The sequence below is a fragment of the Streptomyces sp. NPDC033216 genome (assembly GCF_055577115.1).
The window spans coordinates 1-113903 of record NZ_JBVIQK010000006.1; the positions used below are offsets into that span (position 1 = coordinate 1).

Genomic DNA, 113903 nt, shown 5'->3' on the forward strand with positions numbered 1-113903 from the left:
GGACGCTTCCTTTGTACTCACCCGAGAGACTCTCTCAGGCTTTCCTCCGGGCGCTTCCCTTCGGTCTTGCGTTTCCGACTCTATCAGACCGTTTCTCGATCCGATTTCCTCGGTGCTTTCCAGGTTCCCGCTTTTGTTTCGCGGTTTCCTTTCCGGCGGTTCCGACTCTATCAGATCCTTTCGGCCCTGATTTCCCGTCAGAGGGGGTTCGTCTTCCCGGCCGTTGGGCCGTTCCGACGAGTGAGACTTTAGCGGATTCCCTGGCCCCGAAGCCAATCGGGGCTGCGTCCTTTCGAACGCGGATTCCTCATTTCGCGAATACGCACGCCAATGAGACGGCAGCAGACGAATCGAATGCTCACCGAACAGTGGTGGGTACTTGCGGAATGGCTGTCCGGGGACCGACCGGAGTCGGCGCTCACGTCGGACAACTCGGAGAACACTACGTATGCGCACGGGGTGTGTCAACCCGTGTCCTGGCGCACGCTCGAGGCGTAGCCTGTTCCGCATGACCACGCATACGTGCAGCACCCAGCTGTGGTGGGCCGCCTGACGGCGGCCGGACTGACGTGTGCACTCAACGGCCGCCGCCTCGGCGGCCGTTTCTGTTTCTCCCCCTGGAGGTCGGCCGGCCGGGCGCGGCGGCCTCGACCAGGAGGTGGAGAGATGAAGCGAGTCTTCAGCGGGGTCAAGCCGACCGGGCATCTGACGTTGGGGAACTACCTGGGGGCCATGCGGCGGTGGGCCGAGGTCGACCAGCATCGGGCGGACGCGCTGTTCTGCGTCGTCGATCTGCACGCCCTCACCGTCGACCACGACCCGGCGCGGGTGCGTCGGCTGAGTCGGCAGGCCGCGACGCTGCTGCTCGCGGCCGGGCTGGATCCGCAGTCGTGCACCCTCTTCGTACAGAGCCATGTGGACGAGCACGCGCGGCTGTCGTACGTGCTGGAGTGTGTGGCCACCGACGGCGAGATGCGGCGGATGATCCAGTACAAGGAGAAGGCCGCGCGGGAGCGTGAGCGCGGTGGAAGTGTGCGGTTGTCGCTGCTCACCTATCCGGTGCTGATGGCGGCGGACATCCTGGCGTACGGGACGGACGAGGTGCCGGTCGGGGACGACCAGACCCAGCACGTGGAGCTGACCCGGGATCTGGCGCTGCGGTTCAACCAGCGGTACGGGCAGGCGTTCGTGGTGCCCAGGGCCACCCATCCGGCGGTGGGGGCGCGGGTCATGAACCTCCAGGAGCCCACGTCGAAGATGGGCAAGAGCGAGGACTCCGGCCCCGGCATCGTCTATCTGCTGGACGAGCCGGACGTCGTGCGGAAGAAGGTCATGCGCGCCGTGACCGACAGTGGGCGCGAGGTCGAGTACGACCCGGAGGGGCGGCCCGGGGTCGCGAACCTGCTGGAGATCCTCGCGGCGTGCACGGGCGGGAATCCGGAGGCCCTGGCCGACGTGTACGAGTCGTACGGCGCTCTGAAGAAGGACACCGCGGAAGCTGTGGTGGAGGTCCTCAGCCCCGTGCGCGCCAGGCACAAGGAGCTGTGCGCCGACCCTGGGTTCGTGGAGGGGGTGCTGAGGGAGGGTGCGGAGCGAGCGCGGGCCATGGCCCGGCCGGTCGTGGACGGCGCCTACCGGGCGATCGGGCTGCTGCCCGCGGCCGCGGTGCCGGCGCTGAACGCCGCCCGGTAGGCGCGTGGGCTGCTGGCGAGGCGCGATGCGAAGTGCTGGCGCATCGTGACCTCGCTGCCGAAGCCCGCGCGGCGGGCGACCTCGGGCATGGGGAGGTCGGTGCGTTCGAGGAGCTTCTGGGCCGCGGCGAGGCGCTGGTCGAGGAGCCAGCGGAGCGGGGTGGTGCCGGTGGCCGCCGAGAAGTGACGGGCGAAGGAGCGCGGGGACATGCCGGCGCGAGCCGCGAGGTCGGCGACCGTGAGCGGTTCGTGGAGGTGGCGGAGCGCGTGTTCGCGGACGGCGGCGAGGGCGTCGGCGTCGCGGTCGGTGTGAGCTGTCGCGTGTTCGATGAACTGGGCCTGGGTGCCGGTGCGGAAGGGGGCGGTGACCATCGAGCGGGCGATGGTGGCGGCCGCTTCTGCACCGTGCGACCGGCGGACCAGGTGGAGGCAGAGGTCGATGCCGGCTGCCGTTCCGGCGGCGGTCCAGATGTTGTCGTCCTCGATGAAGAGGGCGTCGGGGACGACGGTGACCTCGGGATGGCGGGCGCGCAGGAGGTCGATCAGGTTCCAGTGGGTGATCGCGCGGCGGCCGTCGAGGAGGCCTGCCTGGGCGAGGGTGAAGGCTCCGCCGCAGAGGGCGGCGATGGTGGTGCCGCGGGCGTGGGCGCGGCGGAGGGCGTCGAGGACGGGTGGGGGTGCGGGAGTGAGGTGGTCGTCGAGGCCGGGGACCAGGATCAGGTCGGCGCGTGGCAGCCAGGAGAGGGTGCGGTCGGGGAGGAGGCTGAGTCCGCCACGCATGGGGACGGGCGTGGCGGGGTCGGACGCGACGCGACGCAGGTCGAAGGCGGGGGCGTCGCGGTCGGTGCGGTCGGTGCCCCAGACCTCGGTGATCACGGAGACGTCGAAGGCGCGGATGCCGGGGAAGGCGACGAGGGCGACGCGGTAGGCGCTCTCCTGTTCCATACGTCCCTCCTGCTCCGTGCGGGCGTCCTCCTGTTCCGCTGGATGGCAGTAAACCATCGATCGCTGACTTTCCGCCCACTGGGACGGGCGTGGTCCCAGCGGCAGGATCGAAGGCATGGACATCGCCGAGAACGCGGCCCTGGTGGTCGTGGACGTGCAGAAGGGCTTCGACGAGGCCGGGTTCTGGGGGGCCGGGAACAATCCGGGTGCCGACGACAACATCGCCTCGCTCATCGACGTATGGCAGGCCACGGGGCGGCCGGTCGTGTTCGTGCGGCATGACTCGGGCCAGCCGGAGTCGCCGCTGCGGCCGGGGTACGAGGGGAACGACTTCAAGGCTTACGTGGAGGAAAGGAGGGGCAAGGGGGCGGGGGCCGAACTGTTCCTCACGAAGACCGTGAACTCCGCCTTCTACGGGACGCCGGATCTGGACGCCTGGCTGAAGGCGGAGGGGATCGCGCAGTTCGTGCTGGCCGGAATCCAGACCAACATGTGCGTGGAGACGACCGCGCGGATGGGCGGGAATCTGGGGTACGACGTCGTGGTCGCCTACGACGCCACGTACACGTTCGACCTGGTGGGGCCGTTCGGCTGGCGGCGGAGCGCGGACGAGGTGGCGCAGGCGTCGGCGGTCTCGCTGCACGGGGGCGGCTTCGCGCGGGTCGTCACCACCGGGGAGGTGGTGGACGCGGCGAAGTGACCTCCCCGCTCGGGGGCGGGGAGGTGTGTCCTGCGTCGTCAGTCCTTGGTGCCGGCGGCCAGCTCGCGGCTGCGGTCGCGGGCGGCCTCCAGGGCGGCGATGAGGGCGGCCCGTACGCCGTGGTTCTCGAGTTCGCGAATGGCGCTGATGGTGGTACCGGCCGGGGAGGTGACGTTCTCACGGAGCCTGACCGGGTGTTCGCCGCTGTCGCGGAGCATCGTCGCGGCGCCGATCGCGGACTGGACGATGAGGTCGTGCGCCTTGTCGCGGGGCAGGCCGAGCAGGATGCCGGCGTCCGTCATCGCTTCCACCAGGTAGAAGAAGTACGCGGGGCCGGAGCCGGAGAGGGCCGTGCAGGCGTCCTGCTGCGACTCGGGGACGCGGAGCGTCTTGCCGACCGAACCGAAGATCTCCTCGGCGTGGGCGAGATGGTCGGCGGTGGCGTGGCTGCCGGCGGAGATGACGGACATGGCCTCGTCGACGAGGGCGGGTGTGTTCGTCATGACGCGGACGACGGGGACGCCGGAGGCGAGGCGCTCCTCGATGGAGGAGGTCGTGATGCCGGCGGCTCCGCTGATGACCAGGCGGTCGGCGGGAACGTGCGGGGCCAGCTCGTCGAGGAGGGCGCCCATGTCCTGCGGCTTGACCGTCAGAATGAGGGTGTCGGCGGTCTTGGCCGCTTCGGCGTTCGTGACCGGGGTGATGCCGTAACGGGCCCGGAGTTCCTCGGCGCGGTCCGCGCGGCGGGCGGTGACGAGGAGGTCGGCGGAGGGCCAGCCACCGCGGAGCATTCCGCTGAGAAGGGCTTCGCCGATCTTGCCGGTGCCTAGGACTGCGACTTTCTGGGACATGGCGGGGTCCTCCGGGGGGTTGCGTCGTCCGGGGTCATCCTCGCATCGGGGCGGGTACGGGAGTGGGGGCTGTCCGGTGGGTGGGCGTCGCGGTCGCCTCCGCCGCGCCCCCTGCCCTCCCCCCGCTTTCGGCTTGACTCGAGCGGGAATCCCCTCGGCCCCGGGGGCTGCGCGCCCGGATCCCTCCTCAGCGCCTGGAGGGGCCGCGTCGTCTCAAGCTCCCCGTGGGCGCCACCGGACGGGCTGGAGCAGGTCACGTCGTCCTGCGGCGCAGGGTCGCCGCTCCCAGGGTCAGGACCAGTACGGCGCAGCCCGCCACGATCAGGGCGTCTCGGACGAAGTCGGCTGTCATGTCCGTGTGGGTGAGGACCTCGTTCATGCCGTCGACCGCGTAGGACATGGGGAGGACGTTCGAGATGGCCTCCAGGGCGGGGTGCATGGTGTCACGGGGGGTGAAGAGGCCGCAGAGGAGGAGCTGGGGGAAGATCACCGCCGGCATGAACTGGACCGCCTGGAACTCGGACGCCGCGAAGGCCGAGACGAACAGGCCGAGGGCTGTGCCGAGGAGGGCGTCGAGCAGGGCGACCAGGAGGAGCAGCCAGGGGCTGCCCGTGACGTCCAGGTCGAGGAACCACAGCGCCAGGCCGGTGGCCAGGGCGGACTGGACGATCGCGAGGGCGCCGAAGGCCAGGGCGTATCCGGCGATCAGGTCGCCCTTGCCGAGGGGGAGGGCGAGGAGGCGTTCGAGGGTGCCCGAGGTGCGTTCCCGCAGGGTGGCGATGGAGGTGACCAGGAACATCGTGATGAGGGGGAAGATCCCGAGGAGGGACGCGCCGATGCTGTCGAAGGTGCGCGGGCTGCCGTCGAAGACATAGCGGAGCAGGAACAGCATCACGCAGGGGATGAGGATCATCAGGGCGATGGAGCGCGGGTCGTGGCGCAGTTGGCGCAGGACGCGGGCGGCGGTCGCGGTGGTGCGGGAGAGGTTGAGCGGGGTCGTGGGGACGGCGGGCAGCGGCTTGGCGCTCACGGTCATCGGGTCTCCTCCTTCTTGCGGGTCGCCTCGGCGGCCTCGTCGACCAAGTGCAGGAAGGCCGCCTCGACCGTGTCGGAGCCGGTGCGGACGCGGAGTTCGTCGGGGGTGCCGTCGGCGAGGATCTCGCCCTCGCGCATGAGCAGCAGGCGGTGGCAGCGCTCGGCCTCGTCCATGACGTGGGAGGAGACGAGGAGGGTGGTGCCTCGGGAGGCCGCGATGTGGTGGAAGAGGGTCCACAGGTCGCGGCGGAGGACCGGGTCCAGACCGACGGTCGGTTCGTCGAGGACGAGGAGTTCGGGGGCGCCGAGGAGGGCCACGGCCAGCGAGACGCGGTTGCGCTGGCCTCCGGAGAGGTTGCCGGCGAGGGCGTCGGCGTGGCTGGTCAGGTCGACGTCGGCGATGGCCTGGATCACCTTGTCGTGGCGGCGGTCGGCCGCCGCGCGGCCGGGGTCGAGGATCGCGGCGAAGTAGTCGAGGTTCTGACGCACGGACAGGTCGTCGTAGACGGACGGTGCCTGGGTGACGTAGCCGATGCGGGTGCGCAGGGCGGGGTGTCCGGCCGGGCGGCCGAGGACGTCCAGGGACCCGGTGACCTTGGCCTGGGTGCCGACGATCGCCCGCATCAGCGTCGATTTGCCGCACCCCGAGGGGCCGAGGAGGCCGGTGATCCGGCCACGCGGGACCGTGAAGTCGAGGGCGCGCAGGACCGTGCGGGTGCCTCGGACGACGGTGAGGGCCGAGGCGCTCACGGCGGGGGCGGTCGGGGCGGGGGCCGTGGGATCGGGCGCTGCGTCGTCGGGGGGCTCGGGGACGAGGTCCCTGTAATTCATCATGTGATGAATAATCTCTCCGAGGGTGGGGGTCGTCAAGCGGCGGATGGGAGTTGCGTTGGGGGCGTGCGAAGGCGCGTGGAAGGTGAGGGGCCCGGTTCGCCCGGCTGCGGCGTTACCGCGTGCATGCCCGCGAGGGGCGCTCACGGGGAGCCGGGCTGGCGCTGGAAGCCGAGCGCCGGGCGCTCACGGGCGCGGGGCGCTCGCGGATGCGTTGCGCGCTCTGGACCTCGCTCCGAGACGTGACGGTCCGGCCGGAGCCGGGCGGGCTGCGACGGGTGGATCACGCGAGTGCGGCGGCCCTGGAGGGGTGGGCCGCCGCACGGGAGAGGAAGGGAGAACGGATCAGGGGCGGGTGGCGAGCAGCAGCCCGACGTCGTAGGTCTCCTCGACCACGCCGTCGGGGAAGACGGCCAGGAGGTGTGGCCGCTCCGCCTCGACGAAGGCGGCGGTGCTCTCCTCGCCGTGCACCAGGAACAGCGAGTGGCTGCTGATGTTCGCGAGGTGGGTGCCGATGGGGACGCGGCGGCTCCAGCGGAGGCGGCGGCTGCGGAAGTCCAGGCGGTCGCCACAGGTGGCGAGGGCGTCGTGCGTACCGTCGCCGTTCCCGCCCAGCGCCGGGTCGAGGCCGAAGTGACGCCCGATGCGGTCTGATTGCGCGTCGATCCACGGTACGTCGAGCGCGGCCGCGTTCCACCAGAGCGCGAGGGCGCCGCCCGGGCGCAGGACGCGCAGGGCCTCCGGGATCGAGCGGTCCGGGTCGGTCCAGTGCCAGGACTGCGCGTAGGTGAGGAAGTCGAGGGAGGCGGTCGCGAGGGGGAGGTGGTTGCCGTCGCCGCGGACGATCGGCACGTCGGGGAGATCCTGGCGGAACCGCTCCGCCATGCCGTCCCCCGGCTCGACGGCCACGACCCGGGCGCCGCGGGCGTGCAGGAGGGCTGTTCCGATGCCGGTGCCCGCGCCTATGTCGGCGACGCACGCGCCGGCCAGCGGGCGGCCGGCCATGTCCTCGATCGTCTCGAAGAGGGCCGCGGGGTAGGAGGGGCGATTCGCGGCGTACAGGGCCGCGGCGGCGTCGAAGGAGCGAGCCCGGAGCGTCCTGGAGGCAGGGGTCATGGGGCCATGGTGGCGGGAGGGGGCGAGAGGAAGCAGAGGGCCGGGGTTCTGCCGTGGGGGCGGCGCGGTGGTACGGGAGGGGGCCCTCCCGCCGGCTTCACGATCCGGGTGGTTCCGCGTCCAGTGGTCTTCAGGAGCGACGGCGCCTCTTCGACGGGTTGCGGGTGCGGCGGGCGGTGCGGCGTTCGTGTTCCGTGCGGGCCGCCTCGTACTCCTCGCGGTGCAGCTTCTCGCCGGGGGCCTCCGTGAGCGAGCGGAAGAAGTAGGCGAGAAGGGAACCGACGAACCCGATGGCCAGCAGGCCGCGCAGGGAGGCCTGCCGGTCGGGGTCGGGGCGCTTGCTGAAGCCGTCCCAGGTGTTCCGGAAGGCCAGGGCGCTGGAGATCGCGAACATGACGACGACCAGCACGGTCACGAAGCCGCCGGTGCCGGCGAGCGCGACGCCCTCGTAGGCGAAACGCAGGACGAGGCAGGAGGCGACCGCGGCGGCGAGCGAGCCGATGGCCACGCCGATCCGCCGGAGCGTGTAGCCGTGGTCGTGGTGCACCCAGGTCGCCCCGAAGAAACGGAGCGGCTCTGGGCGGGGGGCGGCGGGGGCGCCCGCGGCCGGGGAACCGGCCGGGAGGCCGGAGGGAACCGCCTCACGGACAGTGGGGGCCGCCTCGGTGCCCGGGGAACCCGCCTCGGTGCCCGGGGTGCCGTTGTCGTCGCTCACGGGACGATTATGGCTCCGGGCCGGACGGGCTCCCCGGCAGGGTGCGCGGGCGAGTGCGCGCGGGCTCCCTGCCGAGCCCGCCGGGTCGGGTGCGCGGGTGGGGCGTGCGGCCGGGTGGGCTCCCGGCCGGGTGCGCGTATGGGCTCCCGGCCGGGTCTGTGCGGTCGGGTCAGGCGCAGCGGGGCGCTATGTAGCCGTCGCTGCCCGTCCTCACGTACGCGTCCGAGACGAACTGGCTGTCGGCGATGTTGTCCCAGATGTTCGTCGTGCCGTACGGGCCGGTGACCGAGGTGCCGGGCGTCTGGCAGAAGATCGGGACCTTCGTGCCCTCGGGCAGGACCTTGACGATCGGGTAGCTGGTGGCCGGTCCGCTGCGCACGTTGAGGCGGACCCCGGGCGCGATCGGGTAGTACGTCAGCCCCGCCGTCGCGGCCTGCGCCTCGACGCCACCCCCGGCTGCCTCGGCTGCCTCAACCTCTTCGACTTCATCCACGCGGTCGACAGACATGAAAGAACCTCCCCCGTCAGACCCCATGACTTCCATGGGGTCACGTTGATTCCCCGGAATCAAGCCATGAAACACATGTGCACGATTGGCACTTCAGGGCTGGCAAGCCGCCTCGGTCCCGTACGCGTCATCGACTAGGCTCCGTGCGTCGCGCGCGCGGACGAACAGCACGGGGGTGGTCCATGGCGCCACAGCACAACGCCGGAGCGGGCGCGGAAGCGGAACTTCCGGAGTACGCCGGTCACTACCACCTGGAATCCTGCCTGGGCGCGGGCGGCATGGGCGTGGTCCATTTGGCCCGCAGCACCTCGGGCATGAAGGTCGCGGTGAAGGTCGTACACGCCGAATTCGCGCGGGATCCCGAGTTCAGGGGGCGGTTCCGGCAGGAGGTGGCGGCCGCGCGGCGAGTGAGCGGTGCCTTCACCGCGCCCGTCGTCGACGCCGATCCGGAGGCCGAACGGCCGTGGATGGCCACGCTGTTCATTCCCGGCCCGACCCTGTCCGAACATGTGAAGCGGAATGGACCCATGGGTCCGGGTGAGTTGCGGCGGCTGATGGCCGGGCTCGCGGAGGCGCTGCGGGACATCCACCGGGTCGGGGTGGTGCACCGGGATCTGAAGCCCAGCAACGTTCTGCTCGCCGAGGACGGTCCGAAGGTCATCGACTTCGGCATCTCGCGGCCGAAAGACAGCGAACTGCGCACCGAGACGGGAAAGTTGATCGGGACGCCGCCGTTCATGGCGCCGGAGCAGTTCCGGCGGCCGAGGGAGGTCGGGCCAGCCGCCGACATCTTCGCGCTCGGGTCCGTGCTGGTGCACGCGGCGACCGGGCGGGGGCCGTTCGACTCGGACAGCCCGTACGTCGTCGCCTACCAGGTGGTGCACGACGAGCCCGATCTGACCGGCGTGCCGGAGAGCCTGGCGCCGATGGTGATGCGCTGCCTGGCGAAGGAGCCCGAGGACCGGCCGACACCGGACGAGTTGATGCGGGAGCTGCGGTCGGTGGCCGCCTCGTACGACACGCAGGCGTTCATACCGGCACAGCGTTCACCCGATGGCACGTGGGAGCCGGCCGAGTCGTCGCCGGCACCGCGGTCGTCGCAGGGCGAGGACTCGGGCGCGGTTCGGGTGGGCGTTCGGTGGCGTGGCCGGCGGCGGCAGCTCGCCGTCGCCCTGGGTTCGCTGATGCTCGTCGTGGGCGGCGGGTTCGCCTCCGTCCAGGTTTTCGGCGAGGACACGGACGGGGCTGCCCAAGGCACGGGCGGGTCGCGGTCCGCCGCCGACACCTTCGCCCCGTGGGCGACCCGCCCGGCGGGGGGCGACGGTCTGCCTCAGTGCGTGTACGACGCGCGACGGCTGCTCTGCGCCCGGGAGGGACGGGTGTACGCCCTCGACGCGTCCGACGGGCACGTGCTGTGGCGGCACGCACTGTCCCGCCGCGACAAGCCCCGCGAGGCGCCGGTCGTCGCGGGTGGGCTGGCGCATCTGCTCACCCACTCGGGCGAGCGCGTCGAGGCCCTCGACCCCGCGTCGGGCGAGGTGCGCTGGGAGCGGGACGTGTCGACGTACCAGGGTGTCCGGTACGCCGCGGGGACCCTGTTGCTGACGGCGGCCGACGGCACGGTGACCGGGGTGGACGCCGCGTCCGGGCGGACCGGGTGGAGCCGGCGGATTCCGGGGGTGGGCGATCCCTACTTCGTGTCCTTCCCCGGGGACTCCCTGGTCTACGCGACCAGCACCTCCGGCGAGGGACGGACCCGGGTCACCGCGGTGGACCCGGCCACGGGGGACGTGCGCTGGGACGAGCGGTTCGACGAGACGTTGACGCTGGTGGGCGCCGCGGACGGGAGCGTCGTACTGCTGGCGGAGGGCGGGGGCTACGGCATGACCGACGCCGTGATCCGTTTCTCCCCCGGGACCAGGACCAAGGAATCACGGCGGGTCGCGCTGTCCGTCGCGCTCCAGCAGCCGAGCGCGGCCGTGTACGGGGACCGGATCTACCTCATGACGTACGACGGTGCTCTCGTGGCCGTCGACACCCGCGAGGAGAAGCCGCTGTGGTCCCTCCAGACGGCCGTGAGCAGGGGATCGGTGCCGACCGTGGACGGCGCGCACGTGTACTTCAGCGCTCCCGACGGCCGCCTCCTCGCCGTCGACGCCAAGGCGGGGAAGCTGGTCGGCCAGACGGAGCTGCGGCTCGGCGCGCACTCCGACGAGGTGGTCAGCACGCTGCCCGCGCCCGAGGTCGCCGACGGGCGCGTCTACGCCGGGGCACCCGACGGAACGGTGTTCGCGGTGGACGGGCGTGATCCGTCGGGCTGGTGAGGCCCGTGCGGGAGCCACGTGGACCTCGCCCCATGCCACAGCGGAACAGCGAAGCGAAAGGGAGAGGGAGCGAAGGAGTGGAGAGGGAAGGGCCGCCCCGGTGACGGAGACGGCCCTTCGCGGTTCGGCCGGGCGTCAGCCCAGCTTCGACACGTCCCGCACCGCGCCCTTGTCGGCGCTCGTGGCCATCGCGGCATAGGCACGCAGGGCGGCGGAGACCTTGCGCTCCCGGTTCGACGGGGCGTACACACCGTTCAACGCCCGGTCACGGCGCGCGAGTTCCGTCTCGTCGACGAGCAGCTCGATCGTGCGGTTCGGGATGTCGATGCGGATGCGGTCGCCGTCCTCGACGAGGGCGATGGTGCCGCCGGAGGCCGCCTCCGGGGAGGCGTGGCCGATGGACAGGCCCGAGGTGCCGCCGGAGAAACGGCCGTCGGTGATCAGGGCGCAGGTCTTGCCGAGGCCGCGGCCCTTGAGGAAGGACGTCGGGTAGAGCATCTCCTGCATGCCGGGGCCGCCCTTGGGGCCCTCGTAGCGGATCACGACGACGTCGCCGTGGGTGATCCGCTTGTTGAGGATCTTCTCCACGGCCTCCTCCTGCGACTCGCAGACGACCGCGGGGCCCTCGAACGTCCAGATCGACTCGTCGACGCCGGCCGTCTTCACCACGCAGCCGTCGACGGCGAGGTTGCCCTTGAGGACCGCCAGGCCGCCGTCCTTGGAGTACGCGTGCTCGGCGGAGCGGATGCAGCCGTTCTCGGCGTCCTCGTCGAGGGCCTCCCAACGCTCGGACTGGGAGAAGGCCACGGCGGAGCGGACGCAGCCGGGGGCCGCGTGCCACATTTCCACCGCCTCGGCGCTCGGCGAGCCGCCGCGGACGTCCCAGGTCTTCATCCAGTCCGCCAGGGACGGGCTGTGGACCGCGTGCACGTCCTCGTTCAGCAGGCCGGCGCGGTGCAGCTCGCCGAGGAGGGCGGGGATGCCGCCGGCGCGGTGCACGTCCTCCATGTAGTACGTGCGGTTCTTGGCGACGTTGGGTGCCACCTTGGCCAGGCAGGGGACCCGGCGGGACACCGCGTCGATCTCGTTGAGGCCGAACGGGACGCCCGCCTCCTGGGCCGCCGCCAGCAGGTGCAGGATCGTGTTGGTGGAGCCGCCCATCGCGATGTCCAGCGCCATAGCGTTCTCGAACGCGGCGATGGTGGCGATGTTGCGCGGCAGGACCGTCTCGTCGTCCTGCTCGTAGTAGCGGCGGGTGATGTCCATGACCGTGCGGGCGGCGTCGACGTAGAGGCCCTTGCGCGCGGTGTGGGTGGCCAGGATCGAGCCGTTGCCGGGCAGGGAGAGGCCGATGGCCTCGGTCAGGCAGTTCATCGAGTTGGCCGTGAACATGCCGGAACAGCTGCCGCAGGTCGGACAGGCGTTCTCCTCGATACGGAGGATGTCCTCGTCGGAGATCTTGTCGTTCACGGCGTCGGAGATCGCGTCGACCAGGTCGAGCGTGCGGACCGTGCCGTCGACGAGGGTGGCGCGGCCGGACTCCATCGGGCCGCCGGAGACGAAGACCGTCGGGATGTTCAGGCGCAGGGCCGCCATGAGCATGCCCGGCGTGATCTTGTCGCAGTTGGAGATGCAGATCAGGGCGTCGGCGCAGTGCGCCTCGACCATGTACTCCACGCTGTCCGCGATCAGGTCGCGGGAGGGCAGGCTGTACAGCATGCCGCCGTGGCCCATCGCGATGCCGTCGTCGACGGCGATCGTGTTGAACTCGCGCGGGATGCCGCCGGCCTCGGTGATCGCCTCGCTGACGATCCGGCCGACCGGCGCCAGGTGCGTGTGGCCGGGCACGAACTCGGTGAAGCTGTTGGCCACCGCGATGATCGGCTTCCGGCCGATGTCCGCACCGGGTACACCGGAGGCGCGCATAAGGGCGCGGGCGCCCGCCATGTTGCGACCGTGGGTGACTGTGCGGGACCTCAGCTCGGGCATCGTCGCTCGCTCCTTCAGACAGGTAGGGCTGTTCCTGAGCGTACGCCGCTCATCCAGGGAGCGGGACGAGGTGTCCGGAATACGGGATGCGCGTCTCGGGCCGCACCTCGCGCCGGGCCTCGTGCTCCGCCTCGCGCCGGGCCTGCCGGCCTCGTGCTCCGCCTCGCGCCCGGCCTGCCGGCCTCGCCTCGCGTTGCGGCTCGTGGCTCACCTCGCGCCGCGTCGCGAGCCGCTTGCGAGCTGCGTCGCGCGCTCAGGGGCCGGTGAGGTGGCCCTGCACCACCGGTGCCACGCGCGCGACGATCTGCTCCACGTCCGCCGACGCCAGCGGTTCCACCTTGATCACGTACCGCAGCATCGCCGTACCGACCAGCTGTGCGGCCGCCAGTTCGGCGCGCAGCTCGGCGTCCGGGACGTCGAGCTGGGCCGCGATGCGGCGCAGCAGCTGCGCGGCGACGAGACGGCGGAAGACGGCGGCCGCGGTCTCGTTGTTGACAGCCGAGCGGACGATCGCCAGCAGCGGCATGCGCGTGGCGGGGTTCTCCCAGACGCCGAACATGAACCGGGTCAGCCGCTCCCCGGCCTGGTCCAGCGGTACGTCGGCGATCGCGTCCGGGCCGTCGAGCACGGGCGCGACGGCGACCTCGACCGCCGCCGCGAAGACCTGTTCCTTGGTGCCGAAGTAGTGGTGCACGAGCGCCGAGTCCACCCCTGCGGCCTTCGCGATGCCCCGGACGGTCGACTTCTCGTAGCCCCGCTCGGAGAACTCCTCGCGGGCCGCCGCGAGGATGCGGTCGCGGGTGTCGGCGGACTCCGCGCGCGGAGGGCGGCCGCGGCGGCGCCCGACGGTGTCGGTCACCGGCGGGGCACCTTCACCGCCGACGCCAGGTGCAGGCGCGTGAAGGCCAGGGCCTCCGCGAGATCGGCCTCACGTTCGGCGCCGGACATCGCGCGCCGGGTGTTGACCTCGATGACGACGTGCCCGTCGAACCCGCTCAGCGCGAGCCGTTCCAGCAGCTCGGCACAGGGCTGCGAGCCACGGCCGGGAACGAGGTGCTCGTCCTTGGCCGAGCCATTGCCGTCGGCGAGGTGCACATGACCGAGCCGGTCGCCCATGCGGTCGACCATGTGCATCGCGTCCGTACGGGCGGTGGAGGCGTGGCTGAGGTCGATCGTGAAGTGCCGGTAGTCGTCCTTCGTCACGTCCCAGTCGGGCGCGTACGCGAGCATCTCGCGGTCACGGTAGCGCCAGGGGTACATGTTCTCGACGGCGAACCGTACGTCCGTCTCGTCCGCCATCCGCCAGATCCCCTGGACGAAGTCGCGCGCGTACTGGCGCTGCCAGCGGAAGGGCGGATGGACGACCACGGTGCTCGCGCCCAGCTTCTCGGCCGCGGCGCGGGCCCGCTGGAGCTTGACCCACGGGTCGGTCGACCACACGCGCTGCGTGATCAGCAGGCAGGGAGCATGTACGGCGAGGATCGGTACGCGGTGGTAGTCGCTGAGTCTGCGGAGCGCGCCGATGTCCTGGCTGACCGGGTCGTTCCACACCATGATCTCGACGCCGTCGTAACCGAGGCGCGCCGCGATCTCGAAGGCCGTCGCCGTCGACTCCGGGTAGACCGAGGCAGTCGACAGGGCGACCTTCGCATCCGGGATGCGCACGACTGGCTCTGCCATGCAGGACAGATTACGGGGTTCGATGACCGGACTGCGGGGTGCCTCCTCGCCGTTGTGGCGCATGCCACGGGTGGGGTGGCCGGGTTCGGTCGGCCGGGCGGCGCGGGGTCGGGGTCCCTGGGCGATGGGCCGGGGCGGCCGTGCCGGGTTGCTCCCGTACACGCGGCCGTGCGGCCGTGCTCGGTTGCTCGTGTGCACTGCTCGCGTTCACGCGCGTGCGCCGAGCCCGGTTGCTGTGCACTGCTCGCGTTCACGTGCGTGCGGCCGTGCTCGGTTGCTCGGGTACACGCGTGCCCGGCGGACGTTTCCGGATCGCGTCTCGTCCTGTTGCGTCTCGGTTGCCGCGTCGCGTCTCGCTTGTTCGGTCACGTCTCGTTGCGTCATGTCTCGTGCGTCACGCCACGCGGGTGTGCGGGCGCTTCCCGCCCCTGGCGGTGCGTTACGGCGGACCCATGTGGTCGAGCTTCCGCAGGATCACGCCCTCCCGGAGCGCCCACGGACAGATCTCCAGGACCTCCACCCCGAACAGGTCCATCGCTCCCTCGGCGACCAACGCGCCCGCCAGCAGCTGGCGCGCGCGGCCCTCGGAGACGCCCGGCAGCTCCGCGCGCTGGGCGGTGGTCATGCCGGCCAGGCGGGGCACCCAGGCCTCCAGGGACTCCCGCTTCAGCTCACGCTGGACGTAGGGGCCGTCGGCGGAGCGGGCGGCGCCGGCGAGGCGGGCGAGCTGCTTGAAGGTCTTCGACGTGGCGACGACGTGATCGGGCGAGCCGATGCGGTTGAACTCCCCGACGGTCCGGGCGATCTCGGCGCGCACGTGCCGCCGCAGCGCTCGTATCTGCTCGGGTTCGGGCGGGTCCCCGGGCAGCCAGCCGGCCGTGAGCCGGCCCGCGCCGAGCGGGAGGGACACGGCCGCGTCGGGCTCCTCGTCGAGGCCGTAGGCGATCTCGAGGGAGCCGCCGCCGATGTCCAGGACCAGCAGCTTGCCGACCGACCAGCCGAACCAGCGGCGGGCCGCGAGGAAAGTGTGCCGGGCCTCCTCCTCGCCGCTGAGGACCTGAAGCTCGACACCGGTCTCGGCCTGCACGCGCGCGAGGACGTCATCGGCGTTGCTGGCCTCACGAACGGCGGAGGTCGCGAACGGCAGCACGTCCTCGACACCCTTGTCCTCGGCGGCCTGAAGGGCCTCCTTGACGACGGCGATCAGTTTGTCGACGCCCGCGCGGCCGATCGCGCCGCTGTCGTCGAGAAGTTCGGCAAGGCGCAGTTCGGCCTTGTGCGAGTGCGCGGGCAGCGGACACGCGCCCGGATGCGCGTCCACCACCAGCAGATGCACCGTGTTCGATCCCACGTCGAGGACACCGAGTCTCATGGAGGGCACGCTACTGCCAGCCGTCCTGACCTCGGCCCCGGGTGCGCATCCTGAGACAGTCCCGTTGCCGCGCGTGGGCGACTTACCCTGGACGGGTGCCAAAGACGAAAAAGGCGAAGGACGAAAAGGCTGACAAAGCCGCCGAATCCACCAGATCCGCCGGATCCGCCAAGGGTTCTCCGGGTTCTTCGCGGGTGAAGTCATCGAAGAAGTCGCGCAAGGCCCTCGAAGCGGACGAGAAGGGCCTCGACTTCGCCCGCGCGTGGGTCGAGTTCCCCGATCCCGCGGACGACGATCAGATCTTCCGGTGCGATCTGACCTGGCTGACCTCTCGCTGGAACTGCATCTTCGGCAGCGGCTGCCAGGGCATCCAAGCCGGCCGCGCGGACGACGGCTGCTGCACGCTGGGCGCGCACTTCTCCGACGAGGACGACGAGAAGCGCGTGGCGGAGCACGTGGCGCGGCTCACTCCTGACATCTGGCAGCACCACGACGAGGGCGTACGCGACGGCTGGATCTCGGAGGACGACGAGGGCTCCCGGCAGACCCGCCCGTTCAACGGCTCGTGCATCTTCCAGAACCGCCCGGGCTTCGCCGGCGGCGCCGGCTGCTCGCTGCACATCCTCGCCCTCCAGGAGGGCCGCGAGCCGTTGGAGACCAAGCCGGACGTCTGCTGGCAGCTGCCGGTGCGGCGGACGTACGACTGGATCGACCGGCCCGACGACACGCGCGTGCTCCAGGTGTCGATCGGCGAGTACGACCGGCGCGGCTGGGGTCCGGGCGGACACGACCTGCACTGGTGGTGCACGTCGGCGACCTCGGCGCACGGCGCGGGCGACCCGGTGTACGTCTCCTACCGGCCGGAGCTGATCGAGCTGATGGGCAAGGCCGGCTACGACCGCCTGGTCGAACTGTGCGAGGAGCGGCTCGCCTCACGGCTGCCGTTGCTCGCCCCGCACCCGGCGGACCCGGTGCCGGCACCAGGTGCGGTGGACCGGGTGGAAGCCGTCGATCCCCTCGGTCCGACCGCTCCCGTGAGTCCCGTGAAGCCCATGATCCCGTGAGCCCGTGCATGCGACCGTCCGAGGCCCTCGGCCCGGCTCTCCGGAGCCGGGTCGGCTCGCGTCCCGGCCCGGCGGTAGGCCCGGCCTACGACGTGGGCGGGCTCGGGTCATCGCTGCCGCCGGACGGCGGGGTGGAGCCGCCCGAGTCGGACGGCGACGGGTCGGTGGGCGTGGGCTCGGGGTCGGCGGAGGTCGGCGGGTCGCTGGGCGTGGGATCGGTGGAGGGCGGTGCCGTCGGGGTCGGCTCCGGGTGGGACGAGGGGGGCGGACCGCTCGGCTTGGGGCGCGGGTCCGCAGGGCTCGGCGCGGCACCGTAGCCATCGATGGAGACGACGGCGCCGGCCGGCGAGATCGCCACGCGCGCGTGCCAGTGTCCGGCGGGCTCGCGCAGATGATCGACGTACACCTTGACCGTGACCGATTCGCCGGGCTGGAGTGTGCCCGTGGTGCGGCTCAGGTAGAGCCAGGAGGCGCCGGTCGTCGCCGACCAGCGGACCGGCCCGTCGGCGTCCCCGGCCGCGGTCAGGGTGATCAGGGTGGTGTCACCGCGGTTCCCGGCCGTGACGGACAGGTGGCCCGCGCCCGTGTCGCCGAGTCCGTGGACGCTGACGACCTCCACGGAGACGTCGGGCTCGTCGCCCTCGGAGAAGCGGGAGCCGGGCCGGGTGCTGGCGTTGCCGGCGTTCTGGTAGCCGCCCGACCCGTCTCCGTCGAGGGTGTCGGGGCCCTGCGCCTCACTGGTGGTGCGCGAGCGGCCGTCGGAGTCGGCGGTCGGTGTGCCCCGGTAGGCCGCCCAGAGGGCGAGGACGGGCGCGGCGACGACGGTGGCGACGACCGTCGTCGTGACGGCACGCGCGCGGAGGCGGTCCCGCCGGGCGGCGCGGTCCTTGGGGTCCATGGGGAAGCCGCGCCGGTCGAAGCGCGGCACCGCGGCACCCCGCGCGCGTGGGAGGCGCGCCAGGACGTCGTACAGGGCCGTGCGGGGGGCTTGCAGGACGGGCAGCTCGGCGGGTGTGACCACGGCCCCGGGCCAGCGGCCGGGGACCGCACGCTCCGCGGCCCGGCGGCAGCGCGGGCAGTCGTCCACGTGTCGGACTAGTTCGCGGCGCAGCGCGGCACTGAGCACGAACTGGTGGTCGCCGGTGAGGCGGGCCACGCCGGGGCAACCGCCGGTCTCGACGACGGCCAGGGCCGCACGCGTGCGTTCGACCTCGCAGGCGGCGGAGGAGAGCAGCTCGCGGGCCGCGGCGACCTCCAGGCCGAGAACGGCCGCCACCTCGTGTGCGGCGAGATGGTGCCGTACGGCGAGCTCGAGCGCCTCGCGCTGCTCCGGGCTGGTGCCCGCGGCCTCCGGCCAGGCCAGCAGGGCGAGTTCGCGGCGGCGCCGCTCCTGGAGGTCGTCGGGCACGGGCTCGGGGGTGGGCTCCGCGCCGCTCTCCCGGTGGGCGCTGTGCCGACCCGGCGCGTGTGCGCCTGGACGTTTCCGCTTGGCGTCGGCCAGCTTGCGCAGGCAGGCCCAGCGGGCCAGCGCGTAGAGCCAGGCCCTGCGGTCGTCGGCGGCGTCCGGGACGCGTTGTCCGCGCCGCTCGGTCAGCGCCAGGACGTCGCCGAGGGCCGCCGTGGCGGCGTCGTGGTCGCACAGGACGGACAGACAGTAGGTGAACAGGCCGTCGAGGTAGGGCTCGTATCGATCGGGTGTGCGCTGCGCCAGCGTGCGCGCCGCAGCGCGGTCGCGCGCCTCCCGGTGCGCCCGGTGTGCACCGGTCGTGCGGGTCGGGGTTTCCGGACTGCTGCTCATCACCCGTGCGACCGTAGGCGCCGCGGAACGACCTCTTCTGCCCCCTTGAGCCGTTTTAATCCGTACGGGTGAAACGATCCCTCATAAGGGGACAGGAAGACGGAGTCGAGTGGCTCATTCGTCACGGGGTGTGGCTGATTCGCAGGGGTGAGGTGTGTCCGGCCGGGGGGGCGGCCGGGCACACCTCACCCGGTGTTCGCCGCTCCGAGGGGGGCGGGTGCGGCGAACGCCACCTCGCAGTGGCGTCTGCCCCGGCGGGCGGGCCTTATGCACAGGCATCTCACGTTGTCGGACCCTGCGGTTACGGTTTCCCCATGGCTGCCCGTACGAAGACCACCAAGGACCGTCCGTCCTACCGCTGCACGGAGTGCGGGTGGCAGACGGCGAAGTGGCTCGGCCGCTGCCCCGAATGCCAGGCCTGGGGCACGGTCGAGGAGTACGGCGCGCCCGCGGTCCGTACGACGGCACCCGGCCGCGTCACCACCTCCGCCCTGCCCATCGGCCAGGTCGACGGACGACAGGCCACCGCCCGCCCCACCGGTGTGCCCGAGCTGGATCGCGTGCTGGGCGGCGGCCTGGTCCCGGGGGCCGTCGTCCTCCTGGCCGGCGAGCCGGGCGTCGGCAAGTCCACGCTCCTGCTCGACGTGGCCGCCAAGGCCGCGAGTGACGAACACCGCACGCTGTACGTGACGGGCGAGGAGTCGGCGAGCCAGGTCCGGCTGCGGGCCGACCGCATCGGCGCCATCGACGACCACCTCTATCTCGCCGCGGAGACGGACCTGGCCGCCGTCCTCGGCCACTTGGACGCCGTGAAGCCGTCGCTGCTGATCGTCGACTCGGTGCAGACGGTGGCATCCCCGGAGATCGACGGCGCCCCCGGCGGCATGGCCCAGGTCCGCGAGGTCGCCGGCGCGCTGATCCGCGCCTCGAAGGAGCGCGGCATGTCCACGCTGCTGGTGGGCCATGTCACCAAGGACGGCGCGATCGCCGGCCCGCGCCTGCTCGAACACCTCGTGGACGTCGTGCTGTCCTTCGAGGGCGACCGGCACGCGCGCCTGCGCCTCGTGCGCGGCGTCAAGAACCGCTACGGCGCCACCGACGAGGTCGGCTGCTTCGAACTGCACGACGAGGGCATCACAGGCCTGACCGATCCGAGTGGACTTTTCCTGACCCGTCGTGACGAACCGGTCCCCGGCACCTGTCTGACGGTCACCCTGGAGGGCCGCCGCCCCCTGGTCGCCGAGGTGCAGGCGCTCACCGTCGACTCACAGATCCCCTCGCCCCGCCGCACCACGTCCGGCCTGGAGACCTCCCGCGTCTCCATGATGCTCGCGGTCCTGGAGCAGCGGGGCAGGATCAGCGCGCTCGGCAAGCGGGACATCTACTCCGCGACGGTCGGCGGAGTGAAGCTCTCCGAGCCCGCGGCGGACCTGGCGATCGCCCTCGCGCTGGCCTCCGCGGCGAGCGACACCCCCCTGCCCAAGAACCTCGTCGCGATCGGCGAAGTGGGCCTCGCGGGCGAGGTCAGACGGGTCACGGGCGTTCAGCGCAGACTCGCCGAGGCGCACCGCCTGGGCTTCACGCACGCGCTCGTACCGGGCGATCCCGGCAAGATCCCCGCGGGGATGAAGGTCCTCGAAGTCGCGAACATGGGGGACGCCCTGCGGGTGCTCCCGCGCTCCCGTAAGCGAGAGGCCCCGCGGGAGGCGGAGGAGCGCCGGTAGACTTTGCCCAGGTCTCGCCCGTCCGTACGAACCGAGTGCGCGAAACGCGAGCACCCCAGAACCTGTGACCGGAGGAGTGCAGTGGCAGCCAACGACCGGGCGGCAGCTCCCGGAAAGTCCGGTGGGAGTTCCGGTGCCGACGGCCTGATGCGTGCCGCCCTGAGCGCGGTGGCTCCCGGCACAGCCCTGCGCGACGGCCTGGAACGGGTTCTCCGCGGCAACACCGGCGGACTCATCGTGCTCGGTTCCGACAAGACGGTCGAGACCATGTGCACGGGCGGATTCGTCCTCGACGTCGAATTCACGGCCACGCGCCTGCGTGAGCTGTGCAAGCTCGACGGCGGCATCGTGGTCTCCTCCGACCTGTCCAAGATCCTGCGGGCCGGCGTGCAGCTGGTGCCCGACCCGACGATCCCCACGGAGGAGACGGGCACCCGCCACCGCACGGCGGACCGCGTCAGCAAGCAGGTCGGCTTCCCCATCGTCTCGGTGTCCCAGTCCATGCGTCTGATCGCGCTCTACGTCGACGGCCAGCGCCGCGTCCTTGAGGACTCCGCGGCGATCCTGTCCCGCGCGAACCAGGCGCTCGCGACCCTGGAGCGCTACAAGCTCCGTCTGGACGAGGTCGCGGGAACGTTGTCAGCGCTGGAGATCGAGGACCTGGTGACGGTCCGGGACGTCTCGGCGGTGGCGCAGCGACTGGAGATGGTGCGGCGCATCGCCACCGAGATCGCCGAATACGTGGTCGAGCTGGGCACCGACGGCCGTCTTCTCGCCCTCCAGCTCGACGAGTTGATCGCGGGCGTGGAGCCGGAGCGCGAGCTGGTGGTCCGGGACTATGTTCCGGAGCCCACCGCCAAGCGTTCCCGCACGGTCGACGAGGCGCTGTACGAGCTGGACGCGCTCACCCACGCGGAGCTTCTCGAAATGTCCACGGTGGCCCGCGCGTTGGGCTACACCGGCTCCCCGGAGGCGCTCGACTCGGCGGTGTCCCCGCGCGGCTTCCGCCTGCTGGCCAAGGTCCCCCGCCTCCCCGGCGCGATCATCGACCGCCTGGTGGAGCACTTCGGCAGCCTTCAGAAGCTCCTCGCGGCAAGCGTCGACGACCTTCAGGCGGTCGACGGCGTGGGCGAGGCGCGGGCGCGCAGCGTGCGGGAAGGTCTGTCCCGCCTGGCGGAGTCGTCCATCCTGGAGCGGTACGTCTGAGGCCTGCGGTACCCCCGAGGCGTGCGGGGTCTCCGAGGTGGGTGTCCCTCCGAGGCATGCGGTACCTGTGAGGCGTGCGGTGTCTCCGAGGCGGGGTCCGTTTGGGGCGTGCGGTTACTGCGAGGCCTTGGACCCGTCCGAGGCGTGCGGTACCTCTCCGGCGCCGCCTCTGCTTCCTCCGGGAGGAACCGGTACCTCAGCGCCTGTCAGGTGAAGCGGTACCCCGAGGCGGCGTGGGTGACCCCGCTCCCCGATCCAGGGACGACGGCCGCGGCGCCTCGCTCAGTCCTGCTCCAGCACGAACGAGGTCTGCGCCTTCGTGAACCCGGGTGCCTTCGCCTCCACCAGGTACGTCCCGGCTCCGGCGACGCCGGCCGGGGGCGTCGCGCACTCCGGCGCACTCGGCTTCCGGTCCCACGTCACCGTGTAGGTGAAGCTGCTCCCGGCCGGTACCCGGTACAGCATGCTCGCGGACCCCTTCGGACAGTCGGCGGACGACCAGTAGTCCTCGGGGCCGCCTGCCGGAGTGATCGTCAACACCGCCTTCTTCGGCCCGAGATCGACCTTGCAGTCACTTCCGGAGGAGTTCTTCGCCGTCAGCCGGAACGTGGGCTTCTGGTCCGGCGAGTACGTGTTGCGGACGCTGCGCAGGCTCAACGTGACCACGTTCGCGGTGCAGTTGGGCAGTGTCGTACCGGCCGGCAGTGTCGTACCCGAAGCGCTGCCGTTGGAACCGTCGTCCGTGCCACCGGATCCCGCCGAGCCGGCACCGCCCGTGTCCGCGCCCCCGGTTCCGGCACCGTCACCCGAGCCGGTGCCCGAACCCGAACCCGAACCCGAACCGCCGGAATCCTCGTCACCCGACTCGTCGCGCCCACCCGGCCTTTGGCTGATCGCCGGCCCGGACCCGGACGGCCCCGGCGTGATGGAGGGCGCGGGATTCTTGCCGTTGGAGCCGTCCGCCCCGTTCTTGCCGCCACCCCCGCCCGAACTGACCACCCACGTGACCAGCAACGCCAACAGGGCGAACACGGACAGCAGTACGACCCTCCGTCGCCAGTAGATGGAGGAGGGAAGCGGCCCGACCGGATTGCGCAGAGATCCCACGGCGCAAACTGTACGAGAGATCCTTGCGTTCCCCGGTCCCACCCGCCGCGCCGCCCACAACTTTTACGGATCATCATCCCGGACACCGCTGCACCGCCGCCGACTTGGCTCCCTCCCCCACCACCCCGGTCACCGGGCGTCACATCAGCGGCCCGCGCCGACCACGGTGCGTGACAGCGCACTTCTTCGCCCCCTCGCTCCTCGCTCCGCGGCCACGCCCGCGGCCCACGCGCGCCGACACTTCCCGCACCACCCCGCCCCACCGGTGGTGCCACGCGCGCGTGTCCCTCCGCGCATGGCAGGATCGGAAGCGCCATGACTGCGCCCACGAAGCCCCCGCACAGCAGCCCCACCGACACCGTCCCCAGCCCGTCCCCCGGAGAACAGCCGACGCCGGCCACGACCGACCCGACGGCCGCCGGACGTGCCTCCGCAGAGCGCCTGCACTCCCCCGTCATCGACTGGTTCGAGGACCATGCCCGCGACCTGCCCTGGCGACGCCCCGAGGCCGGCGCCTGGGGAGTGATGGTCAGCGAGTTCATGCTCCAGCAGACGCCGGTCAGCCGCGTCCTGCCGGTCTACGAGCAGTGGCTCGCCCGCTGGCCGCGTCCCGCCGACCTGGCCGCCGAGGCTCCCGGCGAGGCCGTACGCGCGTGGGGCCGGCTCGGCTATCCGCGCCGCGCCCTGCGGCTGCACGGCGCCGCGGTGGCCATAACGGAACGACACGGCGGTGATGTACCGGCGGACCACGCGCAACTGCTGGCTCTGCCCGGCATCGGCGAGTACACGGCCGCCGCCGTCGCCTCCTTCGCTTACGGGCAGCGGCACGCCGTGCTGGACACCAACGTCCGCCGGGTGTTCGCGCGCGCGGTCACCGGGGTGCGGTATCCGCCGAACGCCACCACGGCGGCCGAGCGCAAGCTGGCGCGCGCCCTGCTGCCCGAGGACGAGAAGATCGCCGCGCGCTGGGCCGCCGCGTCCATGGAGCTGGGCGCGCTCGTCTGTACGGCACGGAACGAGGCCTGCCCCCGCTGCCCGATCGCCGCCCAGTGCGCCTGGCGGCTCGCGGGCAAGCCGGAGCACGACGGTCCGGCGCGCCGCGGTCAGACGTACGCAGGTACGGACCGGCAGGTGCGCGGCAAGCTGCTCGCCGTACTGAGGGAGGCCCACACGCCCGTGCCGCAGGCGGCACTCGACCGGGTGTGGCACGAGCCGGTGCAACGCGCGCGTGCGCTGGACGGCCTCGTCGCGGACGGTCTGGTGGAACCGCTGCCGGGCGGCCTGTACCGGCTGCCGCTCACCTGACGCACAGTCAGTTCACAGCCGGGCGATGGCGCCGGGGCCGCAGTCGGCCCTCCGCCACGGCCGATCTGAGGGCGTATCCACTCAAATCGGCCACATCGAGTTCTCTTCCTTACCCCTGACCTGCCTCCGTTACACAACCGACGGACAGCCGACTGCTAGCCGCAGGCTGCCTCGCACAGTGTCGTGACAACAGCTCCGTAGCTTCCTTCGTGTGCCCGGCAGCTACACCCGGGCCACAGACCACGAGCGGGAGACCGGCGGACGACAGCCAGCCGGAACGGGGATACGGAGGCGGTTGATCATGGCGCACGGAGAGGTGCTCGAGTTCGAGGAGTACGTCCGCACCCGGCAGGACGCGCTGCTGCGCAGTGCCCGCCGACTGGTCCCGGACCCCGTGGACGCCCAGGACCTCCTCCAGACCGCGCTGGCCCGTACGTACGGCCGCTGGGACGGCATCGCGGACAAGCGGCTGGCGGACGCCTACCTGCGCCGGGTCATGATCAACACGCGGACCGAGTGGTGGCGGGCCCGCAAGCTGGAGGAAGTCCCCACCGAGCAGCTGCCTGACGCCAGCGTGGACGACTCGACCCAGCAGCACGCGGACCGCGCGCTGCTGATGGACGCGATGAGGGTGCTCGCTCCGAAGCAGCGCAGCGTCGTCGTCCTGCGACACTGGGAGCAGATGTCCACGGAGGAGACGGCCGCCGCGCTCGGCATGTCGGCCGGTACGGTCAAGAGCACGCTGCACCGGGCGCTCGCCCGGCTCCGCGAGGAGCTGGAGGCCCGCGATCTGGACGCACGCGCGCTGGAGCGTGAGGAGCGGGAGCGTTGCACGGCGGCCTGAGCGAGGCCGGGCCCTCACCGGCCCGAGGCACCTTCCAGGCGGTGATCACGGCGTTGGCCGTGCTCGCCGCCCTCGGCCTTTCCCTGTCCTCGTGCGCCACCGGCGGCACCGGCGCCCGTGACGAGGGCCCGGCGCACGCCGGAGCGGCCGTCGGCGCCACCGCCTCCCCGTCGGACGCTCCCACGGACGTCCCCGACCGCACCGACGCCGTCCGGCTCGTCCAGGACGACCCCGAGGTCTCGGCAGAGGTCAAGCGCGAACTGAAACCGTGCGTCGGCGACGAGTACCCGGTCGACGTCTCCTTCGGCGACCTCACCGGCGGCGCCGAGAGCGACGTCGTCGTCAACGTGCTGACCTGCGGTGACGCCGTCGGGGTCGGATCGTATGTGTACCGGGAGAAGAGTGGCCGGTACGAGAACGTGTTCAAGGCGGAGGAACCCCCGGTCTACGCCGAGATCGACCGCGGCGACCTGGTGGTGACCAAGCAGGTGTACGAGAAGGGCGACCCCGTCTCCAGCCCCTCCGGCGAGAACGTGATCACGTACCGCTGGACGGCCGCGGACCGCTTCGTCAAGGAGTACAGCTGGCACAGCGACTACAGCAGCGTCGTGGGCGGGGACGCGACGCCGGTACCGGAGAGCGGCTGACGGACTCGCACCTGGGGCCCGGCATCGGCCTCGCATCCCCGTATCCCGTTCCTCCGCGAAACAAATCCGCCGTGGCGTGAACCGTCAGGACCGCTCGGAGCGATGAACCAGTGAACGCACCAGGCGCTCCGGGCGTCCCACCTAGGGACAACCCACAGCGGGCAGGCAGACGGAGACGCCCGCCCACACCGCGGACAGCGTGAACACCGCGGACACAGCACACCCACGACACCACTGAGGACTGAGAGCACCGGGATGGCAGACCAGACCCACGTCCTGTTCGTCGAGGACGACGACGTCATCCGCGAGGCCACCCAGCTCGCGCTGGAGCGGGACGGCTTCGTGGTCACCGCGATGCCCGACGGGCTGTCCGGCCTGGAGGCGTTCCGGGCGAACCGTCCCGACATCGCCCTGCTGGACGTCATGGTGCCCGGCCTGGACGGCGTGAGCCTGTGCCGGCGCATCCGCGACGAGTCCACCGTTCCGGTGATCATGCTCTCCGCCCGCGCCGACTCCATCGACGTCGTCCTCGGCCTGGAGGCCGGCGCCGACGACTATGTGACCAAGCCGTTCGACGGCGCCGTCCTGGTGGCTCGCATCCGCGCGGTGCTGCGCCGGTTCGGGCACGCGGGCGGACCCGACCGGGGCGAGGCGGAGTCCTCCGCCACCGCAGGCGTGCTGGCCTTCGGCGACCTGGAGATCGACACCGAGGGCATGGAGGTGCGCCGGGCCGGGCAGCCGGTCGCGCTCACGCCGACCGAGATGCGCCTGCTGCTGGAGTTCTCCTCCGCCCCGGGCACGGTCCTCTCGCGGGACAAACTGCTGGAGCGGGTGTGGGACTACGGCTGGGGCGGAGACACCCGCGTCGTCGACGTCCATGTGCAGCGGCTGCGGACGAAGGTCGGCCAGGACCGCATCGAGACGGTCCGCGGCTTCGGCTACAAACTGAAGGCCTGAGCGGACAGGGGTATGCGGGGGATGTTGCGGCACCTGGTTCCGGCCCGCGTGGAGCGCGCGGGCATCCGCACCGGCCTGCGGTGGAAGCTGAGCGCGGCCATCGCGCTGGTCGGCGCGCTGGTGGCGATCGTGCTCAGCCTCGTCGTCCACAACGCCGCACGTGTGTCCATGCTGGACAACGCGCGCGACCTCGCCGACGAGCGCGTCCGAATCGCCCAGATCAACTACGAGCTGTCCGGACGTCCCAACTTCCCCAACATCAAGATCGACGACCAGGACCTGCCGTCGGAGCTGAGGTTCAAGGTCGAGGAGGGGCGCCGGGCCACGTTCGTCTCCGACCACGGGGGCGGGGCGCCGGACATCTGGGCGGCCGTGCCCGTGAAGGACGGGCACGTGCTCTCCCTGCACACCGGCTTCACCGACCGCAGCACGGACATCCTCTACGACCTCGACCAGGCCCTGGTGATCGGCTCCATCGCGGTCGTTCTCGGCGGCAGTGCGCTCGGGGTGCTGATCGGCGGACAGTTGTCACGCCGGCTGCGCAAAGCGGCGGCCGCGGCGAACCGGGTCGCCAAGGGTGAGACGGAGGTCCGGGTACGGGATGCCATCGGCGGGGTCGTGCGGGACGAGACCGACGACCTGGCGTCCGCCGTGGACGCCATGGCGGACGCGCTCCAGCAGCGGCTGGAGGCCGAACGCCGGGTCACCGCCGACATCGCGCACGAGCTGCGGACACCCGTCACCGGGCTGCTGACGGCAGCCGAACTGCTGCCGCCGGGACGGCCCACCGAACTGGTCCTGGACCGGGCCAAGGCCATGCGCACGCTCGTCGAGGACGTCCTGGAGGTGGCACGCCTCGACGGCGCCTCCGAACGCGCCGAGTTGCAGGACATCATGCTGGGCGAGTTCGTCACCCGGCGCGTCGCGGCCAAGGACCCGGAGGTCGAGGTGAGGGTGGTGCACGAATCGATGGTCACCACTGATCCCCGGCGCCTCGAGCGTGTGCTGTTCAACCTGCTCACCAACGCCGGCCGACACGGCAAGCCACCGGTCCAGGTCACCGTCGAGGGCCGGGTCATCCGGGTCCGCGACCACGGTCCCGGATTCCCCGAGGATCTGCTCGCGGAGGGCCCGAGTCGCTTCCGCACCGGCAGCAGCGACCGGGCGGGCCGCGGTCACGGCCTCGGACTCACCATCGCGGCAGGACAGGCCCGCGTCCTGGGCGCTCGGCTGACCTTCCGCAACGTACGGCCCGCCGGGGCACCGGCACACATACCGTCCGAGGGCGCCGTGGCCGTCCTGTGGCTGCCGGAACACGCCCCCACCAACACGGGAAGCTATCCGATGCTGCCGTAGGGCCGGGCAGGGCCGGGCGGGGCAGGGCGGTTCTCGGGGCGGGGCAGTAGGCGCACGTGCCGGCCGCGGGCGAGGGTCCGGGCGGCGCGCCGGCCGTCGGTCGTCGGCGAGGGCCGAGCCGTCGACGCGGGCCGAGCCGTCGACGCGGGCCGAGCCGTCGGCGAGGGTACTGACCGCCGAGGCGGGTCCGAGCCATGGGTCGCGCGTGCCGGCCGCCGAGGCGGGTCCGAGCCATGGGTTGCGCGTGCGGGCCGCCGAGGCGGGGTGGGGCCGCGTGGCCGTAGGACCGCTTGGCCGTGCGGCCGGAGGGCTGGGGTACGGCCGAAGGGCCGGGGTAGAACCGCCTGACCGGGATGCGGCCGAAGGGCCGGGGTAGAACCGCCTGACCGTGCGGCCGGAGGGCCGGGGTCGGACCGCCTGACCGCGGTGCGACCGAAGGGCCGGGGGCGTAGCCGAAGGGCCGGGGCGTAGCCGAAGGGCCGGGGGCACAGCCGAAGGGCCGGGGGCGTAGTGGCCGTAGGACCAGGTTCGAGTCGTCGGCTGGATGCGGGCGGGCGCGGATCCGAGCGCCGCCGTAGCGCCGAGCGCCGCGTACAGGCCAGGTGCCCCCGCCACCCTGGAGCCATGTGCGAGCCGTGGAGGACCCTGTGCGGCCCGCTGGATGCGGGCCGGGGGCCGGATGTCGTCGTGGGGGCGCTTCGTGGGGCGCCCAGCACTCGCCCGTGCCGGAGGCCCGGGGCCGACACCGGCCGCAGGCCTCTCATAGGGCGGGCGACGCCGGGACTGCCGCTGTCAGCGGACGGCGGCGGTCCCGCTGCGAGGGTCAGACGGGCTCGACCACCGGCGTCTTCGGGGCGGTGGGCTCGTCCGCGGTCCCCTCCTGCTTCGGTCCGGCACCCCGGAGGGGCACCTCCTTGACGAACACGGCCGCCACCAGCGCGACCACGGCCACGATGGCCCCGAGGACGAACGCCGCGTGCGTGCCGTCGGACACCGCGTACTGGTAGGCCTCCCGCACCGGAGCCGGAAGTTCGGCGAGGCCGGCGGCGTCCAGTTGCGCGGACTGCCCGGTGATCCTGGAACCCAGCGCACCGGCCCGCTCGGACATGGCGTCCTGGACGCGGCTGTTGAACAGCGCGCCCATGATCGCGACACCGAAGGAGGAACCGAGCGTACGGAAGAGGGTGGCCGAGGAGGACGCGACCCCCATGTCCTTCATCTCGACGCTGTTCTGCGCGACCAGCATGGTGATCTGCATCAGGCAGCCCATGCCGAGGCCGACGACCGCCATGAACGCACCGGAGGTGAGCCGGGAGGTGCCGGTGTCCATCGTGGACAGCAGGTACAGCCCGACGACCATCAGCGCCCCGCCGACGATCGGGAAGACCTTGTAGCGGCCGCTGCTGGTCGTGATCCGGCCGGCGACCATCGAGGTCACGAGCATCGCGCCGAGCATCGGCAGGAGCAGCAGGCCGGAGTTGGTCGCCGAGGCGCCCTGCACCGCCTGCTGGTACAGCGGCAGGAACAGGGTGGCGCCGAACATCACGAAGCCGGTGATGAAGCCGATCACCGACATCAGCGTGAAGTTGCGGCTGCGGAAGATGTGCAGCGGCAGGATCGGCTCGACAGCCCTGGTCTGCCAGAACACGAACCCGACCAGCGCCGCGACACCGATGGCGATCAGTTCCATGATTCGCGCGGAGGTCCAGGCGTACTCCGTGCCACCCCAGGTGGTGACGAGCACGATGGAGGTGATGCCGACGGTGAGCAGCCCGGCGCCCAGGTAGTCGATGCGTGCCTGGGACCGCTTCTTCGGCAGGTGCAGGACGGCGGTGATGAGGCCGAGGCCCACCACGCCGAGCGGGAGGTTGATGTAGAACGCCCAGCGCCAACCCCAGTGGTCGGTGATGGTGCCGCCGACCAGCGGTCCGCCGATCATCGCGATCGCCATCACGCCGGCCATCATGCCCTGGTACTTGCCACGCTCCCGCGGCGGGACGAGGTCGCCGATGATCGCCATGACGCCGACCATCAGACCGCCGGCGCCCAGTCCCTGCACGGCGCGGAAGCCGATCAGCTGGCCCATGTCCTGGGCCATGCCGCTGAGTGCCGATCCGGCCAGGAAGATGACGATCGAGCTGAGGAAGGCGCCCTTGCGCCCGTACATGTCGCCGAGCTTGCCCCAGATCGGGGTGGAGGCCGCGGTGGCGAGGGTGTACGAGGTCACCACCCACGACAGGTGTTCCAGACCGCCGAGGTCTCCGACGATGGTCGGCATCGCGGTGCCCACGATCATGTTGTCGAGCATCGCGAGCATCATCGTGATCATCAGTGCGAGGATCACGACCCGCACGCTCTGCTGCTTCCTGACCTGTATGTCGGCGTCCGGCTCGTTCTTGTCCTTGTCCTTGCCCTTGTCCTGTGTGCCGGTGTCCGGCTCAACGGTTCGGGTGTCCGCCATCGTTCCCCACTCCCCCAGGGCCGCCACTTACTTGCCGCCCGGCTAGTTCACTACACTGGGAAAGTAGACGCGCAACTAGCCGGGCGTCAAGTAAGTTTCACCGGCCGGAGGGTAAGCGTTCTTACCTTCTGGCTCCGGTTTCGCGGGGACGCGAGGAGTACGAGGATGGACGTCACCATGGACGGCACCAAGCAGCGACGCCGCGGCAACACCCGCCAGCGCATCCAGGATGTGGCGCTCGAACTCTTCGCCGAGCAGGGCTACGAGAAGACGTCCCTCCGCGAGATCGCGGAGCATCTGGACGTCACCAAGGCGGCGTTGTACTACCACTTCAAGACCAAGGAAGAGATCATCGTCAGCATCTTCACGGACCTGACGAAGCCGATCGAGGACCTGATCGAGTGGGGCCGCAGTCAGCCGCACACCCTGGAGACCAAGCGGGAACTCCTACGGCGTTACAGCCGCGCGCTCAGCGAGGCCACCCCGTTCTTCCGTTTCATGCAGGAGAACCAGGCGACGGTCCGCGAACTCCAGGTGGGCGAGACCTTCAAGGACCGCATGCGCGGGCTGCGCGACATCGTCATCGACCCGGACGCCCCGCTCGCCGACCAGGTCCGCTGCGTCAGCGCCATCTTCACCCTGCACGCCGGAATGTTCTTCCTGCACGACCTCGAAGGCGACCCCGAGGAGAAGCGCGAAGCTGTCCTCGAGGTCGCCATCGATCTGATCACCCAGGCCCATCAGGGCTCGCGGCCGTCCTGACGGCCGCCGCGGTTCACCGTCGTCAGACGGTCACACCCTTGCCGCGCAGGAACTTCACCGGGTCGATCGCCGAACCGTAGTTGGCGGTGGTCCGGATCTCGAAGTGCAGGTGCGGGCCGCTGGAGTTGCCGGTGTTGCCGGAAAGGGCTATGCGCTGGCCGGTCTTGACGATCTGGCCGACCTTCACGTTGACCTTCGAGAGGTGGGCGTACTGGGAGTACACGCCGTTGGCGTGCTTGATGACGATGGCGTTGCCGTAGGCGGGGCCGTCTCCGGCGCCGTTGCCGCCGGCCTTGACGACCTTGCCGCCGTGGGCGGCGACGACCTTGGTGCCGGTCGGCACGGCGAAGTCCTGACCGCTGTGGGTGGAGTTCCACATGTTGCCGGCCTGGGCGAAGCTGGCGGACAGCTTGTACTTCTTCACCGGGTCGACCCAGGAGGCCGCCGAGGCCTTCTTGGCCGCCGACACGGCGGTCGCGGCGGTGGGCGCCGCCTTCTGGGCCTGGGGCGTGACAGCGGAGGCCACACCGCTCCCCAGCACGACCGTGGCGCCGAGAGCGGCGGCGCCGACGGCCACGCGGGTGCGGTGCTGGGGCGTACGGGAAGAACGGAACGTGACGCGCTGGAACATCGAAAACCTCATGGGGCCGGGGACAGAGAGAACCACCCGACGTACGGACGTCGCCGGATGGCCATCCCTTGGTAACCCGAGGCACGCCAAAGCCTCAAACGTGTGATCTACGACGGAACCTAGTACTTCACTCCAAAACGGCACACTTCTTGACACTTCACCCTCCGACCCGCACGCGGCCCCGTTCCACACGGGAGCCTTCCGGACTGATGCGGCTCTGGGGGTTACGTCCTTTTCGCCCGATTTACGGTCAGCACTATTCCGGGTAGTACGTGACGTGGCTCCTGTGCGACAAGTCACCGGCCGCACGGCGCAGGCCACTTCGGAATGTGACGGCGGCTACTCCCCAGCCTCGTCGCCGAGTTGTGACCCGCGTCACGAACCGTGCACGAGGGTGTGACGGGCCTCTCATGGCCCTCTACCGTCCAGTAACCCGCTGGTTCCCGTCAGGCCATCCGCCTCGATGAGCATGCCCACGACACCCGCAGCGCTTTGGACACGAGAGGACCCCCCACCATGACCAGAGGCACCTGGACGCGCCGTATCGGCATGACCGCCGTGGCGACGGCCGCCATCACCGCGATGGCCGTCCCGGCCGGCGCCCAGGCCGCGACGGCCACCGGCACCTCCGCCGTCGCCACCGCCACCGCCACCGCCGCGGAGGACGTCGACTACGACACCTGGCAGGCGGACTGCGTGACCGTGATGAACCAGGCCCTGCCCTATCTGAAGCAGCGCATCGGCGCCGTCAAGCCGGGTGAGAAGCAGGCTCTGGTCCTCGACATCGACAACACCACCCTGGAAACCGACTTCGGCTTCAGCTACCCGCAGCCGGCCAACAAGCCGGTCCTGGACGTCGCCAAGTACGCCCAGGAGCACGGCGTCTCCCTGTTCTTCGTCACCGCGCGTCCCGGCATCATCTCGGGCGTGACCGACTACAACCTCAAGTACGTCGGCTACAAGGTCTCCGGCCTGCACGTGCGCGGCCTGTTCGACCTCTTCAAGGACGTCGCCGCCTACAAGACCGCCCAGCGCGTCACCATCGAGTCCAAGGGCTACACGATCATCGCGAACATCGGCAACAGCGCCACCGACCTGTCGGGCGGCCACGCCGAGAAGACCTTCAAGCTGCCGGACTACGACGGGCAGCTGTCCTGACGAACGAAACGAGAGGGGCCGCTCCGGGACGTGTGTCCCGGAGCGGCCCCTCTTCTCCGCTCAACCCCGAAGGGGTCAGGCGTCCTTGCTCAGGTTCGGACCCGCACCGCCGGTCGCCTGCTCGATCGGCGGGACGTCCGGCAGCGCCGACTTCTCCTCACCCCGGAAGGTGAAGGTCTTGGCGTCGCCCTCGCCCTCGGTGTCCACGACCACGATGTGACCGGGGCGCAGCTCGCCGAAGAGGATCTTCTCCGAGAGCGTGTCCTCGATCTCACGCTGGATGGTGCGACGCAGCGGACGCGCACCCAGCACGGGGTCGTAACCCTTCTTGGACAGCAGTTCCTTGGCGGACTGGGACAGCTCGATGCCCATGTCCCGGTCCTTCAGGCGCTCGTCCACCTTGCCGACCATCAGGTCGACGATCTGGAGGATGTCCTCCTGGGTCAGCTGCGGGAAGACGACCACGTCGTCGACACGGTTGAGGAACTCGGGCCGGAAGTGCTGCTTCAGCTCGTCCGAGACCTTGTTCTTCATGCGCTCGTAGTTGGACTTCGTGTCACCCGCGGCGGCGAAGCCGAGGTTGAAGCCCTTCGAGATGTCTCGCGTGCCGAGGTTGGTCGTCATGATGATGACCGTGTTCTTGAAGTCCACGACCCGGCCCTGGGAGTCGGTCAGGCGACCGTCCTCCAGGATCTGAAGCAGCGAGTTGAAGATGTCCGGGTGGGCCTTCTCCACCTCGTCGAAGAGGACGACGGAGAACGGCTTGCGACGGACCTTCTCGGTCAGCTGGCCACCCTCTTCGTAACCCACGTATCCGGGCGGGGATCCGAAGAGCCGCGACACCGTGTGCTTCTCGCTGAACTCCGACATGTCGAGGGAGATCAGCGCGTCCTCGTCACCGAAGAGGAACTCGGCGAGTGCCTTGGACAGCTCGGTCTTACCGACACCGGACGGACCGGCGAAGATGAACGAACCACCGGGACGCTTCGGGTCCTTGAGGCCCGCGCGCGTACGGCGGATCGCCTTCGAGAGCGCCTTGACGGCGTCCTTCTGGCCGATGACGCGCTTGTGGAGCTCGTCCTCCATCCGCAGCAGACGCGAGGACTCCTCCTCGGTCAGCTTGAAGACCGGGATGCCGGTGGCGGTCGCGAGGACCTCGGCGATCAGCTCGCCGTCGACCTCGGCGACGACGTCCATGTCGCCGGCCTTCCACTCCTTCTCCCGCTTGGCCTTGGCGGCGAGGAGCTGCTTCTCCTTGTCGCGCAGGGAGGCGGCCTTCTCGAAGTCCTGCGAGTCGATCGCGGACTCCTTGTCGCGGCGGACACCGGCGATCTTCTCGTCGAACTCGCGCAGGTCCGGCGGCGCGGTCATCCGGCGGATGCGCATCCGGGAACCGGCCTCGTCGATCAGGTCGATCGCCTTGTCCGGCAGGAAGCGGTCCGAGATGTACCGGTCGGCCAGGGTGGCGGCCTGGACCAGCGCCTCGTCGGTGATCGAGACGCGGTGGTGCGCCTCGTACCGGTCGCGCAGACCCTTGAGGATCTCGATGGTGTGCGGCAGGGACGGCTCAGCGACCTGGATGGGCTGGAAGCGGCGCTCGAGGGCCGCGTCCTTCTCCAGGTGCTTGCGGTACTCGTCCAGCGTGGTCGCACCGATGGTCTGGAGTTCACCGCGGGCCAGCATCGGCTTCAGGATGGAGGCGGCGTCGATGGCGCCCTCGGCGGCACCCGCACCGACCAGCGTGTGCAGCTCGTCGATGAACAGGATGATGTCGCCGCGGGTGCGGATCTCCTTGAGGACCTTCTTCAGGCGCTCCTCGAAGTCACCGCGGTAGCGGGAGCCGGCGACCAGGGCACCGAGGTCCAGGGTGTAGAGGTGCTTGTCCTTGAGGGTCTCGGGCACCTCGCCCTTGACGATGGCCTGGGCGAGGCCCTCGACGACGGCGGTCTTGCCGACGCCGGGCTCACCGATGAGGACCGGGTTGTTCTTGGTACGGCGGGACAGCACCTGCATGACCCGCTCGATCTCCTTCTCGCGCCCGATGACCGGGTCGAGCTTGGACTCACGAGCGGCCTGCGTGAGGTTGCGGCCGAACTGGTCGAGGACCAGGGACGTCGAGGGGGTGCCCTCGGCAGGCCCGCCACTGGCGCCGGCGGTCTCCTTGCCCTGGTAACCGGAGAGCAGCTGGATCACCTGCTGCCGCACACGGTTGAGATCTGCGCCCAGCTTGACCAGGACCTGGGCGGCGACGCCCTCGCCCTCACGGATCAGGCCGAGCAGGATGTGCTCCGTGCCGATGTAGTTGTGGCCCAGCTGAAGGGCCTCGCGGAGCGACAGCTCCAGGACCTTCTTGGCACGGGGGGTGAAGGGGATGTGCCCGGACGGGGCCTGCTGGCCCTGCCCGATGATCTCCTCCACCTGCTGGCGGACCGCCTCGAGCGAAATCCCGAGGCTCTCAAGGGCCTTGGCGGCGACACCCTCACCCTCGTGGATCAGGCCCAGGAGGATGTGCTCGGTGCCGATGTAGTTGTGGTTGAGCATCCGGGCTTCTTCCTGAGCCAGGACGACAACCCGCCGCGCGCGGTCGGTGAACCTCTCGAACATCGTTAATCGCTCCTCAGAGCGGTCAGGCAGTGGGGGGAACTTCCCCTCCCTGTCCTTCCGCAGCTTAGTCCCGCAAGCGGGGACCGCTCATTCCAACTGCCGACACCGTCGATGGCCTCCTGACCCCGAACGCCGACATCTGCTCCAACCCGATGGTGCGAGACGATGTTCCCGCAGGCCAGACAGATACCCCAGTCGCCAGTACGCCGATGGCGAACGTGAGACTGCCACACCCTGCGTGTCGCCCCCTCCCACTAGGGATGTCTTACCCGCTGGGACGGAGACTCCATGCCGAGAGCCCGTGTCCCCTCCGCTACGGGCGAACAACCTTGCGCCTCTCGGCACCCCCGCGCGCCCCCTCTTCGCCACTGTGCGCACTTGACCTCGCACTCAGCGTAACCCGGACGCCTTCCGGACGGTTGCAGTCGGCATGGTTGGCCCAGTCCCCCCGTCAGCGCCCCGACGCGTCCCTCCGACCGCATCCCCGACCGGCCTTCCGGCCGCCCCAGCGTCATCCACGGTCCCCTCCCCCCGCAGACCGCTCGACCCGGACCGTCCGGCCGAGAGCGTCCGCGACTGGTACGAGAACGAACTGGAGTGGGCGACGGTGCCCGGGGAGCCCCTACGCCTTCGCGTGGGCCTGCGTTTCGACGTCCTGGACGTGCCGGCCGAGGCGGGTCACGCGGCGCTGCGGCACCTGGCGGCGGGCTCTCCGGTGGCCGTGCGGGGCGATCGGATGCGACTGCTGGTGGCGGCGGGAAGCACGGACGAGCTACCGGGGATCCTGCGGTGGCTGGAATGGGACGCGTTGCCACTGGATCTGACGGCGACCGGCGCGGGCGGGGCCGTCGAGGCGCCCCTGCCGCCGGGCCGGATCCTCGCCGGGGCAGCGGTACAGGGGGCCGCCGTGTGGGTGCGGCCCCCCGTCGAAGGGTGCGAGGTCGAGTACTCGCTGCCGACGATCTCGGCCTTGGGGGGCGTTGGGGGCGCCCCCGACCTGGTGCGACTGGTGGACACGCTCGCGACGCACTGCCACCGTGTCCGGCTGCGCCGTGCCTGCGCTCAGCCGTTGGCCTTCTCGTAGGCCTCGCGAATGGTCGCGGGAACACGGCCACGGTCGTTGACCTCGTAACCGTTCTCCTTCGCCCACGCGCGGATCTGAGCGGTGTCCTGGCTGCCACCGGCAGCGGGGCGCGTCTTCCCACGTCCCCCCGAAGCACGGCCTCCGGTACGCCGGCCACCCTTCACATAGGGGTCGAGAAGGCCGCGCAGCTTGTCCGCGTTGGCAGTCGTGAGATCGATCTCGTACGTCTTGCCGTCCAGCGCGAACGTCACGGTCTCGTCGGCCTCGCCGCCGTCGAGGTCGTCGACAAGAAGGACCTGAACCTTCTGTGCCACCGGATTTCCTTTCATCGATAACGTGAGGGCCGGGGGTCAGCGGCGTTCCGCCGTTTCGCCGCCCCCTGATATATGCAGTACTGCAGTACGTCGGAAAGCAAACCGCTTTTGCTGAGAAAACACAAACCCTCGGGAGAGACCGGCTGCCCGCCCCTCGCACGGAAACGTGCGCGTTTCGGACATAGGGCACCCGGGCAAGGCGGCTCCGCCGGAATGGGACCCGATGATCACAGATGCAGAAGCATCCGGCTGTTGCCCAAGGTGTTCGGTTTCACCCGTTCGAGACCGAGGAACTCGGCGACGCCCTCGTCATAGGAACGCAGCAGCTCCGTGTAGACATCGGTGTCGACCGGCGTCTCGCCGATCTCCACGAAGCCGTGCTTGCCGAAGAAGTCCACTTCGAAGGTGAGGCAGAAAACCCGGCGAACACCGAGCCAGCGCGCGGTGTGCAGCAACTTCTCCAACAACTGGTGACCGACGCCGGCGCCCTTCAAGCCCGGCTTCACCGCGAGAGTGCGGACTTCCGCGAGGTCTTCCCACATCACGTGCAGCGCGCCGCAGCCGACGACCTCGGCGTTGTCGTCGCGTTCGGCGACCCAGAACTCCTGGATGTCCTCGTAAAGGGTCACCGTCGCTTTGTCGAGCAGGATCCCGCCACGCACGTACGCGTCAAGGAGACGGCGTACCGCGGGGACATCGCTGGTCCGGGCCCGGCGGACGGTGATGGCTTTAGCGTTGACTTCAGGGCTCTGTGCTGACATGAGCGGACGCTATCGCCCGCCGGTCTCCGTCGCGGACCCGGGGTTCTCCCGCGTACTCCCGGCTTCCGGGCGTTCCGAAGTTTCGGGTACCTGGACGATGCGTACGGCATCGCGCAGGGCATGTCGCTGTTCGTCGCTCATCATCCCGAAGAACGCGACGAGAGCGGCGGCGGGGTTGTCGCTCTGCGACCAGGCCTCGTTCATCAGGGCGGCGGCGTAGGCGGCACGTGTGGAGACCGCCTCATATCGATAGGCCCGGCCTTCCGCCTCGCGGCGTACCCAGCCCTTCTGATGGAGATTGTCCAAAACGGTCATCACCGTGGTGTAGGCGATGGACCGTTCCTGCTGAAGGTCTTCCAGGACTTCTCGAACGGTGACCGGGCGGTTCCACTTCCACACCCGCGTCATGACCGCGTCTTCGAGTTCTCCCAATGGGCGAGGCACAACTCAGAACAATAGTGGGAGATCACCCCCATCGCGTGGCGGACGTGCGCTATTCGCGACATACATGAACAAAAGGGGCGTACAGCACCCGGAGTCGGTTGCTGTACGCCCGTAGGACGCGTGTGGGGCGGGCGCGGGCCTGCCCGGTTGTCAGGCCTCGGTGTTCACGTGTCAGGCCTCGGTGTTCACGGAGGCCTGGCGCGTGCTCTCCGCGCGCGCGAGGGCGGCGTCGACGGCCGCGTCCTCCTTGGCCTTGTTGGTGCCGCCCTGGGTCTTCACGATCACCCTGATCAAGCCGATGAAGAAGACCGCCATGACGACAGGGGGCAGCAGCGCGGAGACATAGTCCATGGAGCCAGGGTAGCCAGGGAGGAACGGGACATCGGGGTGGGGTCGTCTTCCGCGCGGCGGGTCGGCGGCCCCTCAGCCGACGGCGAGCCGCTCCTGCGGGCCGGTGGGCGGCCCGGCGGGCTTGCGCCGCGGGAAGACCTCGCCCGGCGTGGGAACGGGCCGCCGGGAGGGCTCCGGCTCCTGCGGCTTCACGGGGACCGGCCCTGGAGCGGGCGGCGGGGGCGGCTTCTCGGCGGGTTTCTCCGCGGGCTTGTCGGCAGGCCGCGGACGCGGCTCCCCGGCGGCGACGGCGACATGGCCGTGACCGGCCACCGCCACGGCCGGGGAACGGCCCCCCGGAAGGGCCAGGAGGCGCGCACGGGACGCCGGCACGGCGGGGGCGGGCGCGGGGACCCGGCGGACCGCACGACGGGCCAGGCGGGCGCGTACGTCCTGCTCGGCGAGGGCCTGGCAGCGGTCCAGGAGGGCGGCCGCGTTCGGATTGCCGCGCAGGGCGCGCAGGGCGGCGAGGTCGTCGACCTCCGGCCGGTGGCCGGCGGCCAGCACCTCCTCGAGGAGCGCGAGGTACCCGGCGGCGGTGCCAGGGAGGGCGGCGCGGTACCGGGCGAGGTCGGACACCAGGAACGCGCGCAGCCGAGCGGCCTCGCGCATCGCCTCGTCGAGGGACTCGGCGAGGCGATGGCAGTCCTGGACGTCCTCGGCCGAGGCGGGACCGGGGTGGAGGGCGTGGGCGAGGGCGCGACGGAGCACACGCAGCTCCTCCGCACCGAACGCCATGCCGCCGCGGGATCCGTATGGCGTGGGCATGCGGCGACGATACGCGCTAATCAGACAAATTCGGCATAAGGGGTGGGTGTGGCGCGTTGGATCACGCCGGGCCGGGCGCGGTCCCGCCCGGACGGCCCACGCCCCCTCCCACACCCAGACCCACCGCTCACGTCCGCGAGACGTTCCGCTCGTACACCAGGCGCAGCCCGATCAGGGTCAGCCACGGCTCGTGCTCGTCGATCACCGAGGACTCGCCCAGCACCATCGGCGCCAGGCCACCCGTGGCGATCACCGTCACGTCGTCGGGGTCGTCCGACAGTTCCCTGGCCATCCGGCCCACGACGCCGTCGACCTGGCCGGCGAAGCCGTAGACGATGCCGGACTGCATCGCCTCGACCGTGTTCTTGCCGATCACGCTGCGGGGCCGGGCCACCTCGATCTTGCGCAGCTGCGCGGCCTTGACGCCCAGCGCCTCGACGGAGATCTCGATGCCGGGCGCGATCACTCCGCCGACGTACTCCCCGCGCGCGCTGATCGCGTCGAAGGTGGTGGCGGTGCCGAAGTCCACGACGATCGCCGGGCCGCCGTACAGCTCGTTGGCGGCGACCGCGTTGATGATCCGGTCGGCGCCGACCTCCTTGGGGTTGTCGAAGAGGATCGGTACGCCCGTCTTCACGCCGGGCTCGACGAGCACCGCCGGGACGTCGCCGTAGTAGCGGCGGGTCACCTCGCGCAGCTCGTGCAGGACGGACGGGACGGTGGCGCAGATGGCGATGCCGTCGATGCCGTCGCCCAGCTCCACCCCGAGCAGAGGGTGCATGCCCATCAGGCCCTGGAGGAGGACCGCCAGCTCGTCGGCGGTGCGGCGGGCGTCCGTCGAGATCCGCCAGTGCTCGACGATGTCCTCCCCGTCGAACAGGCCGAGCACGGTGTGCGTGTTGCCTACGTCGATCGTCAGCAGCATGGCCGGATCCCGCTCCCTACTCCGCCGCTCGCAGGTCCAGGCCGATGTCCAGGATCGGCGAGGAGTGGGTCAGGGCGCCCACGGCCAGGAAGTCGACGCCGGTGTCGGCGTACGCCTTCGCGTTCTCCAGGGAGAGCCGACCGGACGCCTCCAGCAGCGCGCGCCCGCCGACGATACCGACGGCCTCCGCGCACTCCGCGGGTGTGAAGTTGTCCAGCAGGATGAGGTCGGCCCCGGCCTCCACGACCTCGCGCAGCTGGGGCAGGGTGTCGACCTCGACCTCGATCGGCACGTCCGGGAAGGCGTCCCGTACGGCCTGGAAGGCCTGGGCGACGCCACCCGCGGCGACGACGTGGTTGTCCTTGACCAGGGCCGCGTCGGACAGCGACATGCGGTGGTTGACGCCTCCGCCGCAGCGCACGGCGAACTTCTCCAGGGCCCGCAGACCCGGCGTGGTCTTCCGGGTGTCCCGCACGCGTGCCTTGCTGCCCTCCAGGACGTCCGCCCACGCGCGCGTGGCGGTCGCGATGCCGGAGAGGCGGCACATCAGATTCAGCGCGCTGCGCTCGCCGGTGAGGAGGTCACGCGTGCGCGTGGTGACCGACAGCAGCTTCTGTCCGGCCTCCACGCGGTCGCCGTCCTCGACATGCCGCTCCACCTCGAACTCGTCCGTGCAGACGACCGAGAGCACGGCCTCGGCGACCCTGAGGCCCGCCACGACGCCCGCCTCGCGCGCGGTGAAGTCGGCTGTGGCGACCGCGTCCTCGGGGATGGTCGCGACCGTCGTCACGTCCACGCCGTGGGCCAGGTCCTCCTGGATGGCGACGTTGGCGATGTCCTCGACCTCGACGGGGTCGAGCCCGGCGTCGGCCAGGAGCTGGGCGAGCGCGGGATCGAGCCCGCACTCCAGGTACTCCTCGCCGGTGAGGTCGGCGTCCGTGCCACAGGCACAGCCGTCGCCGCAGCCGCCGCTCGGGACGAGGGGAAGATCCTCGGGGGTGCTCACTTCTGTCACTGCTCCTGCTGCTGCCGGGTCGGGGGGAAGTCTGCGGTATCGGTGGTGTGTACGGCGAGCGTCCGGTCCGGATTGAGCCGTACCACGATGTGGCGGCGCCAGTCGGTGTCGTCGCGCTCGGCGCGGTCCTCGCGCCAGTGGCAGCCGCGGGTCTCCTCGCGCAGCCGGGCGGCGGCGACCAGGACGCGAGCCACACACAGGAGGTTGGTGGCCTCCCAGGTGTCGACGCCGGGCTCGGCGGTCTTGCCGTTCTCGTCGAGGGCGTCGCGGGCGTCGGAGTGCAGCCGCTGGAGCTGCTCGGCGGCCTTCTCCAGGGAGTCGGCGGAGCGCAGGACGCCCGCGCCCTCCGTCATGATCCGCTGGATCGCGAACCGTGCCTCGGGGGCGAGAAGGGGGTGCGCGGGCTTCTCGGGGTGCTCAGTGCGCTCGACGGGTGCGGGCACGCGCGCGGGGAGGCCGTCCGCCGACCGGCTCGCCGCGATGTCGGCGGAGATGCGCTCGGCGTAGACGAGGCCTTCCAGGAGGGAGTTGGAGGCGAGCCGGTTCGCGCCGTGCACGCCGGTGCAGGCGACCTCACCGCAGGCGTAGAGGCCCGGCACGGTGGTCCGGCCGTGGGAGTCGGTGCGCACCCCGCCGGAGGCGTAGTGGGCGGCCGGGGCGACCGGGACGGGCTCGGTGACCGGGTCGATGCCGTGGGCCCGGCAGGCGGCGAGGATGGTCGGGAAACGGTGTTCCCACATCTCGGCACCGAAGTGGCGGGCGTCGAGGTACATGTGCTCGGCGTCCAGCTCCTGCATGCGGCGCATGATGCCCTTGGCGACGATGTCCCGGGGCGCCAGCTCGGCCAGCTCGTGCTGCCCCAGCATGAAGCGCACGCCGTTGCCGTCGACCAGGTGGGCACCCTCGCCGCGCACCGCCTCGGAGACGAGAGGCTGCTGGCCCTCCGCGTCGGGGCCGAGGAACAGCACGGTCGGGTGGAACTGGACGAACTCCAGGTCGGAGATCTCCGCGCCCGCGCGCAGGGCGAGCGCCACACCGTCACCCGTCGACACGGACGGGTTGGTGGTGGCGGAGAAGACCTGTCCCATGCCGCCGGTGGCCAGGACCACCGCGGGCGCGTGCACGGCGCCCACGCCGTCGTGCTGGCCCTCCCCCATGACGTGCAGGGAGACACCGGCGGTGCGGCCGTCGGCGTCCGTGAGGAGATCCAGGACCAGCGCGTTCTCGATGGTGCGCAGTCCGCGTGCGCGGACCGCCTCGACGAGTGCGCGGGAGATCTCCGCGCCGGTCGCGTCGCCGCCCGCGTGTGCGATGCGGCGGCGGTGGTGGCCCCCCTCGCGGGTCAGCTCCAGGCCGCCTTCCTCGGACTCGTCGAAGTGGGCGCCGGTCTCGATCAGCCGCCGTACGGCGTCGGGGCCCTCCGTGACGAGGAGGCGTACCGCGTCCTCGTCGCACAGGCCCGCGCCCGCCACCAGCGTGTCCTGGAGGTGCTGTTCGGGTGTGTCGCCCTCGCCGAGCGCGGCGGCTATGCCGCCCTGCGCCCAGCGGGTGGAGCCGTCGTCCAGGCGGGCCTTGGTGACGACGACCGTCGTCAGACCCGCGGCCTCGCACCGCAGGGCGGCGGTGAGGCCGGCCACCCCGGAGCCGACGACCACGACGTCCGCGGAGATGGACCATCCGGGCTCGGGTGCGTGCAGTCGTATGCCTGTGCTGGTCACGAGGCGGCTCCGAAGGTGAGGGGGAGGTTGTCGATCAGCCTGGTCGTGCCGACCCGGGCGGCGACGGCGAGGACCGCCTCGCCGGTGAAGTCGTCGTCGATGTCGCCGAAGTCGGACGGGTCGACGAGGGCGAGGTAGTCCAGTCGGAGCGGCGGGACCATGCGCGCGGCCTCGTCCAGGATCGCGCGGGCGGCGGCGCGGACGGCGGCCACGGAGCCTGGGGCGGCCTTGGCCAGGGAGCCTGGGGCGGCCTTGGCCACGGCGTGGGCGTCGGCGGCCGCACGGGACTCACCCAGGGCGCTGAGCGCCTCCGCACGCGCGTGAGTGGCGGGCACCTCACGCGCGCGTGCCCGCAGCGCCTCCTGCGCGGCATGCCGGTCGCGGCCCGCGAACAGGGCCCTGGACAGGGCGAGCGCGGTGCGCCGCTCGGCCGGGGAGAGATAGCGGTTGCGGCTGGACAGCGCCAGTCCGTCGTCCTCGCGCACGGTCGGTACGGCGACGATGTCGACGCCGAAGTTCAGGTCGCGCACCATGCGCCGGATCAGGGCGAGCTGCTGTGCGTCCTTCTGCCCGTACAGAGCGACGTCGGGACGGGTCAGGTGCAGCAGCTTGGCGACGACGGTGAGCATGCCGTCGAAGTGCCCGGGGCGCGAGGCGCCCTCCAGCCGCTCTCCCATCGGGCCGGCGCTGACGCGGACCTGGGGTTCGCCGCCCGGGTAGACCTCGTCGACGGACGGGGCGAACACGACGTCCGCACCGGCCGCCCCGGCGATCTTGACGTCGGCGTCCAGGGTGCGCGGGTAGCGGTCGAGATCCTCGCCCGCACCGAACTGGAGCGGGTTGACGAAGACCGTGACGACGACCTCGCCCCGCGGTCCGGCGATCTCGCGCGCGGTGCGCACGAGGGTGGCGTGACCCTCGTGCAGGGCGCCCATCGTCATCACGACGGCGCGTCGCCCCGCACGCGTGCGTGCGTGCAGTTCACCGGCGGTGCGCAACAGGGTCGTGGTCATCGGACGTCTCCCTCGGCGCCGTCGGTCCCCTTGGCGAGTACCCCGAGGAGATCCTCGGCGAGTTCGGGCTTGAGCAGACCGCTGGCGAGGGCTCGGTCGGCCGTGGCGCGGGCCATCGCGAGGTAGCCGTCGACGCTCTGCGGGGCGTGCCTGCGCAGCTCCGAGACGTGCGCGGCGACCGTGCCCGCGTCACCGCGCGCGACGGGGCCGGTGAGCGCCGCGTCGCCGGAGCGCAGCGCGTTGTCCAGTGCCGCGCCCAGCAGGGGCCCGAGCATCCGGTCGGGGGCCTCGACGCCGGCCGCGCGCAGCAGCTCCAGCGACTGGGCGACCAGGGTGACGAGGTGGTTGGCGCCGAGGGCGAGGGCCGCGTGGTAGAGCGGCCGGTTCTCCTCGGCGATCCATTCCGGTTCGCCCCCCATCTCGATGACGAGGGCCTCGGCGGCCAGCCGCAGTTCGTCGGGCGCGGTGACTCCGAAGGAGCAGCCGGCCAGGCGCTGGACGTCCACCGGGGTGCCGGTGAAGGTCATCGCCGGGTGCAGCGCCAGCGGGAGGGCCCCCGCCCGCAGGGCGGGGTCCAGGACCCTCGCGCCGTACCGGCCGGAGGTGTGCACCAGCAGTTGGCCCGGGCGGACCGCGCCGGTCTCGGCGAGGCCCTCGACGAGGCCGGGAAGGGCGTCGTCGGGGACCGTCAGCAAGACGAGATCGGCGCGCCGCAAGACCTCGGCGGGGGTGACGACGGGCACGTCCGGCAGCATCGTCGCGGCGCGCCGGCGGGAGGCGTCGGAAACGCCCGAGACGGCGACCGGGCGGTGTCCGGCGAGCTGGAGGGACGCGGCGAGCGCGGGGCCCACGCGACCGGCGCCGACGACGCCGACGGTGAGCCGCGCGGGGCGGTCCCTGGGGTCTGGCTGTTGGACTGTACTCACGCGACGGCGGCCTTCCCGTTCCAGTCCGCTCTGGGTACCGGACGATTTCTCGTCATGTTAACGCGATCGGTTACCGCGGGCCCCGGTTGTCCACAGGCTGTGGGTGACGGCACTTCCTTCCCGGGCGGAATTCGGGGTGGTCTCGCGGCCACGTGCGGGCCATGATCCACCACATGAGTGATACGGCGGGTCAGTCCAAGCAGGCCTCCGAGCAGGGGCTGCCCGGTCCGGTGCCGGAGTCGGCGTCGGAGGCGGAGGCGGAGGCGGAGGCGGAGGCGGAAACCGTGTCGGAGCCGGCGTCGGAGGCGGAGGCTGTGTCGGAGCCGCTGTCGGAGGACGCCCGGCGCAGGCGGCGTTGGGAGCGGCGCAGGAGGGCCTCCCGCAGCGCGCGGCGGGTACTGGCGCGCGCCGGGCTCCAGAGCACGATCCGCCAGCGGCTCGCTCTCCTGGACGCCGCCGGCGAGGTGTACGACCTGGACGAATCCGTCGACATGTACGGCGACGGCGTCGTCGCGGCCCTGGAGACCAAGGTCGCCGGGCTGCTCGGCAAGGAGGCCGCGGCCTTCTTCCCGACGGGCACCATGGCGCAGCAGGTCGCCCTGCGCTGTTGGGCCGGCCGCACCGGGAACCCGGCCGTGGCCCTGCACGGCAAGGCCCACCCTGAGGTGTATGAACGCGCCGCGTTCAGCCAGGTCAGCGGATTGCGGCCGGTACGGCTGACCGACGAGCCCCGGCAGCCCACCGCCGAGGAGGTCCGCGACTGCGAGGAACCGTTCGGGGCGCTGATGCTCGAACTGCCGCTCAGGGACGCCGGACACCTGCTGCCGTCCTGGGAGGAGCTGACCGACCTGGTCGAGGCGGCGCGCGAGCGGGACGCGGTGGTCCACTTCGACGGCGCGCGCCTGTGGGAGTCAGTCGTCCACCTCGGCCGCCCGCTCGACGAGATCGCCGGGCTGGCGGACAGCGTCTACGTGTCGTTCTACAAGTCCCTCGACGGTTTCGGCGGCGCCGTGCTGGCCGGCCCGAGCACGCTGGTGGAGGAGGCGAAGACGTGGCGCCACCGCTACGGCGGCATGGTCTTCCAGCAGTTCCCCACCGCCCTGTCGGCGCTGCTGGGCCTGGAGCGGGAACTCCCGCGGCTGCCCTCGTACGTGCGTCACGCGCGCGTGGTGGCCGCCGCGCTGGCCGAGGGATTCACGGCGTCCGGGCTGCCGTGGTCACGCGTGCACCCAGAGGTGCCGCACACCAACGAGTTCCAGGTGTGGCTCCCCTACGACGCCGACACGGTCGCCGAGGCCGCGATCCGTACGGCCGAGGAGACCGGGACCCTGCTCTTCGCCCGCGCCTGGAACGCACCCGTGCCGGGCCTGGCCGTGACGGAGATCGACGTGCGCGCTCCCGGCCTGGAGTGGAGCGCCGAGGACGTGCGGTCGGCGGTCGCCGACTTCGTGGTCCGGCTGAAGGAGGAGGCCGGCCCGGCCCGGAAACAGGCCGGGGGATAGCCGAGGAACAGCCGAGGGATGGACGAGCGGCGAGGCGAGGGCAGTCGAGGGGCGGGCGAGGGCAGTCGAGGGGCGGCGAGGGCAGTCGAGGGCTGGACCAGGGCCGGGCCGGGGCAGGTGTGGGCGCGGGCGAGGGCGGCTGGAGTCCGGGCGTCGAGGATCGGCCCCGCACGGGCCGCCCCGCGTCGCGACGATCGACGGCCACCGCGGATCGGGGACGGCGTTGTCAGTGGCGGGGTGCACCATGAAGGCATGAGCGTGAGCATCGACATCGCGGGGCTGCGGCCGGAAAGGGTCGCGATCGTGCCGTCCCCCCTGGCCGAGCTCGGTATGGCGTTGCACGCGCTGTCCGAGCCGGGGCACCATCCGGGCCTCCAGAGCTGGGTCACGAGTGTCACCGCGCGTCTCGACTCGCATCTCGCCGACCGGATGTGCGAGGCCGACTTCCTGTGGCGGACGACGTTCTCGGACCTTTTCCTGCCGTACGCCGGTATCCCGGGCCGCAGTACGCTCCCGCGCGGGACGCTGGCCGAGGAGTTGGACCTGCTCGACAAGCTGACGGACGAGCAGTTCGTGGACGCCGCGCTGGAGTTCACCTGCGTGTTCGCCTACGGCTCATCCGAACCGCTGATCCTCACGGACGAGCGCGTGCGCCGTCGCGCTCTCGAGGTGGCCGCCTCGCGCGGTCCCCATCAGGTGCGGTTCACGCAGCGGCTGCTCGACGACCCGCCCAGCGTGCGCGCGTGGCTGCGGCGCTTCCTGGAGGACTGTGACGAGGCGTTCTTCGCGGAGGCCTGGTCGCGGCTGAGCCATCAGCTGACGGCGGACGCCCGGCACAAGACGGAACTGCTGCGGCACCGCGGCATGGCGGAGGCGCTGGCGGCGGTGTCCCCCGTCCTGAGCCTGGACGAGGCGGCCGGCCTGATCGAGGTCGACAAGCTCGTCAAGGGGCGTACGGTCACCGCGGGCGGCGGGCTGCTCCTCGTGCCGACCAGCCTCGGCTGGCCCCACTTCAGCGTGCTGCACCGGAGCGGCTGGCAGCCCGTGCTGCACTACCCGGTCGGCTCCCCCGAGCTTGCCTCGCCACCGTCGGTCGAGGAGCTGACCCTGCGGATGACGGCCCTGTCCCACCCCGTGCGGATGCGGATCTGCCGCCATCTGGCACGCAGCGCGTACACCACGAGCGAGCTGGCCCAGGTCCACGGCATGACGGCCCCCGAGATATCCCGGCACGTGGCCGTCCTGAAGAAGGCGGGCCTGATCACCACCCGGCGGCGCGGCCGGTACGTACTGCATCAGCTCGACGTGACGAGAGTGGCCCGGCTCGGCAGCGACTTCCTGGAGGGGGTCCTCAGGTAGGGCATGTGTCCGGCAGGGCACCCTTCTCGCCCGCTGTCCCGGCGGCCGGAGGCGATCCTCTGCCTGCGGAGCCGCCGGTGCCTGCCGACGTCCTCGCCGCTCGCCCCTGGCCCGGCGTCGCCGCCATCCGTCGCCGAGTTCTCCTACGGCGATCGCGAGGACGGCGGTCGCGGCACACCCCAGAAGGCTCTGCCGCTGGTTTCCGATCCGGCCCAGAAGCCACAAGGCGAGTGTCATGACGGCCCACCACGCGGTCCACCCAACGAGCGCGGTGCGTCCCGGAAGCAGTCTCACGCCGTCACCGTAGCCCGACGTTCCTCGTTCGGGGAGCGCCGATGGTCTGCGCCGCATGCCGGTCCTCAGTCGAACCGGATGTGCGTCAGGCCCACCCGCGCCTGACGCAGGCGGGTGCGCAGCGCCCCCTCCGTGTTCGGCCTCAGCGTCAACCCGGCAAGGACGGCGATGCGGTCGGCCGTCTTCGGCACGCTCGTGTGGTCCGTCCACAGGTGTTCGGCAAACTCCGGCTCACGCAGCCGCTCCAGACAGTGATCGAGTTGCAGGACAGCCCAACTCTCTCCGTACCGGGCCGGCTTATTCCCGGCGAAGAACCGCAGGAGGTGCCCCAGCCCGCGCTCGCGCAGTCGCCTCAGCACGGTCTCCCGCTCGGCGAGGAGCGTGAAGTGACGTACGTCGTGACCCAGTTCACGCAGCCTGCCGACGGTCTCGGCGAAGTAGCGCGGGTCGGTGACCGTCATGGGCGCGATCACCACGCCGTCGTGCTCGCGGAGCGCCAGGTCGAGGACCTCGACGACAGCCTGCCGCCACGACACCAGATCCTGGAAATCGCCTCGCAGGTCCGGCGGCAGCATGCGGCGCAGCCCGAAGCCGGCGTGTTCGGGGTCGCAGACGACGCTGCCGGGAAGGCGGCGCCGGATCTCGTGCGCGGTCTGTGTCTTGCCGCCCCCGAAGGGACCGTTGATCCACAGGAGCATGCGCCGACCCTAGTGGCCGCCGAACGCGCGCGGGGGGCGTACGGCGGTGAATCCGTACGCAGCGGGGAGGGGCCGCCGGACCGGTCCGCTCAGCCGAGTCCCCCCGCCCGCACCAGACCCGTCTCGTACGCCAGGACCACGACCTGCACCCGGTCCCGCAGTCCCAGCTTCGTCAGGATGCGGCCCACGTGGGTCTTGACGGTCGCCTCCGACAGCACCAGCCGGGCCGCGATCTCCCCGTTGGACAGTCCCTGGGCGACGAGCATCATGACCTCGCGCTCCCGCTCGGTGAGCCGCTCCAGCTCCTTGTGCCGGGGCTCCTTGCCCGCGCTGGGCAGCATCGGCGCGAACCGGTCGAGGAGGCGACGGGTGGTGGAGGGCGCGACCACCGCGTCGCCGCTGTGCACGGAACGGATCGCGGTGAGCAGCTCGCCGGGCGGCACGTCCTTCAACATGAAGCCGGAGGCGCCCGCCTTCAGGCCGGAGAAGGCGTACTCGTCGAGGTCGAAGGTGGTCAGGATCAGCACCTTCGGCGGGTCCGGCTCCGCGCAGATGCGCCGGGTGGCCTCCACGCCGTCCAGCTTCGGCATGCGCACGTCCATCAGCACCACGTCGACCGCGGTGGCCCGCAGCACCTGGAGGGCCTCGACACCGTCGCCCGCCTCCGCCACGACCTCCATGTCCGGCTGGGCGTCGAGCACCATCCGGAACCCGGTGCGCAGCAGCATCTGGTCGTCGACCAGCATCACGCGGATCGTCATCGAGTCCTCTTCCGTGGGTTGTGACAGGTGTCAACAGAGGGCGTGCGTCGGTCAATGCGCCGGTTTGAGCGGGAGCAGCACGCTGATGCGGAATCCTCCGCCTGGACGCGGGCCCGCGTCCAGCGTGCCGCCGACCATGCCGACCCGCTCACGCATCCCGATCAGACCATGACCCTGGCCGTCGGCGCCGCCCTCCTCGTACAGCTCGTGCGGGGCGCCCTTGCCGTCGTCCTCGACCAGCAGGCCGAGACCGTCGTCGAAGTAGACCAGGCGCACGCTGGCGCCCGCGTTCGGCCCCCCGTGCTTGCGCGTGTTGGTCAGCGCCTCCTGCACGATCCGGTACGCCGTCAGCTCGACGCCGCTGGGCAGGGGCCGCGGGGTGCCCTCGACCTTGAAGTCCACCGGCAGACCCGAGCCGCGGCACTGCTGGACGAGGTCCTCGATCTGCTCGACGTCCGGCTGCGGCACGTACTCCCCGCCCTCCTCGTGTTCGCCGGTGCGCAGGACGCCCAGCAGGCGGCGCATCTCGGCGAGGGCCTGACGGCCGGTGGAGGAGATCGTCTCCAGCGCCTTCTTCGCCTGGTCGGGCGCCGCGTCGAGGACGTAGGCGGCGCCGTCCGCCTGCACCACCATCACGGACACGTTGTGCGCGACGACGTCGTGCAGCTCGCGCGCGATCCGGGCGCGCTCGGCGGCGACCGCGACCTTCGCCTGCGCCTCGCGCTCCCGCTCCAGGCGTGCCGCGCGCTCCTCCAGCTGGGCGAAGTAGGCGCGCCGGGTGCGCATGGAGTCGCCGAGCACCCAGGCGAGCGCGAAGGGCACCGTCTGGAAGACGACTATGGCGATGTTGCCGGCCACACTCGTCTGCTCGTTCGGCCAGCGCAGCTGGGCCAGGGTCGCGGCGCACAGGCCCATGCCCAGCGCGAGTCTCGACGCCCAGCGGGCGCCCGTCGCGGCGACCGTGTAGACGATCACCAGCAGGGCGAAGTCGGCGGCGGTCGTCGCGACGTCCAGCACGAGCTGGACGAGGCCGAGCGCACAGGCCAGCAGCAGCATCCGCTCCGGCATGCGCCGGCGCAGCGCCACCACCAGGCCCAACAGGAAAGCGATCGGCACGAGCAGCGCCAGGGAGTCGGTTCCCTGGTGGTTCTGGCCGGAGGTGGTTCCGGCCACCACAGAGATCCCGAACAGGACGAGAGCCCAGAAGCCGTCGACCGAGGTCGGGTGTCTGCGGAGGAAGTCGTAGAGGCGCTGCACGTAACCCAGAGTAGGGAAGCACGATGCGTGCAGGGGTCAACCGGAGGGCCGATCCGGCCCCGGCGCGCGTACTCCGCAAGGTGGAGAGCCTGATCACCTGTGCGCCTACTCTGATGCGGTGGTGGAGACGATCCGGTGGTCGAAACGGTGAAGGGCGCAGACGGATGGCGCGGCTGGCGGGCGGCCGCGGAGGCCGCACTGTACGGGCCGCACGGCTTCTACCTGCGTCCCGAGGGTCCGGCCGGGCACTTCCGTACGTCGGTGCACGCCTCCCCGCTGTTCGCCGGGGCCGTGGCACGCCTGCTGTGCCGGGTCGACGAGGCGCTCGGCCGGCCCACGGCGCTCGACTTCGTCGACATGGCCGCCGGTCGCGGCGAACTGGTCACCGGCGTGCTGGCCGCGCTCCCCGCCCACGTGGCCGCCCGCACGCGCGCGTACGGGGTCGAGCTGGCCGCCCGTCCGGCGGGCCTCGATCCCGCGATCGCCTGGCTGCCCGAGCCTCCGTCGCAGGTCACCGGCCTGCTGTTCGCCAACGAGTGGCTCGACAACGTGCCGGTGGAGGTCGCCGAGGTGGACTCCGCGGGCGTACCGCGGTTGGTCCTGGTCCGGGACGACGGGACCGAGCGGCTCGGGGAGCCGGTGGCCGGGGCGGAGGCGCAGTGGCTCGCGCGGTGGTGGCCGCTGCCGGGCGAGGAGGGGCTGCGGGCGGAGATCGGGCTGCCCAGGGACCGCGCCTGGGCGGCCGCCGTCTCCCGCGTCGCACGGGGGCTCGCGGTGGCCGTGGACTACGCGCACACGGCGCAGAAGCGCCCTCCGTTCGGCACGCTGACCGGCTTCCGGGAGGGCCGCGAGACCTCACCCGTCCCGGACGGCACGTGCGACATCACGGCACATGTGGCGCTGGATGCGTGTGCGGAGGCGTGCACTCCGGCGCACGCGCCCCAGCGCCCGCTCGTTCTCCGCCAGCGCGCCGTCCTGCGCGCCCTCGGAGTCCAGGGCGCCCGCCCCTCGCTCACGCTCGCCTCCACGGACCCCGCCGGGTACGTGCGTGCCCTCGCCGACGCCGGGGAGGCGGCCGAACTCACGGCGGAGGGCGGGCTGGGGGAGTTCGGATGGCTTCTGCGGCCGGTGGGCATCCCCCACCCCCTCGACCCGCGCGTCGCGGCCCCCGGGTGACCCCGCGGCCTACTTGTCGATGTCCCCGACGACGAAGAACAGCGATCCCAGGATCGCCACCATGTCCGCGACCAGCGTGCCCGGCAGCAGCTCGGTGAGCGCCTGGATGTTGTTGTACGAGGCCGACCGCAGCTTCAGCCGGTACGGCGTCTTCTCGCCCTTGCTGACGAGGTAGTAGCCGTTGATGCCGAGGGGGTTCTCGGTCCACGCGTACGTGTGTCCCTCGGGCGCCTTGAGGACCTTCGGGAGCCGCTGGTTGATCGGTCCGGGCGGCAGGTCGCCGAGGCGGTCCAGGCAGGCGTCCGCGAGGTCGAGCGCGTTGTGCGTCTGCTCCAGGAGGCACTCGAAGCGGGCGAGACAGTCGCCCTCGGTCCGGCCCACCACCTTCAGGGTGTCCTGGAGGTCGCCGTACGCGAGGTAGGGCTCGTCGCGGCGCAGGTCGAAGTCGACGCCGGAGGCGCGGGCGATGGGCCCGCTCACCCCGTACGCGTGCACGGCCGCCGCGGTGAGGGTGCCGACGCCGCGCGTGCGGCCCCGGAAGATCTCGTTGCCGAGCACGAGGTCGTCGTAGACGTCCATGCGCGAACGCACGGCGGCGACGGCACCACGCGCGCGGGACGCCCAGCCGGCCGGCAGGTCCTCCTTGAGGCCGCCGACGCGGTTGAACATGTAGTGCATGCGTCCGCCGGAGACCTCCTCCATGACGTTCTGGAGCACCTCGCGCTCGCGGAAGGCGTAGAAGACCGGCGTGATCCCGCCCAGCTCCAGCGGGTACGACCCCAGGAACATCAGGTGGTTGAGCACCCGGTTCAACTCCGCCAGGAGGGTCCGCGTCCACACCGCGCGCGGGGGCACCTCCATGCCGAGCATCCGCTCCACGGCCAGGACCACGCCCAGCTCGTTCGAGAAGGCCGACAGCCAGTCGTGGCGGTTGGCCAGCATGATGATCTGGCGGTAGTCGCGAGCCTCGAACAGCTTCTCCGCCCCGCGGTGCATATAGCCGATCACCGGCTCCGCATGCTGGATGCGCTCGCCGTCCAGCACGAGCCTGAGTCGCAGCACACCGTGCGTGGAGGGGTGCTGGGGGCCGATGTTGAGCACCATGTCGGTGTTCTCCGCGGCACCGCCGATCCCGACCGTGGTCTCCGTCGTAGGAGTCATGAACCCAGTCTCCCCTACGTACGCTGGCCGTATGGAAACGGGGAGCGCTGCGGACGCGGGGACGACACCGGAGGCCGAGCCGCGGTGGACCGGGCTGCCGCCGGGGCTGTTGCGCATGCGGAGGCTGTTGCTGGTGGTGTGGCTGGGGGCGGCCGCCGTGGCCGCCGGGGTGCTGCTCGGCCTGTTCGCCGGCCGGGCCTGGGCCGCGTTCGCGCTGCTGCCCCTGGCGGGGATCGGCTGGGGCTGGATCGGACTCGGCCGCAACTGGCGCTCCTGGCGGTACGCCGAGCGCGCGGACGACCTGCTGATCAGCCGGGGCGTGCTGTGGCGCGAGGAGACGGTCGTGCCGTACGGGCGGATGCAGCTCGTGGAGGTGACCTCCGGTCCCGTCGAGCGGCACTTCGGGCTCGCCAGCGTGCAGCTGCACACAGCGGCCGCGGCGACCGACGCGACCCTCCCGGGGCTGGACCCGGCCGAGGCCGAACGGCTGCGGGACCGGCTGACCACGCTGGGCGAGGCCCGATCGGCTGGGCTGTGACGGCGCCGGGGGTCGAGGACGGCGTACGGCCGGAGCGGGTCGTCGTCGAGCGGCGGCTGCATCCCGTGACGCCGTTCAGGCGGGCGTGGGCGCCGGTCGCCGTGGTCGTCGGATGGGCCGCGCACGATCCGAACCAGGCCCAGGAGCAGCTGACCCGGCTGACCACGACGACCCTGCTCATCGCGCTCGCGGTTCTCGTGCCGGCGGCCTCGCTCTACGGGTTCCTGTCCTGGTGGTTCACGCACTTCTCGGTGTCCGACAGCGAACTGCGCATCCGCACCGGCCTGTTGTTCAAGCGCACGGCGCACATCAGGCTCGAGCGGCTCCAGGCCGTCGATGTCACCCAGCCGCTGCTCGCGCGGATCGCGGGCGTGGCCAAGCTCCGCCTGGACGTCGTCGGCGCCGACAAGAAGGACGAACTGGCCTACCTGGGCGAGCCGGAGGCCCGCGCCCTGCGCGCCGAGCTGCTCGCGCGCGCGGCGGGCTTCACGCCCGAGAAGGCCCACGAGGTGGGCGAGGCGCCCGCGCGCGAACTGCTGCGCGTGCCGGCGCGCGAACTGGCGATCGCGCTGACGCTGACCGGCGCCACCTGGGGCGCGCTCGTCGCCGCGCTCGTCGTGCCCCCGGTCCTGTGGCTCGCCACCCACAGCGTGTGGACGGTCCTCGCGACCGGCGTGCCGCTGCTGGGCGCGGCGGGCGCGAGCAGCGTGGGACGCTTCGTCGGCGAGTACGACTGGACGGTCGGCGAGTCGCCGGACGGGCTGCGGATCGACCACGGCCTCCTCGACCGTACGCACGAGACGGTGCCGCCCGGACGCGTGCAGACCGTACGCATCGTCGAACCGCTGCTGTGGCGGCGGCGCGACTGGGTGCGGGTCGAGCTGGACGTGGCCGGTTCGGCCAACTCCGTCCTCGTGCCGGTCGCCCCGCGCGCGGCGGCCGAGGCCGTCATCGCGCGCGTGCTGCCCGGTGCGCAGGCGCCCCCGACGGCCGCCCTCTCCCGGCCGCCGCGCCGGGCCGGCCGGTGCGTCCCGCTGTGGTGGCGGGGCTACGGCATCGCCGTAGCGGACACGGTGTTCGTCGCCCGGCACGGGCTGCTGCGCCGCAGCGTGGCGCTCGTGCCGCACGCCAAGGTGCAGAGCGTACGTGTGTCCCAGGGGCCCTGGAAGCGGCTGTGGCGGCTCGCGGACGTCCATGTGGACACGGGGGCGAACAAGACGGTGACGGCGCGCCTGCGGGACGCGCAGGAGGCGGCGGAGCTGCTGCGCGCCCAGGCGGAGCGGTCCCGGACCGGGCGCCGCGGCGCGCGCTCCGACCGTTGGATGGCGTGACCGCCGTCGCGAGCCGTCACCGCCGTCAAGAGCCGTCAGCAGCCGTCACCGCCGGACCTGCCGTATCCGCCGTGCACGCCGCGGCCCGCCGCACCGCAGAGGGCGTGGCGGGCCGGGGTCGGGCTGTCGGACCGGCGGGGGCCGACGGCCGTCAGGAGGCGGCGCTCCGCAGCCCCTGGACGTCGATCTGCTCGGTCTCGTCGTGCGCGGTCAGGTCGATGACCTGACCCACGACCCGCGCGTGCTCGTCGGCCGGCTTGAACTCCGCCTCGGCCTCGGCCTTGTGCAGCGCGAGCGCCTCCTGGCCGACGACATCGGCGAGGTCCTCGTTCTGGACGGCCTCCAACGCGGCGGCGGCCTTCTCCTTCTGCGTACCGAAGAAGTCGAAACCACCCTCCGCCGTGGGACGCCGTACCGGCTGCCTGGCCGGTACGACGGCGACGGCGGTGGGGACCGTGAAGTGAGCACTGCGCGCGGGGGCGGCGGGGTCCGGGGCGAGCGCGTCGCTCTCGGCGGCGGCCGCCACGGCCGGGACCGCCTCTGCCTCTTCGGCGGGCGCGGAATCCTCGGTCCTCGTCCTCGCGGTGGGATCCTGCGGGGTGACCTTCTCCTCCGGAGTGCCGTTCGCCTCGGCGGTCAGGTGGGGGGCGGTCGCGCGCGCGTGGTCGCCGACCGCCTCGGGCTTCCCCTCGACCTCGTCCTCCCGCACGGCCTCCGCGTCGCCGCCGGACTCGGCGGTGGGGGCGGCCCGGACGGGCTCGGCCCCGGCGGGCTCGTCGTCCGCCGCAGTGCTCCGCACCGGCTTCGGCCCGTCGGCGTCGAAGCGGGCCAGCGCCGCCTGCGCCCGCAGGAACAGCCGGGACCCGGACGGGGAGAAGACCCCGGGGGCCTCCGGCTCGTCCCCGGTGCCCTCCACCGCTCGGTCGTCGGCGTTCTCGGCGGCGTTCTCGGGGGCGTCGGCCCGCGTGCCCTCCTGGGCCTCCGGGGCGTCGCCCTCGGCCGGTCCCCGGGTCCCGGCACCGGTCTTCCGGGGCTTTGCCGCGGCGTCCTCCGCGGCCCGCGCGGGCGGCAGTGCCAGCGACGGGGCCGTACTTCCTATCTCGAGCAGGCGGCGGCCCTCCAGGGCGCTCGCCCGCTCGGTCTCCGCCGTGGCGTAACGGCGCAGCAGGGACGCGTGCTCGTTGCGCAGGCCGGCCAGTTCGGCGCGCTTGGCCCGCAGCCGCTGTTCCAGCTTGACGCGCAGTCCGCGCGACTCCTCGAGGTCGCTCTCCAGTTCGGCGACCCGCTCCTCGTAACGCCACTCGTCGCTCGCACGCGCGCGCGTGAGGTCGGCGACCCGCTTGCCCGCCTGGATGTCCCAGCGGCGCATGACGAACGCGCTCGCGACCGCCGTCGCCGCGGCGGCGCCGGCCAGACCGCGGAGCACCAGTGGCTCCGTGAACACCCAGGGGCCGAGGGCGCAGACGAGGGAGACGCCTGCGATCGCCGAAGGAGGCAGCAGCCGGTGCAAAGGTGGGGAATGGCGGTGACGTCCACGTGGCATGGCCAGAAACTTACCGCGCGTAGGCGAATGTTGGCGCCCCGCCCCGTGAAAACGCCGCCATAACGGAGCCTTCACGAGGCGTCAGGAAAACAGGCTCGCCGCGAATTCACCGGTAATCAAGATCATTTCTGGTGGGTGCGGCCGTCCGCCGACGTCACGGGCCGCTCGGCCGCCCGCTCAGCCGCCCGCTGATCCACTCCAGGGTCGGCGGGATCTCGCGCCGCCAGGTGTTGAAGTTGTGCCCGCCGCTTTCGAGGATGATCGACGAGATCCTCGTCCTGTTCGTGGCCTTCGCCAGTTCGATGAACTTCAGCGTGGCCTTGTAGTTGGATTCTCCAACCTTGCTGCTGGTGACGAGCAACGAGGTGTCGGGCGCGGGCCGGTGCTTCAGGAACCACCGCAGATCGGCCTCGTGGCGCCGCGTCTCGTCGCCACGGAACAGGTCACCGGTCGTCGGGTCGCTCGGCGCCTTGTAGTACGCGGACAGGCCGGCGCCCGCCCCGTAGACCTCGGGGTGGTGCATCGCCAGCTTCAGCGCGCAGTAACCGCCGGTGGAGTCCCCGATGACGCCCCAGCTGCCGGGTGTCCTGTTCACCCTGTAGTGGGCCGTCACCGCGGCGGGCAGGTCCTTGGCGAAGAAGGACTCGGTCTGCGGCCCCCCGGGGACGTCCACGCACTCCGTGTCCCGCGGCGGCGCGACCGTCGGCCGCATCATCACCAGGATCATCGGCTGCATACGGCCGTCCTCGGCGAGCCCCCGCGCGGTGCGCGGATAGTCCAGTTTGTCGACGAGGGCCTCCGCCGTGCCCGGGTAGCCCGTCAGGACGACGGCCGCCGGAAACGTGCGCCCGCCCTGGCGCGGGTCGAAGTACTCCGGCGGCAGGTACACGAAGGCGGGTGAGGCGATGCGCGTCGTACGGCCGTCGACGGCGACCTTCTGGATCTGGCCGCCGAACTCGGGCCGCCCGCCGCCGCCCTCCACGCGCCGGGTGTCGAGCACCCGCAGCGGTCCGCCGCCCGCGTGGTCGACGACGACACCCTGTTCGGTCTCCTGGCCGAACAGGTCCGCCCAGCTGGCATAGAACCCGAACGCCTGGTTGGCGGCGAGCCCCACGGACGCGAAGACGGCCAACTGGGTGGCCAGCAGCAGGGCGACGCGCGCCATGACGGCCCGCCAGCCGCGCCCGGCCAGCCGCGGCCACTGCCACACCGTGCCGACGAACAGCAGTACGGCGGACAGGACCGCCAGCAGCAGCACTGTTTTGCTCGTGAGACCCATCGGTGATCCTGCCCGCGCTCTCGGTCCGGGTTCCCGTGACCCCCACTCCCCGCGAGGGCTTGTCCCGGACTTTCCCTTGCCTTTTCGGCGGCTTTGAAGAGATGAGTGAACCTCTCCCCCCGAGACACCGTCCTAGAGGGCGCAATGTCGCCGGATGCCCGATCGGCACCGGATTTCAAAGTCTCTCGCGGAACTACGGGATGCGATGTCTGTCAGGGAAGATGGGGAAATGTCGGTCGGGGTTCCGAATCGATCAAGCCGAGTGCGGCAGCTGATCAGGGGGCCGCGCCCCGAGGCCGTGCCCGTCCTCGTCGGCCGGGCCTGTGCCGTCGTGGGTCTGCTCGACGTCGCCGCCGGGGTCTTCCCGCGGTTCCGCCACAGCCGTATGCACACCATGGCCGAGGTGCTCCCCGGCGCGCTCGGCCCGTTCGCCGCGGCGCTGTCGCTGAGCGCCGGCGTCCTGCTGCTCCTCCTCGCGCACGGCCTCAAGCGCAGCAAGCGGCGCGCCTGGCGCGCCGCGGTCGCGCTGCTTCCGGCGGGCGCCGTCGCGCAGTTCACCTATCGCCACTCGCTCGTCGGTGCACTGATCTCCGTCGCTCTCCTGGTACCCCTGCTGCGCCACCGCGACCAGTTCGCGGCCCTGCCCGACCCGCGCAGCCGCTGGCGCGCGCTGGCCAACTTCGTCCTCATGGGCGCCGGTTCCCTCGGCCTGGGCCTCGTCATCGTCAGCGCCCATCCGCGGCGCATGGTCGGCGACCCGAGCCTGGCCGACCGCATCTCCCACGTCCTGTACGGCCTGTTCGGCTTCGAGGGCCCGGTCGACTACCAGGGCAACACCTCCTGGACGGTCGCCTTCTCCCTGGGCGCCCTCGGCCTGCTCACCGCCATCACCACCGTGTACCTCGCCTTCCGCCCGGAGCACCCGGCCGCGCGCCTCACCGAGGAGGACGAGGTCCGGCTGCGCGCCCTGCTCGCCAAGCACGGCCGCCGGGACTCGCTCGGCCACTTCGCGCTGCGCCGCGACAAGGCCGTCGTCTTCTCCCCCAGCGGCAAGGCGGCCGTGACCTACCGCGTCGTCTCCGGCGTGATGCTCGCGAGCGGCGACCCCATCGGCGACGTCGAGGCCTGGCCCGGCGCCATCGAGCGCTTCATGGACGAGGCCAAGGCCCACTCCTGGACGCCCGCCGTCATGGGCTGCTCGGAGACCGGCGGCGAGGTGTGGACCCGCGAGACCGGGCTGGACGCCCTGGAACTGGGCGACGAGGCGGTGGTGGACGTCGCGGATTTCTCGCTGGCCGGCCGCGCGATGCGCAACGTGCGCCAGATGGTCAAGCGCATCGAACGCGCCGGTTACGAGACCCGGGTCCGACGTGTCCGTGACCTCGGCGAAGGCGAACTGGAGCGCATCCGGCTCGCCGCGGAGGACTGGCGCGGCACCGACACCGAGCGCGGCTTCTCCATGGCGCTCGGCCGCATCGGCGACTCCACCGACGGGGACTGCCTGATCGCCACCGCCCACAAGGCCGACGTCGAACCGGGTCCCTACGGCGACCTCAAGGCGATCCTGCACTTCGTGCCCTGGGGGCCGGACGGCGCCTCCCTGGACCTGATGCGACGGGACCGCTCCGCCGACCCCGGCATGAACGAACTGCTCATCGTCGCCGCCCTCCAGGCCGCTCCCAAGTTCGGCATCGCGCGCGTGTCGCTCAACTTCGCGATGTTCCGGTCGGCGCTGGCCCGCGGCGAGAAGATCGGCGCCGGCCCGGTGCTGCGCGCGTGGCGAGGACTGCTGGTCTTCCTCTCCCGCTGGTTCCAGATCGAGTCGCTGTACAAGTTCAATGCCAAGTTCCAGCCGCGCTGGGAGCCCCGATTCGTCGTCTACCGCGCCTCGGGCGACCTGCCCCGCATCGGCTTCGCCGCCATGCAGGCGGAGGGTTTCGTCAACCTCGCCCTGCCGCTGCCGCGCTTCCTGCGCCGCCGTACGTCCGCGGCACGCGCGTGTGCCCACACGGTGGCCGAACGCACGGTGGCCGACAGAGACGTACGGGCGGCCTAGCCGCGACGGCCCCCGTGAAGAAGGACGGACGTGAGCGGACCGGACACCCCGTCGAGACCGGCCCGGGCGGAAGCCCCACCCCCTCAGCCCTGGGGTTTCCGCCCGGGCCGCCCGGCACGGCGGTCCCCCGCTGGGCCTACGCTGAACGTATGAGCAAGCAGAGCGGACGAGGGCGCGTCGCCGGCCTTCCGGACTGGGACCGCTGCGCGGTCATGGGGGTCGTCAACGTGACGCCCGACTCCTTCTCCGACGGCGGCCGCTGGTTCGACACGGCGGCCGCCGTCAAGCACGGACTCGCGATGGTCGCCGAGGGTGCCGACCTGGTCGACGTCGGCGGTGAGTCCACCCGGCCCGGCGCCACCCGTGTCGACGAGGCCGAGGAACTCCGGCGGGTCGTCCCCGTCGTCCGCGGCCTCGCCTCCGAAGGCGTCGTCGTCTCCGTCGACACCATGCGCGCCTCCGTCGCCGCCCGGGCCCTCAGCGCGGGCGCCGCCCTCGTCAACGACGTCAGCGGCGGCCTCGCCGACCGGGAGATGATCCCGGTCGTCGCCGACGCGGGCGCCCCCTTCGTCGTCATGCACTGGCGCGGCTTCCTGGAGGGCGGCAACGTCAAGGGCGTCTACGACGACGTCGTCCGCGAAGTCGTCGACGAACTGCACGCGCGCGTGGACGCCGTCCTGGCGGGCGGCATCGCGCCGGACCGGGTGGTCGTCGACCCGGGGCTGGGCTTCTCCAAGGAGGCCGGCCACGATCTCTCCCTGCTCGCCCGTCTCGACCGGCTGCACGGCCTGGGCCACCCCCTGCTCGTCGCCGCCTCCCGCAAGCGGTTCCTCGGCCGGGTACTGGCGGGTCCGCAGGGCGCGCCCCCGCCCGCGCGCGAGCGCGACGCCGCCACGGCCGCCGTCTCCGCCCTCGCGGCGCAGGCCGGCGCGTGGGCGGTGCGCGTGCACGAGGTGCGCGCGACAGCGGACGCGGTGCGCGTCGCGCGCGCCGTGGAAGGGGCGCGCGAGGACGACCACGCGCCCGGCGCGGTCGCGTCACGCCAGGCGCCCTCCGCGACGCACGCACCTCCCACGCACACACCCGCGACGGTGACGGTCACGTCCGGCACGGCTACCGACACGGGTGCCGGCACCACAGACGGAGCGCACGGCGCCCCCGGCGCGCCCACCCCGCACGACGTGCGTCCCGCACCCACCCCGCACGGCGCAGAAGGAGCCCGGTGAGCGCCTCCCACACCGATGTCGAGCAGGTCGAGGCCGCGAACACGGCCTTCTACGAGGCACTCGAACGGGGTGACTTCGACGAGGTGTCCTCGCTCTGGCTCACCCCCGCCGACCTGGGCGTCGACGAGGAGTTCCACGATCCGGCGGACGCGGGTGTCGTCTCCTGCGTGCATCCGGGATGGCCGGTGCTCACCGGGCGCGGCGAGGTGCTGCGGTCGTACGCGCTGATCATGGCGAACACCGACTACATCCAGTTCTTCCTCACCGACGTCCATGTGTCCGTCACCGGCGACACGGCCCTGGTGACCTGCACCGAGAACATCCTCAGCGGTGGCCCCGCCCCGGAGGCCGGCGAGGAGCTGGGGCCCCTCGTGGGCCAGTTGGTGGTCGCCACCAACGTGTTCCGCCGCACCCCCGACGGGTGGAAGCTCTGGTCGCACCACGCGTCCCCGGTCATGGCCGAGAACACCGAGGACGCCGAGGACGAGGACGAGGAAACCCCCTCCTGAGCGGGTAGCCGCCAAGGATGACGGGTGAGCCGCCGGGACCGGGACGTGGTCGGAATCACGAACGTCCGGGTACGGGCGGGTACCGGCCCGTGAGCCGCTGGGAGTTCCCGGGGAAACCCACGGTGAATCCTGTCGGCTGCGACACGGCCGGTGTCCCCGCGGCCCGGCCGTGTCGGTGCTCGCAGGTAGATTCGTTCGAGGCCGGTGTGCCGCCCCGCACACGGCACGGAACCGGCCGTTCCCGACGACTTCAGGAGTGATTCGCGTGGATCGTGTCGCGCTGCGCGGCCTCAAGGCCCGCGGGTACCACGGTGTGTTCCCCAGGGAGCGCGAGGAGGGCCAGACCTTCATCGTGGACCTCGTCCTGGGCCTGGACACCCGTCCGGCCGCGGCCGACGACGACCTGGCGAAGACCGTGCACTACGGCATCGTGGCCGAGGACGTCGTGGCCGTCGTCCAGGGCGAGCCGGTCGACCTCATCGAGACGCTCGCCGAGCGCATCGCCCAGGCCTGCCTGAAGCACCAAGAGGTCCAGGAGGTCGAGGTCTGCGTCCACAAGCCGGACGCGCCGATCACGGTCCCCTTCGACGACGTGACCGTCACCATCACCCGGAGCCGGGCATGACCGCGTTCTTCACCGGGGGCCAGAGCGACCCGACCGTACAGCCGGTGCCCACCTCCGTCGTCCAGCAGGTCGACGCCGCCGACACCACGCTCCACAACCCGAGGCGGGCCGTGATCTCCCTCGGCTCCAACCTCGGCAACCGCCTGGAGACCCTCCAGGGCGCCATCGACGCCCTGGAGGACACGCCGGGCGTGCGCGTCAAGGCCGTCTCTCCGGTGTACGAGACCGAGCCGTGGGGCGTGGAGCCGGGCAGCCAGCCCTCGTACTTCAACGCGGTCGTCATCCTGAAGACGACACTCCCGCCGTCGTCCCTCCTGGAGCGGGCGCACGCGGTCGAGGAGGCCTTCCACCGCGTACGGGACGAGCGCTGGGGCGCGCGCACCCTGGACATCGACATCGTCGCGTACGCCGACGTCGTCTCCGAGGACCCGTCCCTGACCCTGCCCCACCCGCGCGCCCACGAACGCGCCTTCGTCCTCGCCCCGTGGCACGACGTGGAGCCCGGCGCGGAGGTGCCCGGCCGCGGCGCTGTCGCCGAGCTGCTCGGTACCGTGACGCGGGACGGCGTGGCCGCCCGCGAGGACCTGGAACTCCGGCTGCCCGAGTAGTCGTTAAGGTCAGGACGAGACGTTCCCCGGCCACCCGCCGCGGAACCCGGGGGAACCGAAGGGACACCGTGAGAGAGCTGCGCATCAGGATGCTGGTCGGTGTCTTCGCCGTCGCGGGTGTTCTGTCGTGGGCGGGCGCCCGCCTCTGGAACTCGATCGGGACCCTGCCCAGCGTTCCGCTGGCCGCCCCCGTCGTCCTCGCCGTGATCGCCGTGGTGCTGCTGGCCACGGCGCTCTCGATCCGCTCCCGTCTCAAGGCGCAGCGCGAGCGCCGTCCCGAGGCCAAGGGCGTCGATCCCCTGATGGCGGCCCGAGCGGTCGTCTTCGGCCAGGCCAGCGCGCTCGTCGCCGCCCTCGTCGCGGGCATGTACGGCGGTGTGGGCGCCTTCCTGCTGGAGTCCCTCGACATCCCCGCCCGCCGCGACCAGGCGATCTACGCCGGGTTCTCGGTCCTGGCCGGCATCGGTGTCATAGCGGCGGCCATCTTCCTGGAGCGCGTCTGCAAGCTCCCCGAAGACGACGACGACACCTCGGGAGCGGCCTCGACGGCCTGATCCGCCGCCGGATCCGCCTCAGCCCGTCTCAGCAGCCCGCCCTGAGCGTTCTCAGCGCGCCATGATCAGGCTCATCGCCTCGTTGCGCGTCGCCGCGTCCCGCAGCTGTCCGCGCACCGCCGACGTGAGCGTCTTGGCGCCGGGCTTGCGGATACCACGCATCGACATGCACATGTGTTCGCACTCCACCACGACGATGACTCCACGCGGCTCAAGGATCTCCATCAGGGAGTCCGCGATCTGGGTGGTGAGACGTTCCTGCACCTGGGGGCGCCGGGCGTAGACGTCCACCAGCCGGGCCAGCTTGGACAGGCCGGTGATCTTTCCACTGGTGGCCGGGATGTACCCGACGTGCGCGACCCCACGGAACGGCACCAGATGATGTTCACAGGTGCTGTAGACCTCGATGTCCTTCACGAGCACCATCTCGTCGTGCCCGATGTCGAACGTCGTCGTCAGAACGTCCTCGGGCACCTGCCAGAGCCCCGCGAATATCTCCCGGTAGGCGCGGGCCACCCGCGCGGGCGTCTCCCGCAGTCCCTCCCGGTCAGGATTCTCGCCGACCGCGATCAGCAGTTCGCGTACGGCGTTCTCGGCCCGCTTCTCGTCGAACTCGCCGACGGGGCCTTCGCCGTCCAGCGTCACGGGGTCGGTCATTCGGGTGCCTCGTTCCTGTACGGGTCGCGTGTGGATCACGCGTGGAGTGCGGCGGCCGTAACCGAAATGCCGCGCCCCCCAGGCTAGAACCTGGGGGGCGCGGCATGCATTCCGGGCCTGGTGGCGTCACCGGGACCCGGGGCGTCAGCTCTCCGGACGCTCCTCGGGGGCCGGTTCGGCCACCGGGGCGGGGTCCACCGCGGCCGACTTGGCCGTGCTGATCGCGGGCGTCGCGCCGTTGGCCCCGTTGGTCAGTGCCAGCTCCCTGGGGGAGAGCACCGGCGGACGGGTCGACGGCGTACGCCGCGAGGAGCCGGTCCAGGCGGGCCGTGCCGGGCGCTTGACGATGGCGGAGAAGATCTCGGCGATCTCCTCCTTGTTCAGCGTCTCCTTCTCCAGCAGGCGGAGCACCAGGTTGTCGAGGACGTCGCGGTTCTCGACCAGGATCTCCCAGGCCTCGTTGTGCGCGTTCTCGATGAGCTTCTTGACCTCTTCGTCGACCAGCGCGGCGACCTCTTCCGAGTAGTCGCGCTGGTGGGCCATCTCACGGCCGAGGAAGGGCTCGGTGTTGTCGCCGCCGAACTTGATGGCGCCGAGACGCTCGGTCATGCCGTACTGGGTGACCATCGCGCGGGCCGTGGCAGTGGCCTTCTCGATGTCGTTCGCGGCGCCCGTGGTCGGGTCGTGGAAGACCAGTTCCTCGGCCGCGCGACCGCCCAGCATGTAGGCGAGCTGGTCGAGCATCTCGTTACGGGTGGTCGAGTACTTGTCCTCGTCCGGGAGCACCATCGTGTAGCCGAGCGCCCGGCCGCGGGACAGGATCGTGATCTTGTGGACCGGGTCGGAGTTGGGGGAAGCAGCCGCGACCAGGGCGTGGCCGCCCTCGTGGTACGCGGTGATCTTCTTCTCCTTGTCCGACATGATCCTGGTCCGCTTCTGCGGGCCCGCGACCACACGGTCGATCGCCTCGTCCAGCATGTGGTTGTCGATCAGCTTCCGGTCCGAGCGGGCCGTCAGCAGCGCGGCCTCGTTCAGCACGTTGGAGAGATCGGCACCCGTGAAGCCGGGGGTGCGGCGGGCGACGGCGGCCAGGTCGACGTCGGGCGCGACCGGCTTGCCCTTCTGGTGGACCTTGAGGATCTCCAGACGGCCCTGCATGTCCGGGCGGTCGACCGCGATCTGGCGGTCGAAACGGCCGGGGCGCAGCAGCGCCGGGTCGAGGATGTCGGGCCGGTTCGTGGCGGCGATGAGGATCACGCCGCCCTTCACGTCGAAGCCGTCCATCTCGACGAGCAGCTGGTTCAGCGTCTGCTCGCGCTCGTCGTGACCGCCGCCGAGGCCGGCGCCGCGATGGCGGCCGACCGCGTCGATCTCGTCGACGAAGACGATCGCCGGGGCGTTCGCCTTGGCCTGCTCGAAGAGGTCACGCACACGGGAGGCACCGACACCGACGAACATCTCGACGAAGTCGGAACCGGAGATCGAGTAGAAGGGGACGCCCGCCTCGCCGGCGACGGCGCGCGCGAGCAGGGTCTTGCCGGTGCCGGGAGGCCCGTACAGGAGCACACCCTTGGGAATCTTGGCGCCGACGGCCTGGAACTTCGCCGGTTCCTGGAGGAACTCCTTGATCTCGTGGAGTTCCTCGACGGCCTCGTCCGAACCGGCGACGTCCGCGAACGTCGTCTTCGGCGTGTCCTTGGTGATGAGCTTCGCCTTGGACTTGCCGAAGTTCATGACCCGGGAGCCGCCACCCTGCATCTGATTCATCAGGAACAGGAAGACGACGACGATGAGGACGAAGGGGAGCAGGGACAGCAGGATCCCGACGAAGGCGTTCTGCTTCGTCGGAGAGACCGTGTAGCCGTCCGGAATCTGCTTGTCCTGGTATTTGGTCTGCAGGGTGTTGGCGATGGTCACGCCCTGATCGCCGATGTAGCTCGCCTGGATCTTCGAGCTGCCCTCGACCTTTGTGCCGTCCTTGAGCGTGACCTTGATGATCTGCTCGTCACCGGTGGTGAGCTTGGCCGACTCGACCTTGTTGTCGTTGATCGCTGCAACGACCTGGCCGGTGTCCACCGTCTTGTGGCCACCGGACGAGCCGACGACCTGCATCAACACGACCACGGCAAGGACGGCCAGCACGATCCACATGACCGGCCCACGGAAGTATCGCTTCACGTCCATCCATACGGAGCGGTGCCGCCCCGTCCCTCCTGCCATAGTGAGTTTGATAAGACAGTTCTTCTGACGGTACCCCAGCATTGTCGCGCGAAGCCGCACGGGAAGTCTGGCGAACCCGTCTGCATGCTCCAACGGCGCGGGACCCGCTGGGGTTCCCGATCGTCCCCATCAGGACGCTCTTGTGGCTCAGCCGCCGTAGACGTGGGGCGCGAGCGTGCCGACGAACGGGAGGTTGCGGTACTTCTCCGCGTAGTCGAGGCCGTAACCCACGACGAACTCGTTGGGGATGTCGAAGCCCACCCACTCCACGTCGATCGCGACCTTGGCCGCGTCGGGCTTGCGCAGCAGCGTGCACACCTTGAGGGAGGCCGGCTCGCGCGAGCCGAGGTTGGACAGCAGCCAGGACAGGGTCAGTCCGGAGTCGATGATGTCCTCGACGATCAGGACGTGCTTGCCCTTGATGTCGGTGTCGAGGTCCTTGAGGATGCGCACCACACCGGAGGACTGGGTGCCGGCGCCGTAGGAGGACACGGCCATCCAGTCCATGGTGACGGGGGTGGACAGCGCCCGTGCGAGGTCGGCCATCACCATCACCGCGCCCTTGAGGACGCCGACGATGAGCAGGTCCTTGCCCGCGTATTCCGCATCGATCTTCGCCGCCAGCTCCGCCAGCTTGGCGTCGATCTCTTCCTTGGTGATGAGCACCGTCTTGAGGTCGGCACCCATGTCTTTCGCGTCCACCCGCATCACTTTCGGTCGTCCCACCGGCCGCCGCCCCTCCGAGTGGAGGGTCGGGATTCAGCCTTGCCGAATCACCAGTCTGCCACCCTGGCGCTGGGCGACGACTTTGCCGGGGAGATTGATGGCTCCCTGGCCGCGCCAGCCGGTGATCAGCCGGTCGATCTCCTCGATGTGCCGGGCGAACAGCGAACCGGCCGGGGCACCCGCCTCGATGGCGGCGCGGCGCAGGATGCGACGGCGCACGGCGGGCGGCAGGGCGTAGAGCTTGGCGCACTCCAGCAGACCGGTGTCGTCCCGTACGGCGGCCTCGGCCTGGCCCGCCCAGGCGTCGAGGGCGTCGGCGTCGTCGCGGGAGAGCTGGGCCGTTCGGGCGAGGGCTTCCACGACGCCCTTGCCGAGGGCCTTCTCCAGGGCGGGCAGGCCTTCGTGGCGCAGCCGGGAGCGGGTGTAGGCCGGGTCGGCGTTGTGCGGGTCGTCCCAGACGGGGAGGGACTGGGCCATGCAGGCCTTGCGGGCGGTCTGCCGGTCGAGCTGGAGGAAGGGCCGGCGGTAACGGCCGCCGGCCCCCGAGACCGCGGCCATTCCGGACAGGGAGCGGATGCCCGAGCCGCGGGCGAGGCCGAGGAGGACGGTCTCGGCCTGGTCGTCGCGGGTGTGGCCGAGGAGGATCGCGGCGGCGCCGTGGCGGTCGGCGGCGGCGTCGAGGGCGGCGTAGCGGGCGTCGCGGGCGGCGGCCTCGGGGCCGCCTTCACGGCCGACGGTGACGGCGGCGGCCTCCACCGGGTCGAGGCCGAGTTCGCGCAGCCGCAGGACGACCTCGTCGGCGCGCAGGTCGGAGCCGGGCTGGAGGCCGTGGTCGACGGTGACGCCGCCGGCGCGGATGCCGAGCTTGGGGGCCTCGAAGGCGAGAGCCGAGGCGAGCGCCATGGAGTCGGCGCCGCCGGAGCAGGCCACGAGCACGAGCGGCGAGGGCGGAGGCTCGTGCGAGGTGGCGTCACCGGTGCCGTGGTGGGTGAGGATGTCGTGGAGGACGCGGCGGACCGCCAGGCGTATCGCCGCGACCGCAGGATGGGGACCCATGTCCGGTTCCCTTCATGAAATTTTCGGGGGTTGAACCCGAGGTCGGTCACGCAGAGTGTGTCGATGGTGACAGAACCGGGCCGTTCCCCGAGCATTGCACGCCTGCCGGGGACTCACGGTCCCTCGGACGGGTGAATGAAGGGGCGTTCTCCTGCCCTCGGCCGATTTCGATTCACGGCGGACGACGCGCGCTCACCGCGCTCGCCGCGCTCGCCGCGCTCGCCACGGATTCGCCGGTTCACGACTCGCTCTTACGGTGCACCCGCGTGACCCAGTCCGCCGGTTCGGCGATCTCGGCCTTGGTGGGGAGGGTGTTCGGCGAGGTCCACACGCGGTTGAAGCCGTCCATGCCGACCTGGTCGACGACGGCCCGCACGAACCGCTCACCGTCCTGGTACTGCCGGAGTTTGGCATCCAGGCCGAGCAGCTTGCGCAGCGCCGTGTCCAGCCGCGAGGCACCCTTGGCTCGACGCTGCTGGAACTTCTCCCGGATCTCGGCGACCGTCGGTACGACGTCCGGGCCGACGCCGTCCATCACGAAGTCGGCGTGCCCCTCCAGCAGGGACATCACGGCGGTGAGCCGGGCGAGGATCTCCCGCTGGGCGGGGCTCTGGACCAGCTCGACCAGGGAGCGGCCGCCGTCGTCCTCCTCCCCCTCGGGGCGCCCGCCGACGAGGGACTGGGCCGCTTCCCTGACCCGCTCCAGGAACGTCATGGGGTCGACGTCCGTCTCCGCCAAGAAGGACTGGATTTCACCCTCCAGGTGGTCGCGGAGCCAGGGCACCGCGGAGAACTGCGTGCGGTGCGTCTCCTCGTGCAGGCACACCCAGAGGCGGAAGTCGTGGGGGTTCACGTCGAGTTCGCGTTCGACGTGCACGATGTTCGGCGCGACGAGGAGCAGACGGCCGGCGCCGTTGGCACCCGCGGGCAGCTCGCGGGTGGCGGGGGCGAAAGTCTCGTACTGGCCGAGGACGCGGGAGGACAGGAACGACAGCAGCATGCCGAGTTCGACGCCGGTGACCTTGCCGCCGACCGCGCCCAGGACCGCGCCGCCGGCGCCGCCGCCGCGGCGTTCCTCCATCTTGTCGAGGAGGGGTTTGAGGATCTCCCGGAAGCCGGCCACGTTCGCCCGGATCCAGCCCGGCCGGTCGACGACCAGGACAGGGGTGTCGTGGAGGTCCTCGGTGCCCATGCGGGTGAAGCCCCGGACGTGTCCTTCCGAGGCCTTGGCGTGCCTGCGCAGTTCCGCGACGACGGCGCGAGCCTCCTCCCGGCTCACCTCTGGGCCCGGCCGTACGAGGCGGGTCGCGGTCGCGACCGCGAGGTTCCAGTCGACCATCCCGGAAGAGGCACCACCGATGCTCGTCATGCGTCAACCGTACGTGAGGGGTGACGTTGCGGGCAGGGAGTGGGGGATGCGTCAGGGTCGGCTCGGGGTCGGGGGCGGGTTGGCGTGGCCGTGGGCGGAGCGGCGGGGCGGCGCCGGACAAGGGCGCGGGGGTGGGTCGCGCGGCCCGGCGCCGAGGGGGTGCCGGCTGCGCCCCTCCTCCGCCGTGCTCGGTTTCGCTCGCGTGGGGAACCCCGGTCGGTCCAAGCGGCCCGCATGCCCGCGGACGCCGGCGGTGGGCGCGGGAGGGGGCTCAGCCGCAGCCGCAGGTCGCCAAGGCCGTGGCGGCTCTGTCCAGGGCTGACTGGGCCGAGGTCGGGTCGGTGGTGTTCGCGGTGAGGACGGCGAAGGCCAGGACGTGGCCGGCGCGGTCGACGACCGTGCCGGCGAGGGTGTTGACGCCGGTCAGGGTGCCGGTCTTGGCGCGGACGACCCCCGCGGCGTAGGCCGCGTCGTCCGTGTAGCGGGTGGTGAGGGTGCCGGTGAAGCCGGCGACGGGCAGGCCGGTGAGGACCGGGCGCAGGTGGGGGCGGGCGGGGTCGCCGGCCTTGACGAGGAGCGCGGTCAGGAGGTTCGCGGTGAGGCGGTCGTTCCGGTCGAGTCCGCTGCCGTCCCTGAAGTCGGCGCCGTCCAACGGCAGTCCGAGCCGTCCCAGCTGGGTGCGGATCCCCTTGCCCGCGCCGGCGAAGTCGGCGCGCACGCCGGTCGCGAGGGCGGTATGGCGGGCGAGCGCCTCGGCGATGTCGTTGTCGCTGTTGGTCAGCATCCGCTCGACGAGGGAGGCGAGCGGGGGTGACGAGACCGTGGCCAGCGTCCCCCCGCGCGCGGAGGCCTTCGACGGGGCGGGCGCGGACGCCCTGACGCCCTGCTCCCGCAGGAACTGTGCGAACTTTCCCGCCGCGTCCGCCGCCGGGTCGGGCACGCGGGTCGCCGGGCCGCTCGTCGAGCCGTCCGCGCGGCCCTCGTCGGCGATCAGGGCGGTGACCCGGGCCAGGTTCGGGTTGACTCCGATCGGGTGAACTTCGGTGCCGGCGTACAGCGTGGTGTCGTACGACAGCGTCGCCCGGGTGATGCCGCGTTTCTTCAGGGCCGCGGCCGTCGAGGCGGCGAGGGCGCGCAGGCTGGCCCAGCCCTCGGGCCTCTCGCGGGCGGTGAGGGTGGGGTCTCCGCCGCCGACGAGCACGACGTCCTTGGTACCCGGCTGAAGGGTGGTGCGGGTGGTGAGGCGGTGGTCCGCGCCCATCGCGGCCAGGGCGGCGACCGCGGTGGCGATCTTCGTGGTGGAGGCCGGGGTGAGCGCCTGGTCGGCGCCGCTGCCGTAGAGCCGCTTGCCGGTGGTCACGTCGACCACGGCGGCCGTACGGCGGGTGCCGAGAGCCGGGTCGGCGAGGAGTGGGCCGAGCAGACGCGTGAGGGCGGCGGAACCAGGGGCCGACCGGACGGTGGTCGTCGCGCCGCCGAGGCCCGTCAGCACCGACCCGGCGCTGGGTGCGGGCCGAGGCGCCCCGGCGGCGGTGTCGGACGTACCGGACCCTTCGGTCCCGCGGCCGTGATCTGCGCCACCCAGTGCGGCGGCCCGGTCCCGCTCAGCCGTACGCTGACCGGAGGAGTCCCAGGGGCCGGCGGTGGTCGCCACGCCGACGGCCAGGGCCAGTCCGGCGGTCGTCGCACCCGCGGTGTACCGCCAGGCGGGGCCCGGCTTCGGTCGCGTGACCCGCGCGAGCTGCGGTTTCGCCGCCTGTCGGAGCCGTGCGACCCGCGGCTTGGCGGCCGCCGCAGCGCGCGCGAGACGTGGCCGTACGAGCCCTGCGGCCCGTGCCAGACGCGGTCGTACGGCGTCCGCGGCCCGCACCACGTGCGGTCTCGCGGCCCGCCAAGGCCTCAGCTCTGGCACGATCACCAGCCCCTTTCGCGATCACACACCGGCGTGAGGGACACTTAACCACCAGAACTATGTGCTGATCATGGAGGAGCCACCGGTGGAGTTCGACGTCACGATCGAGATCCCGAAGGGTTCGCGGAACAAGTACGAGGTGGACCACGAGACCGGTCGGATCCGCCTGGACCGTCGACTCTTCACCTCGACCGCCTACCCGACCGACTACGGCTTCGTCGAGAACACTCTCGGCGAGGACGGTGACCCGCTGGACGCGCTGGTCATCCTGGACGAGCCGACCTTCCCGGGTTGCCTCATCCGCTGCCGCGCGATCGGCATGTTCCGCATGACCGACGAGGCGGGCGGCGACGACAAGCTGCTCTGCGTCCCGTCGACCGACCCGCGCGTGGAGCACCTGCGGGACATCCACCACGTGTCGGAGTTCGACCGGCTGGAGATCCAGCACTTCTTCGAGGTCTACAAGGACCTGGAGCCCGGCAAGTCCGTCGAGGGCGCCGACTGGGTGGGCCGCACCGACGCCGAGGCCGAGATCGAGCGGTCGTACAAGCGCTTCAAGGACCAGGGCGGTCACTGAGTCGCCCGGCCCCTGAGGGGGCCGCAGAGGGCCGCACGCTCGCGTGCGGCCCTTTGTCGTGCCGGTGCGCCGTGGCGGGTGGGCGTCGTCGGTGGGCATACGGGTGGGCATATGACGGTGGACATCGTCGTGGGCATACGTCGGTGCGCATACTGAGATCTACGGAATGTGTCGTTCAGGGAGCGTTGCTCAGTGACGGAGGCGGAGGACCGCAAGCCGGAGTCGGACGAGGCGAGGGGCACGTTCGATCCGGAGATCACGTCCGAGTTCGCGATCCCGCGGGGACTGGCCGTCCCCAGGAGCGGGAGCGAGTCGGAGACCACCTCGGAGTTCGCCGTCCCGGACGGCCTGGAGGTGGCGCAGGCGGCCGGCGCGGAGTCCGAGGGTTCGGCGTTCAGTGTGCCGAGGACGTACAGCTCACGGCACGCCCCGCCCGCCTTCACGCCCGCCGAGGGCTCTCCCGTGGTCAGTCTGACCAAGGACGTGCCCTGGCAGGACCGGATGCGGACGATGCTGCGCATGCCGGTGGCCGAGCGGCCCGCGCCGGAGCCGCCGCCCAAGGCGGAGGAGGGCGGCCCGGCCGTTCCGCGCGTGCTCGACCTGACGCTGCGCATCGGGGAGCTGCTGCTGGCGGGCGGGGAGGGCGCCGAGGACGTGGAGGCCGCGATGTTCGCGGTCTGCCGCTCCTACGGCCTCGACCGCTGCGAGCCGAACGTCACGTTCACCCTGCTGTCGATCTCCTACCAGCCCTCCCTCGTCGAGGATCCGGTGACGGCCTCACGGACCGTGCGGCGTCGGGGCACCGACTACACGCGGCTGGCGGCCGTCTTCCACCTCGTCGACGACCTCAGCGACCCCGAGACGCACATCTCCCTGGAGGAGGCCTACCGGCGGCTCGCCGAGATGCGGCGCAACCGGCACCCGTATCCGACCTGGGTGCTGACCTCGGCGAGCGGACTGCTCGCCGGCGCGGCCTCGGTGCTCGTCGGCGGTGACCTGATCGTGTTCGTGGCGGCGGCGATCGGCGCGATGCTCGGCGACCGGCTGGCGTGGCTGTGCGCCGGGCGAGGGCTGCCGGAGTTCTACCAGTTCCTGGTGGCCGCGATGCCGCCCGCCGCGATCGGCATCGCGCTGACGCTCGGGCACGTCGACGTGAAGGCCTCCGCCGTCATCACCGGTGGACTGTTCGCGCTGCTGCCCGGACGGGCCCTGGTGGCCGGCGTCCAGGACGGTCTGACCGGCTTCTACATCACCGCCGCCGCCCGCCTGCTGGAGGTCATGTACTTCTTCGTCGGCATCGTCGTCGGCGTGCTGGTGATGCTCTACCTCGGCGTGCAGCTCGGCGCCCATCTCAACCCCGACGCCTACCTGGGCATCACCGAGCGGCCGCTGTGGCAGATCGGCGCGTCGATGCTGCTGTCGCTGACCTTCGCGGTACTGCTCCAGCAGGAACGGTCCACCGTGCTGGCCGTGACGCTGAACGGGGGCGTCGCCTGGTCGGTGTACGGCGCCATGCACTACGCCGGTGGCATCTCGCCGGTGGCCTCCACGGCCGTCGCGGCGGGCGTGGTGGGACTGTTCGGGCAGCTGTTGTCGCGGTACCGCTTCGCGTCGGCGCTGCCCTACACGACCGCGGCGATCGGGCCCCTGTTGCCGGGGTCGGCCACGTACTTCGGGCTACTGGCCATCGCGCAGAACGAGGTGGACGCGGGGTTGGTCTCCCTGACCAAGGCCGCGGCGCTGGCGATGGCCATCGCCATCGGCGTGAACCTGGGGTCGGAGATCTCGCGGTTGTTCCTGCGCATCGGGTCCGCGGAGAAGCGGCGGGCCGCCAAGCGGACGCGGGGGTTCTGAGCGGGGCGTCAGCCGGGGCGGAGCGGGTTCCGGTGGCGACAGCCGGCCGGGTCGGCCGGCCGCGCCCATGCGGCGGAGCCGCACATCGCAACGGCCCGCGCCCGTACCGGAGCCCCGTCAGTAACCCTGGTTGTACGGATACTGGCCGTTCTGGGGCTGCTCGGGCTGCTGCGGCTGCTGCTGGCTCTGGTGCTGGGAGTGCCAGTCCTGCTGGGGTTGCGGCTGCCAGGTCTGCTCCTGGGGATACTGCTGCTGCGGGTACTGCTGGAACTGCTGGGACTGCTGCTGGTACTGCTGGTACTCCGGAGACTGCTGGTACTGCTGGCCGTAGTGGTCGTTCCGCTGGTGGTCGCCCTGATCGCCGCTCTGGCCCTGGCCGCCGTACGGGTCGTGCTCCTCGATGCGGCGGAGCTGGGTCGTGGCGTCGTCCATGACCGGCGGCTGCTGGGCGCGGGGCCCGTCCTGCGGGGGGTTCGTCCTGGACCGGGAGCGGGCGCGGAGGAACTCGATGATGATCGGGACCACCGAGAGGAGGACGATCAGAAGCAGGATCGGCTCGATGTTCGTCTTCACGAACTCGATGTTGCCCAGCCAGGAGCCGAGCAGGGTCACGCCCGCGCCCCACAGGACGCCGCCGATGACGTTGAAGATCAGGAAGGAGCGGTACCGCATGCCGCTGACGCCGGCGATGATCGGCGTGAACGTGCGCACGATGGGCACGAAGCGGGCCAGGACCAGGGACTTGGGGCCGTACTTCTCGAAGAACTCGTGCGCCTTGGTGACGTTCTCCTGCTTGAACAGGCGGGAGTCCGGGCGGGTGAAGAGGGACGGGCCGACCTTCTTGCCGAACATGTAGCCCGCCTGGTCGCCCAGGATCGCGGCGACGCAGATCAGGGCGATCGCCGCCCACAGGGGGAAGTCCAGCTGGTTCGACGTGATCAGCAGACCCGCCGTGAACAGCAGCGAGTCCCCCGGCAGGAAGAAGCCGATGAGCAGGCCCGACTCCGCGAAGACGATGAGCAGCAGACCCCAGATTCCGAAGCTGTCGAGCAGGTAGTCGGGGTCCAGCCAGCTCGGTCCGAGGGCAAGGGTCGTCACGGTTCCGGGCTCCTGACGGGGGTGAGGAATGACAGCGTCCTTCTACGGCCGCACAAAGCTATCAACGCCCTGCGTCCGCCCCAGGTTCCATGGGGTCCCCAGGATGCACCGTGAGCCCGATCGGGCAAACCTTGAGCATGGGCATCGAAGAATACGGCGGCGGCCAGGGGCCCCAGCCGGACGTACTGGTCGTCACCACCAACGACGTACCCGGGCACCGGGTCGAGCAGGTCATCGGCGAGGTCTTCGGGCTGACGGTGCGCTCGCGGCACCTCGGGAGCCAGATCGGGGCAGGGCTGAAGTCGATGATCGGCGGTGAGCTGAAGGGCCTCACCAAGACGCTCGTGGAAACCCGCAACCAGGCCATGGACCGACTCGTGGAGCAGGCACGCGCGCGTGGCGCCAACGCCGTGCTGGCGTTCCGCTTCGATGTGACGGAGGCCGCCGACGTCGGCACCGAGGTGTGCGCGTACGGCACGGCGGTGGTCGTGGCCCGGGAGTGACCCCGGGCCGGGACGCTACGCGTGCGTGTGCCGGGCCGCGTTGGCGTCGATCGCCTCCTTCAGGTGCTCGGCGAGACCCGGGCGGGTGGAGTCGTAGAACGCCTTGAACCGCTCGTCGGCGACGTACATCTCGCCGAGGCAGCGGTGGAGTTCGTACGAGCACTCGTAGAACCAGCCGCTGATGTGTCGCCGGTGTTCCTCGGCCATGTCCATGGCCCGCTCGCCGGTGGGCGGTTCACCGGCGCCCATGAGCGCGTCGTAGCGTCCGCTCCAGTCGGCCACCTCCGCCTGCATGCGCTTCCAGTCCTCCTTGGTGTAGCGGGCGGCCCGGCGCTGTGACTCCGCGTACAGCTCGGTGCCGCCCCACCGCCGCTCGGCCTCCTCGGCGTACTGCTCGGGGTCCTTGTCACCGAAGACCTCGAAGCGTTCCTCGGGGGTCAGGTCGATACCCATTTCACGTGCCTCCATGGCGTGTTCCACGGCCGCGGCCATTGATTGAAGCTGCTCGATCCGGGTGGTCAGCAACGCGTGCTGACGGCGCAGGTGCGCGCGCGGGTCCGCCTCCGGGTCGTCGAGCAGGGCGGCGACCTCGTCGAGCGGGAAGCCGAGTTCTCGGTAGAACAGGATCTGCTGGAGCCGGTCCAGGTCGGCGTCGCCGTAGCGCCGGTGGCCGGCGCCGCTGCGCTCGCTCGGCACGAGCAGGCCGATGCCGTCGTAGTGGTGCAGGGTGCGCACCGTCACTCCGGCGAAGCCCGCGACCTGTCCTACGGAGTAGCTCACTTCGTCCGCTCCCTTCTCGGTTCGCACTCCACGGTGGGCCCTCACGCGACGTGAGGTGCAAGTTCGTTTCCCGGGCAGCTGGGCGACTACCGCTCTCCGGACGGCTCCCCCCTCGAGCGACGCCCGTTTTGTCCGATTATCGTGATCCCGTGGCCCAGGACACCGCGCGGCAGACGCCTCCCTCCCCGGCGAGCCCCGCGCGCGCGTTGCTGCCCTCGATCCTGCCCGCCCTGGTCGTCGGTGTGCTGGCGAGCCTGCTCCTCGTGCTGGTCAGCTGGCTGGCCGAGCGGCTTCAGGGCGTGCTGTGGAAGAACCTGCCGGACGCGCTGGGGGTGGGGCGCTACTCGGTGCTGTGGATGTTCGTCATGCTGACCGCCACGGGTCTCGCGGTCGGGCTGGTGGTGTGGAAGGCGCCCGGGCACGCGGGCCCCGATCCCGCGACCACCGGCCTCGACACCCCCGTCCTGGCGCCCGTGGTGCTGCCGGGACTGCTGTTGGCGACGATGCTGATGCTGGCCGGCGGTCCGAGTCTGGGCCCGGAGAACCCGATCATCGCGGTGAACGTGGCAGTGGCGTACTGGCTGGGCCATCGACTGCTGCCGCGGGCGCCGGGCCGGGCGTGGCCGGTGCTCGCGGAGGCGGCGACCATCGGGGCACTGTTCGGAACGCCGGTCGCGGCGGCCCTGCTGATCTCCGAGGCGCTCGCGGGGCGGCGGACCGAGGGGCCGCTGTGGGACAACGTCTTCGCGCCGCTCGTCGCGGCCGCGGCCGGCTCGATGACGACGACCCTGGTCGCCCATCCGTCCTTCGAACTCGAGCTGCCTCCCTTCGGACAGCCCGACTGGGGCGATCTGCTGTCGGCGATGGTGATCGCCTCCGTGGGCGCGCTGCTCGGCATGGCCGCCGTGCGCGCCTTCCCTCACGTCCACAGAGGGTTCGCGCGGCTGCGGCACCCCATGCTCGCGCTGCCGGCCGGCGGGGTGGTGCTGGGGCTGCTGGCGGCTGTGGGCGGCCATCTGACGCTCTTCAAGGGCCTGGACGAGGTCGGGGAGCTGGCTCACGATCCCGAGGGCTGGACGGCCGGAGAGTTCGCCACGATGACGGTGGTGAAGCTGGCCGCGCTGCTCGTCGCCGCGTCCTGCGGCTTCCGCGGCGGGCGGATCTTCCCGGCGGTGTTCGTGGGCGTCGCCCTCGGACTGACCGCTCACGCCCTCGTCCCCGCCGTGCATCCGGCGGTCGGGGTGGCGACGGGTGTGCTCGGCGTCCTCCTGGCCATCACCCGGCAGGGCTGGGTGAGCCTGTTCGTCGCCGCGGTCCTGGTCTCCTCCCCCACGATCATCGCGCTGCTGTGCGTCGCCTCGCTGCCGGCCTGGCTCCTGGTGACCGGCAGGCCCCAGATGCAGCTGCGGGAGGACGGGACGGCGATCCGGTGAACCGATCAGACCCTTCGATCCGATGAAGCGGTAGGAGGCCGCTGCTCCCCCGCCCCCTCCCCTCCTCGCGCTGACCACGGCCCTACGCCCCCTGGCCACCGCCCCCCACCATCCGTCCACCGACCACTCGACTCGGCCGGCCGGGAAGGAGTCGCGGCACGACTGCCAGCCGTCCCCCGACCCGGACGGTGCACCGCCCGCACACCGACCACCAGCACGACACCACCCGACCCCCGACAGGAGCAGTCCATGGCCCTGCACGAAGGCCCCGCGAAGCGAGACGAGCGTTCCCTGTCCGTGAACCCCTTCTACGGCGAGGCGGACCCGGTCAGCGGCATGACCGAGGCGCCGCCCAAGCACCGGCTGCCGGACGGCCCGACGCCGCCCTCGACGGCGTATCAGCTGGTGCACGACGAGCTGATGCTGGACGGCAACTCGCGGCTGAACCTGGCCACCTTCGTCACCACGTGGATGGAGCCTCAGGCCGGGGTGCTGATGGCGGAGTGCAGAGACAAGAACATGATCGACAAGGACGAGTACCCGCGCACCGCGGAGCTGGAGCGCCGCTGCGTGGCGATGCTCGCCGACCTGTGGCACGCACCTGATCCGTCGGCGGCCGTCGGCTGCTCGACGACCGGGTCGAGCGAGGCGTGCATGCTCGCCGGGATGGCCCTCAAGCGGCGGTGGAGCAAACGCAAGGCCGACCCGACCGCCCGGCCGAACCTGGTCATGGGGGTCAATGTCCAGGTCTGCTGGGACAAGTTCTGCAACTTCTGGGAGGTCGAGGCCCGCCTGGTGCCCATGGAGGGCGAGCGCTTCCACCTGGACCCGCAGGCCGCCGCCGAGCTGTGCGACGAGAACACCATCGGGGTCGTAGGCGTCCTCGGCTCCACCTTCGACGGGTCCTACGAGCCGATCGCCGAGCTGTGCGCGGCCCTGGACGCCCTACAGGAGCGGTCCGGCCTGGACATCCCGGTGCACGTGGACGGGGCGTCCGGCGCGATGATCGCGCCCTTCCTGGACGAGGACCTCGTGTGGGACTTCCGCCTCGCGCGCGTGGCGTCGATCAACACCTCCGGACACAAGTACGGGCTGGTCTATCCCGGCGTCGGCTGGGCCCTGTGGCGCGACAGGGACGCCCTGCCCGAGGAACTGGTCTTCCGCGTCAACTACCTGGGCGGCGACATGCCGACCTTCGCGCTGAACTTCTCGCGGCCCGGCGCCCAGGTCGTCGCGCAGTACTACACGTTCCTGCGGCTGGGCCGCGCGGGCTACCAGGCCGTTCAGCGGTCCACGCGCGAGGTCGCCCGGGGCCTCGCCGACCGGGTGGAGGCGCTCGAGGACTTCCGGCTGCTGACCCGGGGCGACCAACTGCCCGTCTTCGCCTTCACCACGGCCCCCGGTGTCGAGTCCTACGACGTCTTCGACATCTCCCGGCGGCTGCGTGAGCACGGCTGGCTGGTGCCGGCGTACACCTTCCCGCCGAACCGCGAGGATCTGTCCGTCGTGCGGGTCGTGTGCCGCAACGGGTTCTCGTCGGACCTCGCCGACCTGTTCGTGGACGATCTGACGCGGCTGCTGCCGGAGCTGCGCCGGCAGCCGCACCCCCTGACGCGGAACAAGGAGGCGGCCACCGGCTTCCACCACTGAGTCAGCGGCTCATGCGCCCGAACCGGCCTACCGCGAGCGGGAAGAAGACAGCGAGCAGGACCAGCGGCCAGACGACGGCCGGCCACACGCCGCCCGTCTCACCCGCCGGGCCGAACAGGTCACGGACGGCGGTCGCCGTCCGTGACATCGGGTTCCACTCGACGACCGTGCCCAGCCAGCCCGGCATGGAGTCGGGGGTGGCGATGGCGTTGGAGAGGAAGCCGACCGGCCAGATGAGGATCTGCACGGCCTGGACCATCTCAGGCTTCCCGGCCACCAGCGCCAGCAGGATGCCGATCCACAGCATCGCGAAACGGAGCAGCAGGAGAAGACCCACGCCGCCCAGGAAGGCACCGGCACCGCCCTGGGCGCGCCAGCCGAGCGCGCAGCCGACGCCGATCAGCACCGCCAGGCCCAGTGCCGACTGGAGCATGTCCGCCGCCGAGCGGCCCACCAGGACCGCGCCGTCGGCCATCGGCATGGAGCGGAAGCGGTCGATGACGCCCTTGTTGAGGTCCTGGGTGACGGCGAGCATCGTGCCCTCCAGGCCGAAGGCCATGGTGAGCGCGAGCATGCCGGGCATCAGGTAGTCGAGGTAGTCGCCGTTCACCCCGCGGCCGCCGCCGACGAGATAGGCGAACATCAGCAGCAGCATCACCGGGAAGACCAGCCCCACGACCAGCCGGCCCGGCTGCCGTGCCCAGTGGGCGAGTTCGCGCCGGGTCATGGTCCAGGAATCGGTCAGCGCGTACGTACTCACACGGCCTCCTTCGTACGGTCTTCCTGCCCGGTCAGGTGCAGGAAGACCTCGTCCAGCGTGGGGCGGCGCAGGGCCACGTCCTCGGCCTCGATGCCGGCCTCCTCCAGGCCGCGGACGACGGCGGAGAGGGCGGCCATGCGGTCGGTGACCGGGGCACTGAGCAGCCGGCGGTCGGGGTCGACGGAGATCTCCTCCTCGGCCATGGGCAGCAGGGCGAGCGCGGCGCCCAGCAGTCCCTCGTCGCGCAGGACGAGGTCGATGCGGTCGGCGCCGGTGAGCGCCTTCAGTTCGTCCGCGGTGCCGTCGGCGACGACCCGGCCCCGGTCCACGACGGAGATGCGGTCGGCGAGCTGGTCGGCCTCCTCCAGGTACTGGGTGGTGAGCACGACCGTGGTGCCGGCACCGACCAGGGAGCGGACCGCGGACCACACCTCGGCTCGGCCGCGCGGGTCGAGACCGGTGGTCGGTTCGTCCAGGAACAACACCTCCGGGTCCGTGATCAGGGACGCGGCGAGATCCAGGCGGCGCCGCATGCCCCCGCTGTAGGCACGCACCGGCTTGCGGCCGGTGTCGCCCAGCGCGAAGCGCTCCAGCAGTTCGTCCGCGCGCCCTCGCGCGCGGCGGGCGCCCAGGTGGTGGAGACGACCGAACATCTCCAGGTTCTGACGGCCGCCCAGATCCTCGTCCAGTGCCGCGTGCTGGCCGAGCAGGCCGATGCGCGGGCGGACCTCGCGGGCCCGGCGCACCACGTCGTGCCCGGCCACCTCGACCCGGCCCGAGTCCGGCCGCAGCAGCGTGGACAGGATCCTGACCAGGGTCGTCTTGCCGGTGCCGTTCGGGCCGAGCACCCCGTGCACCGTGCCGCGCGCCACGGTGAGGTCGAGCCCGTCCAGAGCCTGCCTGTCGCCGTACCTCTTGCGTACGTCCTCGACGGTGATCGCCGCGTCGGCCATGTACCGCACCCCCACACCCTTGTTAGTCAAACTTGACTACTATCCCCCAAGCTAACCGCGCCGACGCCCGTCGTCAAACTTGATTAGTAATCGTCCTCGGGGTGTCGCTCCCCCGACGCGTAGGGGTTGTCCTGGTCCTCCGCGAGGACGCCGACGAACGGCTCGCCCTCACCGGAGAACGTGTAGGCCCCGCCCTCGACGCGCGCGATCAGGCCCAGGGTCCACTCCGCCTCGGCGTCCGCCGTGTGCACCCAGAGGTTCATGATCTCGCCGATGTGCCCCAACCGCTCCGGTCCCTCCTCGGGCAGATAGTGCTCGGTGACGGCCGAGCGCCACTCCTCGATGCGCCGGACCCGCTCCTTCAGCAGCGACACCGCCTCGGCGCGGGGCAGGTCGACGATGAAGCCGAGGGCCGCCGACTTCACGTCCATCTTCTGGTCGTAGGAGGTCAGCGACTCGCGCACCAGCCGGAAGTACTCCTCGGTACCCCGCTCGGTCATCTCGTACTCGGTGCGGGGCGGGCCGCCGACAGTGGACGGGGCGACCTCGTGCGCATGCAGCAGTCCCTGCTTCGCCATCTGCTTCAGGGCGTGGTAGATCGAGCCCGGTTTGGCGGTGGACCACTCGTGGGCGCCCCAGTACTCCAGGTCGTTGCGCACCTGATAGCCGTGGGCCCGCCCGTGCTGGCGCACCGAGCCCAGCACGAGGAGACGGATCGCTGACATGGCGTCCAGACTAGGCCGCCCGCGACCCGCGGGGGCAACGGGCGGGGAGCGAAGCGGAACCGGCCGGCGCCCGAGGCGGGAACCGGCCGGAACGGCGGAGCGGCCCACGGCAGGCCCGAGGCGGGAACCGGCCGGAACGGCGGAGCGGCCCACGGCAGGCCGCGAAGACCTAGAAGGGGAACTGGCTGCGTGCGTGCTGGACCGAGATCCACTTCGTCGTCGTGAAGGCCTCGAGGGTCGTCTCGCCGTTCAGGCGGCCGACGCCGGAGTTCTTCTCGCCGCCGAACGGCACGATCGGCTCGTCGTGCACCGTGGCGTCGTTGACGTGGAACATCCCGGTGGCGATCCGCTTGGCGAAGGCGACGCCCCGCTCGACGTCGCCGGTGTGGACGGCACCGCTGAGCCCGTAGGGGGTGTCGTTGACGAGGCGGACGGCCTCTTCCTCGCCGTCGAAGGTGTTGATGAAGACGACCGGACCGAAGATCTCCTGCTGGAGCAGGGCGGAGTCGGCGGGGAGGTCGCTCAGCACGGACGGCTCGACCAGGTTGCCGGTGGTCGCGCCGTGCAGGAGGGCGGTCGCGCCCTCGGCCACGGCCTGGTCGACCACGCCGGAAAGCGCCTCGGCCTGCGAGGAGTTGATGACCGGGCCGATGAGGGTCTGCGGGTTGCGCGGGTCACCCGCCTCGAGGGTCCTCACCTTGGCGACGAACCTCTCGGTGAACTCGTCGGCGAGCGAGCGGTCGACCAGGATGCGGTTGGCGGCCATGCAGACCTGGCCCTGGTGCACGAAGCGGCTGAAGACGGCGGCGTCCACCGCGTAGTCCACGTCGGCGTCATCGAGGACGACGAACGCGCTGTTGCCGCCGAGCTCGATGATGGACCGCTTGAAGTGCGAGGCGGCGACGGTGGCCACGTGCCGGCCGACCTTGTCGGAGCCGGTGAAGGAGATGACCCGCGGCACCGGGTGCTCCAGGAAGGCGTCGCCGATCTCGGCGATGTCGGTGACGACGACGTTCAGCAGGCCTGGGGGCAGGCCCGCGTCCTCGAACAGCTTGGCGATGACGGTGCCGCCGGAGATCGGGGTGTTCTGGTGCGGCTTGAGCACCACAGCGTTGCCGAGGGCCAGTGCGGGCGCGACCGACTTCAGCGACAGCAGGAAGGGCACGTTGAAGGGGCTGATCACACCGACGACGCCGACCGGCTCGCGGTAGACGCGGTTCTCCTTGCCGTCGATCGGCGAGGGGATGATCCGGCCCTCGGGGCGCAGCGCCAGGTGGATCGACTCGCGCAGGAACTCCTTGGCCAGGTGGAGTTCGAAGGCGGCTTTGCCGAAGGTGCCGCCGGCCTCGTCGACGAGCAGCTCGCTGATCTCGGCCTCGCGCTCCTCGACCAGCCGCAGCACCTTCTCGAAGACCGAGCGGCGGGCGTAGGCGTTGGTGGCGGCCCACTCCTTCTGGGCGCGGGCGGCGGCACGGTAGGCCTCGTCGACCTCGTCCACGGTGGCTATCGTGATCGACGCGATCTTCTCGCCGTTGTAGGGGTTGAAGTCGATGATGTCCCAGGACCCAGTCCCCGGGCGCCACTTACCGTCGATGTACTGCTGGGCCAGGTCGGTCAAGTACGACGACATGTGATCCCTCAATCCCCTGCTGCGATCGGCTGCGATCGGCATCACGATCTGATCACACGTCATCGTACGTGCGTTTCAACGGAGTTGGGGCAACACTTGGAGCACTCCTGGGCTACCCGAGGGGAAACCCCGACCGAGCGGACTAGGACAGCTGGAGCAGTCCGCGCAGCAGGTCCCGGCTCTCGTCGGGGCCGGGGCTGTCCTGCTGGAGTTCCTTGAGCGCCTGCTCGTACTGGGCGACGTCCTCGCGTTTGTCCAGGTAGAGGGCGCTCGTGAGCTGCTCCAGGTAGACGACGTCCGACAGGTCGGACTCCGGGAAGCTCAGGATGGTGAAGGCGCCGGACTCGCCGGAGTGCCCGCCGAAGCTGAACGGCATGATCTGCAACCGCACGTTGGGGCGCTCGGAGATCTCGATCAGGTGCTGGAGCTGCTCACGCATGACCTCGCGGTCGCCGTACGGCCGACGCAGAGCGGCTTCGTCGAGGACGATGTGGAAGTCGGGGGCGTTCTCGGCGACGAGGTACTTCTGCCGCTCCAGGCGCAGGGCCACGCGCCGGTCGACGTCAGCCGCGCTCGCGCCCTTCATCCCGCGCCGCACGACCGCGTGCGCGTACGCCTCGGTCTGGAGCAGACCGTGCACGAACTGCACCTCGTACGCCCGGATCAGGGCTGCGGCGCCCTCCAGGCCGACGTAGGTGGGGAACCAGTTGGGCAGGACGTCCGAGTAACTGTGCCACCAGCCCGCCACGTTGGCCTCGCGGGCGAGTCCGACGAGCGCCTGGCGTTCGGCGTCGTCCGAGATGCCGTACAACGTCAACAGGTCTTCCACGTCACGGGTCTTGAAGCTCACCCGACCCAGCTCCATCCGGCTGATCTTCGACTCCGACGCTCGGATCGAGTACCCGGCCGCCTCCCGCGTGATGCCGCGTGCCTCACGCAGTCGCCGCAGTTGCGAGCCGAGCAGCATCCGCCGCACCACCGATCCGGGCTCTCCCGCGCTCACGTTCGCCAGCCTCCCCAACCGTCCTCAGGGCCCGCAGTCTGCCACTAAAACACTTCGAGCAGTACTCGGCCGATTACAGAGATGGAAAAAAGCCGAAGAGTACCCACAGCGTGGCGTCTGGGGAGGGTGAGGAGAAAGCAAGGGAAGTGCTCGCCAACCACAAGAAGATGGCGGAAAAAATGGCCAAGAAGCGGTACGCGCGGGTCCATTTCGGTCACGTGCACGTGCATCTGCCCTTGCATCTGCCCTTCGCATCGGAAACCATGGTCCCGCGCCACCGCTGCATCGCAACGACCGCGACTACCGGGAGTGCCTCGCATGGGGACGAATGGATCGACCATGCTCGAGCCGTTACGGCAGGGCCTTCCGCCGCTTGATCCCGCGGCCGTGTCCGACGCGGCCTCCTGCGCTCTGCCGACCCGCTTCGAGGCGGTGCGCGAGGCCCGGCAGTTCACCCGGAGAACCCTCGGCCAGTGGGACGTCGACGAGCGGTTCGACGACATATGCCTGGTCGTCTCGGAGCTGGTGACGAACGCCCTGCGGCATGGACTGTCGCCCGACGCCGATCCACACGGGCCCGAGGTGCAGCCGCCCGTGCGACTGCACCTGCTGCGGTGGACCGAGCGGCTGGTGTGCGCGGTGCGCGACCCCAGTCAGGACAGTCCCCTGCCGCGCGAGGTGGGCGACTTCGCGGCGGAGTCGGGCCGCGGCCTGTTCCTCGTGGACTCCTTCGCCGAGGGCTGGGGCTGGCAACCGCTCTCCCCGAACCTGGGCGGCAAGGTGGTCTGGGCGCTGTTCCGGCTGCACACCCCCGCCGGATGACGAACCGCGGCACCTTACGGTGCTGCGGTTCTACGCGCGTCACAGCACCTTCTGCACCGAATTCTCCGGCACCTCGCCCTCCGGAGCGGGCCGCCGTCAGCCGGCGATCAGGTGGTCGAACTCGCCGTCCTTGATGCCCAGGAGCATCGCCTCGATCTCGGCCCTCGTGTAGACGAGCGCGGGACCGTCCGGAAAGCGCGAGTTGCGCACGGCCACGTCCCCGCCGGGCAGCCGCGCGAACTCGACGCAGGACCCTTGGGAGTTGCTGTGCCGGCTCTTCTGCCAGGCAACCCCGTACAACTGTGTGGCCGCCATGCCGTTGTACACGTCGTGCCCCCCGTCAACGTCGTGGTCCACAGGTCGCTCCCTGGTGGTGCACTGGCTCGTGTGGCCATAGGTGCCGTGGTCAACTGTTCCGGATCATAACCCTGTTCACGTGCGCATGCATGAGCAGATGCACGTGCACGCGGGGTGTGTAAGCGGTTACAGCTTTGACGCCCGCTTTACCGGACGCTGGGCCGGGTCCTGGGCCCATCCTGCGTGCGCCCCGAGGCCCGCTCCCCATGGGGCCCACCGGTTCACCTGGGTGATCAGCTGGTGATCAGCGGCAGCGCGGCGCCAGAGGTAGTACGGATCGAACCACTGGTGCACAGGAAGAGACGCACCGGGTGCCCTCGATGTTCCACCGTCCCGGACGTGGTTCGGCCGACCGACCCGGAGCGGGCCCCCGGCGGGTGGCCGGATCACCTCCTCGCCTGGGCGGACGCCGACCGTCCACTCGGTACGCGGGGCGGCCCCGCGGACGGCCTCCGGCGGCCGCGGCATCGCCGTCGCGGAAACCCCCGTGGCCGTGGTCCCCCCGCCGCGAACAGGGCAGGGGCCGCCGCCTCCGCCTCCCCCGCGTGGAACGGCCTCGCCCCCGTGGGCGACGGAGGCGTCGTCAGCGGGGGCGAGGGGTGGCCCGTCTCCGAGCAGGCCGTGGGAGACGTCCGGTCGGCGGGTATCCGGGCGGCGCATACCGCCAGGTTCACGGGACGACGAGCGTGCTTCTCCTCGCACGAACGACGATCGCTTCATACGTCGAGGAGGGGAGCGGTCGTACGAACACGACCGGGGTCCGCCGGGGGTCAGCGGGTGCTGTACGGCAGGAGCGCCATCTCGCGGGCGTTCCTGACGGCCCGCGCCAGGCGGCGTTGCTGCTGGGCCGAGACACCGGTGACCCGGCGACTGCGGATCTTGCCGCGGTCGGAGACGAACTTCCGCAGCAGGCCGGTGTCCTTGTAGTCGATGTAGGTGATCCCGGCCTGATCCAGCGGGTTGGGCCGGTGCTTGGCGGGCTTGCGTTCACTTCCGCGGGCCACGGGTCAGACCTCCAGGAGGGTGTCGAAGGCGGGCGGCAGCAGCTTCCAGGCGTCGCGCCCGGCGGCGTACTCGGCGTCGGTGAGCAGACAGGACTCCAGCAGCCGGTCGAGTCCGTCGCGGTCGAGGCCGGGCGAGGTGAAGACCAGGTGCTGGCAGCAGTCGCCGTGCTCGGGGTGCCAGTCCATGGCGGCCGCGGCGCGGCGCACCGGCGGGAGCATCTCCCAGGCCGCGTCCGGCAGCGAGGCCAGCCAGGGCCCCGCGGACTCCACGCACAGGGCGCCGCCGGCCGCGTCCCAGTGGAGCAGCACGTCGGGCTTGTCGGCGAGCCAGAACCGGCCCCGGCTGCGGGCGGCGGCGCAGGTCAGGTCCTCCAGTGCCGCGTACAGCCGCTCCGGGTGGAAGGGACGGCGGCGGTGCCAGACGAAGGTGGTGACGCCGTGCGCGTCGGCCTCAACGGGCAGCAGCGCGCAGGCCGGGTGCTGGGCCGCGGCCGCGGCCGCCACGTCGAAGCCGGCGAAGGCGGCGGCCACGAGTGGCGAACGCGGTTCCGGCTCACCCGCACGTGCGGATGCGCCCGCCGGATCCCCTGGGTGGCCGCCCCGGACGGGGACCCGGCGGGCCGTCGGATGGAGCTGGGACAGCAGCTCGCGGTCCTCGTCATCGGCGTCCGGGGAGTCGACGACGGCCAGGACGGGGGCGTACTCCAATTGCCGGGCGAAGGTGTCGGCGACGGTCCGTCGGTCCGTGGCCGCGGCGGCGAGGCCGCGCTCGGCCAGGTCGTCGCCGTTGCCGAGGTACGGCAGCAGCAGCGCCGGGTCGACTGCGGTGATCACACCGGTGACCGTGAGGCCGCCCTCATCGACCACCTCGGCCATCGCCTTGGGTTCGACGGAGTCCCACAGTTCGACCACCGCGAGCGGGATGGTGGGGTCGTCGGCGAGACGGAGCAGCTCGGGCACGAGGTCCTCGCGCAGGGCGCAGCAGGCACAGTCGTTGACCAGCGGTGCCTCACCCGCGAAGAGGATGCCCTCGGCGTCCCTGATCGTGCGGACGACCGTGCCGGCCGCCGCCGTCGCCAGGTCGTGGTGGAGCGCCACGCTGCCGGGGACGTCGGCGAGCAGCCGCGCGACGGTCGTGCGGCGGGCCTCTGCGTGCAGCCCGCCGACGATCACCACCGGCAGACTCACGCCCCGCCCCGCTTCCCGAACCGGCGCTCGAAGCGCTCGACGCGGCCGGCCGTGTCCAGGACGCGGGCCGTGCCGGTGTAGAAGGGGTGGCTGACGGAGGAGATCTCGACGTCCACCACGGGGTAGGTGTGGCCGTCCTCCCACTCGATCGTCTTCTCACTGCTCATCGTGGAGCGAGTGAGGAAGGCGTGGTTCGCGGCGCGGTCACGGAAGACGACGGGACCGTAGGACGGGTGAATTCCGTTGCGCATGGCTGGTCAGCGCTCCTCTCGGAAGTCGACGTGACGGCCGGCGACCGGGTCGTACTTGCGCAGGGTCATACGGTCCGGGTCGTTGCGGCGGTTCTTGCGGGTGACGTACGTGTAGCCGGTCCCCGCCGTGGAGCGGAGCTTGATGACCGGGCGCAGTTCGTTGCGTGCCATGCTGGTACCTTACTGAAAATGACATTCATTAGCGACAGGCTTCGAGGAGAGGTACGTCACCCATGTCCGCGCACTGCATGCTGACCGGCGCCCAGCCGGGCTTCGGCAACCGCATCTCCCACTCCCACCGGCGCACTTCGCGCCGCTTCGACCCCAACATCCAGTCCAAGCGGTACTGGCTGCCGAGCGAGGGCCGTCAGGTACGGCTGCGGCTGAGCACGAAGGGGATCAGGACGGTCGACGCGATCGGCGTCGAGGCGGCCGTCGCCCGGATCCGGGCACGAGGGGTGCGTGTCTGATGGCGAAGAAGAGCAAGATCGCGAAGAACGAGAAGCGGCAGGAGGTCGTCGCCCGGTACGCCGAGCGGCGGGCCGAGCTGAAGGAGATCGTCCGACGGCCCTCGTCGACGGAGGCGGAGCGGCTGGCCGCACAGCGGGAACTCCGCAGGCAGCCGCGGGACGCGAGCGCCACGCGCGTGCGCAACCGGGACCAGGTGGACGGCCGGCCGCGCGGGTACTACCGGGCGTTCGGCCTGTCCCGGGTGAGTCTGCGGGGGCAGGCGCACGCGGGGTATCTGCCGGGGGTGCGCAAGGCTTCCTGGTGAAGTCGTCCGGTGCGGGCGCGGCGGTCCCACCGGGCGGGCCTCGGGTTCCGCTGGCGCGGACCCGGGGTTCGCTCCAGGGCTCGCCTCGGTTCCGCAGGCGCGGACCGGGGGTTCGCTCCGGGGCTCGCCTCGGGTTTCCGCAGGCGCGGACCGGGGGTTCCCTTCGGCACGTGGCCTCGGGTGCCTTCCACAGGGCTCCCGGTTCCGCCGGGGCGGACCGCTCGGTCCCTCATCGGGGCGGGCTCGGTCTCCCTTCCGGGGCAGCCCTGGTTTCCGCCGGGGCGGACCGCTCGGTCCCTCATCGGGGCGGGCTCGGTCTCCCTTCCGGGGCAGCCCTGGTTTCCGCCGGGGCATCGGGTTTCCGCCGGGGCGGTCCCCGGATTCCGCGGGGGCATCGGGTTTCCGCCGGTGGGTCCTCTGGTTCCGCGGGCCACACGGTCCCCTCCGGAATCGTCCCCCGTTTCCTTTCCAGGCGGGTCGTCCTTGTTTCCCGGCTGGTAGCTTGCTGCCGGTCCTTCCGGTTCTTTCCGGTTCTTCCGGTCGACCCGGCCGTCCGGCTACAGCTTGGGAGCCCGCAGTGACTTCGGCGAACTTCTCGCGCCCCTCGCCCACCTCGCGTCCCACGCCCGGGACGTCCCGCCGGGGGGTGCGGGCCACCGCCGTGACCGCCGCCGTACTGGTGGGGGCCCTGGGACTGACCGCGTGCAGCGACGACGGAGGGTCCGGCGGCTCCGACGGCGTCTCCTCGGCCACGCCGAGTGTCACGACCGGCGCGGACACCGGGGGTGGGAGCGGCGGGACGGCCGGGAGCGGTTCGGTGACGGCTTCCGGTGAGTTGGAGGGCAGTTGGCTGGCCACAGCGGACGGCCGCGCCGTCGCCCTGATCGTCACCGGCAAACAGGCCGCCCTCTTCGCGACCGGCGGGACCGTGTGCAGCGGGACCGCCGGCAAGGAAGCCGACATGACGATGATCCGGCTCACCTGCACGAGCGGGAAGAAGGACCGGACGACCGGCATGGTCGACTCGGCCGACGACAAGAGCCTCAAGATCACCTGGGACGGCGCGGTCGGCGCGGAGACGTACACCAAGGCGGAGGGCGGACAGTGGCCGTCCGGGCTGCCGACGGCCGGTCTGGGATAGCGAAGCGATCACGAGGGCGGGGGCGGGCAGCGGAAGGGGGTGCGCATGCGTGATGATCCTCCGAGCACCGTCACGTAACCGTAGGGACCCCTCATGCGCGCCGCTTCGATCACCGTCACCGCCCTCGTCGCCGCCTTTCTGCTCACCGCCTGTGGGGGCGGGGACGACAGCGCATCCGGCGACGGGGAGAGCAAGGCCTCTTCCCCTTCCGGCACCGCCTGCGCCGCCGGTGACCTGACCACGGAAGCCGGTGCCGTGAACGCCGCCCCCGCAGCCGGGGACACCGGCAACGTGACCGTCACGGTCACCAACGGCGGCAAGGACTGCACCCTCGACGGCTTCCCGAAGGTCGTGCTGAAGGCGGGCGGGACCACCGTCGACGTCCCCCGCGACGAAGCCGCCGAGGCGCAGCCGCTTCCCCTCGCGGAGCAGGGCACCGCCTCCTTCACGATCACCTACGTCCGCGGCGAGGACGGCGACGGGAGCCTCGCCGTCAAGACCCTCGCGTACGGGCTGTCGGACGCCTCGGCCACCGAGAGCCTGGACTGGTCGTACGGCGCGGTCGCCCTCAAGGAGGGCGACAAGCCGGACGCGTCGGTGAGCGCCTTCCAGGTGGCGGGGGACTGAGTTCGGCGGACTGATGGCGGCGGACCACCTCCGGCGGAACGGCGTCGGGCGGAACGGTTCCTGATCGACCGGTTGTGAGCGGACCAGTTCGGTTCCAGCGGACCGGTTGCAGCGGACCGGTTCCGGGCTCGGCGCCGCTTGGGCGCGGTGTGAGTACGCGCGCGCGTGCGTGCCCACACCGCGGTCGGCCGGAGCTCCCGTCAGGGCAGGTGCGGGCGGGTGTGGACCTGGGCCCGGTCCGCCGCGTCCGCGCCCTGTGTCCAGCCCGCTTCGTCGGTGACGCCTCGCAGGCGGGTGGTGGTCGTCCGAGGGAACAGGCGGTCCGTGGCAGCCGTGACCGCCACCTCCCTGGAGGCCAGGACGGGCAGGAGGTCGGCGGTGACCGGGGTGTCGGCCGCGGCGGCCAGGCGGGTGCCCACCCGATGGGCGTAGGCGGCCAGGAAGGACTGGCGGAACGTCTTCGTGCGTCTGCGGCCGCCCGCCCGCTGTGCCGCCTCCGCCTTCGTCATCGCGGTCCGGGCCTGCACCAGGAGCGAGGTGTAGAGCAGCTCCACCACCTCCAGGTCGGCCTCGAAGCCGACGACCGTGGAGAAACAGAAGGGCTCGTTCCACACGGCCCGGCAGTGGTTCGCCCCGGCGACCGCGTCCAGCAGCACCGCCTTGGCCTGCTCGTACGGCGGCTCGACGCCGATGCGGCGGGCGCCGGGGGCATCCGGTGCCGGGGCCGCCGCGTCGAGCAGCGCCTCGTCGACGCTGTGCCGGGCCATCAGCTCTTGCGCCTTCGCGGTGAGCGCCTCCGCCTCCTCGGGAAACCCGGTCGCCTCCGCCTTGGCGAGCAGCGCGCGGATACGGGTGAGCATGCGGGAGTCGGAACGCTGCTGTCCGCTCGCCTCCTGGAGGGGTTCGAGGGTCGGCAGCCGCAACAGCAGCCGGTAGAGCTCCAGGACCGCCGTCGCGTGCGAGAAGCGGTCGCCCCTACGGAGTGAGGGGTCGGCGGGCGGCAACTCCTCCAGCTGGGCCGACCAGCGCCGACCGCGCGCCCGGTCGTGCGGCGCCTGGGCGCGGACGAGCGCCGAGAGCAGCCGTACGTGCGTGTCCTCCAGGTCGCGGCGCACGAGCCGTACGAGGTCCGCGGGCTGCCAGCCGCGGCGCCACGCGGCCGCCAGGAACTCCTCGCCGCGCCGCTCGACTTCGGCGTCCGCGGCGGGGTCGGCGGCCAGCAGGGACGCGCCGGTGTCGAGAGCGGTGTCGGTGTCGTCGTAGAGGGCTGCCTGGAAGGCGCGTTCGACGGTGCTGGGCGTGCTGCTCACGCATGGATCGTGCCACGCACGCACGGCGGCACGGGAACGTCAACCACGGGTTGACACCTTGAGGGTGTCAACTTACGGTTGACGCATGACTTCCCGACAGGATCCCACCTCCTCCATCCGTCTCGACGACCTCATCGACGCGATCAAAAAGGTCCACCCGGAGCCCCTGGAACAGCTCCAGGACGCCGTCATCGCCGCCGAGCACCTCGGGGACGTCGCCGACCACCTGATCGGTCACTTCGTCGACCAGGCCCGGCGTTCCGGGGCTTCCTGGACCGACATCGGCCGGAGCATGGGCGTGACGCGGCAGGCCGCGCAGAAGCGGTTCGTGCCGAAGGAGTCGGCCGACCTCGACCTCAGCCAGGGCTTCAGCCGGTACACCCCGCGCGCGCGGAACACCGTCATGGCCGCCCACAGCGCCTCCAAGACGGCGGGCAACTCCGAGGGCCGGCCCGCCCACCTGGTCCTCGGCCTGCTCGCCGAGCCCGAGGGGCTCGCGATGAGGGCGCTCGCCGCGCAGGGCGTCACCACGGAGGCCGTGCGCGAGGCCGCGACCGCCGCGCTGCCGCCCGCCGCCGACGAGGTACCCGAACTCGTCCCCTACGGCTCGGACGCCAAGAAGGTCCTCGAACTCACCTTCCGCGAGGCCCTGCGCCTCGGCCACAACTACATCGGCACCGAGCACATCCTGCTGGCCCTGCTGGAGTTCGAGAACGGCGAGGGCGTCCTCAGCGGGCTGGGCGTCGACAAGGCGGGCGTCGAGCGGTATGTCGAGGAGACGCTGGCCGAGATCCGGACCCCGCGGGCGCGGGAGGACGGGGCGGAGGCCTGAGGGATGCGGCGTGCTCGGCCGTCCACAGCGCCCCCCGCACACGCCGCCCCCACGTCCCCGCCCTCCTCCCGCACTGTCCGGGCCGTTGTCAGACCCTCCTGCGAGACTCGCCGCATGGCCGAACGCTGGGCACTCGCTCCGGCCGAGGGTGGTGGCGCGGAAGTGGCCGCCCTCGGTCCGGACGGGATGCCCGCGGGCCCCGTGGTCCGGGAACCGGACCTGGCGGCCGCGGTCCGCTCCCGGCCGGACGTCAGCCGGTGGGTCTGGCGGTCCACGGCGGAGGTGTATCCGCGTCTGCTCGCCGCGGGGGTGCGAGTCGAGCGGTGCTACGACGTCGAGGACGCCGAGACGCTCCTCCTCGGCCACGAGGGCCGGCACGGCGAGCCCCGTTCGGCCGCCGCCGCCCTGGCCCGGCTGCGGGGCGGTCCCGTCCCTCCCGACCCGCCGCTGCGCGCCGCCGAGCCCGGCGCGCAGTCCCCGCTGTTCGAGCCGCAGGCCACCGCCCTCCCGTTGGCCGACCTCGTCGCGGTCTACACTGAGCAGCAGCGGCGCCACGACCGGGCGGAGCACCCGGAGCGGATGCGGCTGCTGACGGCGGCCGAGTCGGCGGGGATGCTGGTGGCCGCCGAGATGAACCGCACGGGCCTGCCCTGGAGCGCCGACGTCCACCGCGAGGTGTTGCACGACCTGCTCGGCGAGCGGTACGCGGGCGGGGGTGAGCCCCGGCGCCTCGCGGAACTCGCGGACGAGGTCTCGGCGGCCTTCGGGCGCCGGGTGCGGCCGGACCTGCCCGCCGACGTGGTCAAGGCGTTCGGGCAGGCCGGCATCAGGGTCAGGTCCACCCGCCGCTGGGAGATCGAGTCCCTCGACCACCCGGCCGTGAAGCCGCTGATCGAGTACAAGAAGCTGTACCGCGTCTGGGTCGCGCACGGCTGGTCCTGGCTCCAGGACTGGGTGCGCGACGGCCGCTTCCGCCCCGAGTTCCTCGCGGGCGGCACCGTCACCGGCCGCTGGGTGACCAACGGCGGGGGCGCCCTCCAGATCCCCAAGGTGATCCGGCGGGCCGTGATCGCCGACCCCGGCTGGCGGCTCGTCGTCGCCGACGCCGACCAGATGGAGCCCCGCGTCCTTGCCGCGATCTCGCGCGATCCGGGGCTGATGGAGGTGGCCGGCCGGGAGAGCGACCTCTACCAGGCGGTCTCCGAGCGCGCGTTCTCCGGCGACCGTGCCCAGGCCAAGCTCGCGGTGCTCGGCGCCGTCTACGGCCAGACCTCCGGCGACGGACTGAAGAACCTCGCCGCGCTGCGCCGCCGCTTCCCGCGCGCGGTGGCGTACGTCGACGACGCCGCGCGGGCCGGCGAGGAAGGCCGGCTGGTGCGGACCTGGCTGGGGCGGACCTGCCCGCCCGCGGCCGGGGATGGCGCGGCGGAGGAGGCGGGCATCCCGTCCGCGGACGAGGACCCGCCCGAGGCCCGGCAGTGGGTGCCCGGCTACGCCTCCAGCGACGCCCGCGCCCGAGGCCGCTTCGCCCGCAACTTCGTCGTCCAGGGCAGCGCGGCCGACTGGACCCTGCTGCTGCTCGCCGCGCTGCGGCGGACGTGCGCGGACATGGCCGCCGAGCTGGTCTTCTTCCAGCACGACGAGGTGATCGTGCACTGTCCCGAGGAGGAGACCGAGACGGTCGTCGCCGCGATCCGGGAGGCGTCGGACCTGGCCGGACGGCTGACGTTCGGGCGGACGCCGGTGCGCTTCCCGTTCACCACGGCCGTCGTGCGGTGCTATGCCGACGCCAAGTGATCACCCCGCCCCGGCGAGCAGTTCCCTCAGCTGCCCCACAACGGCCTTCTCGTCCGTACCGTCCAGCGCGGCCAGCGCCCGCCGCCACTCCTCCCGCGCCCGCTCCCTGTCGCCCTGCTCGCGCAGCAGGAGTCCGTGTTGGTGGCGGGCGAGCGCGCCGGTGTAGCGGTCGGCGCGGGCGTCGGCGCCGCGCAGCAGCTCGGCGCACTCGCGGGCGGCGGACTCCGTGCGGCCCAGCAGACGCAGTGCGCGGACCAGGCCGAGCCGCGTCTGGGACTCGCCGTGCCAGTCGCCGTGGCCGCCGAGGATGCGCAGGCTTTCCTCGAAGTGCGGACGGGCGGCGGCCGGTTCGCCCAGGGTGAGGTGGGCGTAGCCGATGTTGCAGTGCGCCGAGTGCTGGACGAGGACGGCCCCGATCTCATCGCCGATGGCCAGCGAGAGCCGGTGCTGCTCGATGGCGGCGCGCGGGTCGGTGTGCTCGTACAGGTTGCCGAGGTGGCTGTGGGTGACGGCCTGGCCGTGCCGGTCGTCGAGCCGGCGCGAGTACTCCAGGCTCTGCCGCAGTGCGAGGCCGGACTCCTCGTAGCGGCCCAGGCCCTCCAGCAGCAGGCCTCGGTTGTTGAGGCAGCGCCTGATCCAGGAGCGCCGGTCGAGGCGCCGCCAGATCGTCAGGGCCCGGTCGGTGAGCGCGAGGGCGTCCTTCTGGCGGCCGGTGAGGAAGCGCAGGCCCGCGAGATCGCCCAGCGCGTAGGCCTCGGCGGCCGCGTCGCCGAGTGCGCGTGCCGTCCGCAGGGCGGTCCGTCCGAGGACCTCCATCTCGGCGACCCGACCGCTGCGGTGGAGGTAGGGGAAGATCAGGCGCAGCAGGGTGGAGACGAGGGGTGCCTCGTCGGCCCCGGTGCCGGACGCCTGGTCCCGGCCGCCGCGGGGTCGCTTGCCGGTGCCGTACGTGCCGCCCTCCACGAGCGCGACGATGTTCTCCAGCTCGCTGTCTCCCCAGGCGAAAGCCTCCTCGGGGCCTGTGAAGGGCGGCACGTCCCGCACATGGGCCGCGTGCCCGGGCGGCTGGGCGGCGGTGGGCAGGCGGCGGTCGTCCTGGTCGAGGCCCGGTTCGACGATGGCGGTCAGGGCGCGTTCGGCGACGGCGGCGTACCAGCACAGGGCGGCCGTCCTCGGCGTCGCGTCGTCGGCGCTGCCGTCGCGGCCCCCGCTCTCCGCCAGCTCGCGAGCGAAGTCCCGCACGAGATCGTGGGGGACGTAGCGGCCGTACGCCGTCTCCTCCAGCAGGGCCACGTCGACGAGGCGATCGAGGGCTGCCTCGGCGCGGCGCTCGTCGGTGGCGGTGAGACGGGCGAGCAGCGGCACGCCGTAGGCGGGCAGGTCGAGGGCGCCGACGTGGCGGAGTGCCAGGGCGGCACCGCGGTCGGCCTCGCGGTCCGAGGCGGCGAGCGCGTCGTGCGCGACGGCGAGGGAGCGACGCACACTGAGGTCGTCGTACTCCAGATGGTGCAGACGACCGCCGGTCTCGGCGAGTTGACCGGCCAGGACGTCCGGGGCGAGTGCCCGGCGCGCGGCGAGGCGGGCCGCGACGACGCGAAGGGCGAGCGGAAGGCGGCCGGTGAGGCCGACGAGGGGGTGCCCGGGACCGAGACCTTCGCGTCCCGACACGGCCCGCAGCAGGGCCGCGCTGTCCTCCTCGGAGAGGGGCGCGAGCGGGAAGCGGTGGGCGCCGTCGAGGGCGGTGAGTGGGGAGCGGCTGGTGACGATCACCGCACAGCCGGGTCCGGCCGGCAGCAGCGGGCGCACCTGCGCGGCGTGCGCGGCGTCGTCCAGCACCAGGAGGGTGCGGGTGGGCGCGAGGAGGGTGCGGAGCAACGCCGATGCGGCGTCCGGGTGTTCGGGGATGTGCCGGGGGTCGGTGCCGAGGTCGCGAAGGAGGGCGGCGAGGGCCTGGCCCGTGGTGAGGGGAGTCCTGCCGGGGGTGGCGCCGTGCAGGTTGAGGTAGAGCTGACCGTCGGGGAAACGTTCCTTCAGGGTGTGGGCGACAGAGAGGGCGAGGGCGCTCTTGCCCACGCCTGCCATGCCGCTGACGACGGCGAGGGCTCCCGCACCGGCCGGCGGATCCGTCGTGAGGGTGCGGCGGAGGGAGCGGAGGGTGACGCAACGGCCGGTGAAGTGGGCGGGCGGTGGGGGGAGCTGGGCGGGACGGGGAACGAGGGAGGGGACCGGGGGGGTTCCCCTGCCCCTTCCCTGGCCGCGCAGAATCTCCAGGTGGGCGTCGCGTACCGCCGGGCCCGGTTCGACGCCGAGTTCCTCCACGAGGCGGGTGCGCAGGTCACGGTGGACGGCGAGGGCCTCGGCCCGACGGCCCTCCCGGTGCAGGGCGAGCATCAGCTGACGGTGATAGGCCTCGCGCAGCGGATGTTCGGCGGCCAGCGCGGCCAGTTCCGGGATGAGGCGGTCGGACCCGGTGCCGGTGCCGGTGCCGGTTTCAGCGGAGGCGAGTTCGGCGTCGTAGCGCCATTCCAGGAGGAGCAGGCGCGCCTCCTTCAGGCGCTGGGTGTAGGCGTAGCCGCCCAGTTCGGCGGGGAGTCCGCTGAGCGGGGTGCCCCGCCACAGAGCGAGCGCCGCCGCGCATGCCTCGACCACGCGCTCCCAGTCGTGGGCGGCGTGCGCGCCTCGTGCGGTGGCGAGGTGACGCTCGAACACGTGGACGTCGAGTTCGCCGTGCCCGACCCGCAGCTGGTAACCGGGCGGCACCGTGCGCAGCCGCGCCGGATCGTCGAGCATGCGGCGCAGCCGCGTGACGTGGTTGTGCAGCGAGGCCTGCGCGGAGGCGGGCGGCGCGCCGCCCCACAGCACCTCCTTGAGCGACTCGACCGGGACGGTCCGGCCGGCGTCGAGCAGCAGGGCACCCAGCAGGGCCCGCACCTTCGGACTGGGGATGCTGCGGGGGAAGGGAGCGGCGAGGGCGGCAACAGGGGCGGGGGGAGAGTCCGGGGCATCGGTCGGGAGGGTGTCGTACAGAACTGGTGGGCCAAGCAGTCCGAACCGCAGCCCGTACTGCCGCATCACGCCGACCCTCGCCCTTCCGCGCGCCCGTCCAGGTCACGCCCCTTGGCGCACACCCCGCCCCGTTGGCGGATTCCCGCCCCCGAAGCGGCGGTGTTCCGCCACCCTGCCCCTGACGGTTCTCGCAGGAATCCGCTAGCGTTCCAGCCGCTTCCCGGATCCACCCGGCGCCTGCAAGCCCCGCGACCTGCGGCGATCGCGGCGACGACGTGAGAACCGTTGGCCATATGTTAGCGATTCGTTGGTACGGCCTGATGTGATCACAACATCGGATCTGGCCCGACGGTGCGCGCGTACGACGCGTTGCTCGGGGGAGTGTCGCCGCCGCGGCCGGATCCGGAGGCGCGTACGGGCCTCGGTCGGCGGAGGTGAACGACCGGGGCCCGCGCCTCGACCGCCCCACTCAGGGCTCTTGTTGCGGACCGCTTCAGATGCCGCGGGCCGCGTCCAGTTCGGCCACGGACTCCGGCGGGGCGTCGACCTCGGCCCATCTGTTCCCCGTGGTCGCCACGGCGACGGCGATCGTCACCACCATCACGGCCCTCATCCCGCACGGCTCGCGGCGACACCGCGCCCTGACCGGTGGACGCTCGTCGCTCCCTTCATCGCGGGACATCCGGCCGGGCCGTCCGACCCGGCTCCGACGTCGGGCACCCGGAACCCGCGGTACGGGTCACCGCCGGGCCGAAGACCGGGCCGCCCCGCGAAACGCGCGCCTCCTACCGCCCACCACCGCTGCGAGGCCCGAAGCCCTCGGCCGCCTGTCGGTAAGTGCGCCCCCGTCCCAGACTCCGGCGCGGCCACCACCCGCAGCCGCACCCCAGCCGACGCAGATCCACCGCGGCCCCTCTCACCAGGAACCAGACAACCGACTCTCCACTGGGCAGTTCCGGCTCGATTTTTCAGCAGCCGGCTACACCTAATCTCCTTTTCACACTACACACCAGTATCCTGAAATGACATATGGAGACTGAATGGATGAACCCTGCCGCCACGGCTACCGTGAATTGGTTGTCTTGGTTTGGCGGCTGCTATAAATGAAATCTCCAGGCGGGAGCAATCCGCCTGGCAGCGCACGATGAAAGGAAATCGAATGTCTGCCGTTAACTTTGAGGAGATCAACAACCTCGCGGGCGAGCTGCTGCCCGAGCGGGCCGTGCTGTCCGCCTTTGGTCTCGGTGGCGGCTACGGCGGCGGCGAGGGCGGCGGCGCCACCGTCGTGTCGACCTGCGCGACCCAGAGCACCTCTCCGGCGCTCGTCGCGGGCCTGCCGGTCGGCGTGCAGCAGATCACCCAGATCTGCACGCCGTCGACGGTGGCCCACTGAGGTAACACCTGGTGACAGACGTTCACCACGGGTCGGGGAAGGGCTGACGCTGGCGTCGGCGCTTCCCCGACCTTCGTATGGAGCCCAGCGAAGTGTGCATCTGCCGAGCGTTCCACATCGTTCCGATGGCGCGACCACTGTTGTCGTCACGGGTCTCCGCCCGGAACAACAGGACTCCGGTCCCGTCTCGCGCGCACGGCTGAGGTGAGGGCTCCGCTCCTGAATTCCAAAGGAGTGTGACCACGTGAGCCTGCCACGCTGCCCGCTCGGCGGGAAGGTGGAATTTCCAAGCGAGGATGTAGCTCGCAAATGGCTGGCGAAACAGCCACTACTCGAAAATACACCCCCCGCTGATCGTATCTACCTATGCCCCCACTGCCGAAACTGGCACGTCACGGGATCGCACCGCTGGACGAGTCGGGCCATTCTGGAGCGACGCAATTACGGACGGCGAGCGGTCAGTCCGAAGCGAAAGCAACAACGGTCCGGCTGAGTATGGGGCGGCCGTCCCCCACTTCGCCCCGGCACGCCTGGAGACAACCCTGAAGCTGGGCAGCGCAAGGAGAGTTCGACCCTGAGGCCGGGCAGCGCAAGGGAGTTCCGCCCGGCAACGGTCACCGGTCCCTCCCTCACCGGCGAGCGTCTCCCACAAGACCATTCTCCGGACACTGGCTGCCCGTGGCCCCCGGCGTACCCATGTCGCCCTGCGTCCAGTCGGCTTCGCGGCCCCCTCGACCGCCGGCCCTCCGCCGCCCCGATCCGACCTCCGCGTTCGTCCCGTGCAGAGCAGGACTTCGCCCCAGACAGACAGTGGTCCCACCACTGGGGGTACGACCGACCACGGCGGCGGCCCGATGCCGACGGGATACGTCAGTCAGGGTCGTGACAGCGGGAACCCCGGTGACCACGCGGCCGCTGGCGCGGGTCACGCCGGCCCGCGGCGACGGCTCGCACCTTGGCCGTGCCGATTCTCCAGGTGCGAGCCGTCGGCGAGCCGAAGGGCGACGGGGGGGCGCCGGTTGTTCCGCCGCTGCCTCCGGGCAGCCGGCGTCCATGCGGTGACCGCGCCGAAAAATTTGTAGCCGTAGAAAACCCTGTCCCCAGGTAACGGGTTCGCGACGTGCATGCAGGCACCGGACACCGCCGGTCCTCCCCTTCGACTGTGCGGTCTGACCGTGAGGCCGAACACCGCTCCGAGCACGGTTCGGATCTCGCTCTTCCGACTGCGGAACGGCAAGGCAACGGAAATTTTCGGAACAAGTTGTCCGGTCGCCCGCCCGTACCGAGACCGAGACCGAGCCCCCCTGACTCCGTCTCACCGGATGAAGAACGACCCCCCGGCCCTTGGAAGGCCGAGAGCGTCACCACCCGGTCGCAGGGAAGGCCTCATCCGCAATTGATTCATCTGACGAATACCCCATTCGGTCCACCCCCGAATGGATGATGCGAATAGCCGCAGAGCTGAATGAGTGAAGTTAGCCGCCGAATTGATAGCCGCGCTTTACTGCTGGTACAACTACAAATGACCAAGCGAGGCAGTCAGCTGCAGCGCACGATGAAAGGAAACCAAATGTCTGCCGTTAACTTTGAGGAGCTCAACAAGCTCGCTGGCGAGCTCCTGCCCGAGCGCGCCGTGCTCTCCGCGTTCGGCGGAGGTTACGACGGCGGTTACGGCGGCGGTCACGACGGCGGTTACGACGGCGGCAACGGCGGCAACGGCGGCGCCACCGTCGTGTCGACCTGCGCGACCCAGAGCACCTCCCCGGCGCTCGTCCTGGGCCTGCCGGTTGGCACGCAGCAGATCACCCAGATCTGCACCCCGTCGACGGTGACCCACTGAGGTAACACCCTGGTGACAGAAGGTCACCACAGGTCGGGGAAGGGCTGACGATCTCGTCGGCGCTTCCCCGACTTTCGTGCGGGGCTCGATGAGGCGCGTTTCCGATACGACGGTCAACGGGCTTTGCGACCCGGCCCGCTCAAGAAATATGCCGTTCCCCGATTCGGCCGGACCTTGTGTGTAACCAGGAGAACCCACACTCGTTCGTCCGAATGAAGGCTCTGTGCCCTCGCACCGGCCGCATCACTCCCCTCACCTCCTGGAGAGCGCCATCAGCCCGCGAGCGTTGTCAGTCGTGACAGAAGATCCCCCTCCACCCGCCCTGGCGGTCCCCACTTTGACCGAAGGGTCGGAACTGGTCGGCGAGTTCGAAGGCTCCGGGTACCGCGTGCAGCCCCACCTGGTGCGCCGCTTCGACGGGCAGGTAGTGCGCCTGCCCGAATTGCTGTACCTGCTGGCCAAACTCGTTCACCTCCAGCAGCAGACGGCCTCGGGCCCGCGGGACGCCCAGCAGTACCTCTCCCGCCTGGCGGACGCGTTGAGCCTCGAAACCGGCCGCGAATTCGAGCCGGAGCACGTTGTCTTCCTCATCGACAACAAACTGGCGCCGCTGGGAGTCACCACCTACAGCGACGGCTCACCCCCGGAAATCCCGAAGGCCAACCCCTTTCTGTCGCTGCGGTTCCGGGTAGCCGTTTTCTCCGAGGCATCCTCCTGGCGCATCAGCGGCTTCTTCATGTGGCTGTACCAGCCCTTCGTGATGCTCCTGGCCCTCAGCGTCTTCGTGTTCTGCGAGTCCCTGCTGTTCAGCGGCAGTCGCATGGCCAGCGCCATGCAACAGGCCCTCGTCACCCCCACCAGCATCCTGCTGGTCGTCCTCCTGGCCCTGGTCTCCTCGGCCTTCCACGAGATCGGTCACGCCTCGGCGTGCCGCTACAGCGGGGCACGTCCCGGTGCCATGGGGTGCGGCATCTACTTGGTGTGGCCCGCCTTCTACACCGACGTCACCGACTCGTACCGGCTGGGACGAACAGGCCGTCTGCGGGTCGACCTCGGGGGCGTCTACTTCAACGCGTTGTTCGTCATCGGTCTCGCCCTGACGTACCTCGCGACCGGATGGCACGTCCTGCTGGTGGCCATCTTGGCCATCAACCTGGAAATCGTGCAGCAGCTCATCCCGTCACTCCGGTTCGACGGGTACTACATCATTTCCGACCTGGTCGGCATCCCCGACCTGTTCAAGTACATCAAGCCGATCCTGAAACGGGCTCTCCTGCGACAGCCGGCCGACGAGCTGCTTCAGGCTCTCAAGCGCTGGCCCCAGATCGTCGTCACCGCGTGGGTGCTGGTGGTCATCCCCGCCCTGGCCGTCCAGCTGAGCATCCTGCTCGTCCGACTCCCCGAACTCGTCGAGACGGGTTGGGGCACGGCCAAGACGTTGGTCGGAAGTGCCACCGCATCGGGCAATCCGGTGGTGGGAATCCTCTCCGCCACCGTCCAGATCCTGTTGCTGCTCCTCCCGTTGGCCGGAGCCGTCCTGATCCTCGTACAACTGGCTCGGGCGTTCGTCCGCTTCCTCCACCAGCGTCTGGTCGCCCTCGGCGACCACAAGCAGGGCCGCCGCACGCCCTACCGCATGTGGGGCGGCTCAGCGCTGCTCATTTTCTCGCTCGCCGGTCTGGGAACCGACTCCAGCCCACCGGCGGGCGCATGTCGCAAGTGCGCCGCCGCCTCGCGCCACAGCCGGATCCGGTTCGCCGTCTGCGACCCGCTCTGTCCCGCCGCCGGTATCAGGCCGGCCTTCCACCGGCGCACCTGCTTCCCTGCCTACGACGATGGCCCGGCTCTCCTGAGCACTCTGTTCAACTACGTGACAGGCGACGTTTCGGCGCGGGGTGACGCCCGCACTCCGGAGAAGTAGACCCATCCGGGCATGTCCGCAGACCTGAGCGGACATGCCCGGAACTGGTGTCGGGGGGCGGGGCGCCCGGTCAGCCGACCGTGTGCGCTGTCGGCTCCGGGTCGTTCGTGCTGAACCTGCCCGGCGCCGGCTTCCGCCGATTCGGGCTGGCCGCGGCACGCTTCGCCGACAGCGCGATCATCGCCACGTAGATCACGTACGTCGTCGAGTTCGGCGCCCCGGGTACGTCGCTGATCCAACCGCCGGGCTCGACGGCCGGAGTCCGCGCGGTAGCGAGGATGACGAGCACGGCCTGGTGGATCTGCTCGCTGAGAGGCATGCCGTCCGATCAGGGGAGCCATCTGCCTCGCTGCGCGAGCCGGGCCCCGACCTCATGTGCCACGCACGTCGGGCTGCCGGCGGCCATGGAGCCGAGCCCCTCGTCCGGAGCGGCGACCGCCTCATGCGCTGGAAGGAGATCGCAGCCGGGCCTTCGCCGGACATGACCTGGCCCGCAGGTCCGGAACCCTGGCTGCGGACGCTCCGCGTCGCGCTCCTGCCACCGTCGGCCCGCATGCCCCTCCGCCGCCCGCGAGCGCTCCTGTCACGGCCGGAGGAAAGCCCAGCACCCACGCTGCCGGCGCGAGCAGGAAATCCTGACACCGGTCGGATCCCTCTCCGAGCCGCCCCCTCGGCGCACGACTTCAGGAGCACAGGAGCCGGCCGAAGTCCTTGGAGGCGGCGGTGCCCGGCGACGACTTGCAGGAATGGAACAACAGCCGGGGCCGTCCGCACGCGTCCGCGTTCCCGGTCACTGCCGCTGCCGCTGCCGCTGCACGCCGTTTGCCCGGTCGGTCACCGATCGTCGACCGGAGGGCGCATGGCGAGGCCTCACGGCTGACGCGCCGACAGGGGCGAGGACAGGAATGGAAAAAGGCCCAGGTCACGGCGAGTGAGTCCTGGGCCTTTTAGAGCCGCCTTCGGGATTCGAACCCGAGACCTACGCATTACGAGTGCGTTGCTCTGGCCATCTGAGCTAAGGCGGCGCGCTGTGCGCACCTATGGTGCGATCAGCAACGTCGGTAAGTCTACACAGTTTCCGGGAGTGCTCCGAACCACCCCGGGAGGCGGCCGCTCCTGGGTGGTCGCCCAGAAGTCGCACGGCTATGAGCAGCGCTTTCCGTCTGCCGGAGGGGTGCCGCGGACGAGGTATTCGTTGATCGCGGAGTCGATGCAGGCGCTGCCGCGGCCGTAGGCGGTGTGGCCGTCGCCGCGGTAGGTGAGCAGGCGGCCCGAGGAGAGCTGGCCCGCCAGGGCACGGGCCCAGCGGTAGGGGGTCGCGGGGTCGCGGGTGGTGCCGACGACGACGATCGGGGGCGCGCCCTTGGCCTCGATGCGGTGCGGCTCGCCGGTGGGCGCGACCGGCCAGTACGCGCAGTTCAGGGAGACCCAGGCGAGGCCCTCGCCGAAGACGGGGGACGCCTTCTCGAAGGCGGGCAGCGCCTTGCGCACCTCGTCGGGGCCGTCGAAGGCGGCCGGCAGGTCGAGGCAGTTCACGGCCGCGTTGGCGAACATCAGGTTGGAGTAGCTGCCCTCGGCGTCCCGCTCGTAGTAGCGGTCGGAGAGGACGAGGAGTCCGGCGCCGTCGTTCTCGCGCTTCGCCGAGTTCAAGGCCTCGCGCAGCTGTTCCCAGGCGTTCTGGTCGTACATCGCGGCGATCACGCCGGCAGTGGCGAGGGATTCGGTGAGCCGGCGGCCGTCCGCGTCGCCGGTGGGCAGGGGACGGGCGTCGAGCCGGTCGAAGAACGCCTTGAGGTTCTGGCCGGCCTGCCCCGCCTTGGTGCCGAGCGGGCAGTCGGGCTGCCGCACGCAGTCCTCGGCGAACGACGTGAACGCCGTCTCGAAGCCCGCCGCCTGCTCCAGGTTCATCCGGCGGGAGGGCAGCGACGGGTCCATCGCCCCGTCCAGCACGAGCCGCCCCACCCGCTCCGGGAACAGCCCGGCGTACGTCGCCCCGAGGAACGACCCGTACGACGCCCCCACGTACGTCAGTTTCCGGTCCCCGAGGGCGGCGCGCAGGATATCCATGTCGCGGGCCGCCTCGACGGTGGAGACGTGCCGCAGCAGCTTGGGCGACTGTGCGCCGCAGCCTTCCGCGAACTCCTTGTAGGAGTCGACGAGTTTCTCGGTCTCCCGTTGGTCGTCGGGGGTGACGTCGGTCTGTGTGTGCGCGTCCATCTCGCGTCCGTCGAGGCACTCCACGGGCTCGCTGCGGGCCACGCCGCGCGGGTCGACGGCGGCCATGTCGTAGCGGGCGCGGACCTCAGCCGGGTAGCCGATGCCGGCGTACTGCTGGAGGTAGCCGACCGCCGAGCCGCCCGGTCCGCCCGGGTTCACCAGCAGCGAGCCGATCCGCCGACCCGGTCCGGTCGCCTTCTTCCGGGCGACGGCGAGCCGGACGTCGCCCGCGCCCGGCCTGGCGTAGTCGAGCGGAGCCTTCATCGTGGCGCACTGAAAGCCGGGGACGCCGCACTCCCGCCACCTCAGCTTCTGCCCGTAGTACGGCGCGAGCGCGGACGGCGTGGCCTCCGGCAGCGCGGCCAGGGCCGCGCGGGCGGCGACCGGGCTGGCGGAACTCGTCGAACTCCCGGAGGAGCACGCCGAGACGAGCAGGGCGGCGAAGGAAAGGAGCGTGACGCCGGTACGGAACCTGTGGGGGAAGCGCCTGGTGTGCATCCAGCGAGCGTAACCGTGCGCCACCAATGGAATGCGGAGCGTACGCCAACTGCCACGGACGAGTGACCCCGTCAATCCGCTCCGTCCCGGCCGCTCCCTCTCCGCTCGGAAAAGCCCTCAGCCCGCTCTCAGCGCCATCGCCATCGCCTCCACCGCCAGCAGCGGAGTCACGTTGCGGTCGAGGGCCTCCCTGCACGCGGCGATCGCCTCGATACGGCGCAGGGTGGACTCGGGGGTGCTCGCGCGGGCAAGCCGCTCCAGGGCGTCCTCGGCGTCCACGTTGGCGAGGGCGATGCGGGTGCCGAGCTGAAGGGCGAGGACATCGCGGTAAAAAGCGGTGAGGTCGGTGAGCGCGACGTCGAGGCTGTCGCGCTGTGTCCTCGTACGCCGACGCTTCTGCATGTCCTCCAGGTCCTTCATCACGCCCGCCGTGCCGCGCGGCATCCGGCCGCCCTGCACCGCGCCCATCGCCGCCTTCAGCTCGTCGGTCTCCTTGCCGTCCCGCTCCTCGGCAAGCTGCTTGGCGTCCTCGGCGGCGGCGTCGACGAGTTCCTGGGCCGCCTTGAGGCAGCCGCCGACGTCCTGGACGCGCAAGGGCAGCTTCAGCACGGCGGCGCGGCGCTCACGGGCCGCCGGGTCGGTGGCGAGGCGGCGGGCCCGGTCGACGTGTCCCTGGGTGGCCCGGGCGGCGGACGCGGCGACGGCCGGCTCGACGCCCTCGCGCCGTACGAGCATGTCGGCGACCGCGTCCACCGAGGGGGTGCGCAGGTTCAGGTGCCGACAGCGGGAGCGGATCGTCGGCAGGACGTCCTCGATGGAGGGCGCGCACAGGAGCCAGACCGTGCGCGGGGCCGGTTCCTCGACGGCCTTGAGGACGGCGTTGGCCGATTTCTCGTTCAGCCGCTCGGCGTCCTCGACGAGGATGATCTGCCAGCGTCCGGTCGCCGGCGAGGTGTACGACTTGCGGACCGTGTCGCGCATGTCCTTGACGAGGATCTCCGCACCCACGGCGGCGACCGTCGAGACGTCGGCGTGCGTGCCGACGAGGGCCGTGTGGCAGCCGTCGCAGAACCCGCAACCGGGGATCCCGCCGAGCGCCCTGTCCGGGCTCACGCACTGGAGCGCGGCGGCGAAGGCCCTGGCCGTCTGGATGCGGCCCGCGCCGGGCGGCCCCGTGAACAGCCAGGCGTGCGTCATGCTCGACGTCTCCGGCGGCGCGGTGCCGGCCGTGGTCGCGGTGACGAGGGCGTCGGCGTCCCGCGCAGCGGCGGCGAGCTGCTCGCTCACCTTCTCCTGCCCGACGAGGTCGTCCCACACGGTCATGGGTCACGCCGCCCTTCCGTCACGTTCACGTCCCGCATCGCCGGGCGCTCCGCTCTGCGGATCACCCGGCGCCCTGCCGGTTCCATTGTGCGGGCAGCCACTGACAGGCCGGTCCGGCGGTCATGGGCGTCAGCGCCGCCGGCCCCGCCCGCGCCCCTCGTCGAGGTCGTCGTCCCGGTGCGGACCCAGCAGCTCGTCCGCCAGCGACGGCAGGTCGTCCAGCGGCGTCTCCTCGGCCCAGTCCGAGCGCGGCCGCTGACGGGGCGCGCCCGCCTCGTCGACCTGCGGCAGCTCCCGCGTACGGTCCTCCGTACCGTCCGGACCCGACGCGCGCTCGTCGCGGAAGTACCCCGGCGGCACCCGGTCGCCCGGACGGTCCCCGGACACGGGAGGCAGTACGGCCGTCTCGTCCACGGGGCTCGCCCCCCGCACGGGAGGCAGTACGGCCGTCTCGTCCACGGGGCTCGCCCCCCGCACGGGAGGCAGTACGGCCGTCTCGTCCGCGGCCCCGGCGGGCGTCGGCGGCTGCGGCAGTTCGGCCGTCACCTCGGCGTCCGAGCCCCGCGCCGGGGACTGCCCGGCGCCCGGCGCCGCGGCATCCGCCGCGTTCTCGCCGGAGTCCTTGTCCATCCGTACCGGAGGCAGTACGGCCGTGTCCTCGACCGGCCCGCCCGACGCGTTCGTCGGCGTCACCACCGGAGTGGGCACGGTCACCGCGTCGGGAGCGGCGGCCGGCGCCGCGCGCGGGGGGGCCGGCCGGAGCCGGGCCTCGGCGGCGGCCGCCGCCTGCTCCGCCGCGCGCCGCGCCTCCTCGGCGCGCAGCAGCGCCTCCTCGGCCTTGCGCTGCTTCTCCAGGCGCCTCGCCTCGGCCTCCGCGCGCAGCCGGGCCTCTTCCTCGGCCTGCTCGCGGCGTCGCTCCTCCTCCGCCTTGCGGCGGGCCTCCTCCTCGGCGCGGGCCTTCTCCTCGGCGAGGAGCCGCACCCGCTCCTCCTCCGCACGCCGACGGGCCTCCTCGGCGCGCTGCCGGGCCTCCTCCGCCTGCCGTTCGGCCTCGCGCCGCTGCGCCTCCTCCAGCTCGCGCCGCTTGCGCTCCTCCTCCTCGGCGCGCAGCCTGGCGAGCTGCTCCTGGCGCTCCCGCTCCAGGCGCTCCTCCTCGGCCTTGCGGGCGGCCTCCTCCTCGGCCTTGCGGCGGGCCTCCTCCTCGGCCTTCCTCCGCGCCTCCTCCTGTGCCTTGATCTCGGCCTCGGACAGCGGCAGCATCCGGTCCAGCCGGTGACGCACGACGGTGGTCACGGCCTCCGGTTCCTGACCGGCGTCGACGACGAGGTAGCGGCCGGGGTCAGCGGCGGCCAGCGTGAGGAACCCGGAACGCACCCGCGTGTGGAACTCGGCCGGCTCCGACTCCAGGCGGTCCGGCGCCTCCGTGAAGCGCTCGCGGGCGGTCTCCGGGGAGACGTCCAGAAGGATCGTCAGATGCGGCACGAGCCCGTTCGTGGCCCAGCGCGAGATCCTCGCGATCTCGGTCGGGGAGAGGTCCCGACCGGCGCCCTGGTAGGCCACCGACGAGTCGATGTACCGGTCGGTGATGACGACCGCGCCGCGCTCCAGGGCGGGCCGGACGACGGTGTCGACGTGCTCCGCGCGGTCCGCGGCGTACAGCAGTGCCTCCGCGCGGTGCGACAGCCCGGCGCTGGAGACGTCGAGCAGGATCGACCGCAGTCGCTTGCCCACGGGCGTGGCCCCCGGCTCGCGGGTGAGGACGACCTCGTGGCCCTTGGCCCTGATCCACTCGGCGAGCGCTTCCGCCTGCGTGGACTTACCGGCGCCGTCACCGCCCTCGAGGGCGATGAAGAAGCCGTTCGACATCGGCGCCTGCTCCGGGTCGTCGCCGCCGAGCAGCGCGTCCCGCAGGTCGTTGCGCAGGGGAACACCGGAACGGTCGTCGACCTTGGCCAGCACCAGCGCGGCCACCGGCAGCAGCAGCGCGCCGACCAGCATCAGCGTGAACGCCGCTCCGCCGTGGGCGAAGACGAACTTGCCGCTCTCCAGCCGGTGCGGCCCGATGAGCGCCGCCACCAGCGGGGCGATCAGGGCGCCGAGCGCCACCAGGACCCGCACGACCGCGTGCAGGTGTTCCGTCACGCGCGGGCGGCGCTGGTCCTCGGTCTCCTGGTCGAGCAGCGCGTGCCCGGTGTTGGCGGCGACGCCCGCCCCGACACCGGCCAGGGTCGTGATCAGCAGCACGGTGGTGACGTCCGGAATCAGCCCGGCCGCCAGCAGGGCCACGCCGGTGAAGGCGATCGCCAGCGCGAGCAGCCGGCGCCGCGACAGCGTCACCAGCACCTTCGGTGCCGTACGGACGCCGACGGCGACTCCGCCGGTCAGGGCGAGCACCAGCAGGCCGTAGGTCACCGGACCGCCACCGAGGTCCTTGGCGTGCAGCACCGCCACGGCGACGGCTGCGGCGATCGCCCCGGCCACCGCCGCGCAGGCGAGGACCAGCACCGGGATGGCACCGGTGCGGCCCGCGTCGACACCGGTGGCCGTCCGCGGGCGGCGCAGCCCCTCGAGCGGGGACCGCGGGCGCGGGGTGCGGGTGCCGGGCAGTTCGAGGAAGACCACGACGGACAGCGAGCCGGCGAACAGTCCGCCCGCGACGTACGAGGCGAGGGCCGCCTGGTGCTGACCGAACCAGTCGATGCCGGCGCCCAGAAGGTTGTTGAACAGGGCCGCGGCGACCAGCGTGGCCGCCGCCAGCGGGATCGCGAGGAAGTTCGTACGCAGGGAAAGTCGGCGCAGGGCGTCCATGTGGTCGGGCAGCGGCCGTACCGTCGCGCCCTCCAGGGGCGGGGCGGGCAGCAGTGCGGGGGCGGCGCTCTCGCGGGCGACCGTCCAGAACCGCTCGGCGACGCCGGTCACGAAGACGGTGACCAGCAGCAGCGCCAGGGCGTCGTCGGGCGTCCAGTCGATCCACAGGGGCGCGACGATCAGCAGGGCGGCCCGCAGGCCGTCCGCGCCGACCATGGTCCAGCGGCGGTCCAGCGGGCCGTCCGGCGAGGTCAGAGAGGTCAACGGGCCGAGGAGGACGGCACCGAAGAGCACGGTGGCGAGCACCCGGACCGCGAAGACGATCGCGACCGCGAACGCCACGCCCCGGTACCCGCCTCCGAACGAGCCCTCGGCGATGGCCGCCTGGAGGGCGAGGAGGACGAGGACCAGGAGGGCGAGGGCGTCACCGACGCCGCTCACCAACTGCGCGGTCCACAACCGCCTGAGCTGCGGCTCACGCAACAGGGCGCGTACGGCGCGCTCGCGGGAGTCCACCACCAGGGCGTCGTCCGGGGCCGGGTGGTGGGCCGTTGGCTGCTCGGCTCGCGTCATGCTTTCAGCCTATCGGCAGCGACTGACAGCCCGGAGGCCCCGTCCACTCGTACGTCCGCCCCGACACCAAAGTGATGCCGGGGCGTGCGTTTTGCGAACCGGTATCGGGGAATCCCGGCCGGCTCAGTCGTCCGAAGTCGTCCTCGCGGCCGCCTTGGAAGCCGTTGCCTTCTTCGTCGCGGTCTTGGTCGCTGTCTTCTTCGCGGCCGTGGTCGTCTTGGCGGCGGTCTTCTTGGCCGCCGTCTTCTTGGCCGGCGCGGCCTTCTTCGCCGTCGCCTTCTTGGCGGCTGCCTTCTTCACCGTCTTCTTGGCGGGCGACTTCGCCCGCTTCTCGGCGAGCAGTTCGTAGCCACGCTCCGGGGTGATGTCCTCGACGCTGTCGTCGGAGCGCAGCGTCGCGTTCGTCTCCCCGTCGGTGACGTACGGCCCGAAGCGGCCGTCCTTGACCACGACCGGCTTCTGGCTGACCGGGTCCTCGCCCAGCTCCTTCAGCGGCGGCTTCGCGGCGGCCCGGCCGCGCTGCTTGGGCTGGGAGTAGATCTCCAGCGCCTCTTCGAGCGTGATGGTGAAGAGCTGGTCCTCGGTCTGGAGCGACCGCGAGTCCGTGCCCTTCTTCAGATACGGGCCGTAGCGGCCGTTCTGGGCGGTGATCTCCACACCTTCGGCGTCCTCGCCGACGACGCGGGGCAGCGACATCAGCTTGAGGGCGTCCTCCAGCGTGACCGTGTCCAGCGACATCGACTTGAACAGGGAGGCGGTACGCGGCTTGACGGCGTTCTTGCCGGTCTTCGGGGTGCCCTCGGGGAGCACCTCGGTGACATAGGGCCCGTAGCGGCCGGCCCGGGCGATGATCTGGCGGCCCGTCGACGGGTCGGCGCCCAGCTCGAAGTCACCGCTCGGCTTGGCGAGGAGTTCCTCCGCGTGCTCGACGCTCAGCTCGTCGGGGGCGAGGTCCTCGGGGACGTCCGCCCGCTGGTGGTTCTCGGAGTCCTTCTCGCCGCGCTCGATGTAGGGGCCGTAGCGGCCCACCCGCAACACGATGCCGTTGCCCACGGGGAACGACGACACCTCGCGCGCGTCGATCGCGCCCAGGTCGGTCACCAGCTCCTTGAGACCACCGAGGTGGTCCCCGTCGCCGTTGCCCGCCTCGGCGGCTCCGCCGATGGCGGCGCCCGCGGCGCCCTCACCGAAGTAGAACCGCTTCAGCCACGGCACGGCCTGCGCCTCGCCGCGGGCGATGCGGTCGAGGTCGTCCTCCATCCTGGCGGTGAAGTCGTAGTCGACGAGCCGCCCGAAATGCTTCTCCAGGAGGTTGACCACGGCGAAGGAGAGGAACGACGGGACGAGCGCCGTGCCCTTCTTGAAGACGTAACCGCGGTCGAGGATCGTGCCGATGATCGACGCGTACGTCGACGGGCGGCCGATCTCGCGCTCTTCCAGCTCCTTGACCAGCGAGGCCTCGGTGTAGCGGGCCGGAGGCTTGGTGGCGTGCCCGTCGACCGTGATCTCCTCGGCACTGAGCGCGTCGCCCTCGGCGACCTGGGGAAGACGGCGCTCGCGGTCGTCCAGCTCGGCGTTCGGGTCGTCGGCGCCTTCCACGTATGCCTTCAGGAAGCCGTGGAAGGTGATCGTCTTGCCGGAGGCGCTGAACTCGACGTCCCGGCCGTCGGCGGCGGCGCCACCGATCTTCACCGTGACGCTGTTGCCGGTCGCGTCCTTCATCTGGGAGGCGACGGTCCGCTTCCAGATCAGCTCGTACAGCTTGAACTGGTCGCCGGTCAGACCGGTCTCGGCGGGCGTGCGGAAACGATCACCCGAAGGACGGATCGCCTCGTGCGCCTCCTGCGCGTTCTTGACCTTCCCGGCGTACGTGCGCGGCTGCGCGGGCAGGTAGTCGGCGCCGTACAGCTGCGTGACCTGGGCACGGGCGGCGTTGATCGCCGTGTCCGAGAGGGTCGTGGAGTCGGTACGCATATAGGTGATGAAGCCGTTCTCGTACAGCTTCTGAGCCACCTGCATGGTCGCCTTCGCACCGAAGCCGAGCTTTCGCGAGGCCTCCTGCTGGAGCGTGGTCGTACGGAACGGGGCGTACGGCGAGCGGCGGTACGGCTTGGACTCGACGGACCGCACCGAGAACCGGGTGTCCGCCAGGGCGGCGGCCAGCGCGCGGGCGTCGGCCTCGTCGAGGTGGAGGGTGTTCGCGCTCTTGATCTGTCCCAGCGAGTCGAAGTCGCGGCCCTGCGCGACCCGCCTGCCGTCGACGGACTGGAGACGGGCGACCAGCGACGACGGGTCCGACGGGTCTCCCGCGCGGCCGGTCGCGAAGGTGCCCGTCAGGTCCCAGTACTCAGCGGAACGGAAGGCGATGCGCTCGCGTTCCCGCTCCACGACGAGTCGTGTGGCGACCGACTGGACGCGGCCCGCCGACAGGCGCGGCATGACCTTCTTCCACAGGACCGGCGAGACCTCGTAGCCGTAGAGACGGTCGAGGATGCGGCGGGTCTCCTGGGCGTCGACCAGCTTCTGGTTCAGCTCGCGCGGGTTGGCGACGGCGGCCTGGATCGCCGCCTTGGTGATCTCGTGGAAGACCATCCGCTTGACGGGGACCTTGGGCTTCAGCACCTCCTGGAGATGCCAGGCGATCGCCTCGCCCTCGCGGTCCTCATCGGTGGCGAGAAAGAGCTCGTCGGAGTCTTTCAACAGGTCTTTGAGCTTCTTGACCTGGGCCTTCTTGTCGGCATTGACCACGTAGATGGGCTGGAAGTCGTGATCGACGTCCACACCGAGGCGGCGGACCTCGCCGGTGTACTTCTCCGGCACCTCCGCGGCACCGTTGGGGAGGTCGCGGATGTGCCCGACGCTCGCCTCGACAACGTATCCGGGGCCGAGATAGCCCTTGATCGTCTTCGCCTTGGCAGGCGACTCGACGATGACGAGTCGGCGGCCGCCCTTCGCGGTCTCGCTGGTCGGGGACAACTTCGCTCTTCTCTCCGGTCGACGCTGGGGGCCTCCCCAGGCCTTGCTCCCGGGGTCGGGTCATGGTGACGCTGCGGAGTGTGACGGTACATCCCGCCCCCGTGTCAAACGGGAAAAGCCCGCAACGGCCACTCGAACGGTAACCCGACTACCGCCATTCCTGCCGCCCCGGCAGTCCACCGGCTCCTTTTCGCCTCACCGGAGCGACGCCTCTGCCTTGTCCGACCCGATGCCTTGCGCGGATCCCGCAAGGGCCGGGGCAAGATCCCCCGAAGCGGGTCAGAGACGGGTGAGGCACCATCCGCCGGCGGCCAGCGCGGTGACCGCGACGAGGGTCGCGACGGTCGACGAGGCGACAGGGCGCACACCCTGGGCGACCGGATGCCGCTGCCGGACCCGCACCCCGGTCCACACCAGCAGACCGCCCCCGAACAGCGTGAACACCATTCCCGCGAAGATCGCCGGTCCGCTCTCCATGATCGCCCGCGCCCCTTTCCTCCCACCCGCGCCTGTCCTGTCGCCCGGAGACTGACACGCACGGGCGGCGCCCGGACCAACCCGAGGTGAACGCCTGGTCCACGGGCGGGGGCGGCGGGTCACCGGCGCGGGTCCGGCGGCCGGGAGCGACCCTCGGGCGCGGTTCGCGGATGCCGGGGGCAAATGCGACCGGCCTCACACTCGCCCGACGCGCGGCCCTCGTCGCCGTCCGGGCGGCCGGGTGACGAGCGGCCGGCGGTGGCGACGGGCGGTTGGTGGCGGGCGACGGCGGCTGGTGGCGGGCAGCCGGTGACGAGCGGCCGGCGACGGCCCGCCTGGAACGCGTGCGTGCCCGCGTCACGCTGCACCGCGGGCCCCCCGCAGCGAGTCGGACTCCCTGCGAGATTCGATGTCGCGGATCTCGGTCGCTCCAGGGACGCCGCTCTCCCGAGTCGTTCTTCTCTCACGGCCTTTTCGCACTCCGTGAGGGCGGTTCGGCCGCCGCGCGGTGCGAAGGGCCGGGCCGGTGAGGGAACGATGTTGGCCGGTTTCGCTCTCAGGCCGGCTCCAGGAACCCCTGCTCCACGAGCAGCCGGATCTGCGCGGGCGTACGGTCGCGCAGCAGGACCGGGTCCTCGCCGACGA

The 113903-nt window shown here is 71.5% G+C and carries 98 protein-coding genes, 1 tRNA gene and 1 pseudogene (1 of these 100 running past the window's edge); 40 read left to right on the forward strand and 60 right to left on the reverse strand.

Annotation, left to right across the window (positions count from 1 at the left end; translation table 11 throughout):
- Positions 1-666 precede the first annotated feature (666 nt).
- On the forward strand, positions 667-1692 hold the full coding sequence (gene trpS / locus ACZ5Y0_RS13890; RefSeq protein WP_469128890.1) for a tryptophan--tRNA ligase: 1026 nt from the start codon (positions 667-669) through the stop codon (positions 1690-1692).
- Here the strand turns inward: trpS and ACZ5Y0_RS13895 are convergent.
- Positions 1632-2636, reverse strand: a complete 1005-nt coding sequence (locus tag ACZ5Y0_RS13895; RefSeq protein WP_469128891.1) for a GlxA family transcriptional regulator — start codon at positions 2634-2636, stop codon at positions 1632-1634. The two genes, trpS and ACZ5Y0_RS13895, sit on opposite strands and share 61 nt — an antisense overlap.
- Before the next feature lie 115 nt (positions 2637-2751).
- Between ACZ5Y0_RS13895 and ACZ5Y0_RS13900 the strand changes: the two genes are divergently transcribed.
- Entirely contained in the window at positions 2752-3336 is a 585-nt protein-coding gene (locus tag ACZ5Y0_RS13900; protein WP_469128892.1) for a cysteine hydrolase family protein, read from the forward strand.
- A gap of 38 nt (positions 3337-3374) precedes the next feature.
- Here ACZ5Y0_RS13900 and proC read toward each other — a convergent pair whose 3' ends face one another.
- The 6 genes from proC to ACZ5Y0_RS13930 form a co-directional block, all read right to left on the reverse strand.
- Positions 3375-4187, reverse strand: a complete 813-nt coding sequence (proC, locus tag ACZ5Y0_RS13905) for a pyrroline-5-carboxylate reductase (protein ID WP_469128893.1) — start codon at positions 4185-4187, stop codon at positions 3375-3377.
- Between the two features lie 253 nt (positions 4188-4440).
- Entirely contained in the window at positions 4441-5223 is a 783-nt protein-coding gene (locus ACZ5Y0_RS13910) for an ABC transporter permease (RefSeq protein ID WP_469128894.1), read from the reverse strand.
- Positions 5220-6056: an ABC transporter ATP-binding protein gene (locus ACZ5Y0_RS13915; protein WP_469128895.1), complete on the reverse strand. Its 837-nt coding sequence runs from the start codon at positions 6054-6056 to the stop codon at positions 5220-5222. Before ACZ5Y0_RS13915 ends, ACZ5Y0_RS13910 begins: the two co-directional genes overlap by 4 nt.
- Before the next feature lie 342 nt (positions 6057-6398).
- On the reverse strand, positions 6399-7169 hold the full coding sequence (locus ACZ5Y0_RS13920) for a class I SAM-dependent methyltransferase (protein WP_469128896.1): 771 nt from the start codon (positions 7167-7169) through the stop codon (positions 6399-6401).
- A gap of 130 nt (positions 7170-7299) precedes the next feature.
- The gene (locus ACZ5Y0_RS13925) at positions 7300-7884 is read right to left on the reverse strand and encodes an EamA/RhaT family transporter (RefSeq protein ID WP_469128897.1); all 585 of its coding nucleotides are present in this window, start codon (positions 7882-7884) and stop codon (positions 7300-7302) included.
- A gap of 169 nt (positions 7885-8053) precedes the next feature.
- On the reverse strand, positions 8054-8392 hold the full coding sequence (locus ACZ5Y0_RS13930; RefSeq protein ID WP_469128898.1) for an SH3 domain-containing protein: 339 nt from the start codon (positions 8390-8392) through the stop codon (positions 8054-8056).
- 182 nt (positions 8393-8574) lie between these two features.
- On the opposite strand from ACZ5Y0_RS13930, the gene ACZ5Y0_RS13935 reads away from it, so the two are divergent.
- Complete coding sequence (locus ACZ5Y0_RS13935; RefSeq protein WP_469128899.1) at positions 8575-10716, forward strand: serine/threonine-protein kinase; 2142 nt, start codon at positions 8575-8577, stop codon at positions 10714-10716.
- 135 nt (positions 10717-10851) lie between these two features.
- Here the strand turns inward: ACZ5Y0_RS13935 and ilvD are convergent, their stop codons facing one another.
- The 4 genes from ilvD to ACZ5Y0_RS13955 form a co-directional block, all read right to left on the reverse strand.
- Positions 10852-12705 carry a dihydroxy-acid dehydratase gene (gene ilvD / locus ACZ5Y0_RS13940; protein ID WP_469128900.1) on the reverse strand — a complete coding sequence of 618 codons (1854 nt, stop codon included), beginning with the start codon at positions 12703-12705 and terminating at the stop codon, positions 10852-10854.
- A gap of 253 nt (positions 12706-12958) precedes the next feature.
- A complete protein-coding gene (locus ACZ5Y0_RS13945) occupies positions 12959-13564 on the reverse strand; it encodes a TetR/AcrR family transcriptional regulator (RefSeq protein ID WP_469128901.1) in 606 nt (201 codons plus the stop codon).
- A complete protein-coding gene (locus tag ACZ5Y0_RS13950) occupies positions 13561-14385 on the reverse strand; it encodes a sugar phosphate isomerase/epimerase family protein (RefSeq protein ID WP_469128902.1) in 825 nt (274 codons plus the stop codon). The genes ACZ5Y0_RS13945 and ACZ5Y0_RS13950 overlap by 4 nt, the downstream gene beginning before the upstream one ends.
- A 439-nt stretch (positions 14386-14824) precedes the next feature.
- Complete coding sequence (locus tag ACZ5Y0_RS13955; RefSeq protein WP_469128903.1) at positions 14825-15757, reverse strand: Ppx/GppA family phosphatase; 933 nt, start codon at positions 15755-15757, stop codon at positions 14825-14827.
- A gap of 95 nt (positions 15758-15852) precedes the next feature.
- Between ACZ5Y0_RS13955 and ACZ5Y0_RS13960 the strand changes: the two genes are divergently transcribed.
- Positions 15853-16821, forward strand: coding sequence for a DUF3109 family protein (locus ACZ5Y0_RS13960; RefSeq protein ID WP_469128904.1), 969 nt, complete (start codon positions 15853-15855; stop codon positions 16819-16821).
- Between the two features lie 85 nt (positions 16822-16906).
- Here the strand turns inward: ACZ5Y0_RS13960 and ACZ5Y0_RS13965 are convergent, their stop codons facing one another.
- Positions 16907-18619, reverse strand: a complete 1713-nt coding sequence (locus ACZ5Y0_RS13965) for a BACON domain-containing protein (RefSeq protein ID WP_469128905.1) — start codon at positions 18617-18619, stop codon at positions 16907-16909.
- Between the two features lie 314 nt (positions 18620-18933).
- Here ACZ5Y0_RS13965 and radA point away from each other — a divergent pair, with 314 nt between their 5' ends.
- Both radA and disA read left to right on the forward strand, forming a co-directional pair.
- The gene (gene radA / locus ACZ5Y0_RS13970) at positions 18934-20343 is read left to right on the forward strand and encodes a DNA repair protein RadA (protein WP_469128906.1); all 1410 of its coding nucleotides are present in this window, start codon (positions 18934-18936) and stop codon (positions 20341-20343) included.
- A gap of 81 nt (positions 20344-20424) precedes the next feature.
- Positions 20425-21549: a DNA integrity scanning diadenylate cyclase DisA gene (disA, locus tag ACZ5Y0_RS13975; RefSeq protein WP_469128907.1), complete on the forward strand. Its 1125-nt coding sequence runs from the start codon at positions 20425-20427 to the stop codon at positions 21547-21549.
- A gap of 282 nt (positions 21550-21831) precedes the next feature.
- On the opposite strand, the gene ACZ5Y0_RS13980 is transcribed toward disA, so the two are convergent.
- Positions 21832-22656 carry a hypothetical protein gene (locus tag ACZ5Y0_RS13980; RefSeq protein ID WP_469128908.1) on the reverse strand — a complete coding sequence of 275 codons (825 nt, stop codon included), beginning with the start codon at positions 22654-22656 and terminating at the stop codon, positions 21832-21834.
- 315 nt (positions 22657-22971) lie between these two features.
- Here ACZ5Y0_RS13980 and ACZ5Y0_RS13985 point away from each other — a divergent pair, with 315 nt between their 5' ends.
- The 5 genes from ACZ5Y0_RS13985 to cseC all read left to right on the forward strand — a co-directional run bounded on the left by ACZ5Y0_RS13985 (position 22972) and on the right by cseC (position 27765).
- Positions 22972-23961: an HhH-GPD family protein gene (locus tag ACZ5Y0_RS13985; RefSeq protein WP_469128909.1), complete on the forward strand. Its 990-nt coding sequence runs from the start codon at positions 22972-22974 to the stop codon at positions 23959-23961.
- Positions 23962-24262: 301 nt separating this feature from the next.
- Entirely contained in the window at positions 24263-24805 is a 543-nt protein-coding gene (locus ACZ5Y0_RS13990; protein ID WP_467510194.1) for a SigE family RNA polymerase sigma factor, read from the forward strand.
- Positions 24790-25452, forward strand: coding sequence for a hypothetical protein (locus ACZ5Y0_RS13995; protein WP_469128910.1), 663 nt, complete (start codon positions 24790-24792; stop codon positions 25450-25452). Before ACZ5Y0_RS13990 ends, ACZ5Y0_RS13995 begins: the two co-directional genes overlap by 16 nt.
- A 255-nt stretch (positions 25453-25707) precedes the next feature.
- Complete coding sequence (cseB, locus tag ACZ5Y0_RS14000) at positions 25708-26409, forward strand: two-component system response regulator CseB (protein WP_469128911.1); 702 nt, start codon at positions 25708-25710, stop codon at positions 26407-26409.
- A gap of 12 nt (positions 26410-26421) precedes the next feature.
- Positions 26422-27765 carry a two-component system sensor histidine kinase CseC gene (cseC, locus tag ACZ5Y0_RS14005; protein ID WP_469128912.1) on the forward strand — a complete coding sequence of 448 codons (1344 nt, stop codon included), beginning with the start codon at positions 26422-26424 and terminating at the stop codon, positions 27763-27765.
- A gap of 823 nt (positions 27766-28588) precedes the next feature.
- On the opposite strand, the gene ACZ5Y0_RS14010 is transcribed toward cseC, so the two are convergent.
- Positions 28589-30226, reverse strand: a complete 1638-nt coding sequence (locus tag ACZ5Y0_RS14010) for an MDR family MFS transporter (RefSeq protein ID WP_469128913.1) — start codon at positions 30224-30226, stop codon at positions 28589-28591.
- 165 nt (positions 30227-30391) lie between these two features.
- On the opposite strand from ACZ5Y0_RS14010, the gene ACZ5Y0_RS14015 reads away from it, so the two are divergent.
- Entirely contained in the window at positions 30392-30988 is a 597-nt protein-coding gene (locus ACZ5Y0_RS14015; RefSeq protein ID WP_469128914.1) for a TetR/AcrR family transcriptional regulator, read from the forward strand.
- 22 nt (positions 30989-31010) lie between these two features.
- On the opposite strand, the gene ACZ5Y0_RS14020 is transcribed toward ACZ5Y0_RS14015, so the two are convergent.
- Positions 31011-31619: a M23 family metallopeptidase gene (locus tag ACZ5Y0_RS14020; protein ID WP_469128915.1), complete on the reverse strand. Its 609-nt coding sequence runs from the start codon at positions 31617-31619 to the stop codon at positions 31011-31013.
- 516 nt (positions 31620-32135) lie between these two features.
- On the opposite strand from ACZ5Y0_RS14020, the gene ACZ5Y0_RS14025 reads away from it, so the two are divergent.
- Complete coding sequence (locus tag ACZ5Y0_RS14025) at positions 32136-32777, forward strand: HAD family acid phosphatase (RefSeq protein WP_469128916.1); 642 nt, start codon at positions 32136-32138, stop codon at positions 32775-32777.
- A 75-nt stretch (positions 32778-32852) separates the two neighbouring features.
- Here the strand turns inward: ACZ5Y0_RS14025 and ACZ5Y0_RS14030 are convergent, their stop codons facing one another.
- Positions 32853-35381: an ATP-dependent Clp protease ATP-binding subunit gene (locus ACZ5Y0_RS14030; protein WP_469128917.1), complete on the reverse strand. Its 2529-nt coding sequence runs from the start codon at positions 35379-35381 to the stop codon at positions 32853-32855.
- Between the two features lie 430 nt (positions 35382-35811).
- On the opposite strand from ACZ5Y0_RS14030, the gene ACZ5Y0_RS14035 reads away from it, so the two are divergent.
- The gene (locus ACZ5Y0_RS14035; protein ID WP_469128918.1) at positions 35812-36465 is read left to right on the forward strand and encodes an SCO3374 family protein; all 654 of its coding nucleotides are present in this window, start codon (positions 35812-35814) and stop codon (positions 36463-36465) included.
- Here the strand turns inward: ACZ5Y0_RS14035 and ACZ5Y0_RS14040 are convergent.
- The 10 genes from ACZ5Y0_RS14040 to ACZ5Y0_RS14085 all read right to left on the reverse strand — a co-directional run bounded on the left by ACZ5Y0_RS14040 (position 36444) and on the right by ACZ5Y0_RS14085 (position 44739).
- A complete protein-coding gene (locus tag ACZ5Y0_RS14040; protein WP_469128919.1) occupies positions 36444-36779 on the reverse strand; it encodes a histone-like nucleoid-structuring protein Lsr2 in 336 nt (111 codons plus the stop codon). The genes ACZ5Y0_RS14035 and ACZ5Y0_RS14040 overlap by 22 nt on opposite strands.
- Positions 36780-37006: 227 nt before the next feature.
- Positions 37007-37540 (reverse strand): amino-acid N-acetyltransferase, encoded by a 534-nt coding sequence (locus ACZ5Y0_RS14045; protein WP_469128920.1) that lies wholly within the window; start codon positions 37538-37540, stop codon positions 37007-37009.
- Between the two features lie 9 nt (positions 37541-37549).
- Positions 37550-37972: a BlaI/MecI/CopY family transcriptional regulator gene (locus tag ACZ5Y0_RS14050; protein ID WP_469129180.1), complete on the reverse strand. Its 423-nt coding sequence runs from the start codon at positions 37970-37972 to the stop codon at positions 37550-37552.
- A gap of 183 nt (positions 37973-38155) precedes the next feature.
- Positions 38156-38335 carry a hypothetical protein gene (locus ACZ5Y0_RS14055; protein ID WP_469128921.1) on the reverse strand — a complete coding sequence of 60 codons (180 nt, stop codon included), beginning with the start codon at positions 38333-38335 and terminating at the stop codon, positions 38156-38158.
- 72 nt (positions 38336-38407) lie between these two features.
- Positions 38408-39112: a hypothetical protein gene (locus ACZ5Y0_RS14060; protein ID WP_469129181.1), complete on the reverse strand. Its 705-nt coding sequence runs from the start codon at positions 39110-39112 to the stop codon at positions 38408-38410.
- Between the two features lie 157 nt (positions 39113-39269).
- A complete protein-coding gene (locus tag ACZ5Y0_RS14065) occupies positions 39270-40067 on the reverse strand; it encodes a type III pantothenate kinase (protein ID WP_469128922.1) in 798 nt (265 codons plus the stop codon).
- Positions 40068-40083: 16 nt separating this feature from the next.
- Positions 40084-41073: a carboxylating nicotinate-nucleotide diphosphorylase gene (nadC, locus tag ACZ5Y0_RS14070; protein WP_469128923.1), complete on the reverse strand. Its 990-nt coding sequence runs from the start codon at positions 41071-41073 to the stop codon at positions 40084-40086.
- A gap of 5 nt (positions 41074-41078) precedes the next feature.
- A complete protein-coding gene (locus tag ACZ5Y0_RS14075; RefSeq protein WP_469128924.1) occupies positions 41079-42800 on the reverse strand; it encodes an L-aspartate oxidase in 1722 nt (573 codons plus the stop codon).
- Complete coding sequence (gene panC, locus ACZ5Y0_RS14080; RefSeq protein WP_469128925.1) at positions 42797-43813, reverse strand: pantoate--beta-alanine ligase; 1017 nt, start codon at positions 43811-43813, stop codon at positions 42797-42799. The genes ACZ5Y0_RS14075 and panC overlap by 4 nt, the downstream gene beginning before the upstream one ends.
- A complete protein-coding gene (locus tag ACZ5Y0_RS14085) occupies positions 43810-44739 on the reverse strand; it encodes a Rossmann-like and DUF2520 domain-containing protein (protein ID WP_469128926.1) in 930 nt (309 codons plus the stop codon). The genes panC and ACZ5Y0_RS14085 overlap by 4 nt, the downstream gene beginning before the upstream one ends.
- A gap of 173 nt (positions 44740-44912) precedes the next feature.
- On the opposite strand from ACZ5Y0_RS14085, the gene ACZ5Y0_RS14090 reads away from it, so the two are divergent.
- A complete protein-coding gene (locus ACZ5Y0_RS14090) occupies positions 44913-46241 on the forward strand; it encodes a threonine aldolase family protein (protein ID WP_469128927.1) in 1329 nt (442 codons plus the stop codon).
- 252 nt (positions 46242-46493) lie between these two features.
- Positions 46494-47600, forward strand: a complete 1107-nt coding sequence (locus ACZ5Y0_RS14095) for a DUF5937 family protein (protein WP_469128928.1) — start codon at positions 46494-46496, stop codon at positions 47598-47600.
- A 359-nt stretch (positions 47601-47959) separates the two neighbouring features.
- Here the strand turns inward: ACZ5Y0_RS14095 and ACZ5Y0_RS14100 are convergent, their stop codons facing one another.
- The 3 genes from ACZ5Y0_RS14100 to ACZ5Y0_RS14110 form a co-directional block, all read right to left on the reverse strand.
- Positions 47960-48592 (reverse strand): AAA family ATPase, encoded by a 633-nt coding sequence (locus tag ACZ5Y0_RS14100; RefSeq protein ID WP_469128929.1) that lies wholly within the window; start codon positions 48590-48592, stop codon positions 47960-47962.
- Between the two features lie 89 nt (positions 48593-48681).
- Positions 48682-49353, reverse strand: coding sequence for a response regulator transcription factor (locus tag ACZ5Y0_RS14105; protein WP_469128930.1), 672 nt, complete (start codon positions 49351-49353; stop codon positions 48682-48684).
- Between the two features lie 51 nt (positions 49354-49404).
- The gene (locus ACZ5Y0_RS14110; RefSeq protein WP_469128931.1) at positions 49405-50610 is read right to left on the reverse strand and encodes a sensor histidine kinase; all 1206 of its coding nucleotides are present in this window, start codon (positions 50608-50610) and stop codon (positions 49405-49407) included.
- 135 nt (positions 50611-50745) lie between these two features.
- Between ACZ5Y0_RS14110 and ACZ5Y0_RS14115 the strand changes: the two genes are divergently transcribed.
- Complete coding sequence (locus tag ACZ5Y0_RS14115) at positions 50746-51786, forward strand: SAM-dependent methyltransferase (RefSeq protein WP_469128932.1); 1041 nt, start codon at positions 50746-50748, stop codon at positions 51784-51786.
- A 9-nt stretch (positions 51787-51795) separates the two neighbouring features.
- Here the strand turns inward: ACZ5Y0_RS14115 and ACZ5Y0_RS14120 are convergent, their stop codons facing one another.
- A complete protein-coding gene (locus ACZ5Y0_RS14120) occupies positions 51796-52947 on the reverse strand; it encodes an NADH-quinone oxidoreductase subunit D (protein ID WP_469128933.1) in 1152 nt (383 codons plus the stop codon).
- A gap of 31 nt (positions 52948-52978) precedes the next feature.
- On the opposite strand from ACZ5Y0_RS14120, the gene ACZ5Y0_RS14125 reads away from it, so the two are divergent.
- Positions 52979-53485, forward strand: coding sequence for a PH domain-containing protein (locus ACZ5Y0_RS14125; protein ID WP_469128934.1), 507 nt, complete (start codon positions 52979-52981; stop codon positions 53483-53485).
- The gene (locus ACZ5Y0_RS14130) at positions 53482-54816 is read left to right on the forward strand and encodes a PH domain-containing protein (RefSeq protein WP_469128935.1); all 1335 of its coding nucleotides are present in this window, start codon (positions 53482-53484) and stop codon (positions 54814-54816) included. Before ACZ5Y0_RS14125 ends, ACZ5Y0_RS14130 begins: the two co-directional genes overlap by 4 nt.
- A gap of 151 nt (positions 54817-54967) precedes the next feature.
- On the opposite strand, the gene ACZ5Y0_RS14135 is transcribed toward ACZ5Y0_RS14130, so the two are convergent.
- Positions 54968-56359, reverse strand: a complete 1392-nt coding sequence (locus ACZ5Y0_RS14135; RefSeq protein ID WP_469128936.1) for a hypothetical protein — start codon at positions 56357-56359, stop codon at positions 54968-54970.
- A 154-nt stretch (positions 56360-56513) separates the two neighbouring features.
- Positions 56514-57638, reverse strand: a complete 1125-nt coding sequence (locus ACZ5Y0_RS14140) for an alpha/beta hydrolase (RefSeq protein WP_469128937.1) — start codon at positions 57636-57638, stop codon at positions 56514-56516.
- Positions 57639-57867: 229 nt separating this feature from the next.
- Between ACZ5Y0_RS14140 and ACZ5Y0_RS14145 the strand changes: the two genes are divergently transcribed.
- The 6 genes and pseudogenes from ACZ5Y0_RS14145 (at position 57868) to ACZ5Y0_RS14170 (ending at position 63216) form a co-directional block, all read left to right on the forward strand.
- On the forward strand, positions 57868-59694 hold the full coding sequence (locus ACZ5Y0_RS14145) for a phosphatidylglycerol lysyltransferase domain-containing protein (RefSeq protein ID WP_469128938.1): 1827 nt from the start codon (positions 57868-57870) through the stop codon (positions 59692-59694).
- A gap of 149 nt (positions 59695-59843) precedes the next feature.
- Positions 59844-60707: pseudogene (gene folP, locus ACZ5Y0_RS14150) on the forward strand (dihydropteroate synthase); the annotation flags it as partial.
- A gap of 209 nt (positions 60708-60916) precedes the next feature.
- Positions 60917-61429, forward strand: coding sequence for a nuclear transport factor 2 family protein (locus ACZ5Y0_RS14155; RefSeq protein ID WP_469128939.1), 513 nt, complete (start codon positions 60917-60919; stop codon positions 61427-61429).
- Between the two features lie 265 nt (positions 61430-61694).
- Complete coding sequence (folB, locus tag ACZ5Y0_RS14160; protein ID WP_469128940.1) at positions 61695-62054, forward strand: dihydroneopterin aldolase; 360 nt, start codon at positions 61695-61697, stop codon at positions 62052-62054.
- The gene (gene folK / locus ACZ5Y0_RS14165) at positions 62051-62662 is read left to right on the forward strand and encodes a 2-amino-4-hydroxy-6-hydroxymethyldihydropteridine diphosphokinase (protein ID WP_469128941.1); all 612 of its coding nucleotides are present in this window, start codon (positions 62051-62053) and stop codon (positions 62660-62662) included. The genes folB and folK overlap by 4 nt, the downstream gene beginning before the upstream one ends.
- Positions 62663-62730: 68 nt before the next feature.
- On the forward strand, positions 62731-63216 hold the full coding sequence (locus ACZ5Y0_RS14170) for a DUF3180 domain-containing protein (RefSeq protein ID WP_469128942.1): 486 nt from the start codon (positions 62731-62733) through the stop codon (positions 63214-63216).
- Positions 63217-63267: 51 nt separating this feature from the next.
- On the opposite strand, the gene folE is transcribed toward ACZ5Y0_RS14170, so the two are convergent.
- The 6 genes from folE to dacB all read right to left on the reverse strand — a co-directional run bounded on the left by folE (position 63268) and on the right by dacB (position 71162).
- On the reverse strand, positions 63268-63873 hold the full coding sequence (gene folE, locus ACZ5Y0_RS14175) for a GTP cyclohydrolase I FolE (RefSeq protein ID WP_469128943.1): 606 nt from the start codon (positions 63871-63873) through the stop codon (positions 63268-63270).
- Positions 63874-64017: 144 nt separating this feature from the next.
- Positions 64018-66057: an ATP-dependent zinc metalloprotease FtsH gene (ftsH, locus tag ACZ5Y0_RS14180; RefSeq protein WP_469129182.1), complete on the reverse strand. Its 2040-nt coding sequence runs from the start codon at positions 66055-66057 to the stop codon at positions 64018-64020.
- Positions 66058-66240: 183 nt separating this feature from the next.
- Positions 66241-66801: a hypoxanthine phosphoribosyltransferase gene (gene hpt, locus ACZ5Y0_RS14185; RefSeq protein ID WP_469129183.1), complete on the reverse strand. Its 561-nt coding sequence runs from the start codon at positions 66799-66801 to the stop codon at positions 66241-66243.
- A 51-nt stretch (positions 66802-66852) separates the two neighbouring features.
- Complete coding sequence (gene tilS, locus ACZ5Y0_RS14190; protein ID WP_469128944.1) at positions 66853-67875, reverse strand: tRNA lysidine(34) synthetase TilS; 1023 nt, start codon at positions 67873-67875, stop codon at positions 66853-66855.
- 238 nt (positions 67876-68113) lie between these two features.
- Entirely contained in the window at positions 68114-69244 is a 1131-nt protein-coding gene (locus ACZ5Y0_RS14195; RefSeq protein WP_469128945.1) for a zinc-dependent metalloprotease, read from the reverse strand.
- Positions 69245-69515: 271 nt separating this feature from the next.
- On the reverse strand, positions 69516-71162 hold the full coding sequence (gene dacB / locus ACZ5Y0_RS14200; RefSeq protein ID WP_469128946.1) for a D-alanyl-D-alanine carboxypeptidase/D-alanyl-D-alanine endopeptidase: 1647 nt from the start codon (positions 71160-71162) through the stop codon (positions 69516-69518).
- 79 nt (positions 71163-71241) lie between these two features.
- On the opposite strand from dacB, the gene ACZ5Y0_RS14205 reads away from it, so the two are divergent.
- Positions 71242-71733, forward strand: coding sequence for an inorganic diphosphatase (locus tag ACZ5Y0_RS14205; protein WP_007452023.1), 492 nt, complete (start codon positions 71242-71244; stop codon positions 71731-71733).
- 192 nt (positions 71734-71925) lie between these two features.
- Complete coding sequence (locus ACZ5Y0_RS14210) at positions 71926-73587, forward strand: threonine/serine exporter family protein (RefSeq protein ID WP_469128947.1); 1662 nt, start codon at positions 71926-71928, stop codon at positions 73585-73587.
- A gap of 117 nt (positions 73588-73704) precedes the next feature.
- Here ACZ5Y0_RS14210 and ACZ5Y0_RS14215 read toward each other — a convergent pair whose 3' ends face one another.
- The gene (locus tag ACZ5Y0_RS14215; protein WP_469128948.1) at positions 73705-74685 is read right to left on the reverse strand and encodes a DedA family protein; all 981 of its coding nucleotides are present in this window, start codon (positions 74683-74685) and stop codon (positions 73705-73707) included.
- Between the two features lie 137 nt (positions 74686-74822).
- Here ACZ5Y0_RS14215 and ACZ5Y0_RS14220 point away from each other — a divergent pair, with 137 nt between their 5' ends.
- Positions 74823-75188 (forward strand): YbjQ family protein, encoded by a 366-nt coding sequence (locus ACZ5Y0_RS14220; RefSeq protein ID WP_073495697.1) that lies wholly within the window; start codon positions 74823-74825, stop codon positions 75186-75188.
- A gap of 15 nt (positions 75189-75203) precedes the next feature.
- Here ACZ5Y0_RS14220 and ACZ5Y0_RS14225 read toward each other — a convergent pair whose 3' ends face one another.
- A complete protein-coding gene (locus ACZ5Y0_RS14225; protein WP_469128949.1) occupies positions 75204-75968 on the reverse strand; it encodes a MerR family transcriptional regulator in 765 nt (254 codons plus the stop codon).
- 149 nt (positions 75969-76117) lie between these two features.
- Here ACZ5Y0_RS14225 and ACZ5Y0_RS14230 point away from each other — a divergent pair, with 149 nt between their 5' ends.
- Together ACZ5Y0_RS14230 and ACZ5Y0_RS14235 are read left to right on the forward strand one after the other, a co-directional pair.
- Positions 76118-77401, forward strand: a complete 1284-nt coding sequence (locus ACZ5Y0_RS14230; protein ID WP_469128950.1) for an ion channel protein — start codon at positions 76118-76120, stop codon at positions 77399-77401.
- Between the two features lie 249 nt (positions 77402-77650).
- Positions 77651-79051 (forward strand): glutamate decarboxylase, encoded by a 1401-nt coding sequence (locus ACZ5Y0_RS14235; protein WP_469128951.1) that lies wholly within the window; start codon positions 77651-77653, stop codon positions 79049-79051.
- 1 nt (position 79052) lies between these two features.
- Here ACZ5Y0_RS14235 and ACZ5Y0_RS14240 read toward each other — a convergent pair whose 3' ends face one another.
- The 5 genes from ACZ5Y0_RS14240 to ACZ5Y0_RS14260 form a co-directional block, all read right to left on the reverse strand.
- The gene (locus ACZ5Y0_RS14240; RefSeq protein ID WP_469128952.1) at positions 79053-79811 is read right to left on the reverse strand and encodes an ABC transporter permease; all 759 of its coding nucleotides are present in this window, start codon (positions 79809-79811) and stop codon (positions 79053-79055) included.
- Positions 79808-80764, reverse strand: a complete 957-nt coding sequence (locus ACZ5Y0_RS14245; RefSeq protein ID WP_469129184.1) for an ATP-binding cassette domain-containing protein — start codon at positions 80762-80764, stop codon at positions 79808-79810. The genes ACZ5Y0_RS14240 and ACZ5Y0_RS14245 overlap by 4 nt, the downstream gene beginning before the upstream one ends.
- Positions 80765-80847: 83 nt before the next feature.
- Complete coding sequence (locus ACZ5Y0_RS14250) at positions 80848-81489, reverse strand: PadR family transcriptional regulator (protein ID WP_469128953.1); 642 nt, start codon at positions 81487-81489, stop codon at positions 80848-80850.
- A gap of 169 nt (positions 81490-81658) precedes the next feature.
- On the reverse strand, positions 81659-83119 hold the full coding sequence (locus ACZ5Y0_RS14255; RefSeq protein ID WP_469128954.1) for an aldehyde dehydrogenase family protein: 1461 nt from the start codon (positions 83117-83119) through the stop codon (positions 81659-81661).
- Between the two features lie 142 nt (positions 83120-83261).
- Positions 83262-84086, reverse strand: a complete 825-nt coding sequence (locus ACZ5Y0_RS14260) for a helix-turn-helix domain-containing protein (RefSeq protein ID WP_382782557.1) — start codon at positions 84084-84086, stop codon at positions 83262-83264.
- Positions 84087-84461: 375 nt separating this feature from the next.
- On the opposite strand from ACZ5Y0_RS14260, the gene ACZ5Y0_RS14265 reads away from it, so the two are divergent.
- Complete coding sequence (locus ACZ5Y0_RS14265; RefSeq protein WP_469128955.1) at positions 84462-84944, forward strand: ATP-binding protein; 483 nt, start codon at positions 84462-84464, stop codon at positions 84942-84944.
- 96 nt (positions 84945-85040) lie between these two features.
- Here the strand turns inward: ACZ5Y0_RS14265 and ACZ5Y0_RS14270 are convergent, their stop codons facing one another.
- From ACZ5Y0_RS14270 to rpmG, 5 genes are all read right to left on the reverse strand, one after another.
- Positions 85041-85301 carry a DUF397 domain-containing protein gene (locus ACZ5Y0_RS14270; RefSeq protein WP_355907402.1) on the reverse strand — a complete coding sequence of 87 codons (261 nt, stop codon included), beginning with the start codon at positions 85299-85301 and terminating at the stop codon, positions 85041-85043.
- A 770-nt stretch (positions 85302-86071) separates the two neighbouring features.
- Positions 86072-86305, reverse strand: a complete 234-nt coding sequence (rpsR, locus tag ACZ5Y0_RS14275; RefSeq protein ID WP_469128956.1) for a 30S ribosomal protein S18 — start codon at positions 86303-86305, stop codon at positions 86072-86074.
- 3 nt (positions 86306-86308) lie between these two features.
- The gene (locus tag ACZ5Y0_RS14280; RefSeq protein ID WP_469128957.1) at positions 86309-87493 is read right to left on the reverse strand and encodes a CobW family GTP-binding protein; all 1185 of its coding nucleotides are present in this window, start codon (positions 87491-87493) and stop codon (positions 86309-86311) included.
- Positions 87490-87744 carry a type B 50S ribosomal protein L31 gene (locus tag ACZ5Y0_RS14285; protein WP_469128958.1) on the reverse strand — a complete coding sequence of 85 codons (255 nt, stop codon included), beginning with the start codon at positions 87742-87744 and terminating at the stop codon, positions 87490-87492. The genes ACZ5Y0_RS14280 and ACZ5Y0_RS14285 overlap by 4 nt, the downstream gene beginning before the upstream one ends.
- 6 nt (positions 87745-87750) lie before the next feature.
- A complete protein-coding gene (gene rpmG / locus ACZ5Y0_RS14290; RefSeq protein WP_030573688.1) occupies positions 87751-87915 on the reverse strand; it encodes a 50S ribosomal protein L33 in 165 nt (54 codons plus the stop codon).
- 62 nt (positions 87916-87977) lie between these two features.
- Between rpmG and rpmB the strand changes: the two genes are divergently transcribed.
- The 4 genes from rpmB to ACZ5Y0_RS14310 all read left to right on the forward strand — a co-directional run bounded on the left by rpmB (position 87978) and on the right by ACZ5Y0_RS14310 (position 90287).
- Positions 87978-88214, forward strand: a complete 237-nt coding sequence (gene rpmB / locus ACZ5Y0_RS14295; protein WP_469128959.1) for a 50S ribosomal protein L28 — start codon at positions 87978-87980, stop codon at positions 88212-88214.
- The gene (gene rpsN / locus ACZ5Y0_RS14300) at positions 88214-88519 is read left to right on the forward strand and encodes a 30S ribosomal protein S14 (protein WP_469128960.1); all 306 of its coding nucleotides are present in this window, start codon (positions 88214-88216) and stop codon (positions 88517-88519) included. The genes rpmB and rpsN overlap by 1 nt, the downstream gene beginning before the upstream one ends.
- Before the next feature lie 577 nt (positions 88520-89096).
- Entirely contained in the window at positions 89097-89660 is a 564-nt protein-coding gene (locus tag ACZ5Y0_RS14305; RefSeq protein ID WP_469128961.1) for a hypothetical protein, read from the forward strand.
- A gap of 93 nt (positions 89661-89753) precedes the next feature.
- Complete coding sequence (locus tag ACZ5Y0_RS14310; protein WP_469128962.1) at positions 89754-90287, forward strand: DUF4232 domain-containing protein; 534 nt, start codon at positions 89754-89756, stop codon at positions 90285-90287.
- Between the two features lie 200 nt (positions 90288-90487).
- Here the strand turns inward: ACZ5Y0_RS14310 and ACZ5Y0_RS14315 are convergent, their stop codons facing one another.
- The gene (locus ACZ5Y0_RS14315) at positions 90488-91597 is read right to left on the reverse strand and encodes a DUF2786 domain-containing protein (protein ID WP_469128963.1); all 1110 of its coding nucleotides are present in this window, start codon (positions 91595-91597) and stop codon (positions 90488-90490) included.
- 85 nt (positions 91598-91682) lie between these two features.
- Between ACZ5Y0_RS14315 and ACZ5Y0_RS14320 the strand changes: the two genes are divergently transcribed.
- A complete protein-coding gene (locus tag ACZ5Y0_RS14320; RefSeq protein WP_469128964.1) occupies positions 91683-92429 on the forward strand; it encodes a Clp protease N-terminal domain-containing protein in 747 nt (248 codons plus the stop codon).
- 114 nt (positions 92430-92543) lie between these two features.
- Positions 92544-94226 (forward strand): bifunctional 3'-5' exonuclease/DNA polymerase, encoded by a 1683-nt coding sequence (locus ACZ5Y0_RS14325; RefSeq protein WP_469128965.1) that lies wholly within the window; start codon positions 92544-92546, stop codon positions 94224-94226.
- On the opposite strand, the gene ACZ5Y0_RS14330 is transcribed toward ACZ5Y0_RS14325, so the two are convergent.
- Positions 94227-97298 carry an AfsR/SARP family transcriptional regulator gene (locus tag ACZ5Y0_RS14330; protein ID WP_469128966.1) on the reverse strand — a complete coding sequence of 1024 codons (3072 nt, stop codon included), beginning with the start codon at positions 97296-97298 and terminating at the stop codon, positions 94227-94229. It lies immediately after the preceding gene.
- A 1093-nt stretch (positions 97299-98391) separates the two neighbouring features.
- Here ACZ5Y0_RS14330 and ACZ5Y0_RS14335 point away from each other — a divergent pair.
- From ACZ5Y0_RS14335 to ACZ5Y0_RS14345, 3 genes are all read left to right on the forward strand, one after another.
- Positions 98392-98625, forward strand: a complete 234-nt coding sequence (locus ACZ5Y0_RS14335) for a hypothetical protein (protein ID WP_469128967.1) — start codon at positions 98392-98394, stop codon at positions 98623-98625.
- Positions 98626-100195: 1570 nt separating this feature from the next.
- The gene (locus tag ACZ5Y0_RS14340; RefSeq protein ID WP_469128968.1) at positions 100196-100465 is read left to right on the forward strand and encodes a hypothetical protein; all 270 of its coding nucleotides are present in this window, start codon (positions 100196-100198) and stop codon (positions 100463-100465) included.
- Positions 100466-100802: 337 nt separating this feature from the next.
- Positions 100803-102386 (forward strand): zinc metalloprotease, encoded by a 1584-nt coding sequence (locus ACZ5Y0_RS14345; protein ID WP_469128969.1) that lies wholly within the window; start codon positions 100803-100805, stop codon positions 102384-102386.
- A 70-nt stretch (positions 102387-102456) separates the two neighbouring features.
- Here ACZ5Y0_RS14345 and ACZ5Y0_RS14350 read toward each other — a convergent pair whose 3' ends face one another.
- From ACZ5Y0_RS14350 to ACZ5Y0_RS14385, 8 genes are all read right to left on the reverse strand, one after another.
- Positions 102457-102705: a hypothetical protein gene (locus tag ACZ5Y0_RS14350; protein WP_469128970.1), complete on the reverse strand. Its 249-nt coding sequence runs from the start codon at positions 102703-102705 to the stop codon at positions 102457-102459.
- A 632-nt stretch (positions 102706-103337) separates the two neighbouring features.
- A tRNA-Thr gene (locus tag ACZ5Y0_RS14355) sits at positions 103338-103411 on the reverse strand.
- A 118-nt stretch (positions 103412-103529) separates the two neighbouring features.
- A complete protein-coding gene (locus ACZ5Y0_RS14360; RefSeq protein WP_469128971.1) occupies positions 103530-105101 on the reverse strand; it encodes an alpha/beta hydrolase in 1572 nt (523 codons plus the stop codon).
- Positions 105102-105218: 117 nt separating this feature from the next.
- A complete protein-coding gene (locus tag ACZ5Y0_RS14365; protein WP_469128972.1) occupies positions 105219-106424 on the reverse strand; it encodes a DNA polymerase III subunit delta' in 1206 nt (401 codons plus the stop codon).
- A gap of 129 nt (positions 106425-106553) precedes the next feature.
- Positions 106554-109805, reverse strand: coding sequence for a dTMP kinase (gene tmk, locus ACZ5Y0_RS14370; protein ID WP_469128973.1), 3252 nt, complete (start codon positions 109803-109805; stop codon positions 106554-106556).
- Positions 109806-109928: 123 nt separating this feature from the next.
- Complete coding sequence (gene topA / locus ACZ5Y0_RS14375) at positions 109929-112781, reverse strand: type I DNA topoisomerase (RefSeq protein ID WP_469128974.1); 2853 nt, start codon at positions 112779-112781, stop codon at positions 109929-109931.
- Between the two features lie 279 nt (positions 112782-113060).
- Positions 113061-113258 carry a hypothetical protein gene (locus ACZ5Y0_RS14380; protein ID WP_469128975.1) on the reverse strand — a complete coding sequence of 66 codons (198 nt, stop codon included), beginning with the start codon at positions 113256-113258 and terminating at the stop codon, positions 113061-113063.
- 556 nt (positions 113259-113814) lie between these two features.
- Positions 113815-113903, reverse strand: partial view of a DUF7059 domain-containing protein gene (locus ACZ5Y0_RS14385; protein ID WP_469128976.1) — the final stretch only. 1438 nt of this gene lie beyond the right edge of the window; the window shows 89 of its 1527 coding nt (coding positions 1439-1527); the start codon falls outside the window, past its right edge; its stop codon occupies positions 113815-113817.

Bases quoted from the DNA above. Each gene is read 5' to 3' on its own strand.
- trpS (WP_469128890.1), top strand. From the start codon at position 667: ATGAAGCGAGTCTTCAGCGGGGTCAAGCCGACCGGGCATCTGACGTTG.
- ACZ5Y0_RS13895 (WP_469128891.1), bottom strand. From the start codon at position 2,636: ATGGAACAGGAGAGCGCCTACCGCGTCGCCCTCGTCGCCTTCCCCGGC.
- ACZ5Y0_RS13900 (WP_469128892.1), top strand. From the start codon at position 2,752: ATGGACATCGCCGAGAACGCGGCCCTGGTGGTCGTGGACGTGCAGAAG.
- proC (WP_469128893.1), bottom strand. From the start codon at position 4,187: ATGTCCCAGAAAGTCGCAGTCCTAGGCACCGGCAAGATCGGCGAAGCC.
- ACZ5Y0_RS13910 (WP_469128894.1), bottom strand. From the start codon at position 5,223: ATGACCGTGAGCGCCAAGCCGCTGCCCGCCGTCCCCACGACCCCGCTC.
- ACZ5Y0_RS13915 (WP_469128895.1), bottom strand. From the start codon at position 6,056: ATGATGAATTACAGGGACCTCGTCCCCGAGCCCCCCGACGACGCAGCG.
- ACZ5Y0_RS13920 (WP_469128896.1), bottom strand. From the start codon at position 7,169: ATGACCCCTGCCTCCAGGACGCTCCGGGCTCGCTCCTTCGACGCCGCC.
- ACZ5Y0_RS13930 (WP_469128898.1), bottom strand. From the start codon at position 8,392: ATGTCTGTCGACCGCGTGGATGAAGTCGAAGAGGTTGAGGCAGCCGAG.
- ACZ5Y0_RS13935 (WP_469128899.1), top strand. From the start codon at position 8,575: ATGGCGCCACAGCACAACGCCGGAGCGGGCGCGGAAGCGGAACTTCCG.
- ilvD (WP_469128900.1), bottom strand. From the start codon at position 12,705: ATGCCCGAGCTGAGGTCCCGCACAGTCACCCACGGTCGCAACATGGCG.
- ACZ5Y0_RS13950 (WP_469128902.1), bottom strand. From the start codon at position 14,385: ATGGCAGAGCCAGTCGTGCGCATCCCGGATGCGAAGGTCGCCCTGTCG.
- ACZ5Y0_RS13955 (WP_469128903.1), bottom strand. From the start codon at position 15,757: ATGAGACTCGGTGTCCTCGACGTGGGATCGAACACGGTGCATCTGCTG.
- ACZ5Y0_RS13965 (WP_469128905.1), bottom strand. From the start codon at position 18,619: ATGAGCAGCAGTCCGGAAACCCCGACCCGCACGACCGGTGCACACCGG.
- radA (WP_469128906.1), top strand. From the start codon at position 18,934: ATGGCTGCCCGTACGAAGACCACCAAGGACCGTCCGTCCTACCGCTGC.
- ACZ5Y0_RS13985 (WP_469128909.1), top strand. From the start codon at position 22,972: ATGACTGCGCCCACGAAGCCCCCGCACAGCAGCCCCACCGACACCGTC.
- ACZ5Y0_RS13990 (WP_467510194.1), top strand. From the start codon at position 24,263: ATGGCGCACGGAGAGGTGCTCGAGTTCGAGGAGTACGTCCGCACCCGG.
- cseB (WP_469128911.1), top strand. From the start codon at position 25,708: ATGGCAGACCAGACCCACGTCCTGTTCGTCGAGGACGACGACGTCATC.
- cseC (WP_469128912.1), top strand. From the start codon at position 26,422: ATGCGGGGGATGTTGCGGCACCTGGTTCCGGCCCGCGTGGAGCGCGCG.
- ACZ5Y0_RS14010 (WP_469128913.1), bottom strand. From the start codon at position 30,226: ATGGCGGACACCCGAACCGTTGAGCCGGACACCGGCACACAGGACAAG.
- ACZ5Y0_RS14015 (WP_469128914.1), top strand. From the start codon at position 30,392: ATGGACGTCACCATGGACGGCACCAAGCAGCGACGCCGCGGCAACACC.
- ACZ5Y0_RS14020 (WP_469128915.1), bottom strand. From the start codon at position 31,619: ATGTTCCAGCGCGTCACGTTCCGTTCTTCCCGTACGCCCCAGCACCGC.
- ACZ5Y0_RS14025 (WP_469128916.1), top strand. From the start codon at position 32,136: ATGACCAGAGGCACCTGGACGCGCCGTATCGGCATGACCGCCGTGGCG.
- ACZ5Y0_RS14030 (WP_469128917.1), bottom strand. From the start codon at position 35,381: ATGTTCGAGAGGTTCACCGACCGCGCGCGGCGGGTTGTCGTCCTGGCT.
- ACZ5Y0_RS14035 (WP_469128918.1), top strand. From the start codon at position 35,812: ATGGTTGGCCCAGTCCCCCCGTCAGCGCCCCGACGCGTCCCTCCGACC.
- ACZ5Y0_RS14045 (WP_469128920.1), bottom strand. From the start codon at position 37,540: ATGTCAGCACAGAGCCCTGAAGTCAACGCTAAAGCCATCACCGTCCGC.
- ACZ5Y0_RS14055 (WP_469128921.1), bottom strand. From the start codon at position 38,335: ATGGACTATGTCTCCGCGCTGCTGCCCCCTGTCGTCATGGCGGTCTTC.
- ACZ5Y0_RS14060 (WP_469129181.1), bottom strand. From the start codon at position 39,112: ATGGCGTTCGGTGCGGAGGAGCTGCGTGTGCTCCGTCGCGCCCTCGCC.
- ACZ5Y0_RS14065 (WP_469128922.1), bottom strand. From the start codon at position 40,067: ATGCTGCTGACGATCGACGTAGGCAACACGCACACCGTGCTCGGCCTG.
- panC (WP_469128925.1), bottom strand. From the start codon at position 43,813: ATGACCACGACCCTGTTGCGCACCGCCGGTGAACTGCACGCACGCACG.
- ACZ5Y0_RS14090 (WP_469128927.1), top strand. From the start codon at position 44,913: ATGAGTGATACGGCGGGTCAGTCCAAGCAGGCCTCCGAGCAGGGGCTG.
- ACZ5Y0_RS14095 (WP_469128928.1), top strand. From the start codon at position 46,494: ATGAGCGTGAGCATCGACATCGCGGGGCTGCGGCCGGAAAGGGTCGCG.
- ACZ5Y0_RS14100 (WP_469128929.1), bottom strand. From the start codon at position 48,592: ATGCTCCTGTGGATCAACGGTCCCTTCGGGGGCGGCAAGACACAGACC.
- ACZ5Y0_RS14105 (WP_469128930.1), bottom strand. From the start codon at position 49,353: ATGACGATCCGCGTGATGCTGGTCGACGACCAGATGCTGCTGCGCACC.
- ACZ5Y0_RS14120 (WP_469128933.1), bottom strand. From the start codon at position 52,947: ATGACTCCTACGACGGAGACCACGGTCGGGATCGGCGGTGCCGCGGAG.
- ACZ5Y0_RS14125 (WP_469128934.1), top strand. From the start codon at position 52,979: ATGGAAACGGGGAGCGCTGCGGACGCGGGGACGACACCGGAGGCCGAG.
- ACZ5Y0_RS14135 (WP_469128936.1), bottom strand. From the start codon at position 56,359: ATGCCACGTGGACGTCACCGCCATTCCCCACCTTTGCACCGGCTGCTG.
- ACZ5Y0_RS14140 (WP_469128937.1), bottom strand. From the start codon at position 57,638: ATGGGTCTCACGAGCAAAACAGTGCTGCTGCTGGCGGTCCTGTCCGCC.
- ACZ5Y0_RS14145 (WP_469128938.1), top strand. From the start codon at position 57,868: ATGTCGGTCGGGGTTCCGAATCGATCAAGCCGAGTGCGGCAGCTGATC.
- folK (WP_469128941.1), top strand. From the start codon at position 62,051: ATGACCGCGTTCTTCACCGGGGGCCAGAGCGACCCGACCGTACAGCCG.
- folE (WP_469128943.1), bottom strand. From the start codon at position 63,873: ATGACCGACCCCGTGACGCTGGACGGCGAAGGCCCCGTCGGCGAGTTC.
- ftsH (WP_469129182.1), bottom strand. From the start codon at position 66,057: ATGGACGTGAAGCGATACTTCCGTGGGCCGGTCATGTGGATCGTGCTG.
- hpt (WP_469129183.1), bottom strand. From the start codon at position 66,801: ATGCGGGTGGACGCGAAAGACATGGGTGCCGACCTCAAGACGGTGCTC.
- tilS (WP_469128944.1), bottom strand. From the start codon at position 67,875: ATGGGTCCCCATCCTGCGGTCGCGGCGATACGCCTGGCGGTCCGCCGC.
- ACZ5Y0_RS14195 (WP_469128945.1), bottom strand. From the start codon at position 69,244: ATGACGAGCATCGGTGGTGCCTCTTCCGGGATGGTCGACTGGAACCTC.
- ACZ5Y0_RS14220 (WP_073495697.1), top strand. From the start codon at position 74,823: ATGGGCATCGAAGAATACGGCGGCGGCCAGGGGCCCCAGCCGGACGTA.
- ACZ5Y0_RS14235 (WP_469128951.1), top strand. From the start codon at position 77,651: ATGGCCCTGCACGAAGGCCCCGCGAAGCGAGACGAGCGTTCCCTGTCC.
- ACZ5Y0_RS14245 (WP_469129184.1), bottom strand. From the start codon at position 80,764: ATGGCCGACGCGGCGATCACCGTCGAGGACGTACGCAAGAGGTACGGC.
- ACZ5Y0_RS14250 (WP_469128953.1), bottom strand. From the start codon at position 81,489: ATGTCAGCGATCCGTCTCCTCGTGCTGGGCTCGGTGCGCCAGCACGGG.
- ACZ5Y0_RS14255 (WP_469128954.1), bottom strand. From the start codon at position 83,119: ATGTCGTCGTACTTGACCGACCTGGCCCAGCAGTACATCGACGGTAAG.
- ACZ5Y0_RS14260 (WP_382782557.1), bottom strand. From the start codon at position 84,086: ATGCTGCTCGGCTCGCAACTGCGGCGACTGCGTGAGGCACGCGGCATC.
- ACZ5Y0_RS14265 (WP_469128955.1), top strand. From the start codon at position 84,462: ATGCTCGAGCCGTTACGGCAGGGCCTTCCGCCGCTTGATCCCGCGGCC.
- ACZ5Y0_RS14285 (WP_469128958.1), bottom strand. From the start codon at position 87,744: ATGCGCAACGGAATTCACCCGTCCTACGGTCCCGTCGTCTTCCGTGAC.
- rpmG (WP_030573688.1), bottom strand. From the start codon at position 87,915: ATGGCACGCAACGAACTGCGCCCGGTCATCAAGCTCCGCTCCACGGCG.
- rpmB (WP_469128959.1), top strand. From the start codon at position 87,978: ATGTCCGCGCACTGCATGCTGACCGGCGCCCAGCCGGGCTTCGGCAAC.
- rpsN (WP_469128960.1), top strand. From the start codon at position 88,214: ATGGCGAAGAAGAGCAAGATCGCGAAGAACGAGAAGCGGCAGGAGGTC.
- ACZ5Y0_RS14310 (WP_469128962.1), top strand. From the start codon at position 89,754: ATGCGCGCCGCTTCGATCACCGTCACCGCCCTCGTCGCCGCCTTTCTG.
- ACZ5Y0_RS14320 (WP_469128964.1), top strand. From the start codon at position 91,683: ATGACTTCCCGACAGGATCCCACCTCCTCCATCCGTCTCGACGACCTC.
- ACZ5Y0_RS14325 (WP_469128965.1), top strand. From the start codon at position 92,544: ATGGCCGAACGCTGGGCACTCGCTCCGGCCGAGGGTGGTGGCGCGGAA.
- ACZ5Y0_RS14330 (WP_469128966.1), bottom strand. From the start codon at position 97,298: ATGCGGCAGTACGGGCTGCGGTTCGGACTGCTTGGCCCACCAGTTCTG.
- ACZ5Y0_RS14335 (WP_469128967.1), top strand. From the start codon at position 98,392: ATGTCTGCCGTTAACTTTGAGGAGATCAACAACCTCGCGGGCGAGCTG.
- ACZ5Y0_RS14340 (WP_469128968.1), top strand. From the start codon at position 100,196: ATGTCTGCCGTTAACTTTGAGGAGCTCAACAAGCTCGCTGGCGAGCTC.
- ACZ5Y0_RS14350 (WP_469128970.1), bottom strand. From the start codon at position 102,705: ATGCCTCTCAGCGAGCAGATCCACCAGGCCGTGCTCGTCATCCTCGCT.
- ACZ5Y0_RS14360 (WP_469128971.1), bottom strand. From the start codon at position 105,101: ATGCACACCAGGCGCTTCCCCCACAGGTTCCGTACCGGCGTCACGCTC.
- ACZ5Y0_RS14365 (WP_469128972.1), bottom strand. From the start codon at position 106,424: ATGACCGTGTGGGACGACCTCGTCGGGCAGGAGAAGGTGAGCGAGCAG.
- tmk (WP_469128973.1), bottom strand. From the start codon at position 109,805: ATGACGCGAGCCGAGCAGCCAACGGCCCACCACCCGGCCCCGGACGAC.
- ACZ5Y0_RS14380 (WP_469128975.1), bottom strand. From the start codon at position 113,258: ATGGAGAGCGGACCGGCGATCTTCGCGGGAATGGTGTTCACGCTGTTC.